Origin of the sequence: Mycobacterium paraense, from assembly GCF_002101815.1 — a bacterium.
GTDB lineage: Bacteria > Actinomycetota > Actinomycetes > Mycobacteriales > Mycobacteriaceae > Mycobacterium > Mycobacterium paraense.
The window spans coordinates 1-112393 of sequence record NZ_LQPM01000051.1; the positions used below are offsets into that span (position 1 = coordinate 1).

At 67.5% G+C, this 112393-nt stretch carries 112 protein-coding genes and 1 pseudogene (1 of these 113 cut by a window edge); 60 read left to right on the plus strand and 53 right to left on the minus strand.

Annotated elements, in window-relative coordinates; translation table 11 throughout:
* The coding region (locus AWB89_RS26180; RefSeq protein ID WP_142282655.1) for a cutinase family protein at positions 1–213 on the plus strand (213 nt) is incomplete at its 5' end.
* 4 nt (positions 214–217) lie between these two features.
* On the opposite strand, the gene AWB89_RS26185 is transcribed toward AWB89_RS26180, so the two are convergent.
* Genes AWB89_RS26185 through AWB89_RS26195 form a run of 3 tightly spaced genes read right to left on the minus strand, consistent with a single transcriptional unit; the run spans position 218 to position 2603 of the window.
* Entirely contained in the window at positions 218–994 is a 777-nt protein-coding gene (locus tag AWB89_RS26185) for an Rv3717 family N-acetylmuramoyl-L-alanine amidase (protein ID WP_085177640.1), read from the minus strand.
* Positions 991–1329, minus strand: a complete 339-nt coding sequence (locus AWB89_RS26190) for a hypothetical protein (RefSeq protein ID WP_085177642.1) — start codon at positions 1327–1329, stop codon at positions 991–993. Before AWB89_RS26190 ends, AWB89_RS26185 begins: the two co-directional genes overlap by 4 nt.
* A 29-nt stretch (positions 1330–1358) precedes the next feature.
* Positions 1359–2603 (minus strand): condensation domain-containing protein, encoded by a 1245-nt coding sequence (locus AWB89_RS26195; protein ID WP_085177644.1) that lies wholly within the window; start codon positions 2601–2603, stop codon positions 1359–1361.
* Positions 2604–2780: 177 nt separating this feature from the next.
* Here AWB89_RS26195 and AWB89_RS26200 point away from each other — a divergent pair, with 177 nt between their 5' ends.
* Positions 2781–3146, plus strand: coding sequence for a DUF6636 domain-containing protein (locus AWB89_RS26200; RefSeq protein ID WP_142282656.1), 366 nt, complete (start codon positions 2781–2783; stop codon positions 3144–3146).
* A gap of 41 nt (positions 3147–3187) precedes the next feature.
* Positions 3188–3550, plus strand: coding sequence for a ClpX C4-type zinc finger protein (locus AWB89_RS28385; RefSeq protein WP_085177648.1), 363 nt, complete (start codon positions 3188–3190; stop codon positions 3548–3550).
* Between the two features lie 3 nt (positions 3551–3553).
* Here the strand turns inward: AWB89_RS28385 and AWB89_RS26210 are convergent, their stop codons facing one another.
* Positions 3554–4210: an enoyl-CoA hydratase/isomerase family protein gene (locus AWB89_RS26210; protein ID WP_085177650.1), complete on the minus strand. Its 657-nt coding sequence runs from the start codon at positions 4208–4210 to the stop codon at positions 3554–3556.
* Positions 4207–4839 carry a TetR/AcrR family transcriptional regulator gene (locus tag AWB89_RS26215; protein WP_085177652.1) on the minus strand — a complete coding sequence of 211 codons (633 nt, stop codon included), beginning with the start codon at positions 4837–4839 and terminating at the stop codon, positions 4207–4209. The genes AWB89_RS26210 and AWB89_RS26215 overlap by 4 nt, the downstream gene beginning before the upstream one ends.
* Positions 4840–4904: 65 nt before the next feature.
* Between AWB89_RS26215 and AWB89_RS26220 the strand changes: the two genes are divergently transcribed.
* Positions 4905–6050, plus strand: a complete 1146-nt coding sequence (locus AWB89_RS26220) for an acyl-CoA dehydrogenase family protein (RefSeq protein ID WP_085101828.1) — start codon at positions 4905–4907, stop codon at positions 6048–6050.
* On the opposite strand, the gene AWB89_RS26225 is transcribed toward AWB89_RS26220, so the two are convergent.
* Together AWB89_RS26225 and AWB89_RS26230 are read right to left on the minus strand one after the other, a co-directional pair.
* Entirely contained in the window at positions 6047–6604 is a 558-nt protein-coding gene (locus tag AWB89_RS26225) for a TetR/AcrR family transcriptional regulator (RefSeq protein ID WP_085177654.1), read from the minus strand. The genes AWB89_RS26220 and AWB89_RS26225 overlap by 4 nt on opposite strands.
* 15 nt (positions 6605–6619) lie before the next feature.
* Positions 6620–7414, minus strand: a complete 795-nt coding sequence (locus tag AWB89_RS26230) for a DUF3060 domain-containing protein (protein ID WP_158089853.1) — start codon at positions 7412–7414, stop codon at positions 6620–6622.
* A 145-nt stretch (positions 7415–7559) separates the two neighbouring features.
* Here AWB89_RS26230 and AWB89_RS26235 point away from each other — a divergent pair, with 145 nt between their 5' ends.
* From AWB89_RS26235 to AWB89_RS26245, 3 genes are read left to right on the plus strand one after another with little or no spacing between them, the layout of a single operon-like run.
* A complete protein-coding gene (locus AWB89_RS26235; RefSeq protein ID WP_085177658.1) occupies positions 7560–8258 on the plus strand; it encodes a crotonase/enoyl-CoA hydratase family protein in 699 nt (232 codons plus the stop codon).
* Positions 8259–8264: 6 nt separating this feature from the next.
* A complete protein-coding gene (locus AWB89_RS26240; protein WP_085177661.1) occupies positions 8265–8858 on the plus strand; it encodes a TetR/AcrR family transcriptional regulator in 594 nt (197 codons plus the stop codon).
* A 43-nt stretch (positions 8859–8901) separates the two neighbouring features.
* Positions 8902–9747 (plus strand): SDR family NAD(P)-dependent oxidoreductase, encoded by an 846-nt coding sequence (locus AWB89_RS26245; protein ID WP_085177663.1) that lies wholly within the window; start codon positions 8902–8904, stop codon positions 9745–9747.
* Here the strand turns inward: AWB89_RS26245 and AWB89_RS26250 are convergent.
* Positions 9744–10664 carry an SMP-30/gluconolactonase/LRE family protein gene (locus AWB89_RS26250; protein WP_158089854.1) on the minus strand — a complete coding sequence of 307 codons (921 nt, stop codon included), beginning with the start codon at positions 10662–10664 and terminating at the stop codon, positions 9744–9746. The two genes, AWB89_RS26245 and AWB89_RS26250, sit on opposite strands and share 4 nt — an antisense overlap.
* A 118-nt stretch (positions 10665–10782) precedes the next feature.
* Between AWB89_RS26250 and AWB89_RS26255 the strand changes: the two genes are divergently transcribed.
* Positions 10783–11274, plus strand: coding sequence for a metal-dependent hydrolase (locus AWB89_RS26255; RefSeq protein ID WP_085177667.1), 492 nt, complete (start codon positions 10783–10785; stop codon positions 11272–11274).
* 1262 nt (positions 11275–12536) lie between these two features.
* On the opposite strand, the gene AWB89_RS26265 is transcribed toward AWB89_RS26255, so the two are convergent.
* Positions 12537–13538, minus strand: a complete 1002-nt coding sequence (locus AWB89_RS26265) for a DUF262 domain-containing protein (RefSeq protein WP_085177671.1) — start codon at positions 13536–13538, stop codon at positions 12537–12539.
* A gap of 365 nt (positions 13539–13903) precedes the next feature.
* On the minus strand, positions 13904–14752 hold the full coding sequence (locus AWB89_RS26270) for a hypothetical protein (RefSeq protein ID WP_085177673.1): 849 nt from the start codon (positions 14750–14752) through the stop codon (positions 13904–13906).
* Positions 14753–15479: 727 nt separating this feature from the next.
* On the opposite strand from AWB89_RS26270, the gene AWB89_RS26275 reads away from it, so the two are divergent.
* The 5 genes and pseudogenes from AWB89_RS26275 to AWB89_RS28200 form a co-directional block, all read left to right on the plus strand.
* Entirely contained in the window at positions 15480–16619 is a 1140-nt protein-coding gene (locus AWB89_RS26275; protein ID WP_085177823.1) for a DNA cytosine methyltransferase, read from the plus strand.
* Positions 16616–18502, plus strand: a complete 1887-nt coding sequence (locus AWB89_RS26280; RefSeq protein WP_085177675.1) for an ATP-binding protein — start codon at positions 16616–16618, stop codon at positions 18500–18502. The genes AWB89_RS26275 and AWB89_RS26280 overlap by 4 nt, the downstream gene beginning before the upstream one ends.
* 2 nt (positions 18503–18504) lie before the next feature.
* Positions 18505–20055: a hypothetical protein gene (locus AWB89_RS26285; RefSeq protein WP_169716621.1), complete on the plus strand. Its 1551-nt coding sequence runs from the start codon at positions 18505–18507 to the stop codon at positions 20053–20055.
* 314 nt (positions 20056–20369) lie between these two features.
* Positions 20370–24983, plus strand: coding sequence for an ATP-binding protein (locus AWB89_RS26290; RefSeq protein WP_241520617.1), 4614 nt, complete (start codon positions 20370–20372; stop codon positions 24981–24983).
* Positions 24984–24989: 6 nt separating this feature from the next.
* A pseudogene (locus AWB89_RS28200) lies at positions 24990–25457 on the plus strand (very short patch repair endonuclease); the annotation flags it as partial.
* Positions 25458–25621: 164 nt separating this feature from the next.
* Here AWB89_RS28200 and AWB89_RS26300 read toward each other — a convergent pair.
* Positions 25622–26074 (minus strand): VOC family protein, encoded by a 453-nt coding sequence (locus AWB89_RS26300; protein WP_085177827.1) that lies wholly within the window; start codon positions 26072–26074, stop codon positions 25622–25624.
* Between the two features lie 88 nt (positions 26075–26162).
* Here AWB89_RS26300 and AWB89_RS26305 point away from each other — a divergent pair, with 88 nt between their 5' ends.
* Positions 26163–27410 (plus strand): cytochrome P450, encoded by a 1248-nt coding sequence (locus tag AWB89_RS26305; protein WP_085177681.1) that lies wholly within the window; start codon positions 26163–26165, stop codon positions 27408–27410.
* Here AWB89_RS26305 and AWB89_RS26310 read toward each other — a convergent pair whose 3' ends face one another.
* Positions 27411–28577, minus strand: a complete 1167-nt coding sequence (locus AWB89_RS26310; RefSeq protein WP_241520618.1) for a serine/threonine-protein kinase — start codon at positions 28575–28577, stop codon at positions 27411–27413. It lies immediately after the preceding gene.
* 125 nt (positions 28578–28702) lie between these two features.
* Here AWB89_RS26310 and AWB89_RS26315 point away from each other — a divergent pair, with 125 nt between their 5' ends.
* Both AWB89_RS26315 and AWB89_RS26320 read left to right on the plus strand, forming a co-directional pair.
* Positions 28703–28993 (plus strand): type II toxin-antitoxin system Phd/YefM family antitoxin, encoded by a 291-nt coding sequence (locus tag AWB89_RS26315; protein WP_085177683.1) that lies wholly within the window; start codon positions 28703–28705, stop codon positions 28991–28993.
* Positions 28990–29394 (plus strand): PIN domain-containing protein, encoded by a 405-nt coding sequence (locus tag AWB89_RS26320; protein ID WP_085177831.1) that lies wholly within the window; start codon positions 28990–28992, stop codon positions 29392–29394. The genes AWB89_RS26315 and AWB89_RS26320 overlap by 4 nt, the downstream gene beginning before the upstream one ends.
* Here the strand turns inward: AWB89_RS26320 and AWB89_RS26325 are convergent.
* Complete coding sequence (locus tag AWB89_RS26325; RefSeq protein WP_142282657.1) at positions 29378–30784, minus strand: CehA/McbA family metallohydrolase; 1407 nt, start codon at positions 30782–30784, stop codon at positions 29378–29380. The two genes, AWB89_RS26320 and AWB89_RS26325, sit on opposite strands and share 17 nt — an antisense overlap.
* Before the next feature lie 104 nt (positions 30785–30888).
* On the opposite strand from AWB89_RS26325, the gene AWB89_RS26330 reads away from it, so the two are divergent.
* Both AWB89_RS26330 and AWB89_RS26335 read left to right on the plus strand, forming a co-directional pair.
* On the plus strand, positions 30889–31743 hold the full coding sequence (locus AWB89_RS26330) for a phytanoyl-CoA dioxygenase family protein (RefSeq protein ID WP_085177687.1): 855 nt from the start codon (positions 30889–30891) through the stop codon (positions 31741–31743).
* Between the two features lie 2 nt (positions 31744–31745).
* Positions 31746–33125, plus strand: a complete 1380-nt coding sequence (locus tag AWB89_RS26335; RefSeq protein ID WP_085177834.1) for an FAD-binding oxidoreductase — start codon at positions 31746–31748, stop codon at positions 33123–33125.
* Between the two features lie 182 nt (positions 33126–33307).
* Here the strand turns inward: AWB89_RS26335 and AWB89_RS26340 are convergent, their stop codons facing one another.
* Together AWB89_RS26340 and AWB89_RS26345 are read right to left on the minus strand one after the other, a co-directional pair.
* Positions 33308–34765, minus strand: coding sequence for a serine/threonine-protein kinase (locus AWB89_RS26340; RefSeq protein ID WP_085177689.1), 1458 nt, complete (start codon positions 34763–34765; stop codon positions 33308–33310).
* Positions 34766–34807: 42 nt separating this feature from the next.
* Entirely contained in the window at positions 34808–35452 is a 645-nt protein-coding gene (locus tag AWB89_RS26345) for a TIGR03085 family metal-binding protein (RefSeq protein ID WP_085177691.1), read from the minus strand.
* Positions 35453–35624: 172 nt separating this feature from the next.
* On the opposite strand from AWB89_RS26345, the gene AWB89_RS26350 reads away from it, so the two are divergent.
* Positions 35625–36434 (plus strand): PPE family protein, SVP subgroup, encoded by an 810-nt coding sequence (locus AWB89_RS26350; protein ID WP_085101906.1) that lies wholly within the window; start codon positions 35625–35627, stop codon positions 36432–36434.
* 14 nt (positions 36435–36448) lie between these two features.
* Positions 36449–37528, plus strand: coding sequence for a PPE family protein (locus tag AWB89_RS26355; RefSeq protein WP_085101908.1), 1080 nt, complete (start codon positions 36449–36451; stop codon positions 37526–37528).
* A 6-nt stretch (positions 37529–37534) separates the two neighbouring features.
* Here AWB89_RS26355 and AWB89_RS26360 read toward each other — a convergent pair whose 3' ends face one another.
* Positions 37535–37963, minus strand: a complete 429-nt coding sequence (locus AWB89_RS26360) for a hypothetical protein (RefSeq protein WP_085177693.1) — start codon at positions 37961–37963, stop codon at positions 37535–37537.
* A gap of 41 nt (positions 37964–38004) precedes the next feature.
* Between AWB89_RS26360 and AWB89_RS26365 the strand changes: the two genes are divergently transcribed.
* Positions 38005–39279, plus strand: coding sequence for an alpha/beta hydrolase (locus AWB89_RS26365; protein ID WP_085177695.1), 1275 nt, complete (start codon positions 38005–38007; stop codon positions 39277–39279).
* Here AWB89_RS26365 and AWB89_RS26370 read toward each other — a convergent pair.
* Entirely contained in the window at positions 39276–39869 is a 594-nt protein-coding gene (locus AWB89_RS26370; protein WP_241520619.1) for a TetR/AcrR family transcriptional regulator, read from the minus strand. The genes AWB89_RS26365 and AWB89_RS26370 overlap by 4 nt on opposite strands.
* 74 nt (positions 39870–39943) lie before the next feature.
* On the opposite strand from AWB89_RS26370, the gene AWB89_RS26375 reads away from it, so the two are divergent.
* Both AWB89_RS26375 and AWB89_RS26380 read left to right on the plus strand, forming a co-directional pair.
* Positions 39944–40354, plus strand: coding sequence for a DUF1707 domain-containing protein (locus tag AWB89_RS26375; protein ID WP_085177699.1), 411 nt, complete (start codon positions 39944–39946; stop codon positions 40352–40354).
* A 2-nt stretch (positions 40355–40356) separates the two neighbouring features.
* Positions 40357–41121 carry an SDR family NAD(P)-dependent oxidoreductase gene (locus AWB89_RS26380; RefSeq protein WP_085177701.1) on the plus strand — a complete coding sequence of 255 codons (765 nt, stop codon included), beginning with the start codon at positions 40357–40359 and terminating at the stop codon, positions 41119–41121.
* Between the two features lie 34 nt (positions 41122–41155).
* On the opposite strand, the gene AWB89_RS26385 is transcribed toward AWB89_RS26380, so the two are convergent.
* From AWB89_RS26385 to AWB89_RS26395, 3 genes are all read right to left on the minus strand, one after another.
* Positions 41156–41635 carry a hypothetical protein gene (locus tag AWB89_RS26385; protein WP_085177703.1) on the minus strand — a complete coding sequence of 160 codons (480 nt, stop codon included), beginning with the start codon at positions 41633–41635 and terminating at the stop codon, positions 41156–41158.
* 53 nt (positions 41636–41688) lie between these two features.
* Positions 41689–42123 (minus strand): protease inhibitor I42 family protein, encoded by a 435-nt coding sequence (locus tag AWB89_RS26390; RefSeq protein WP_085177836.1) that lies wholly within the window; start codon positions 42121–42123, stop codon positions 41689–41691.
* A 69-nt stretch (positions 42124–42192) separates the two neighbouring features.
* Positions 42193–42999: an SDR family oxidoreductase gene (locus AWB89_RS26395; protein ID WP_085177705.1), complete on the minus strand. Its 807-nt coding sequence runs from the start codon at positions 42997–42999 to the stop codon at positions 42193–42195.
* Between the two features lie 101 nt (positions 43000–43100).
* On the opposite strand from AWB89_RS26395, the gene AWB89_RS26400 reads away from it, so the two are divergent.
* The 5 genes from AWB89_RS26400 (at position 43101) to AWB89_RS26420 (ending at position 49723) form a co-directional block, all read left to right on the plus strand.
* A complete protein-coding gene (locus AWB89_RS26400; RefSeq protein WP_142282658.1) occupies positions 43101–44558 on the plus strand; it encodes a thioredoxin family protein in 1458 nt (485 codons plus the stop codon).
* Positions 44559–44648: 90 nt separating this feature from the next.
* Positions 44649–46241, plus strand: coding sequence for a Na+/H+ antiporter (locus tag AWB89_RS26405; protein WP_085101930.1), 1593 nt, complete (start codon positions 44649–44651; stop codon positions 46239–46241).
* An 8-nt stretch (positions 46242–46249) separates the two neighbouring features.
* Positions 46250–47407, plus strand: a complete 1158-nt coding sequence (locus tag AWB89_RS26410; protein WP_085177710.1) for an AAA family ATPase — start codon at positions 46250–46252, stop codon at positions 47405–47407.
* A gap of 158 nt (positions 47408–47565) precedes the next feature.
* Entirely contained in the window at positions 47566–48207 is a 642-nt protein-coding gene (locus AWB89_RS26415; RefSeq protein ID WP_085177712.1) for a TetR/AcrR family transcriptional regulator, read from the plus strand.
* The gene (locus tag AWB89_RS26420; RefSeq protein WP_085177714.1) at positions 48200–49723 is read left to right on the plus strand and encodes an FAD-dependent monooxygenase; all 1524 of its coding nucleotides are present in this window, start codon (positions 48200–48202) and stop codon (positions 49721–49723) included. Before AWB89_RS26415 ends, AWB89_RS26420 begins: the two co-directional genes overlap by 8 nt.
* A 187-nt stretch (positions 49724–49910) precedes the next feature.
* On the opposite strand, the gene AWB89_RS26425 is transcribed toward AWB89_RS26420, so the two are convergent.
* A complete protein-coding gene (locus tag AWB89_RS26425; protein WP_085177716.1) occupies positions 49911–50399 on the minus strand; it encodes a maleylpyruvate isomerase mycothiol-dependent enzyme family protein in 489 nt (162 codons plus the stop codon).
* Between the two features lie 66 nt (positions 50400–50465).
* Here AWB89_RS26425 and AWB89_RS26430 point away from each other — a divergent pair, with 66 nt between their 5' ends.
* A complete protein-coding gene (locus tag AWB89_RS26430; RefSeq protein ID WP_085177718.1) occupies positions 50466–51590 on the plus strand; it encodes a glycosyltransferase in 1125 nt (374 codons plus the stop codon).
* A gap of 2 nt (positions 51591–51592) precedes the next feature.
* Here the strand turns inward: AWB89_RS26430 and AWB89_RS26435 are convergent, their stop codons facing one another.
* Positions 51593–51922 carry a DUF732 domain-containing protein gene (locus AWB89_RS26435; protein WP_085177720.1) on the minus strand — a complete coding sequence of 110 codons (330 nt, stop codon included), beginning with the start codon at positions 51920–51922 and terminating at the stop codon, positions 51593–51595.
* Between the two features lie 258 nt (positions 51923–52180).
* On the opposite strand from AWB89_RS26435, the gene AWB89_RS26440 reads away from it, so the two are divergent.
* Positions 52181–53023, plus strand: a complete 843-nt coding sequence (locus AWB89_RS26440; RefSeq protein WP_085177722.1) for a sulfurtransferase — start codon at positions 52181–52183, stop codon at positions 53021–53023.
* A gap of 13 nt (positions 53024–53036) precedes the next feature.
* Here the strand turns inward: AWB89_RS26440 and AWB89_RS26445 are convergent, their stop codons facing one another.
* The gene (locus AWB89_RS26445) at positions 53037–53933 is read right to left on the minus strand and encodes a phosphorylase family protein (protein ID WP_142282659.1); all 897 of its coding nucleotides are present in this window, start codon (positions 53931–53933) and stop codon (positions 53037–53039) included.
* A 97-nt stretch (positions 53934–54030) separates the two neighbouring features.
* Between AWB89_RS26445 and AWB89_RS26450 the strand changes: the two genes are divergently transcribed.
* The 7 genes from AWB89_RS26450 to AWB89_RS26480 all read left to right on the plus strand — a co-directional run bounded on the left by AWB89_RS26450 (position 54031) and on the right by AWB89_RS26480 (position 59266).
* Positions 54031–54837, plus strand: a complete 807-nt coding sequence (locus AWB89_RS26450) for an alpha/beta hydrolase (protein ID WP_085177726.1) — start codon at positions 54031–54033, stop codon at positions 54835–54837.
* Complete coding sequence (locus AWB89_RS26455) at positions 54834–55616, plus strand: SDR family NAD(P)-dependent oxidoreductase (RefSeq protein WP_085177838.1); 783 nt, start codon at positions 54834–54836, stop codon at positions 55614–55616. Before AWB89_RS26450 ends, AWB89_RS26455 begins: the two co-directional genes overlap by 4 nt.
* Positions 55613–56470 (plus strand): LLM class F420-dependent oxidoreductase, encoded by an 858-nt coding sequence (locus tag AWB89_RS26460; protein ID WP_085177728.1) that lies wholly within the window; start codon positions 55613–55615, stop codon positions 56468–56470. The genes AWB89_RS26455 and AWB89_RS26460 overlap by 4 nt, the downstream gene beginning before the upstream one ends.
* A gap of 33 nt (positions 56471–56503) precedes the next feature.
* Positions 56504–56902, plus strand: coding sequence for a hypothetical protein (locus tag AWB89_RS26465; protein ID WP_241520621.1), 399 nt, complete (start codon positions 56504–56506; stop codon positions 56900–56902).
* Positions 56902–57645, plus strand: a complete 744-nt coding sequence (locus tag AWB89_RS26470) for a hypothetical protein (protein ID WP_085177732.1) — start codon at positions 56902–56904, stop codon at positions 57643–57645. Before AWB89_RS26465 ends, AWB89_RS26470 begins: the two co-directional genes overlap by 1 nt.
* A gap of 31 nt (positions 57646–57676) precedes the next feature.
* Positions 57677–58165 carry a lipoprotein LpqH gene (locus AWB89_RS26475; RefSeq protein WP_085177734.1) on the plus strand — a complete coding sequence of 163 codons (489 nt, stop codon included), beginning with the start codon at positions 57677–57679 and terminating at the stop codon, positions 58163–58165.
* Positions 58166–58276: 111 nt separating this feature from the next.
* On the plus strand, positions 58277–59266 hold the full coding sequence (locus AWB89_RS26480; RefSeq protein ID WP_085177736.1) for an alpha/beta fold hydrolase: 990 nt from the start codon (positions 58277–58279) through the stop codon (positions 59264–59266).
* Positions 59267–59353: 87 nt separating this feature from the next.
* Here the strand turns inward: AWB89_RS26480 and AWB89_RS26485 are convergent, their stop codons facing one another.
* Together AWB89_RS26485 and AWB89_RS26490 are read right to left on the minus strand one after the other, a co-directional pair.
* Positions 59354–60550: a cytochrome P450 gene (locus tag AWB89_RS26485; protein WP_085177739.1), complete on the minus strand. Its 1197-nt coding sequence runs from the start codon at positions 60548–60550 to the stop codon at positions 59354–59356.
* Positions 60551–60558: 8 nt separating this feature from the next.
* A complete protein-coding gene (locus tag AWB89_RS26490; protein ID WP_241519440.1) occupies positions 60559–61197 on the minus strand; it encodes a TetR/AcrR family transcriptional regulator in 639 nt (212 codons plus the stop codon).
* A 167-nt stretch (positions 61198–61364) separates the two neighbouring features.
* Here AWB89_RS26490 and AWB89_RS26495 point away from each other — a divergent pair, with 167 nt between their 5' ends.
* On the plus strand, positions 61365–62150 hold the full coding sequence (locus tag AWB89_RS26495; RefSeq protein WP_085177741.1) for a spirocyclase AveC family protein: 786 nt from the start codon (positions 61365–61367) through the stop codon (positions 62148–62150).
* 67 nt (positions 62151–62217) lie between these two features.
* On the opposite strand, the gene AWB89_RS26500 is transcribed toward AWB89_RS26495, so the two are convergent.
* From AWB89_RS26500 to AWB89_RS26515, 4 genes are all read right to left on the minus strand, one after another.
* Positions 62218–63411 (minus strand): cytochrome P450, encoded by a 1194-nt coding sequence (locus AWB89_RS26500; RefSeq protein WP_085177743.1) that lies wholly within the window; start codon positions 63409–63411, stop codon positions 62218–62220.
* A complete protein-coding gene (locus AWB89_RS26505) occupies positions 63408–64400 on the minus strand; it encodes an LLM class flavin-dependent oxidoreductase (protein ID WP_085101967.1) in 993 nt (330 codons plus the stop codon). The genes AWB89_RS26500 and AWB89_RS26505 overlap by 4 nt, the downstream gene beginning before the upstream one ends.
* Positions 64401–64468: 68 nt before the next feature.
* Complete coding sequence (locus tag AWB89_RS26510) at positions 64469–65530, minus strand: NAD(P)H-dependent amine dehydrogenase family protein (protein WP_085177746.1); 1062 nt, start codon at positions 65528–65530, stop codon at positions 64469–64471.
* Positions 65531–65541: 11 nt separating this feature from the next.
* The gene (locus AWB89_RS26515; RefSeq protein ID WP_085177840.1) at positions 65542–66516 is read right to left on the minus strand and encodes an LLM class flavin-dependent oxidoreductase; all 975 of its coding nucleotides are present in this window, start codon (positions 66514–66516) and stop codon (positions 65542–65544) included.
* Between the two features lie 145 nt (positions 66517–66661).
* Between AWB89_RS26515 and AWB89_RS26520 the strand changes: the two genes are divergently transcribed.
* Both AWB89_RS26520 and AWB89_RS26525 read left to right on the plus strand, forming a co-directional pair.
* A complete protein-coding gene (locus AWB89_RS26520; RefSeq protein WP_085177748.1) occupies positions 66662–67756 on the plus strand; it encodes an NAD(P)H-dependent amine dehydrogenase family protein in 1095 nt (364 codons plus the stop codon).
* 66 nt (positions 67757–67822) lie between these two features.
* On the plus strand, positions 67823–68965 hold the full coding sequence (locus tag AWB89_RS26525) for a MalY/PatB family protein (RefSeq protein WP_276073291.1): 1143 nt from the start codon (positions 67823–67825) through the stop codon (positions 68963–68965).
* A 31-nt stretch (positions 68966–68996) separates the two neighbouring features.
* Here AWB89_RS26525 and AWB89_RS26530 read toward each other — a convergent pair whose 3' ends face one another.
* The gene (locus AWB89_RS26530; protein ID WP_085177752.1) at positions 68997–69722 is read right to left on the minus strand and encodes a DUF2652 domain-containing protein; all 726 of its coding nucleotides are present in this window, start codon (positions 69720–69722) and stop codon (positions 68997–68999) included.
* A 109-nt stretch (positions 69723–69831) separates the two neighbouring features.
* Between AWB89_RS26530 and AWB89_RS26535 the strand changes: the two genes are divergently transcribed.
* Together AWB89_RS26535 and AWB89_RS26540 are read left to right on the plus strand one after the other, a co-directional pair.
* Positions 69832–70737: a haloalkane dehalogenase gene (locus tag AWB89_RS26535; protein ID WP_085177754.1), complete on the plus strand. Its 906-nt coding sequence runs from the start codon at positions 69832–69834 to the stop codon at positions 70735–70737.
* Between the two features lie 56 nt (positions 70738–70793).
* Complete coding sequence (locus AWB89_RS26540) at positions 70794–71240, plus strand: hypothetical protein (protein ID WP_085102128.1); 447 nt, start codon at positions 70794–70796, stop codon at positions 71238–71240.
* Positions 71241–71284: 44 nt separating this feature from the next.
* Here AWB89_RS26540 and AWB89_RS26545 read toward each other — a convergent pair whose 3' ends face one another.
* Complete coding sequence (locus tag AWB89_RS26545) at positions 71285–72028, minus strand: 3'(2'),5'-bisphosphate nucleotidase CysQ (protein WP_085177756.1); 744 nt, start codon at positions 72026–72028, stop codon at positions 71285–71287.
* A gap of 154 nt (positions 72029–72182) precedes the next feature.
* Here AWB89_RS26545 and AWB89_RS26550 point away from each other — a divergent pair, with 154 nt between their 5' ends.
* Positions 72183–72764, plus strand: coding sequence for a hypothetical protein (locus AWB89_RS26550; protein ID WP_372515122.1), 582 nt, complete (start codon positions 72183–72185; stop codon positions 72762–72764).
* 48 nt (positions 72765–72812) lie between these two features.
* Here AWB89_RS26550 and AWB89_RS26555 read toward each other — a convergent pair whose 3' ends face one another.
* On the minus strand, positions 72813–73988 hold the full coding sequence (locus tag AWB89_RS26555) for a thiolase family protein (protein ID WP_085177758.1): 1176 nt from the start codon (positions 73986–73988) through the stop codon (positions 72813–72815).
* Positions 73989–74201: 213 nt separating this feature from the next.
* Between AWB89_RS26555 and AWB89_RS26560 the strand changes: the two genes are divergently transcribed.
* From AWB89_RS26560 to AWB89_RS26570, 3 genes are all read left to right on the plus strand, one after another.
* Positions 74202–75260 (plus strand): cupin domain-containing protein, encoded by a 1059-nt coding sequence (locus AWB89_RS26560; RefSeq protein WP_085177760.1) that lies wholly within the window; start codon positions 74202–74204, stop codon positions 75258–75260.
* An 18-nt stretch (positions 75261–75278) separates the two neighbouring features.
* Positions 75279–75671 carry a DoxX family protein gene (locus tag AWB89_RS26565; protein ID WP_085101999.1) on the plus strand — a complete coding sequence of 131 codons (393 nt, stop codon included), beginning with the start codon at positions 75279–75281 and terminating at the stop codon, positions 75669–75671.
* A 272-nt stretch (positions 75672–75943) separates the two neighbouring features.
* The gene (locus tag AWB89_RS26570; RefSeq protein ID WP_142282660.1) at positions 75944–76831 is read left to right on the plus strand and encodes a DMT family transporter; all 888 of its coding nucleotides are present in this window, start codon (positions 75944–75946) and stop codon (positions 76829–76831) included.
* Here the strand turns inward: AWB89_RS26570 and AWB89_RS26575 are convergent.
* Entirely contained in the window at positions 76802–77161 is a 360-nt protein-coding gene (locus AWB89_RS26575) for a bleomycin resistance protein (RefSeq protein ID WP_085177844.1), read from the minus strand. The genes AWB89_RS26570 and AWB89_RS26575 overlap by 30 nt on opposite strands.
* Positions 77162–77461: 300 nt before the next feature.
* On the opposite strand from AWB89_RS26575, the gene AWB89_RS26580 reads away from it, so the two are divergent.
* Both AWB89_RS26580 and AWB89_RS26585 read left to right on the plus strand, forming a co-directional pair.
* Positions 77462–78796 (plus strand): magnesium transporter MgtE N-terminal domain-containing protein, encoded by a 1335-nt coding sequence (locus tag AWB89_RS26580; protein ID WP_085177762.1) that lies wholly within the window; start codon positions 77462–77464, stop codon positions 78794–78796.
* Entirely contained in the window at positions 78793–80436 is a 1644-nt protein-coding gene (locus AWB89_RS26585) for an Nramp family divalent metal transporter (RefSeq protein ID WP_085177764.1), read from the plus strand. Before AWB89_RS26580 ends, AWB89_RS26585 begins: the two co-directional genes overlap by 4 nt.
* A 37-nt stretch (positions 80437–80473) precedes the next feature.
* On the opposite strand, the gene AWB89_RS26590 is transcribed toward AWB89_RS26585, so the two are convergent.
* A complete protein-coding gene (locus AWB89_RS26590; RefSeq protein WP_158089855.1) occupies positions 80474–80875 on the minus strand; it encodes a VOC family protein in 402 nt (133 codons plus the stop codon).
* A 50-nt stretch (positions 80876–80925) separates the two neighbouring features.
* A complete protein-coding gene (locus tag AWB89_RS26595; RefSeq protein ID WP_085177768.1) occupies positions 80926–82053 on the minus strand; it encodes a nitronate monooxygenase in 1128 nt (375 codons plus the stop codon).
* Between the two features lie 19 nt (positions 82054–82072).
* Between AWB89_RS26595 and AWB89_RS26600 the strand changes: the two genes are divergently transcribed.
* Positions 82073–82702, plus strand: coding sequence for a PadR family transcriptional regulator (locus AWB89_RS26600; protein WP_085177770.1), 630 nt, complete (start codon positions 82073–82075; stop codon positions 82700–82702).
* 7 nt (positions 82703–82709) lie between these two features.
* On the opposite strand, the gene AWB89_RS26605 is transcribed toward AWB89_RS26600, so the two are convergent.
* Positions 82710–84011 carry an MFS transporter gene (locus AWB89_RS26605; RefSeq protein WP_085177772.1) on the minus strand — a complete coding sequence of 434 codons (1302 nt, stop codon included), beginning with the start codon at positions 84009–84011 and terminating at the stop codon, positions 82710–82712.
* Positions 84012–84124: 113 nt separating this feature from the next.
* Here AWB89_RS26605 and AWB89_RS26610 point away from each other — a divergent pair, with 113 nt between their 5' ends.
* Positions 84125–84808 (plus strand): GntR family transcriptional regulator, encoded by a 684-nt coding sequence (locus AWB89_RS26610; protein WP_206601260.1) that lies wholly within the window; start codon positions 84125–84127, stop codon positions 84806–84808.
* Positions 84809–84828: 20 nt separating this feature from the next.
* Here AWB89_RS26610 and AWB89_RS26615 read toward each other — a convergent pair whose 3' ends face one another.
* On the minus strand, positions 84829–85059 hold the full coding sequence (locus AWB89_RS26615; RefSeq protein WP_085177776.1) for a hypothetical protein: 231 nt from the start codon (positions 85057–85059) through the stop codon (positions 84829–84831).
* Positions 85060–85146: 87 nt separating this feature from the next.
* A complete protein-coding gene (gene htpG, locus AWB89_RS26620; protein ID WP_085177778.1) occupies positions 85147–87078 on the minus strand; it encodes a molecular chaperone HtpG in 1932 nt (643 codons plus the stop codon).
* 90 nt (positions 87079–87168) lie between these two features.
* On the opposite strand from htpG, the gene AWB89_RS26625 reads away from it, so the two are divergent.
* Positions 87169–87801, plus strand: coding sequence for a TIGR03085 family metal-binding protein (locus AWB89_RS26625; protein ID WP_085177780.1), 633 nt, complete (start codon positions 87169–87171; stop codon positions 87799–87801).
* A 14-nt stretch (positions 87802–87815) separates the two neighbouring features.
* Here the strand turns inward: AWB89_RS26625 and AWB89_RS26630 are convergent, their stop codons facing one another.
* The 3 genes from AWB89_RS26630 to AWB89_RS26640 all read right to left on the minus strand — a co-directional run bounded on the left by AWB89_RS26630 (position 87816) and on the right by AWB89_RS26640 (position 90972).
* A complete protein-coding gene (locus tag AWB89_RS26630; RefSeq protein WP_085177782.1) occupies positions 87816–89333 on the minus strand; it encodes a class I adenylate-forming enzyme family protein in 1518 nt (505 codons plus the stop codon).
* On the minus strand, positions 89330–90124 hold the full coding sequence (locus tag AWB89_RS26635) for an acyl-CoA thioesterase domain-containing protein (protein ID WP_085177848.1): 795 nt from the start codon (positions 90122–90124) through the stop codon (positions 89330–89332). Before AWB89_RS26635 ends, AWB89_RS26630 begins: the two co-directional genes overlap by 4 nt.
* 134 nt (positions 90125–90258) lie before the next feature.
* A complete protein-coding gene (locus tag AWB89_RS26640; RefSeq protein ID WP_085177850.1) occupies positions 90259–90972 on the minus strand; it encodes a VIT1/CCC1 transporter family protein in 714 nt (237 codons plus the stop codon).
* 209 nt (positions 90973–91181) lie between these two features.
* On the opposite strand from AWB89_RS26640, the gene AWB89_RS26645 reads away from it, so the two are divergent.
* Positions 91182–91784: a chitin-binding protein gene (locus tag AWB89_RS26645; RefSeq protein WP_085177784.1), complete on the plus strand. Its 603-nt coding sequence runs from the start codon at positions 91182–91184 to the stop codon at positions 91782–91784.
* Between the two features lie 65 nt (positions 91785–91849).
* On the opposite strand, the gene AWB89_RS26650 is transcribed toward AWB89_RS26645, so the two are convergent.
* Positions 91850–92770 carry a TIGR03619 family F420-dependent LLM class oxidoreductase gene (locus AWB89_RS26650; protein WP_085102024.1) on the minus strand — a complete coding sequence of 307 codons (921 nt, stop codon included), beginning with the start codon at positions 92768–92770 and terminating at the stop codon, positions 91850–91852.
* 65 nt (positions 92771–92835) lie between these two features.
* On the opposite strand from AWB89_RS26650, the gene AWB89_RS26655 reads away from it, so the two are divergent.
* Complete coding sequence (locus AWB89_RS26655; protein ID WP_085102026.1) at positions 92836–93156, plus strand: helix-turn-helix transcriptional regulator; 321 nt, start codon at positions 92836–92838, stop codon at positions 93154–93156.
* A 1-nt stretch (position 93157) separates the two neighbouring features.
* Positions 93158–93646: a hypothetical protein gene (locus AWB89_RS26660; RefSeq protein ID WP_085102028.1), complete on the plus strand. Its 489-nt coding sequence runs from the start codon at positions 93158–93160 to the stop codon at positions 93644–93646.
* Here AWB89_RS26660 and AWB89_RS26665 read toward each other — a convergent pair.
* The 3 genes from AWB89_RS26665 to AWB89_RS26680 all read right to left on the minus strand — a co-directional run bounded on the left by AWB89_RS26665 (position 93643) and on the right by AWB89_RS26680 (position 96518).
* Entirely contained in the window at positions 93643–94278 is a 636-nt protein-coding gene (locus AWB89_RS26665; protein WP_085102030.1) for a class I SAM-dependent methyltransferase, read from the minus strand. The two genes, AWB89_RS26660 and AWB89_RS26665, sit on opposite strands and share 4 nt — an antisense overlap.
* Entirely contained in the window at positions 94275–95207 is a 933-nt protein-coding gene (locus tag AWB89_RS26670) for an SAM-dependent methyltransferase (protein WP_085177786.1), read from the minus strand. The genes AWB89_RS26665 and AWB89_RS26670 overlap by 4 nt, the downstream gene beginning before the upstream one ends.
* A 615-nt stretch (positions 95208–95822) precedes the next feature.
* Entirely contained in the window at positions 95823–96518 is a 696-nt protein-coding gene (locus AWB89_RS26680; protein WP_174627873.1) for a type 1 glutamine amidotransferase domain-containing protein, read from the minus strand.
* 141 nt (positions 96519–96659) lie between these two features.
* On the opposite strand from AWB89_RS26680, the gene AWB89_RS26685 reads away from it, so the two are divergent.
* A complete protein-coding gene (locus tag AWB89_RS26685) occupies positions 96660–97667 on the plus strand; it encodes a YihY/virulence factor BrkB family protein (protein WP_085177792.1) in 1008 nt (335 codons plus the stop codon).
* Here the strand turns inward: AWB89_RS26685 and AWB89_RS26690 are convergent.
* The 5 genes from AWB89_RS26690 to AWB89_RS26710 are packed head-to-tail and all read right to left on the minus strand — an operon-like array spanning position 97664 to position 104117.
* On the minus strand, positions 97664–97879 hold the full coding sequence (locus AWB89_RS26690) for a DUF3072 domain-containing protein (protein ID WP_085102038.1): 216 nt from the start codon (positions 97877–97879) through the stop codon (positions 97664–97666). The genes AWB89_RS26685 and AWB89_RS26690 overlap by 4 nt on opposite strands.
* Before the next feature lie 58 nt (positions 97880–97937).
* On the minus strand, positions 97938–99014 hold the full coding sequence (locus AWB89_RS26695; RefSeq protein ID WP_085177794.1) for a PDR/VanB family oxidoreductase: 1077 nt from the start codon (positions 99012–99014) through the stop codon (positions 97938–97940).
* Positions 99011–99928: an alpha/beta fold hydrolase gene (locus AWB89_RS26700; RefSeq protein ID WP_085177796.1), complete on the minus strand. Its 918-nt coding sequence runs from the start codon at positions 99926–99928 to the stop codon at positions 99011–99013. The genes AWB89_RS26695 and AWB89_RS26700 overlap by 4 nt, the downstream gene beginning before the upstream one ends.
* Before the next feature lie 9 nt (positions 99929–99937).
* On the minus strand, positions 99938–100858 hold the full coding sequence (locus AWB89_RS26705) for a metal-dependent hydrolase (protein WP_085177798.1): 921 nt from the start codon (positions 100856–100858) through the stop codon (positions 99938–99940).
* 19 nt (positions 100859–100877) lie between these two features.
* A complete protein-coding gene (locus AWB89_RS26710; RefSeq protein WP_085177800.1) occupies positions 100878–104117 on the minus strand; it encodes a thioester reductase domain-containing protein in 3240 nt (1079 codons plus the stop codon).
* Positions 104118–104718: 601 nt separating this feature from the next.
* Here AWB89_RS26710 and AWB89_RS26715 point away from each other — a divergent pair.
* The gene (locus AWB89_RS26715; RefSeq protein ID WP_085177802.1) at positions 104719–105012 is read left to right on the plus strand and encodes a hypothetical protein; all 294 of its coding nucleotides are present in this window, start codon (positions 104719–104721) and stop codon (positions 105010–105012) included.
* A gap of 10 nt (positions 105013–105022) precedes the next feature.
* Here AWB89_RS26715 and AWB89_RS26720 read toward each other — a convergent pair whose 3' ends face one another.
* Positions 105023–106018 carry a diacylglycerol/lipid kinase family protein gene (locus AWB89_RS26720; RefSeq protein WP_085102050.1) on the minus strand — a complete coding sequence of 332 codons (996 nt, stop codon included), beginning with the start codon at positions 106016–106018 and terminating at the stop codon, positions 105023–105025.
* A gap of 131 nt (positions 106019–106149) precedes the next feature.
* On the opposite strand from AWB89_RS26720, the gene AWB89_RS26725 reads away from it, so the two are divergent.
* The gene (locus AWB89_RS26725; RefSeq protein ID WP_085177804.1) at positions 106150–107019 is read left to right on the plus strand and encodes an oxidoreductase; all 870 of its coding nucleotides are present in this window, start codon (positions 106150–106152) and stop codon (positions 107017–107019) included.
* Positions 107020–107151: 132 nt separating this feature from the next.
* Positions 107152–108069 carry a DMT family transporter gene (locus AWB89_RS26730; protein WP_085102054.1) on the plus strand — a complete coding sequence of 306 codons (918 nt, stop codon included), beginning with the start codon at positions 107152–107154 and terminating at the stop codon, positions 108067–108069.
* Between the two features lie 17 nt (positions 108070–108086).
* Here the strand turns inward: AWB89_RS26730 and AWB89_RS26735 are convergent, their stop codons facing one another.
* Complete coding sequence (locus tag AWB89_RS26735; protein ID WP_085177806.1) at positions 108087–109220, minus strand: BTAD domain-containing putative transcriptional regulator; 1134 nt, start codon at positions 109218–109220, stop codon at positions 108087–108089.
* A gap of 26 nt (positions 109221–109246) precedes the next feature.
* Entirely contained in the window at positions 109247–110647 is a 1401-nt protein-coding gene (locus AWB89_RS26740; RefSeq protein ID WP_085177852.1) for a serine/threonine-protein kinase, read from the minus strand.
* A 194-nt stretch (positions 110648–110841) separates the two neighbouring features.
* Here AWB89_RS26740 and AWB89_RS26745 point away from each other — a divergent pair, with 194 nt between their 5' ends.
* Complete coding sequence (locus AWB89_RS26745) at positions 110842–112026, plus strand: TolB-like translocation protein (protein WP_142282662.1); 1185 nt, start codon at positions 110842–110844, stop codon at positions 112024–112026.
* A 38-nt stretch (positions 112027–112064) separates the two neighbouring features.
* On the plus strand, positions 112065–112393 hold the 5' portion of the coding sequence (locus tag AWB89_RS26750) for a hypothetical protein (RefSeq protein ID WP_085177808.1). Its footprint extends 322 nt past the window's final position; 329 of the gene's 651 nt are visible here — the first part of the coding sequence; the start codon lies at positions 112065–112067; its stop codon lies beyond the right edge, outside the window.

The following is a 112393-nucleotide window of genomic DNA, read 5'->3' on the forward strand; positions in this document are numbered from 1 at the left end:
CCGGTCGCCATCGGGCCGCTGTACCAGCCCAAGACCATCAAGGTCTGCGCCCCCGAGGACCCGGTGTGCTCCGACGGCATGAACTTCGCCGCGCACAACACCTACGCATCCGACGCGCAGATGATCGACAAGGGCGCCGCCTTCGCCGCCAGCCACCTCGGCGGCAACAGCGCCACCCCGGCCGGGGACCCAGGTGGAGGCTTCGGCAGCTGAGCCGCTAGCCCGCCGGGGCCTTGGCGTTGAGGAACGCGACGATCCCCTGCGTCACGGCCCCGGCGTACCTCGCCCGGCCGTCGGCGCTTTCCATCCGGGCGGCCTCGTCGGCGTTCTTCATGTTGCCCAGCTCGACGAGGACGGCCGGGTACTCGGCCAGGTTGAGCCCGGCGAGGTCGTCGCGGCCGTACAAACCGTCCGACCCGACGTAGGTGCTCGGGTGAAAGCCCGCCTGCACCAAGGCGTCTCGCATCGCGCGTGCCAACTGCACCGACGGCCCGGACTGGGATGCGTTCAACGGCGGGGCGGAGTAGTTCACGTGGAACCCCGAGCCGGACGGCGGCCCGCCGTCGGCGTGGATGCTCACGATCGCGTCGGGGTGCATCGCGTTGGCCGCCGCCGCGCGCTGGTCCACGCAGGGTCCGACTGAGTTGTCATCAGCGCGCGACAGCTGGGTGTGGACGCCCATCGAGTTGAGCTGACCGCTGATCAGCCCCACCACCGCCCAGGTGAAGGCATGCTCCGGGTAGCCGTCGTCGGCCGCGGCGCCCGACGTCTGGCACTCCTTGGTGCCGCCCCGGCCGTTGGGCACCTGCCGGCCGATCGAGGCGTCGTTGACGGCATTGTGGCCCGCGTCGAGAAACACGCCCATCCCCGCGATGCCGGCGCCCGCGCGTGGCGCGTCGGTCAGCGCGCTGATGCCGAGCAGGGCCGGCGCGACGGCGGCGCATCGGAAGACGTCGCGCCGCGAGACGGGTCGCAGCCAGCCGGGGTCACTCACTCGCGCAAGGGTAACAATCGCCGCGCCCGACCCCGCCCCGGATAGAGATAGTGCATCAGTTGGGCGCCCTCGACGCCGTAGATGCCGCGGTCGTCGCCGCGCAGCACCCAGCGGTGCTGCTGATCTGCGCGGAAGCGGAACGCGGCCCGATCGGCCGCCCGAAGTTCGGCGCGCCTGCGGCCCGCCCGCACGATCGCCCGCGCCAGGAAGAACAGGCCGACAACGGCCGCCGCCCCGGCGATCAACCAGATGAGCTTGACGATGATCCAAATGATCAGCGCCAGCCCCAACAATGCACCGAGCCCGCCACCGGAGCTCGCCCTCGAACCACTCATGGGCACACGGTAAGAGGACCCACCGACAACTACGCCTCGTCGACCGCGGCCGCCAGGGCCTCGCCGACGCTCTTCAAAAACGTCGTCGGCACGCTGTAGCCACAGGTCACCATCCGCAGCCTGCCCTCGTAGGTCGTTATCCCGGTGACGTACTCGCCCTCGGTCTGGCTTTGCACCACCGGCCCCCACACCGCCGTGGGACGGACCGGGCCGGTGTCGTCGAGGTCCTGCACGCCGAGGTTGCTGATGAGCATGTCGAACGGGCACACGCGGCTGAAAAGCTCCTCGGCGTGGCCGACCTCGGCGTCCACCGCCATCGCCTGCTGGATGGCGAGCGAGGCGGTGAGAATCCCGCGCCGCGACCGGGCCGTTTCGAGGTGCGCGGTCGTCGCCCGGGCCTGCTCCCAGAACGGCGCGCCGTCCCACGGCGCCAGGCCCGTCCACGTCGCCTGAATGAAGAGGCCGCAGTCCCCCTCGACGCCGACCAGCGCGCGGAAGTTGATCGGGTTGAGCACCCGCACGAAGTCCTCGCCGCGCTCGGTGGCGCGCACCCGGCACATCGCCACCACCATCGCCGCGTGCACCGTCGTGCGTTCGGCGCGGCAGCGCTCGACCAATCTCGCGGTATCCGCCTCCGTCATGGTCATCGGGTGTACGTTGGTCAGGGCGCCGTCGAAGGGGCGGATGCTGGTCGGCGTTCGCATCCGCGGATCGTCGGGCAGCTCGGACGGGTCGAATGCAGCGACGTCCCCGAGCGTCCGATCGATAATGCGCTCCTGCGCTTGCGGCACAGGCAGATTCGCCAACTCCCGGCCGTTGAGCGCGGCGATCACGTCGTTCATGACCCGTACGGAGGAGATGCCGTCGGCGATGGTGTGGTCGAAAGTCAGCAGCAGCGCGCTACTTCCGGGCCCCTGCAGCAGCGACGCCCGGATCAGCGGCGCGCGGGAACGGTCGAACGGCCGGCTCAGCTCCTCCGCCGCGGCGGCCGCCCACTCCTGGCCGCGGCGGATCGTCAACTCGATGGGGGCGACGGTCGCCGCGCGGTAGAAGCCGAGGCGCGTGTCGGGACGGTCCTCGACATGCACCGACAGCAAGGGGTGTCGCCGTTGCACGGCGGAAAGCGCCGCCCGTAATCGGTCCGCGGGCACCGTTTCGCCGAACTCCGCCACCTGCAGGAAGTGAGCCGGATTGCGCTCGCTGTAGCGGTAGAAAAGCCGTTCCATGGCGCCGACGGGACGAACGCTTCTGATCACCAAGTCTCCAAACGTCATTGGGCACTGCGACACCATGCACACGGATCGCACGGACACTCGGTTCACCACGCGGCGCGAAAACACCTGGCACTTAACATAATTGTTTCACGCGAGTGCCTCAGCGCCTATGCTCAGCAAATGATCACGAGGCACAGGTTCACGGCGCTCGCGCTAGTAGCCGCGGCGTATGTCGCAATGCCGGCAACCGCGCGCGCGGACAGCCAGAACTTTCAGTCTCCGTCGGGAAACATTTTCTGCCTGATCGGTAGCGCCGGTGTCGCCTGCGACGTCCGCGATTACACCTACCAACCGCCGCCGCCCCCGGAGTGCGGTAAGCACCTTGCCTGGGGCAGCCGGTTCAGCCTCACGCCCGGCAACCCGGCCGCCATCGAATGCCACGGCGACACGTTGCAGTTGCCCGGCCAGCAGACGCTCAACTACGGGCAAACCATCTCCGCCGGCACGCTGAGCTGTGAGAGCCAGCCGTCGGGCATCAAATGCACCGAAAGCATTAGCGGGCACTACTTCCGGGTCTCGCGGGAGTCATTCGACCTCGGCTGAACCTCTTGTCAGGGTTACCCTGACGTCGTACCGTGGGTCGGATGAGTCCCGCCGTCAAGACCGCGCAGGTGTGGTGTTCGTTCTGCGCCAAGTCCAACACCGAGGTCGACAAGCTGGTCGCCGGCCCGGGCGTGCAGATCTGCAACGAGTGCATCGAGCTGTCCCAGGCCATCATCGACGAGTTCCGCGACAAGCCCGACGAGCTGCGGATGCCGATCTGGGAGTCGTGGAGCGACGAGCAGATGCTCGATCACATCCCCCGGATGGCCGTGGTGGCCCAGCAGGTCGAGGCCGACCTGCGGTCGTGGGTGCGCGAGCTGCGCCGGCGCGGGATCACGTGGGCGAAAATCGGCCACACCCTGGGCATCACGCGCCAGTCCGCGTGGGAGCGGTTCTCCGACTAGGTCTCAGACGCTGGTCAGCGCCTGCACCGCGGTGCGGAACATGGTCTGCTTGATCGCGCCGAGCGTGCCGGGATCCTTACCGCCCAACGGGCGCAACAGGTCGGTGGCCGTGGCGCTCACCTCCCCCTCGCCGGCGGTGGCGTCGACGATGCCGAACTCGGCAGCCTCCGCCCCGCCGAACCGCCGCCCGGTCGTCATCGAGGCCACCGCGGCGCGCGGGGTGAGCTTGGCCTGGATCAGCGCGGCCATGCCGTCGGTGAACGGGATGCGGATGTCGACCTCGGGGAAGCAGAAGTACCCGCGGTCGGCGCGCATCACCCGCACGTCGTGGGCCATGGCCAGCATGGCGCCGGCGCCGAAGGCGTGCCCGGTGACCGCGGCGGCGGTCGGCGCCGGGAAGGTCAGGACGCGCGCCAACAGGGCCTGCACCCGGCCGACGTAGGCCTGGCCCTGCTCGGCGTGGGCGCCCAGCCAGTCCAGGTCCAGCCCGTTCGTGTAGAACTTGGCGCCCCCGGCGGTGACGAGGCCCTGCGCGCCGGCCTTTTCGACCTCGTCGAGTTGCGCGTTGATCGCGTCGAGAAACTCTGGCGAGAAACGGTTTTCGTCGTCGCCGAGGTTGATCACGGCGATCTTGTCGTCCCAGGTCAGTGTCGGTGTCATGGTTTCTTCCCTTCTGCGGTTCTGCGTCGTGGCGGCGGCGCGCCGACGGCCAGGATGGCGCGCACGGCGGCTTGCAGGCGCTGGCGCGCGCCGTGGTCATGGATTCGGTTGCGCTGCAACAGGATGGCGGTCGGCAGGTCGACGATGCAGGTGGTGATGACGTCGACGGCCGCGGCGTCCCGGCGGTCCCACACCGCCCGCGCCAGCCGGATCATCGTCGCCACCAGCAGGCGGTCCAGGTCCTGTAGTTGGGCGGCGAGCTCGGGCGGCGTCTCGGGGCCCAGGAGTTCGTCGCGGCGCACCGTGAGCAGCAGGTGAGAGGAGTGTGGGTGCTGTTCGGCGAACACCGCGGGGGCCTCGGCGGCGGCCACCACCGCGGCGACGGGATCGCCCTCGGGTGCGGCGTCGATCAATTCGGTTTGCGCGGCGAGGAATCGGTGCCCGGCGCGCAGCCAGGCCCGCCCGACCAGGCCCGCGCGGGAACCGAAAGTGTGGTAGACGGCGCCGTTGGACACGCCGATGGCGTCGCTGATTGCGCGGATCGTCACGGCGGCGGGCCCGGATTGCACCGCCAACCGTTCCACGGCATCCAGGATCTGGTCCTGGTCGTAGACGCGAGGGCGGGGCACCTGGCCATAGTAACAGAGCGTTTGCTCTTTTATTACTGTACTTTTTAGTATGTTAAGGTCGCCCGGTGCACGGGGTCACCGACGAATTCGTCGCGAGGCTGGCCGAGCGCGCCGAGGAGGCCGAGCGGCTGCGCCGGCTGCCGGCGGCGACGGTCGACGAGTTCCGGCAGACCGACCTGTTTCGGCTGTTGCTCCCCGCCCGGTTCGGCGGGCTGCAAGCGTCGTTCCCCGAACTGCTGCAACCGATTCGCCGCATGGCGCACGGCTGTGCGTCCAGCGCGTGGACGCTGGGTTTCTATGCGCTGCACAACTGGCTGCTGTCGCTGTTCGACCCGCGCGCCCAGGAGGAGGTGTTCGCGTCCGGGCCGGTGCTGGCGCCGGCTCCCCTGGCCCCCACCGGCCGCGGCATCCCGATCGACGGCGGGGTGCGCCTGACGGGCCGCTGGTCGTGGGCGACCGGCGCGATGGACGCCGACTGGATGATCGTCGGCGCGCTCGTCGAGCGGCCGGACCGCATCGATCCGTCGCTGCTGGTGCTGCCCGCCGCCGAGGTCGAGGTCGTCGACACCTGGCACACCGCCGGCATGCGCGGCACCGGTTCCCACGACGTTGTCGTCACCGAGGTCGTGGTGCCCGAGCATCGCATCGCCGCGGTGGCCGACATCTACGGCGGGACCGCGCCGGGCGCGCGGTTGCACGACGCGCCGACCTACCGGTGGCCGCTGGTTCCCGCGTTGGCCCTGACGGCGTCGATGCCGGTGCTCGGCGCCGCCGAACGGGTGACCGAGCTGTTCGCCGAGCGGCTGGGCGAGCGCGTCCTGGCGTACAGCGGTGTGGCGCAAAAGGATCAGCCCGCGGCCCAGATCCGGCTCGGCGATGCGCGGGTGCGGCTGCGGGCGCTGCGGGCGCTGATCGCCGAGACCGCGGAGGGCATCGAGCGCATCGTCGCTCGTGGCGAGCGGGTGAGCCGCTCGGTGCGGGCCGACGCGCGGCTGGCGGCCGCGCACACCGTGCGCGAAAGCCGGGCGATCATCGCGGATCTGCTCGAGGCGTCCGGGGCCAGCGCGCAGTTCTTGTCGAATCCGTTGCAGCGGGCCAAGCGCGACGTGGACATCGCGGCGGGGCACGTCGTCTTCGACTACGACATGGGCCGGGAGTTGGCCGGCGCGTTGGCCATTGGGGCGAAGATCTCGCCGATCGCGATGGTCTAGGTCGGGTCGGCCAGCATGAGGTCCAGCAGCCGCTCGTGTTGCGCGGCCTTTTGCGCCTCGGCGGCCGAGCCGGCGAGGTGCAGCAGCCCAATACCGGCCGCGAACGTGAGCTCGGCGCGCAGCTTGGCGTCGGCGGGGGCGAAACCGTAGTCGGCGTAGGCGCGGGTGACGGTGCGCAGCACGCGCCGGTCGGCGGCGCGGATGTTGGCGGCGGCGACCGGGTCGGTGCGCGCCCACTCGCGCATCGCGCGTTCGAGCATCCAGTGCTGGGGCCTGACCAACGCAATCATCATGGCCGACAGGCGTTCCCGCGGCGGCAGCGCCTCGAGTTCGGCGAGGGATTGGCGGTCCTCGTCCAGGAACGTATTCCACGATTCGACCAGCTTGGCCCGGTAGCTGTCCATGTCCTCGAAGTGCCAGTAGAAGCTGCCGCGGGTGACGCCGGCCTGCTGGCAGAGGCGGTCAACCTTGAGCGCGCGCACTCCGTCCTCGGCGAGCAGGGCGTATCCGGCCTCGAGCCACGCCTCGACCGATAGACGCGGAGTTCGGGGCATCCTGCAAGATTACTGTCAGCCCTGCTGAATGTTGTTGTCGTAGCCCGAGTCGGTGATCTTCGGCGCGCCCGAGTGGTAGGTGACGTTGTTGCCGTATCCGGAGACGGTGATGGTGTCGACGCTGTCGACGGTGACCTTGTTGTTGTAGCTGGAGATCGCCAGGCTGGCGCAGTGGCCGGTGACGCTGTATTCGATGCCGTAGCTCGACAGTTTCAGGTTGCCGTTGTTGCAGGCGTGGTCGATGACCGTGTTGCTGTAGCCGGTCGACTCCAGGGTGTCGGCGCTGTCGACGGTGACGTTGTTGTAGTAGCCGCCGGCCGTGACGCTGGCGCAGTGGCCGGTGACCACGTACTTGCTGTTGTAGCCGGCCAGGATGAGCTTGCCGTCGTTGCAGGCGACCTGCCTGGTCTCGCCGGTGCCGCTCAGTCGCAGCTCGCCGCCCTGCGGCACGGCCGTCGGACCGGCCGACGTCGTCCTGGAACCACTGCCCCGGGAGATCGACGTGCTCGAACCTGAGCGGGCGAAGACCGTCACGATGCTGATGACGATCGGCACCACCACCGCCAGGAAAACGAGGACGAGGATCCAGGGGTAGGGCTTGTTGCGCCGCGGCGGGGTGCCGAAGCCGTAGGTCGGGCCGCTCGTGTAGGTCGCGCCGCCGGTGGATGTCGCACCGCCCGTGAACGGCTGCGCGTTCTCCGTGTACGTCGCGCCCCCGGTGTACGGCGGTGTGCTTTGCGGGGGCCGCGTGACGTCGGCGAGCTCTTTTTCCAGCTCGCGGATCCGCTTTTCGGGGTCGTCGTCCTTCATTTGCCACATGGTTCCACATCCGCAGCTAGCCGGACAGTCCTCAATTTGCCGCGGTCGGGTGCCTTTCCGGACCGTCGATCGGGTCTTGTTTTTCGTAACGTTGTTTCGTAACGTCGATACAAATCACTGCGGCCGAAGGAGCATCATGAGCGGACCGGTCACCTATCGTCGCGACGAGTCCATTGCGGTGATCACGATGGACGACGGCAAGGTCAATGCGCTGGGCCCGACGATGCTGCAGGCGCTCAACGAGGCGCTCGACAGCGCCGATCGCGACGACGTCGGTGCGGTGGTGATCGCCGGCAATCACCGGGTGTTCAGCGGCGGGTTCGACCTGAAGGTCTTGGCCGGCGGCGAGGTGCAGCCGGCGATCGACTTGCTCAGGGCGGGATTCGAGCTGTCGTATCGGGTGCTGTCGTATCCGAAGCCGGTGGTGATGGCCTGCACCGGGCCGGCCATCGCGATGGGATCGTTCCTGCTGTGCAGCGGCGATCACCGAATCGCCGCGCCGGGCTACAGCATTCAGGCCAACGAGGTCGCCATCGGGATGGTACTGCCGTACGCCGCCCTGGCGGTCATGAAGCTGCGCCTCACGCCGTCGGCCTACCAGCAGGCGGCGGGGCTGTCCAAGGTGTTCTTCGGCGAGACCGCCCTGGCCGCGGGATTCATCGACGAGATCGACCTGCCGGAGCGGGTGCTCGGTCGCGCCCAGGAGGCCGCCCTGGAATTCACCAAGCTCGACCAGGCCTCGCATGCGGCCAGCAAGCTGCGCGCCCGCGCCGGCGCGCTCAAGGAGCTGCGCGCCGGAATCGACGGAATGGCAGCCGAATTCGGGGCCCAGTAGCAGCGGATGCCCAGGCCGAAGCAGCGCACCCCAGAGCTTCGCGACCAATTGCTCAAGGTCGCGGTCGCGACGTTGAACGAGGACGGCCTGTCGGGGTTGACCACCCGGCGGGTGGCCGAGCGGGCCGGAACCTCGGTGCCCGCGGTGTACGAGCTGTTCCAGGACAAGCGCGGGCTGCTGCGCGCGGTGTTCTTCGAGGGATTCGCCATGCTGGGCCACCGGCTGCTCGCTGTGCCCGAGACCGACGACGCGCTCGCCGATGTGCAGCGGCTCATTCCGGTGTTTCGTCGGTTCTGTCTCGACTACCCCGCGCTGGCCCGGGTGATGTTCTCGCGACCGTTCCAGCATTTCGACCCCGGCCCCGAGGAACTCGCGGCGTCGCCTTCGGTGCGGGAGATCTTCGTCGGTCGAATCACGCGGTGCACCGATGCCGGGCTGCTCACCGGCGACCCGGTCGACATCGCGCACGTATTGCTCGCGTTGGCACAGGGTTTGGCGGTGCAGGAGGGTGGCCGCTGGCTGGGCAAGTCGAAGGCGTCGGTGAACCGGCGCTGGGACGTCGGGGTGGCCGGGATTCTGCGGGGCTTCGCGCCCCTCTGAGTCGTCATTGACAGCTTGTGTGGGCTGTCTCGATACTCCGGACGTGATCGATTTAGGACTGTCCGGTAAGCGTGCCGTGGTCTCGGGCGCGGGCTATATCCCCGAGCGCGCGGGCCATGGCTGGTTCACGTCGCTGGCCCTCGCCGAGGCGGGGGCTTCGGTGGCCTGTATCGACATCGACGAGCAGCGCGCGGAACGCATTGCCGGCGAGATCGTCGGCCGGGGAGGCAATGCCGTCCCGATCGTCGCCGACATGACCGACGCCGTGCAGGTCGGTCGGGCGGTCGACGACGCCGTTGCGGCGCTGGGCGGGGTCGATGTCTGCGTCGACATCATCGGCGGCGCCACCTGGTCGAAGGTCGAGGACTTCAGCACCCAAGCGTGGGACGCGACGATCCACTACAACCTGACCCAGGTGTTCTACCTCTTCCAAGCCGTCACGAGGTACATGATCGCTCAGCGCACCGGCGGATCGCTGGTGGCGATCGCCTCGGTCGACGGCATCGCCGCGGCGACCTACCACGCCGCCTACGGCGCCGCCAAGGCCGGCGTGATTTCGCTCGTCAAGACGTGCGCGGACGAGTTGGGGCGGTACGGCATTCGCGCCAACGCGGTCGCCCCGGGCAATGTGGGATCCGGCAACGAGGACCAGCCGCCGGGTGAGTATGCCGTGAACGGAATCAATCCGCTGGCGGCGCCCCGCGCGCATGACATCGCCAACGCCGCGTTGTTCTTATCGTCGGAGCTGGCCGCCCGCATCACCGGTCAGACGCTCGTCGTCGACGGCGGTGCCACCAGCCGGCAGATGTGGGGGCTGACGGAGTCGATGATCCCGTCTGAGCCTGAGGCCGCGTTGGGCGACTTCATGCGGCCCGGGCCGTCGGGCTAGCGCTGGTGGATGAGCGGCAGTCCCGGCACCGAGCTTCTGCCCTTGAGGACGTAGGGGGTGGCGATCGACCCGATGTAGATGTCGCGCATGTCTTCGCCGCCCCACGCGATGCTGGTCGGTGCTCTCAACAGCTTGCCGTCGGGGTCGTCGATTACCGTTGTTGCTTGTCCGTCCGGGGTGATTGCCACGATCCTGTTGGCGAGGACCAGTGTGACCCAGAGATTTCCCTCGGCGTCGAACGCGCATCCGTCGGCCATCCCCCAGCGGCGGCTTGTTTCTGGGTCGGCCAGGAAGCGGCCGCACTCGGGGCCGAACTCGTCGGGGCGCCGGTCCCCCAGCGGCGGGCCGAATCGCTCTGGCGGCCCGAGTGTTTCGCCCTCGATCGGAAACCGCACCACGTCGGCGGCCACCGTGCGGACCACGTACAGGTAGTCCTCGTTGCGGTCCAACGCCATGCAGTTCGGGAAGCTCACTCCATCGGCGACCAGGCGTGCCGATTGGCGATCCGGCGTGACGCGGAAGATGAACCCGTCGGCGCTGCCCCGCGCGATGGTATCCATCAGGGCGTCTGCCATGGTGCTTACCGAGCACCACAGCGCCCCAACGGAATCCACCAGGACAAAATTCAACCAGCGCAGCGGGCGTCCCTCGAGCTCTCCGCTCAATATCGCGGTGATCGCGCCGGTCTGCGGGTCTAGATCCTGCAGCACGCCCGAGCCGAAATTAGCGATCAGAAAGTGGCCGTTGCGGTCGATCGCGATCCCGTTCGGCTCGCCGCCCGCCTTGCCTATACGCCGAACGGTGTTCTCATCGGTGAGTTCTGCAACAGCCGAGGCCTTGTCAGAAGCGAACACCCGACCATCGCTGGCCACCACAACGTGTTCGGGGCGTTCCACGCCGCGCCCGACGCGGTGCAAATCGGTGACCCTGATGGTGGTTTCGCTTGTCCCGCTCATCGGCACCTCTTATGAACTTTCTCGAAGCCCGGGCCAGAGTAGCTTCTGAACACCGTCATGACAGGCAGGAGGTACAGAGATGCTTGTGCGAGAGGTGGCGCTCGACTCCAGCGACGCGAAAATCAGATGGGCAGATGATCAACCGGGGTTCTGCCACCTCCTGAACGCAACGTCGAGTTTCATGCATCATCTGGAAACGTTCCTGAACAAAGCTGTCCGGCAGTCGCGGAAGGGCCTCGACGCGGCCGCGCACCCAGAATTGGACACCGACGTCTCGATATTCTGCGCGCAGGAGGGATGGCACGCCAAGCTACACGCTAAGTTCAACACCAAACTTGTCCAGTCCGGGTACCCATGGATCGGTCACCGAGTCCAGGTCTTCGCTGGGCATCATGCGCCACCGTCTGGCACGTTCGGCTATCCGTCGAGTCAGCTCGAAGCCGCGGATATTGTCGATCATGTCCGTCTTGACCGCGCCGAGTTGGAGCAGCGTCGTTGTCGCGGGCACACCGATCTGGCCGTCGGTGGGTTCACGTTGACGATCGCCGACCCGCCCGCGTGCACGGGGTGACTAGATCGCGATCACTATTTCGCCAATTTCATCAACACCACGCATCCTGTCAACGGAAGTACCGCATACAACTGAGGCGCCATGATTGCAGTAGCCGAGTCCAATTAGACTGCCCCTATGGCGCGCATTCGCTCAATCGAACGGGAAACCCAATCGGTCAGAGCTCACCAAAGCGAGGGTCGACTGTTACTACCAGGTCATTGTGGAGCCGGATGGCACAAGACTGCTGCATCTCTCAACGTTCGGCTCGGACCAACGAAAGTCGAATCCAAAGATTAGCCAGTCAATTCAGCTCGATGCGGTGATGGCTCAAAAGCTCGTCGACCTTGAGCGTTCAACATTCTCAAACATCTAGCGACCGGCAGGTGCCTGCCAAGTCGCCGATGCCCGCCCCGCCAATCGGGGCCCAGCGCAACGATGACCAGCTGCGACCGGCACACCACCCATAATCATTGGGCAGGTCGGCAAGCCGACTGAATTTTCGAAGGTGCTTGATTCTTAACGCACCTAATGGGCACCAAAGAAGCGCAGCAGAGCATGTTCAGTCGCTGGAGCTGGAAATGCAATCAGTCGGCCAAGAATTCGGCAGTGCCAGTTTCGGTTTGACGACAGCAAATTACTTTCAGCGGCGTGAACGTCAACTAATTTTGGTAACTGACTTAGCGATTATCCGAGACGAAACCACGTATGTCTCTATCAGGCTTGGGCTCAGCCGGGGAGATAAAAGTAACATACCGGGAGATACATTATTTAAACTCGCTCCGTAATAACGGCGGACAATCGACATATAAGCGATACGGGCTGAGGAATTTGCGTGAGCTATACGGTTTCGGATGGCTTGCATTTCGGCAATTACTTGTGAGTGCGCTTGGCACGCGGCCAGAAAGTGATCATTATTGTCGATAACTTTCTTGGTGGTCTCGTTGATGAATGCGACTTTAGACCACTTAACACGCCTGGCCGCCGGTCTGCCGTGATTTTCGAATAGATAGATTGCACCCACTGTCGATTTTGCAGGGGGAGTCAGCAAGCTCGGCTGACCACCGTCGCCGTAAGTCGCTCCGCACGCGAGCCGGGCGGCGATCCCTGATATGAATTCTTGGAAGTCGTCGAACAACCGCATTAGGATCAGCTCCGCTACTAGCCGTTGCAGCCGTATATCAATACCTGGCAAGCCACTTACAATTTTCTGATGCCGGTCGCAGCGCGCGACGAAGTGAGAGTACGGCGCTCGTACGGTTGGCGCTGGCACAGTCGGCAGCTCAGAAGTAAGACCTTATATAATTGAATCTCACGGTACGCGATCTAATTCGCTGGGTACTAGCCGTGCAGGCTTCGACAAATTCGCGATCCTCATTTGGAACGTCGTCGGACTCTCGCGCATAAGTAAAACGCGCGTCTATATCGACAAGCGCTGCTTCTATGGCTTTTGGGCTAGGAAGGCGAGACATACCATCCAGGATCAAAATGAGGGTATAAAAGAGGGGCGAACGGCTAAAAATCGTGTCCTTGATTAGTCCTGGACGCAGACCGCCAATCGCGCGATAAACTCGCTCGAATCGATCATCGACTTCGCTGCTTTTCGGAAATTCCTCGTCCCATCTTTTATAAGCGGCATCGATTTTTCTTGTGCTATAGTCAGACATTCCCTCAAGCAGATCGATAGCTAACTCTGCAGTGAACTGCACTTCAGCCATTCGTGTGATGCTCGTTGCAGTGAAGATGTTCGACCCACGCCAAATCGGCAAACGTCCCGCAGCCTCCCGGAGACAAAATTGATGGAATTCACCGCTGTATTGGGCCGCGCGCTTTTCTTGCGCATTCAGCGTTTTAGATACAGCATTCAGGCGACCAAAGATCTCTATAACGTCGCTATCGTCGGCACCGATCAGATAGCCTACAGATAACTTGGACATTAAAAAGTCGTGGCGCTGACTTGACGTAAGGTCGTTATAAGTAACTCTCTTGGAATGATCGGCGTGGCGAGCGGTAAATATTCCTTGCTTAAATTCGATCAATGAACGCACGCGCTGTTGACCGTCTACCACTTCTTTGACCGTAAGTTCATTTTCGAGGTCCAGTGTATGCCTGATATATATTGTCGGCACAGGCATACCTTCGAAAATTGAATTGACGAGATAAGATTTGTGCGCATTGGTCCAAACGGTACGACGTTGGTACCAAGGCGAGATGTCTAACTCGTTACGTTCATGCGCATTCAGCAGCTCTTGTACAACCGTGGATTCATAGTCGACACGATCCATATGATCACCCCTTCAATTTGAGGCCCGTGGCGAGATCGAATATATCTATTCATACACTGTGGAGGCATGAGGTGGCATGCCACGCGGGGAAGACGGCGCCCGAATCTAGTCACACACCGCGATCGCCGTGGGCACTACCGCATACGTTTCAAGCACTCTCGCGTCCGCGGAGGCGGCGACCCGCCAGGGGCAGGCCTTTGGCCGGTGTTGTGCGCCAGCACGGGTTAGCGCAAGACCCTTGCCACTGCTGTCCGGGTTGGCCACCGTGCGACCTGAGGGCACCGGCGGGTACCTGGCGGAGCGCGCTGCACTATAGCGGGAGCCGGTCAAACGTCCTGACGTATTACTTTGATTGATCAGAACCGTCAACTTAATGGCCAGACTTTGCGACTTTTTAGTAACTCATTTGGAACGACATATGAAGATAGGTGTTCCCAAACGCCGAAGAATGCGTCAATGCCGTCCTCAAAGCACGCCCTGGTTGCGAGCGCAGAAAAGGCTTCAGCAAGCCATCTTGCAACGGTTAGAGCATAGTAACGACCATATCGTTGAACGAGTTCCGACTGTCCAGTCCGTAGAGAGGCTTCCCGAGCTGACATCATGACATCGTTCGACTCGTTGATAAAAAGTATGAATGACACCGGCGTCATCAACTCATGAACAGCTTCCGCATTTGATTCGATTCGCTTCTGTGATGGCTTGCCGTAGTAGTGAGCTGCGAGTATCGCATCAGCGACCTCGTTCCACCAGGCTTCGATCGGTTCGCCTTGCCCCACGCTGGGGTCTCCGAGTTCTTTGAAATTTGCATACCTGCCGCGTCCGGCATCGGCAAAAGCGTCAAGACAATCTATGATCTTGTCCACAATTGGGCTTGCCGGTCTTTTATAGCGAAGTTCCAGCTGCCGTGTTGCGCAGACCTTATCTGCGGCATCGGTAAGCGCGGCGAGCTTGTGTCCAAACTTTCGAACTACGCCTTGATTCGGCAGAGCGCCACCATCAGAAATAGCTCTATCGGCTATCAGGATCAGCTTGGCGAGTCTTTCCAGGCCTATTGATAGACCGAAGAACGCAGTGTAATAATCGCCAAGCCTGTCGGCATAGTTGGCTCGGCCGAGCGCTGTAGCGCCGGAACCAAGAAGCTGGTTTATAAGTGCGGCCTCGCGCCCGATCGCCCGCCAGCCCGGAACCTCCCAGGGATTGCGCTTTTGGTCCAACTTTCAACTCCCAACTTCATGCCCGCGGCGGGTGGCGGCTATCAATGAGCGGCAAGGCGCTCAAGGTCGCTTTCTTGCATATTTTTTTTCGTGCCGTTTGCTAAACGACCGTTCGTCAGGTGGGCCGCGGCGTCGTGCAAGGGCGGCTTTGGTCATGGATGATGCTCGACCGCCCTGTTTTCATCTCATACCAGGCCGGACCGCCTCCCGGCCAAGTACCCAAACCTCGGGCTGTGGCGAGACCGCGACTTAGACCCATCACCTAGCGCCACGCGCGCGTGTTGGCGAGGAGGAGGCTCTGCACTCGGCTATGGTGTGCTTAGCGACGGCTTGAGCATCGCCTTTGACAGGTTCACATATGGTTCTTGCCTGCTCTCTAGAAGACGGTCCAGCCGGGCCAGCAAGACCAAGCCACCTACCAAGCCCGAGCTCTCCACGTAAAAGACCGCCGTCCCGGCGCGTCAACGGAGGGCTTGTCGGACAGTCCGCATATTTTATCGGACATGAGCAACCAGAACCGGTTACGCGCGGTGCAGAGTTGGGTTAGCGCAGCTCCGCTGACCGGCGTCCGCAACAGGCGCTTCGACGAGCGAGGAGTTCCAGAACGACGGCTTCGAAACGCGTCAGACGTCGTCAGAGTGGAGGGAGTCCCGATTTTCGTATGTCAGACTACGACATCCGTGCTAGTTCGAGTTACCAGCTCCTTGCCTGCAGGGAGAGTCGACTGATGGCCCGGGCTAATCAGCGGTACGCAGTCGTATCTCTCTTCGCCGGCTGTGGCGGCATGGACCTCGGAGCTGAGCGGTCTGGGACAGCCAAAATCATATGGGCGATCGACAATGAGCACTGGGCGGTCGAAACCTACCGCCGCAATATCGGCAATCACATCCTGGAAGCTGACATCACCGGCACGCCGGTGCCAGACGTTCCGTGCGACATTCTCCTGGCAGGACCGCCATGCCAGGACTACTCCACCCTATGGAATCACGACGGGTTGAAGACAGCTCGGGGCAATCTGTTTCGAGAAGTCGCAAGGTTTCTCGATGCGCTGCGTCCTGCCGGTTTCATCCTGGAGAACGTGCCAGGATTGTTGTCCGCTAATCGCGGCGCAGCTTGGACGCTGGTGCGCCACGCCTTGCGTTCGCCTAGCAGCTTCGCGCCCAGCGACAGACCAGTAAAGTCTCCGCCAGTTCGATACGACATCAGCGCCCAGGTTGTCGATCTGGCCGACCTTGGAGTGCCTCAACATCGCGATCGACTGATTGTGGTGGGTGTACGCCGAGATTTAGGAGTGCGGCCACCGACGATCGAAACGCCATTTGCCGGTTCACCAGTGACGGTTCGGGATGTGCTGGATGCCGAACCGATTCTGGCAGGAGCTCCCAATCACGAGCTGGGACTGGACTCCGACGTCGTGGTCGAGCGGCTCAAGCTCATACCACCCGGGGGCAACTTCGAGAACATTCCCCCCGACCACCGTCTCTCTGTCAAAGGGTTGATCAGCCACGTTTACCGGCGATTGGATCCCGATAAACCCGCCTACACGATCATTGCCGGCGGAGGTGGCGGCACCCACGGGTATCACCATGTCGAACCGCGACGCCTGACCAACCGGGAGAAGGCGCGGCTTCAGGGCTTCCCGGACGACTTCATTTTCGTTTACGGCGACAGCTCCAGGGATATCAAGTCTGCGTACACCCGTGTTCGTCGACAGATAGGCAATGCCGTGCCCCCGCCAGCCGCGACCGCTGTTGCCAGAGCACTTACCGACGTCCTCACTGAAGCGGGCGTCAAGCGCCGATCCAGTCGAGAGCTGTCAGCAGTAATGCGCCCGCTGACACCTCCCAAAAAGGCGTCGGGACTGTGACAAATGTCGAGGCCGTAGCCCCGGCCGAGCTCCCCGCGGTTGCCGCATTGCGGGCACTATCTGTGTTCACTGCCGACCAGGCGGGCGCCTATCGCGAGCACTTTTCGCATGTAGCAGAAGCGCTGGGAAGCGACGTACAGACGAAGCTCGGCCAATTTCTAGTGGCTTGGGCGCGCAGGGGAACGCCAGGGTTGGTTATCCTTACCGGCAATGCTGGTACGGGTAAAACGGCAGCTGCCGAAGCGTACTGCAAAGCGCTAGATGTCGGCCTGCCCGACGAAGACGCGATGGTGACCGTCAGTCCAGGCCGGCTGGTGGCCAAAGACCTGTCAGGTCTCCCGAACCCTCCCGCCCGCGCGGAGGCAATGAGAATTGCCTTGCGCTCCTCGTCCGACGGCCAGATCCTTGTTTGCGCAAACGAGGGCGTTCTGCGGGATGCATTCAACGACTTGGAGTCGGCAGAGGGCACCGCAGCACTCGAGGAAGCCTTGAGACGTGGGGCCCACGCCAACGCCGACGCCACCCTGACGATTATCAACGTCAATCGCCAAAGGCCCACAGGGGCCGCCCTTTGGCACCAGCTGCTCGACTACGTTTCGCGGGAGGACATCTGGTTGGGCTGTGCCGATTGCCCGTTCGATGTCGGGGGATGCCCAATGCGCAGCAACGCGCAACAGCTACGGCGCGACGAGGTCCGAGAACAGCTGCGGACCTTGTTACGACTGGCCTGTGGGGAAGCGGTCCCCACGCTCAGAGAGGTCCTGGCAATCCTTTCGTGGGCAATCGTTGGAAATGCTAGCTGCAGCCTGGTTAAAGAACGTAATCGAGATCTAGGGAAAGAGGCGTTCACCGCCGCTGACGGTTATTTCTCACGTGTGTTGGGCGGCGGCATGACAGCCACCGGAGCCGAAAGATCGCCCCTATTAACTGCTATGCGCCACTCGGGCCTAGGCGAAATCAGCGACTTACAAGTCGACGGATGGCTCCGCGATGCGAACGGCGCTCCGGAGAACGTGAAGGTGCTAGCTGGTTACACCGACGGTGCCGCGGAGCCGCCGAAGAATAAGAGACGAACGCGGCTGACCGGCAGTAAATCGCCACTCGACCGCGTGAAGACTACACAACATGAGATGACCTTCTTCGAGCTCGGTGAGATGGTCAGCACCGACGAAGATGCGACCCGCGTGGAGGACGGGCTTCGGGCTCTCGTACAGGGCGACGAACTCACAAACGTTTCGGCACAGTCGCTTTGGCGTCAGCGTGTCTTCTTCGAAGCGTCTGCTGACCTCGGCGGTTACCCACGCGCCTGTCGCCGTCTGCTCAACTACGGCCACGTGCACGAACTATTTGACCTGGCAGCGAAGGCTGCCACGAGATCAGACACGATCCTCGAGCTGACCGAGCTGGTCCGAGGTTTGAATTTCCTTGTCACCGGGTTCGCCAGCCCAGACGAGGGCCTCATTATTCCTGATCCGGCTTGTCTGTTTGCGCGCGATCCAGGATCTTTTCGTCCTGCCAGTCCATCGCTGGTGCACGGTCTGGTGCCGATCGAACTGCTTTCGATCACCGTGCCTGACGAAGGCTTCGTTACGGAAGTGCTCGACATTGACCACGTTGAGGTTGATCTGCGGGTCGACGACAACCATCGGCTGGGTCTACGCATCAGACCCCGGATGTACGAGGCCATCCGAGAAGCCGCAGACTACCGAGGACCAGTGGGGCAGGGTGTTGCGGAGATGAATGACCTTCGCGGATTCTACGGTCGCCTGGCCCACGCTTTCGAACCAGCCTCAGAGATGCGTGTCGCGGATCCAAAGTCAACTCCGCCGGGATTGATCAAAATTACCCTTCCGCGTTTTGCTCATGCAGCGGAAGGAAGTTAGTTGTGGTACAAGCAAATACGCAGCAGCTGACTCCCGGGGCCATCGCAAGCGAGCTCTTCTGCCTGGACCCCGACCGCGATGAGCGGGCACCGCAGCTCTGCGCAGAAGCCCTACTCACACTCGTCGCCAACGAATATCGGCCGTGCCCGGCGGACGAACTGAAAAGCCCTAAGCGGCAGCGGTTCGCGATTCGCAGCTTGGCTCTGGGCACAAATTTCTTGGGTGGACGCAACGACGGGCACGCGGGCGACGACGAAACTTCACCTGCCGAGTACGGTGCACGCCTGGCCAAGGGCGATGAGATTCGCGGATCATCCCATCTTCGATTGGCGCAGCAGATGCTCCAGGGACTAGTTGACCCAGACACGCAACGCGGACAACCGGGAGCGTGGCTTTTGAGGCCATTCCATGAGTCACTGCTTTGGTACGACGCGCGAAAGGAAAGTCCCAATCGCAGCGAATACACAGTCCGAAAGGTGTACATGCGTGGGAGCGGTATCACACTTGCGCGGCTGCTGGTTGACCCCGTCGACCCGGTGGCGGCCCAACTCGGCCAGGCCGCTGTGACCGCGATAAGGGACGCGCTGACATCTCTAAGCCCTCTGGCTGAGATCAGCGCAAAATTGGAGGATGTGCTTCCGCGCAGACAGCCGTACACGTCCACCCCGACACTTCAAGACGACGAACGCGACGCGTGGACGCGAGGCGCCGATCCGCGACTGCAAGAGCTAGCTGAGCGCCTCTGTCGACACGCTGAAGGCATAATGCTGCAGGCCGGCGCCAGTCCACCGTCGCGATTGTGGCAGCTGCGTACCATATTCGCCATCGACCTCGCGCTGCATGTCGTGCGTACGGCATGGGTGACCACACGAACACCCCAGTCGGATCAATTCCTTCTGCTCAGCTTTGGAGATTCGCCCCGGTCGATCGACCCGATTAGGCAGCGTTCTGAAGAGTCTTACCGTCGCGCCCGTATTCGGCTCAGCGAAGCCACCGTCCAGACGCTGGCTCGACGGATGCGAGAGCTGAGCGGCGGAGTGGCGAACTGGGCCGCCCAGTTTCAGACGGGAAGCGCGCTTGGCAATTCAAACGACCCCGACAGTATTGCGAATCAGCTCTCTAGGCTTTCGGACACCGCGACGGACGAGGACTATCTGCGAATCGCACGTGCTGCGGTAGAGGTGGCCAATTACAGTCGGGGCGCCGAGGACGGTTTCCGGGTATTACTCGAGTCGACGGGAGCGCTCGTGGGAACTGGCCAGTATCGGTTCTTGACGGCTGGCCCGGATTTGCTCGCCGGGTTGGTGGGCGCACTCTCGGCGCAAATGCCGATGTCCAGCCGGGAATTCTTTGCAGCCGTCCGGCAGGAATGGGGCCTGATAATAAACCAAGAGTCGGCGGCGGATACGTCGCTGGTATCTCAGCTTGACGGAGCCGGCCTAGAGCGAAACGCTCGAAGAGCCGAAAAGTTAATGAATGATGCGGGACTGGCTTTGGGCTTGTCTGACCGCACCACCATGGTCGGCGAACGTGCCGCGCGGGTGACTTCGTGAGCATCCGCTTGGGAGCAGCGCTTGCCGAGCACCTCCGCCTCAACTTGCCACCAGGCCAAGGGAACTTCGTTTTGGTCGAAGGCGTGCCGTCTTCGGTCGCCTCGGGAATGAGTGGCGGATGGGACGAGTCGCTGCCCCGGCTTGCAGTCGTCGCACCAGACCCCTCTCAATTTGGTGCGCATGCACTCGCGGATGTATCGGGCACTCGGCTACGGAATGCACAAGGCACCTCGGGTGTGGTACTCGTGCTATGCGACGGTGAGCAAGTTGCCGACCGACAGGGCATCAGCCTATTTGAGTCGATATCTCCAAGCGTGCTGCTTGAGAGCGCTCAAGGTCTAGCGATCCTTTGCCGGCAAGAGCCGGCGGTTGACCTCGACGGACCTATTCGCGCGGTACGCGAAGCGATAGTCCTGGCCGACATCTCGAATCGACCAAGCCCAGCAGCGCTTGCCGCGTACCTGGACCGAGTTGCGGCCGGAGACGACCCGATGACTGTATTGCCCACTCTGGGTGCCTTCGCCGACAGCGTCGCAGCAGGCGACCGCGTGGACTCTGGCCGTATTCTCGACAATCTGACTCTGGCTGCTAGGCGCACCAGCGACGATTTCTTGCGACCCGCGGCCTACGCGGATTTGCGCAAACGTGCGGAACGTGTCCTCGCGAGCCGACCGTCTATCAGAGGTAACGCGGGAGCAATACACGACGCCGCTGATGCAGTGATGACGAGCCTGCAGGCGGGCAGTGCAGATTTGCTGAGCCAGCTCCGCTTTGACGAGGCCCGTGAGATTTTCGAAAAGCGAAGTGAATCTCTAAGCGAAACGGTGCTTCGCGAACTCTCTGCCTACCAAGCTAGCCTAGAGCCAGGCAGCCAAGCCCAGGGACTGCCCTGGCAAATTTACGAGAAACGCGCAAGCGAGCTAGGTCGTGGGACACATCAACGCGTTGCAGCGCGCGAGTTATGTGATCTCGACGACGCGCAGCAGCGACGCGTGTTCACGCCAGACACCCGTACCAAACTAGAGAGGCTGCTCAGAGATAGGTCCGTCAGCGGAAGTAAGCCGTCATGCCCTGAAGCTGCAATAGTGCGGGCAGTACAACAACTGGGCAGTTACGTCATTCAGCGAGTGCAAGTGCTTGCGCCTTCTGCACCCGCGATCAACACAGCCGCGGCTACCAACCGATCCGGTGCTGGACGGATCCTCACGTTGGCATGTTCACGCCTTCGTTTGGGCGGTCTGATGCATCGGTGGGATTCCGCCGGTGTCGAAGTCGATGGGCTCCTACTGAAGCCAGCCGACGACGAAGAAGACTTAGGCGATGTATTGGCGGCTTTCGGCGACGCGGGGCTTGCAGACGGCCTCCAACTGCCATCACTCCAACTCAGAATTTATGCCGAAGATGGCAGCACTGTGCAAGTCGATTGGCGGCCCGACTTGGACGACGCTGCGCTGCTGCGCGCAATTTTGCTCTTCGCCAAAGACGCAGCCGCACTCACCCTTTCAATAACATCTGAGCCGACACTGCATGCATTCTGCGGGCCAGTCGACGCGGATATTTTGCAGCCGGTCCCAGCGGAACTCACACGTCTAGCACGGGTTCTGCAATCTACAGCCAAGAATGCACTCGAGCGCGGCCTCACACCCAGCCTCCTCAACGGGTGGACCGCCGCTTGGACCAGCGCAGTTTTGCAGCAGCAGGCTCGTGAAGCCGACAGCACAATCGCCCAGGCCTTAACCCTCGCGGGTGGTGTTCTTTACGGCGAAACGTGCGCGGCACTTACCGGCATAGCACCAGTGAAGGCCGAATGGCTTGCACAGCAACTGGAAGCCCTTTGGGAACTCGTCGATCGCACGGGCAGGGCCGCCGATATCGAACAAGCAGCCGCAGTCGCCGCGTCTTTCGGGCTTGCACGTGCGACAGCTGCGCACCACCCCGCGCACCTTCGCTTGCGGACGCAGGACCGCGCTCTGCTGCCTTCGAGCGAAGGCCGCTTATGGGGTTTGTATGGGGGCACTTCGACACGCGACGAGAGCGGGTTCGCGGACGACGCTTTGAGCTCGGTAATCACTCAGCTTCTGACTCTGCAACCCGAAGCAGCTGGCCATCTTCGTTGCCTCGCTTGGGGTCCCGGGGCGGCCGATCTATTGGTCGGCGAGGCGACCCGCCTTATCGGGACCAAAGTCGAGCGCGCCGTCGTCAGCAAGGTTGAGATCTTCTGCATTGGAGCGGCGGAGGAAGATAAGCCAGCGTGGTCGACTCTTGCTGCGGCAGATGACGAGCTCCGTGGCGAGCGGGACGTTTTGCAAATTCGCTACGTGAACGACCTCGAGCAAGCGCGCGCGCTGCTGAGCCCGGCACATGACAGCCCTGTTGTCCATATCGCCCTCGTAACAGGACTCACGGAAGGCGGGCAGCGACTCGAAATTGAGACGCCTGAGGTGGAACCACCTGACGACGATCCCGATGTGCTCTTTACACCCCGCGTTTGGCAGCGCGCGAGACAGGACCGTCGGACGCTGTTGATGCCGCCAACCGCATCGCCCAGTGGGCAAGCGTGGCTCAGGCTTCAGAATGCCGTGGAGGATGCCTGGCCGGACAACGACCAGCCGCTACGTGTGCCGGAGGTCCGAACAGGAACTCTCAACGTAAGGTCTCAGCTTGAGCAGGTGCATCAGTTGGCCCTCTGGGTGGCCACGCTCGATCGGTACGCGACTCGCGACAGTCTGGAACAGGCGCTTGGTCGCGACAAAATCGCGATTCTCCACCAAGAGCGCAGACTGGGTGGGGATAGCCCGCTCTCGCTAGTGGTCAGTCAAAAATCTGGCGGTCCGGTGGACCGAGCCATCGGCAGAAGCCTACGTGCGGCGGGAATTGTCTCCGAACCCGACGTTGCGCTGTCTATCGGTACAGAGCTTAGAAAAGTCGCCAGCCAGGGATATGGCATCCTCGCCTTACAAGCGGCGACCAGCGGTGCAGGGATCAACGAACTCGTGGGGCACGTAGTTGCCTTTAGCCTGTTGGCAACTACCGCAACCCCCTGGCCGCTTCCGCCCGGTTGCCGCGTACTCCTAGTAAGTCTGGACGAGTATCGGAACTGGTTCACCACCAAGCGCGCCGACCTGCTCGCGATTGCGCTCGACCCAAAGGAGGGTGGCGTACACGTAGCCACGATCGAGGTGAAGGCGCGACGCAGCGATGAAGTTAACGCAGCTGCAGGAGCGCTCGATCAGCTTGTTCAAACCCTCGCCGCCACTCGCTTTGCGGCATACCCGGAAGCCGGAAGTATCAGCAGCCGTCTGTGGCTAAATCGCATCGCCGAGGCCGCCTACGCGGTGGCTCGTGAATCCCGGTTCCGGCTCGATGCGGCCGAGCTCGCTGCGCTGGAAGCGTTTCGCCGTGGTCGGGGAACACTCGAGTGGGCAGGCGTTGGACTAGTATTCGGCCCGCAGGTGAACCCGTGGCAAAAGATTCAGCACAATAAAATTGGCAACGACATTGTGCCCGTAGCACTCCACAGCATCCAGCTAACAGAAGAACTATTGCAATCGGCTACGGCAACAGATCTAACGAAGCTTCGAACCGTCGAAACCGACCGCGGACCACTCCAAAGCAACAGGGTCAGGCGACGGCCGGAATCAAAAGGAGCCCAAGGTAACCAGTCGGAAACGCAACAGCCAGAATCAGGGGAACGCGCCGAGCCATCCTTCGACCTCCGCGAGGAAGGCGACGGTACGTCCTTCGCGCAGGATGACTCTGGGGCGCCGTCCGATGGCGGTCTTGCAACACCAGCTGACGAGGAACACCAGGCACCAGTCGAAACGGACACGTCAGATGAGCCATCCAGATCTTTTACTGCTCCCATCCTCGGCTGGGATGCGGCCAACGGCGACGAAATCCGATGGCATCCCGCTGGCAGTGGTCAGGATTTGCTGCAAAACGGACACATAGAAATCTGGGGATCGTCCGGGATGGGCAAGACCCAATTCGTTATGAGCCTGTTAGCGCAGCTTTCGAGACACAGCGGCAGCCACTTCGGCATTGCCGACTTCAAGAACGATTACAGCGGCGAGACCGGGTTCCCCGCCTTCGCAGATGCCGAATTTTTGGACCTCTGGGAGGTGGGCGCCCCCTACAACCCCCTGGCACTCACCGCTACGGGAAGTCGCGCTGTCGACACTGCGGTCATCGAGCTTCGCGACACCATCGAGGAGGCGACGCGTTCATTTACTCGCATGGGCGTTCGGCAGAAAGCAAAACTAGAACAAGCGCTGCGCGCCGCGTACGCGGCAGGTCACGACGAGGGCCGTTGGCCGACTCTTCGGACCCTCGATGACCAACTTGACGCCGACCTTTCAGGCGTCATGGGTGACTTGACTCGCAATGACCTTTTTAAGTCAGGGCCACCGCTCGGCGATGTCATCGCCCGCAACATCGTCTTCGGCTTGTCGCGGATCCCAGGGAATGGCCAAACGACTATCCTCGCAGCTGGATTCATACTGTCAGCGCTCTTGCTGAGAATTCAGAACTTACCGCCAGTGCCCAACACAATTCGCTATATGGCGGTGGTCGACGAGGCACACCGCGTCGCAGATTTCAAAGCGGTTGACACGATGATGAGAGAAGGCCGCTCGAAGGGTCTAGCAGTCGTCCTTGCCACTCAACAACCTTTGGATCTCGGTGGAGTCGTCGGCGTCAATGCACAGACGAAAATATGCTTTGGATTGCCCGATGCGACCGTCGCGACTATGGCCGCGCGCAAGATGGACCCCCGCAACCCGCGACTAGCGGAGCAAATCCGAACGCTGGGAGTCGGTGAAGCGTTCCTGAGCCTGCGGGGGGATCCGCCGCGATTAATGAGAATGGCGCAGGCACACCGTGATTCAGACCGCCTCAACCTGCCACAGTTACGCCATCCGACACGATAGAGTCAGATGGAACAAAAGCGCCACAAGCATCTCGCGGGCCGACCCGCTTCTTCGTCGCGATCTGGGCACGACACCGATACAACGTCGTGGGCAAGTACGCCAGCAGTCCGCGCTCGTATGCAACGACAGAAGACGCGTGACACAGAGCCGGAACTTGCAATACGGCGTTTACTGCACGCAAGGGGCTTGCGCTACCGCGTCGACTACCCACCCCTCGCCGGGATGAGGCGTCGTGCCGACCTAGTTTTTGGCCCCGCGAAGGTAGCGGTGTTTGTTGACGGCTGCTTCTGGCATGGATGCCCGCAGCACGGGCAGCGCGCCACCACGGCGAATACCTCATACTGGCGCGACAAGGTAACCCGGAATGCAACGCGCGACCGCGAAATTGACGCTGCACTCCTCGCCATGGGATGGCTGTCGATACGCGTGTGGGAACACGAAGAACCAGCGGCAGTCGCCGATCGTATTGAAAGCGAGGTCAGAGTGCGGGTCTCGCCGAGAGTTCCATCGGAACCTACCAGCCCTGAACCGGAACCTACCGGCCCGCCATCGCTACCAAAAAGCCCCCATCCAAGCTTGCTGGCAGCGCAACGCAAGCGCGCCGGCGAGCGATAGACTCCGAACCCCTTTCTTAATCCCTACGGCCTAGCCGGCAAGGCCGACAACCACCCATCCGAAAGCAATTCCAGCAACTGCCCGTCCGGATCGCGGATCATCGCCATCGCCTCGGTCACGGTCCCGTCGACCACCGCTCCCCCGAACTCCTCGACCTTCTCCAACGCGGCCGGCAGATCGGACACCGAAAACGAAATGTGCGTCAGCCCAATCTGATCCATGACGCGTTCCGACCCGGCGTGCACCTGACGCTTCGAGTAGTCCATAAGCTCAAGCACAAAGCCGTCGCGCACCAAGTAGGTCGCATGCACCCCGAGCGGCTCGGGCAGCTGCACCAGCTTGGCGGTGGGGCCGTCGGGCGGATCGAGCTCCCACCAGAACTGAAACCCGAGCACGTTCTCGTAGAACCGCCGCGACCGCTCGCGATCGGAGACACACAATCCGACGTGGTTGAAAGTCGTCCGGTGACTACTCATCGCGGCCTTTCTCGGCGGAACCCACGAGCGTAATAATGCAAAGATAGTGTAGAAAGCAAACCAAGCGTCGCGGTGGAGGACCGACCAGATGACGACCCGTCCCGACGTCACCGAGGAAGCCATCGTCGACTTCGACCACCACTCCGACGAATTCAACCTCAACGAACTCGCCATCAACGCCGAGCTGCGCCAAAAGTGCCCCGTAGCATGGAACGAGCACTACGACGGCTTCTGGTTCCTCAGCAGCTACGCCGCGGTGAGCCACGCGGCAAGAGACGGCGACACCTTCGCCCATAAATATGAGCCCCACGCAGCAGACGGCGTCGACTACCAGGGCGAGATGGGCGTCCCGCGCCCCGAAGGCCAGCCGGCGCTGGGCATCGGCGAGGTCGACGGCCCCTACCACCTGGCGCTTCGGCACGCGCTGGCCCCGTTCCTCTCGCCGGGCGCCGTCCAGAAACTCAAGCCGTTCATGGAGCAAAAGGCGCACGAGTTCCTCGACCAGCACATCGAAGACGGTCACATGGACCTCGTCCTCGATTACGCCAGCCCGGTTCCGGCCATCCTCACCATGAAGCTGATGGGCCTGCCGCTGGACAACTGGCACCTGTACGCCAACCTGTTCCACTCCGTCATGGCCGTGCCGCAGGACAGCGACGAGTACCTCGACGCCATCGCCCAAGTCCCCGCCATGATGCAAGGCGTCCTCGACTACGCCGCCGCCAGACGAGCCAAACCCGAAGACGACCTGACCAGCTTCCTCATCCAGTTCGAATTCGACGGCCAACGCCTCACCGACGACCAGCTGCTCAACATCCTCTGGAACCTCATCGGCGGCGGCGTCGACACCACCACCTCCCAGACCGCGCTGACCCTGCTGCACCTGGGCACCCACCCGCAGCTACGCCAACAACTCATCGACCACCCCGAGCTCTACCGCACCGCCACCGACGAATTCCTGCGCTACTTCTCGGTCAACCAAACCCTCAGCCGCACGGTCACGAAGGACGTCGAGCTCAACGGCCAACACCTCCGCAAGAACGACAAAGTCGTCATCAGCTGGCTCTCCGCCAACCACGACGAAAAGGAATTCGAAACGCCCGACGAGATCATCCTCGACCGAACACCCAACCGCCACCTCGCCTTTGGGCTCGGGCCGCACCGCTGCATCGGCTCGCACCTGGCGCGGCTGATGTCTGAGGTCATGGTCAAGGCGGTCCTCGACCGCATCCCCGACTACCAAGTCGACTTCGACAACGTCCACCAATATCTGGGCAACCCGAGCATGACGGGCCTGGGCAAGCTGCCCGTCACCTTCACCCCCGGCGTGAAGTAATCAGTCGCCGCCTCCGCCTTTGTGTTTCTTGCCCGGCGGACCCGGATGGTTCGGGGGCGGCGGCGGTAACGGCTCTGCGGTGCTGCTGGGTGTTGTCGTCAACGTCGTCGGCGTCGGCGACGGCGTCGTGGTGTTGACCGGCGCCGGCGGTGGCGACGACGAGAACGACGAGTCGAGCGCGAGCAGCATGATGCCCAGCACGAACAGGGCGATGATCGCCGCCACCCAGAGCCTGCGCCGGGGAACGTCGGGCTCCAGGCGCGCGTCGGCGGGCGTGTACGCCGGGACGGGCGCCGTCATCACCCGGGTCCGCGGGCGGGCCGGAGCCGGCACGACGGGTGCGCCGACCAGCGCGGCCGCCATCGCGCTGGCCTGGTCGAACCGCCATGCCGGGTCGCGCGCCATCGCCCGTTCGATCGTGTCGACGAGGCCCGGTGGCAGATCGGGGCGCAGCGCGGCGAGCGGCGGCGGCGACTCGTGCAGGATCGCGCGCGCCAACGGTCCCAGGTCCTCCTGCGGGAACGGGCGCCGCCCGGACAGCGCCTCGTACCCCACCACGCCCACGGAATAGAGGTCGTCGGCAACCGTGGCCGGCTTGCCCGCCAGCCGCTCGGGGCTCATATAGGCCATGCTGCCGACGACCTCCCCGGTACGGGTGTAGGCGGCGCCGGCCGTCTTGGCGATGCCGAAATCCGCGAGCTTGGGTTCGCCCGTGGCGGTGAACAGGACGTTGCCCGGCTTGACGTCGCGGTGCAGGATGCCGACCTTGTGCGCCTCCGCCAGGGCGTCCAGGACGCCGCACAGCACCGCCTGCACAAACCCCCACGGCAGCGGCCCGCGCGCGATGTGATCGGCGAGCGACACCCCCGGCAGCCGCTCCATGATGATGAACGGCAACCCGTTGTGTTCGCCGACGTCGTGCACCACAACGACGTGCCGGCCGGTCAGCTGCGCGGCCGCCCGCGCCTCGCCCTCGAACCGCGGCCGGCTCTCCGGCCGGACCGTCAGCGCAGGATCCAGCAGCTTGATCGCGACCGGGCGGCTGAGCTTCAAGTCCCAGCCGTCACGCACCTCGGCCATCGCCCCGCGACCGAGCAAGCCGCGCAGCTCATAGCGGCCGCCCACGATCACGGCGGCCGCGCGCCACTCTGTTCCCTGGAGCTCCATGTCCCGCCTGTCGGAAAGGTGGCCCCCTGCGGGGTCGGGATAACCGAAGGACCGGAAATCGAAACGTTGCTGCAGCGCTGGGCATTGTGCTACATGCCGTAGCGCTATTGTGCTACGCTAGCTTCATGGCGACACCGCTCAGTCAGCGCGAACTGCGAAACGACAGCGGCGCGATCATGCGCCGCGTGCAACAAGGGGAGCGCTTTACCGTGACCCGAAATGGTGTCCCCGTCGCAGACCTGGTGCCGCACAACGAATCCGCGCAGGATCAACCGCCGCGCTTTGTTCCGGTCGCGCACATTGCCGCGGGCACAAGTCAACTCCCCCGTTGGGACACCGCGCGATTCAGCCGTGAGCTTGAAGCCCTCGATCAGGCCGTCGACGACAGCGAAGCCGACAGGTGGCGCGCCCCATGACCCGACTCCACGAGCGGGCTCTCCTCGATACATCCGTCGTAATCGACTACCCGGCAAGCGCGGTCGCCGCGCACGCAGCAACCGCCGCGGTCAGCACCATCACGCTTGCGGAGCTGTCATACGGCCTGCATACCGACGATGCGCTCGTCAACGCCGCCCGCGAGCAGCGCTATCACTGGATCACCACAACCTTCGATCCGATTCCGTTCGATACGCGCGCCGCGCGAATCTACGGCGCGCTGTGCGCCACCGTTCGAGCCGTCGGCCGAGACCCGAAGCCCCGGCGATTCGACCTCCTCATTGCAGCGGTCGCCGTCGCCCTGGGCGTGCCGCTCATCACCCGTAATGAAGCTGATTTCACCGGTATTCACGAAAGCTTGTCAATCATCGCTGTCCGGTGAGCCATACCGGATTGGTCAGCGCGACCATGGACCCAAGCGGGCGCCGCGGCGTCTCGCGGATCTCCAGCCGCGCAAAACGCGCCGCAGCGGCGTCCACCTCCCAGCGCAGCATGGTCCGCGCCGGACCGCGCACCGCCGCCCGGCCGACACACCCCTCAGCGGTCACCAACGCGGCCGTCGTCCCGGGGGTGCCGGTGATCATCGCGGTGACGGTGACCGTCGTGTCGGGCGGCACCCGCAGCGTCTCGCCCAGACCGGCGCCCCGGCCCGCGCACGACGCCGTGAGTTCGACTGTGACAGCGCGTGATCGGGCGATGTACGAACGGCCGCACCGCAACCCGTCGATCAAAGCCGGCGTCGACAGCTCGCGCGCGTACACGACCGTCTGCGGCGAACCGACCGGCTGCCGACGGGCATGCGAGTCGCTGCCACCGACCGCCACGACGCGCCGGCCCTCGCACAGCAGCCGCTGCCACATGCGCAGCGACACTTCGTCGTCGAGGTTCCACCGGCCGTTCCACACCTCGAGCCCGTCGACGTGCTCAAAACCGAACTCCCACAACGACCCCGGCACCGGCGCGGCGGGATGCGCGGCGATCACGAGGCCGCCGGCGTCGCGAACCTCCCCGGCGAAGCGCGGGAAGACGCCGTCGCGCGGCGCATACCGCCAGTCGACCCAGCCGCCCGGCGGCAGGCCGACGGCGAGCCAGTGCCCGTGCCGGGTGGTGACCTCCTCGCCGGGGATCACCAGCAATCCGCCGGTGCGGCAGGCCGGCCACACCCGGTTCGCGGAATTGGTGTTGTGGTCGGTGGACACGATGAAGTCCAGCCCGCTCTCATGCGCGGCCGCCACCAGTTCGCGCGGATGGCGCTGGCCGTCGGAGTGCACGGTGTGCAGGTGCAGGTCGCCGCGGTACCAGCCCGCGCGGCGGACGGGCGGGGCCGGATGTGCGACGACGGGCGCGCTTTCCGGGCCGGGCTGCCCGCGTTCCAGGGTGACGCGCGCCTCCCAGGCCATTCCCCAGGGGCTGAGCACCACCGGACCGAGGGCCACCGCCCACAGGCCCGGCTCGATGCGTCCCGCCAGGTAACCCGGCGTGGCGTAGCCGGCGGAGATCACGAAGCCGTCGCGGGCCCCGCCCGACCAGCCCCGGAATCCGGCCGCGTTGCCCAGCTCGTGGCCCGCCGGCCCAAAAATGCCCAGATCCAACACGTTTCGGATCGGTCCGCCCACCGCGAAGCGATCGTGCGACGTGGCGACCCGGATTCGCCGCACGCCCAGCGGCACCTCGAACGGCAGGTGCGCCCACTGGTCGATCCCGAACCCGAAGCGCCCCGAAAACGACAGGTGAATCGCCTGCGCCTCGCGCTGTTCGGTCGCGATGCTCACGACCTTCAGCATCCCGCACGACGGAGTAACCACCCGTTACTTCGACGCGAACGCCCGCCGTCGGGCCACTGTCATTTAGACGCCGAGTTACTTAGGGTCGGCGTATGAGCATCGATGACGAGCCGGTCACGACGCTGGACGACCTCAAAACCGATCTGGCGGGCCGGCACAAGTGGACACCGAGCGGCGGCGCGTCCGTCGACCCCGCGATCGTCGACGCCGATATGGCCGCCCTCGACCGCGACGGCTACGTCATCTGGGAGAACCTGCTGAGCGCGGACGAGTGCCAGCAGATCCGCGACGCCGTCAGCCCGTGGCTGGCCCACACCGGGCGCAACTCCTTCGAAGGGCGGCGCACCCAGCGCATCTACAGCGTGCTGAGCCGCACGCGGGTGTGCGACCGGCTCGTCGATCACCCGCGGGTGCTGGCGGTGCTCGATCGGCTGCTGATGCCCAACTACCTGCTTTCGGCGTTGCAGGCCATCAACATTCAGCCCGGCGAGTCGGCGCAGCTGCCCCACCACGACGACGGGTTCTACCCGATTCCGCGGCCGCGCGCTCCCCTGGCCGCCGCCACGATCTGGGCGATCGACGACTTCACCGCCGATAACGGCGCCACGGTCGTGCTGCCCGGCAGTCATCGCTGGGGCGCGCGGCGGCCCGGGCCGGACGATCCCGCGCTGCCGGTCGTCATGCCCGCCGGCTCGTGCGTCTTTTTCGTCGGAACCCTGTGGCACGGCGGCGGCGCCAACACGACCGCCCACGCGCGGCTCGCCGTCACGGCCCAATACTGCCAACCGTGGCTGCGACCGATGGAGGCGTTCACGCTGTCGATCCCGCGCGACGTCGCCCGCACGGTGTCCGATGACATTCAACGCATGATCGGCTACAGCATCCACCCGCCCTTCGTCGGCGCGGTCGACGGCCTGCACCCGCTGCGCCTGTTAGAGCAGCCGTGAGCGTGTCGGAGCGATTCGCCGACATCGTCGGCGAGCACAACCTGCTGACAGGCGACGCGATCCCCGAGGACTACTGGCACGACGAGGTGTTGACGACGGCGCCGCAGCGGCCCGCGTACGTCGCCAAACCGGCCACGGCGGAAGAGGTTTCGCAGCTGCTGCAGGCCGCCAGCGAGGCCAAGATCCCGGTGACGGCCCGCGGTTCCGGCAGCGGCCTGTCGGGTGCGGCGATCCCCTGCGCGGACGGGCTGCTGATCTCCTTCGAGCGAATGAACGCGATCCTGGAGATCGACACCACCAACCAGGTCGCCGTCGTGCAACCCGGGGTGACGCTGACCGAGCTGGACGCCGCGACCGTCGACGCCGGGCTGAACTACATGGTCCAGCCGGGCGAGTTGTCGTCGAGCGTCGGCGGCAACGTCGGCACCAACGCCGGCGGGATGCGCGCGGTCAAGTACGGCATCGCCCGCCACAACGTGCTCGGGCTGCAGGCGGTGCTGCCGACCGGCGAGATCATCCGCACCGGCGGCAAGATCGCCAAGGTCTCCACCGGCTACGACCTGACCCAGCTCATCGTCGGCTCCGAGGGCACCCTGGCCCTGGCCACCGAGGTGATCGTCAAGCTGCACCCGCGCCTCGACCACGCCGCCACCGTGCTGGCGCCGTTCGCCGACTTCGACCAGGTGATGGAGGCGGTGCCGCGGGTGCTGGCCAGCGGGCTCGGGCCCTACATCCTCGAGTACATCGACAACATGACGATGGCCGCCCTCGTCCACACCCAGAACCTCGAGCTCGGCGTCCCCGACGACGTCCGCGACAGTTGCCAGGCGTATCTCGTTGTGGCCCTTGAGAACCGCACCGCGGAAAGACTGGACGAGGACGTCGAGCGGGCCGGTGAGCTGGTGGTCGAGCTGGGCGCGGTGGATGCGTATGTGCTGGAAGGGCTTTCGGCGCGCAAGCTGATCGAGGCGCGTGAGAAGGCGTTCTGGACGGCCAAGGCGATCGGCGCCGACGACATCATCGACACCGTGGTGCCGCGCTCGGCGATGCCGAAGTTCCTCGCCGGCGCGCGAAGTTTGGCGGCCTCGGCGGGCGGCGCGGCGGCCGGCTGCGGGCACGCCGGCGACGGCAACGTGCACCTGGCCATCATCTGCAAGGACCCGGCAAAAAAGAAGCAGCTGATGACCGACATCTTCGCGCTCGCAATGGAATTGGGCGGGGCGATCTCCGGCGAACACGGCCTGGGCCGCGCCAAGACCCCGTACTTCCTGCAGCTGGAAGACCCGGTCAAGGTCGACCTCATGCGCCGCATCAAGCAAAGCTTCGATCCCGCGGGCATCCTCAACCCCGACGTGCTGTTCGGCGAAGGAGCGCACGGCTAAATCACATGCGTCACAAAAAGCTAGGGATGTGCCGATGTGCCCGCCTCATAGCGACAACGGCGGACGCCGTCGCCGCGCCTCGCCGCCCCGGTCGCCCCCTCGCCGCCCCGCTCCGAGATTGTCGCTATGAGGCGGGCACAAAGGGTGCCGCCGCCGCGAGAGGCCAGTGTGGCCAGTGTGACTTACCCGGCCGACGCGTAGTCCAGCACCGGTTCCGAGGAGTCGACGTGCCCGTTGCTGATGATCCGCAGCCGATCCGGGCGCACCTCGTAGCGCACCCCGTTCTCCGGGTTGGTGGCGTCGAATCCGCCCGAAGACCGCACCGCGTCGGTCAGCTCGATGTGGGCGCCGTCGCGGATGCGCTCGCCGCGGTAATAGAAACTTCCGGGCGCGCTTTGGCACACCACCGCCAACGACTGGGCCGTGCGCACCACCGCGGCAGGCGGGTTGCCCGGGTCGCATCGTGCGGTATGCCCGACGAAGCCCAAGCCGTCGGCGCCCTGTACGGGCTGTGACAGCGACGGCGTCTTCGTCGCCGACGGCGCAGGGGGTGCCGCCGACGCCGCCTGAGGCGGCGAACCGCCGTGGTTGCCGAACAGGATCACCGCCGTCGCGATGACCGCCGCGACCACCAACAGGATCGCCGCAGCCCCGGCCACGACCAAGGGCGCACGCCCGAAAACCCGGTTGGCCGGCCGCGGGGGCTCCGGCGCGGGCGCCGGATACGGGCTGTAGCCGGTGTCGTCCGGGTTGGGATAGACGGTCGAGAACGGCCGGGTGCTCGTCGGCGGTGGTGGCGGCGCCGACGGCGTCATCCCGAACGCCGCCCTGGCCAGCTCGCCCGCGGACGCGAACCGCGCGGACGGATCCTTGGCCATCCCCCGGGCGATGACGTCGTCGAACGCCTTGTCGATCCCCCGGCGCATGATGCTCGGCCGGGGCGGCGGCGAATGCAGGTGCGCGCTGATCAGCTGCGGCAGCTCCATCCCCTCGAACGGCGCTTGACCGGTGAGGCACTCGTAGAGCACGCACGCCAGCGAGTAGACGTCGGTCTGCGGCCCCACCCAGGAGCCGTTGAATCGTTCGGGCGCCATGTACGCGCACGACCCGATCAACGGTCCGGCCGCCGTCATGCGGGGATCGCCATGGGCCCGGGCGAGGCCGAAGTCGACCAGGTACGCGAAGTTGTCGGGCGTGAGCAGCACGTTCTCCGGCTTCACGTCGCGGTGCACCAGCCCGTCGGCGTGGGCCGCGTCCAGCGCGGACGCCACCTGCGCCACGATCCCCGCCGCCTGCGCGGAATCGAGCGCGCCCCGCTCATCCAGCAGATCCTTCAGGCTGCGGCCGTCGACCAGGCGCATGTCGATGAAGAGCACCCCGTCGATCTCGCCGAAGTCGTGCACCGGGACGACGTGCGGTTCCTGCAGCCGCGCCGCCAGGCGTGACTCGCGCCGGAAGCGCTCCTGGAAAACGGGGTCGGCCGCCATCTCGGGACGCAACAGCTTGAGCGCGACCATCCGGCCCTTGCGCGTGTCGTAGGCCCGATACACCTCGCCCATCCCGCCGGCGCCGATCAGCGATCGCAGCTCGTAGGGCCCGAATCGGGTGCCCAGGCGGGGGCGGCGGTAGGTCGAAAACACGTCGACCAGGGTTCCCAGATCGGGCGCCCAGATAACCCCAGTTCACATGCCGAAGTGCGCGCGACGCACCGCCGCGACGGCCTCGGCCGGCCCGCTCACCTCGACGTGCGCCGCGGCCTGGCGCCCGAAGAGATAGAGCAGCAGTTCGCCCGGCGGACCGCTGATCAGCGCCGTCGGCGAGCCCGGCCGCACCAAGACCCGCTCGGACGTCCCGGCCCACTCGACCGAGAGCCCGCACCCGCGCAGCCGGCGGCCCAGAAAGCGGCCGCCGCGGAGCACGTTCCGCCACAACCCGGCGTCCATGGACGCCGTCAGGTCCCGCACGCCGAGCCCGTTGGCCCGGCGGAGGTCCTCGTGGTGGACGAAGCACTCGTTGAGGTTCGCCATCTCGCGCACCCATCCGATGCGGAAAAACCCGACGGGTGGGCCGGACCGCATTCGCGCGACGAGCCCGGCGAAGTCCGTGCGCCCGGCCAACCGCGCCCGGCGCCGCTCGGCGAACCGCGCGAAGGGCCCGGGCAGCACGAGGCACGGGCCGCCGAGCAGATCGTGTTCGCGCTGCACCAAATGCGCCGCCAGATCGTGCGCGGTCCAGCCGTCGAGCAGCGTGGGAACGGACGGGCCGAACTCCTCGAAAGAAGCGCAGAGCCGAACGCGCTCCTGGGCGTCCAGCGGCACGTCGGCCATAGCTGAAGGCTATCCGGTTAGCGAATAACCCTTGAGTGCGATTGCCGCGCATTGGAGCATGAAACCGAGGGGTTCCTGACATGATGCGTCACCGGCTCCGGACAGCGGCTCCGTCGCAAGCGACGACGGATGGCCTAGTGCGTCTCAACAACATCCACCTAAGGAGGCATTGATGTCTTTCGTGACCACTCAACCCGAAGCACTGACCTACGCGGCGGGCAAGCTGCAAACTATCGGCTCGGCCATGTCCGCCGAAAGCGCCGCCGCGGCGGCCCCGACCACCGGGCTGATACCCGCGGCCGCCGACGAGGTATCCGCTTTGCAGGCAACGATTTTCGCCGCCTACGGCAGCCTGTACCAGTCGGTCAACGACCAAGCCACGGCGATCCATGAGCTGTTCGTGAACACCCTTGGGGCCAGCGCCGGTTCGTACATGTCCACCGAGTCCCTCAACTCGGTGGCGACCGCTTCGCCCTTCTCGCAACAGGTCTCGGGCCTCTTTAGCGCCGCCGCCAACGCGGCGCAAGCCGACCCGCCGCCCGGCAGCGCTCTTGCCAACATCGTCAACATCGGGACCGGGAACTGGGACTCCGCCGCATCGGATCTGCTCGGCATGGCGGGTGGCGGCCTCCTTCCCGCGGCCAACGAGACCGGCGAAATGGCAGCCGTCGCGCCGGCTCCCGCGGACGCAACCGTCCTGACGGGCGCGCCCGCCCCGCCGGCCCCAGCGGGACTGGGCGTCCTTCCCGTGGCGCCGGGCCTCGGCCAGGCGGCGCCGCCCAGTTGGGTCGCGGGGGCCGGCCCGGCGACAACCGGCGCGGTGACGACCGCCGGCTGGACCGCCCCGGCGCCCCAAACCGCGCCCGCGACCACCGTGCCCGCCGCCGTCCCCGCGGTCGCGACGGCCGGCAAGGCCGCCGGCTTTGGTGCGCCGCGATACGGCGTCAAACCCACCGTCATGGCACGCCCGACCGGCGTCTAGGAAAGGGAATTCTGATGGACTTCGGAGCGCTACCCCCAGAGATCAACTCCGCACGCATGTATGCCGGCCCGGGCACGGCACCGATGATGGCCGCCGCGGCGGCCTGGAACAGCCTGGCCGCCGAATTGGGTTCCACGGCGGCCGGATACGAGTCGGTGATCAGCGAGCTCACCGGCGAGTGGCTGGGTCCGGCGTCGGCGTCGATGGTCGCGGCGGTCCAGCCGTACGTGGCGTGGCTCAACGTCACCGCGGGTCACGCCCAGCGCGCGGCGTCGCAGGCGACGGCATCCGCGGCCGCCTTCGAGACGGCCTTCGCCGCGACCGTGCCGCCGCCGGTGATCGCCGCCAACCGGGCCCAGCTGGCCGCGCTCGTCGCGACCAACTTCCTCGGCATCAACACCCCCGCGATCATGGCCACCGAGGCCCACTACGCGGAGATGTGGGCCCAGGACGCCGCGGCCATGTACGGCTACGCAGCCTCCTCGGCGGCCGCCGGGGTGCTGAACCCGCTGACGCCGCCGGCGCCGACGGCCAACCCAGCCGCCCAGGCCGGGCTGATGCAGGCCATCTCCAACCTGCCCAATGCCGTTGCCGCACTGGCCTCCCCGGCCGCCGCAGTGCCGGCGCAAGCGACGCCGATCCTCGGCTACCCGATCGTGGCCAACACCATCAACGGCGCGGTCAACGCCACCGCGTGGTGGGTCATGAACACCATCCCGAACTCGGTGCTGCTGAGCCACGCCATCAACGCCGCCCCGGCGACGGCCCTGGCCACCACCACCGCGCCCGCCGTCGCGGTCGCGACGGTACCGGCCGCTCCCGCCGGCTTCGGTGGCGCGCCGGTGCTGGCGGGACTGGGTCAGGCGTCCACGGTGGGCGGTCTGTCCGTGCCGGCCAGCTGGTCCGCGGCGTCCCCGGCGGCGAGCTCCACCGCCGCGGCCGGCTCGGGCTGGGCCGTCGCCCCGGAGGAAACGACGCCGGTGACGGCGGTGCCGGCCGGGATGCCGTTGGCGATGGCGGGAACGTCGTCGGGATTCGGCGGTCCACGCTACGGGTTCAAACCGACGGTGATGCCGAAAACCGTCCTCGCATAACGCGGGTCACGGCGGCAACGCCTTGAGCTGGATCGGGTTGGTCTGGCTGTATCCCGCCGGCCGGCCGCAGGCCTCCTCGGTGTAGACCTGTTGGTCCGTGCCGGCGAGGGTATTGGGGTCCCACGTGATGTGGGCGCTGGCGGCGTAGGGAACTCGCACGCCGTCGGCGCACCGGACGTTGTCGAACATGTCGAGCACCCATTGGCCGTCGACAAATTGCGCCCGGCTGGTTCCGTTCCCTGCCTTGATGTCGAGGCATCCCTCCCCGCAGGGGTTCACGTTCCAATCGGTCACATAGTGGTGGCCGGTGGGGGCGGTCTCGGTGTAGACGTAATGGCCCATCATCTCGGGGGCGCCGGACGCGGGCGGGGCCATCGGGCCGACGGCCGCGGCGCCCAGGACCGCGACCGGGGCAATCGCGCGCGTGATGTCCATGTACTGGTTTTACTCCTTTTTGCACCTCGTAAGGTGGCCGTATGCAGAAGGCTCGACTCATTCACCACCTGCGGCAAATCGCATCGCTGGTGGTCACGGCGGTAACGGCCACGTCCACCCTCAACGCCTACCGGCCGCTGGCGCGCACCGGGTACCCGTCGCTGTTCTCGTGGATGTTCGGCCTGGTGGTCACCGAGTTGCCGCTGCAGACGATGGCCAGCCAGCTCGGCGGGCTGGCGCTGACGGGCCGGCGCCTGAACCGGCCGGTGCGCGTCCTCGCGTGGATCACGGCGGCCATCTCGGCGCTGGGCCTGCTCAACTTCAGTCGCGCCGGACACCAGGCCAATGTGCCGCTCAGCAAGGCGCTGGACGACGCCCTCGGCCCCTCTAGGCGCACCGACTCCGAGGGCCTGTGGCGCCGCCCCACCGGCGCCGGCACCGCCAAGACGCCCGGACTGCTGCGCATGATGCGGATCTACCGCGACTACGCCCACGACTCCGACATCAGTTACGGCGAGTTCGGCAGCGCCAACCACCTCGACATCTGGCGGCGCCCCGACCTCGACCCGAACGGCAAGGCCCCGGTGCTCTTCCAGATCCCCGGCGGCGCCTGGACGACGGGAAACAAACGCGGACAAGCCCATCCGCTGATGAGCCACCTCGCCGAGCTCGGCTGGGTGTGCGTGGCGATCAACTACCGGCACAGCCCGCGCAACACCTGGCCGGCGCACATCGTCGACGTCAAGCGCGCCCTCGCCTGGGTCAAGCAACACATCGCCGACTACGGCGGCGACCCGAACTTCGTCGCCATCACCGGCGGTTCGGCCGGCGGCCACCTGTCGGCGCTGGCGGCGCTGACGCCCAACGACCCGCAATTTCAGCCGGGTTTCGAGGAGGCCGACACGAGAGTGCAAGCGGCCGTGCCGTTTTACGGCATCTACGACTTCACCCGCTTCGACAACTCGCTGCACGCGATGATGCCCGGGCTGCTGATCAAATCGATCATCAAGCAACGGCCCTCGACGCACCTGGAGACGTTCGTCGCCGCGTCGCCGATCCATCACGTCAACGCCGACGCTCCCCCGTTTTTCGTGCTGCACGGCCAGAACGACTCGCTGGCGTTCGTCGAGCAGGCGCGCGCCTTCACCACCAAGCTGCGCGACGCCAGCAACCAGCCCGTCGCCTACGCCGAATTGCCGTTGACCCAGCACGCTTTCGACATCTTCGGCTCGGCCCGCGCGGCGCACGCCGCCGTCGCGGTCGAGCAGTTCCTGGCCGAGGTGTACACCGCGCAGCTGAAGGCCAACGCGGCCTAACCGAGCACCCGGTTCACCACGCCGGCGATCATCGCCTCGGGGTCCTGCTCGATCCCGACGGCGCGCAGGTCGCCGCCGATGGCGAGCGAGGCGACGCCGTGCACCAGCGCCCACAGCGGCGCGGCGACCGCCTGCGGGTCCTGGCCGTCGCCGAGCCCCGCGATCGCGTCGAGTAGCTCCCCGAACGCCCGGTCCGCGGCCACGCCCAGCGCCGGGTGGTCGGCCTTGGAGATCTCCGACCCGAACATCACCCGGTAGTGGTCCGGATGCGCGACGGCCCAGCGCACGTAGGCGCGGCCGAGTTCCACCACCCGCGCCTTCGGGTCCGACGCGCCGTCGGCGGCGGCCAGAAGGGCGGCGTGCAGGTCGGCGAAGCCCTGTTCGGCGACGGTGGCCAGCAGCTCGGCCTTGTCGGCGAAGTGCCGGTACGGCGCCGCGGCGCTGACGCCGGCGCGGCGCGCCGCCTCGGTCAGCGTGAACCCCTTCGGCCCCTTCTCGGCGACCAGGGACAAAGCGGCGCTGGTCAGCGCTCTTTTCAGGTCGCCGTGGTGGTAGCTGTCCCGCCGCGTCGCGGTGGTTTTGCGTGACATGTTGACGACATTAACATCCTGGTCTATGTTAATGCTATTCACATCCCGCCACATCTCACCAAGGGACCGGACTCATGACCACCACCACAACGCACCGCGCCGGCGACATCGACCGGCAGAGGACGGCCGCACGCCTGGGCCAGGCCCTCGCGCAGGGCTACCTGGAACTGCCGGAGTACGAGCGGCGGGTGCAGGACGCGTTCCAGACGCAGACCACCGGCGAGCTCAGGGAGCTCGTCGCCGACCTGCCGCTCGCCCGCATCCGGCGCGCCGACCCCCGCCGCCGCGCCGCGAAGGCCGCCGCGGCCCGCAAAGGCGTGGCCTTCCACTTCGCCGCGTTCCTCGCGGTGAATGCGATCGTTCTCACCACCTGGGCGGCCACCGGCGTAGCGTACTTCTGGCCGATCTGGCCCATCCTCGGAACGGCCATCGGCCTTGTCAGCCATGCCCTTGCTGTCCGCCCGCTCACGAAAGTTGGGTTCTAGCAATGTCTATCGCCGTCATCACCGGAGCCAGCTCCGGGCTCGGCGCCATCTTCGCCGACCAGCTCGCCCAACGCGGCCACAATCTCGTACTCGCCGGGCGGGACGAAAACCGCCTCCGCGCAGTGGCGCAACGAATCGACCAGAACACCGAACTCGTCGTCGGCGACCTCGGCACCGACGAGGGCGCCACGAACCTGATCAACCGTCTCACCGGCCGCGACGTCGACATCCTTGTCAACAACGCCGGATTCGGCACCTATGGCCGGTTCGCGGAGGTCGACGCGGAACGCGAGCACGAGCTGGTCGCGGTCAACGTCGACGCGCTGGTGCGGCTGACTCACGCGGTGCTGCCCGGCATGCTGGCCCGCGGGAGCGGCGGCATCCTGAATGTGGCCTCCACCATCGCCTTTCAGCCCGGCCCCTATCAGGCCACCTATGGCGCGTCGAAGGCGTTCGTGCTGTCGCTCAGCCAGGCCCTGTGGGCCGAGACCCGCGGCACCGGGGTGACCGTGACGGCGCTGTGTCCCGGCGCCACCCGCACCGGGTTCGTCGACGCCCTCGGATCCGACGTCTCGCACACCGCGGTCTACCGGCGCCTTGCCGAGCCGGAACCCGTCGTCGCGGCCGGGCTGAAAGGACTCGACCGCGGCAAGGCCGTCGTCGTGCCCGGCTGGCGCAACCGGTTCACGTCGACCTTCGCGCGGCTGGGCCCCGCTACCGTCTCGGCGCGCGTCGCCGGGCGGATGCTGCAGCCTGCCAACGCCTAGCCGAGGATCGGGAAGCGGCGCTGGATCACGGCCGCTAAGACTTGGGACGAACGCCGGCCGCCCGATACACGAAAACCGGCTCGACGCGAAACCGCAGCGCCGTCGTCGGCAGCTTTTCCAGTACGTCCTCGGGGATCTGCTTTTTGTAGTTCAGCTTCATCGAGCCGGAGAAGGCGGGATCGACTCCGTGCAAGTCGATTTCGATCTGCAGGCCCTTGTCGGTGATGGTCGCGCGCGCGGGGCCCCGGTCGCTGTCCCACGGGCAGTCGACGGAGCGCAGCTTGGCGTCGCCGCGCGCGGGAAAGGTCGCCACGACCCGCGCCGTGCTGAAGCCGAACCCGCCCGAATAGCGCGAAACGCCCGACGCCGAATGGACGCCGGGCACATGCCCGCTGAAATGTCGGACCACGCCGACCTTGCCGGCGGTGAAGATCACCCCCTCGGCCTCGAGTTCTTCGCGCAGCTCGGCGGGCAGCTTGCCGATCTCGGACCAATTCCGAAGGAAGCCAAACACACCCAGAAGGTAACCGCACGCGCCGCCCGCGCGCAGTCGTTTGCCACAGACGTTTACTGCACCGTCACGTTCGCGGTGTACACGCACGACGGCTGGGGGTTCTTGCCCACGATGCTCGTGTACGAGGTGCTGATCGTCGTCGTCCCGGGTTTCAGCGCCGCGAACGTCCACACCTCGGTGCCCGGCGCGCCCAGCGCGTCGGAGGTGGGATGCACGAACTCGTGACTGGTTTGTTTGACGATCGTCGAATCGCCGATCTTCGTGTCGATCGCCCACCGGTACGGGGTGGAGTAATTGGAGCCCAGCTTCACCGTCAGCGTGTTGCCGACGGCCAGCGTGACGTTCTGCGTGATGGCGCCCTGCCTGAGCACGTCGCTCATGGGGACCTCGAGGGTATGGGTTGTCGGCGGGTTCCTGGAGCCGAAGTGGCATCCGGCCAAAATCGCTGAAACGAGCATCGCGACGGTCACCAAAAGCCTGATCTTCACGACAGTCATCTCCCCCATTATGGCCCGCAGCCTGGAAGAGGGTGGCGACGAGCCCGACCACCGCGAATGTCAGGAACGACGCCCCGGGCGGCCCGGCAGGTAGGCGCGGATGGCGTCGCGGTACGGCCGCTGGCCCGCGGCGACCTGTTCCTCGAGGTACTGCTCGAAGGTGATTGTGCCCGCGGCGTGCTCCGGGGCGAGCAGGCCCCCGGCGCGGATCCCGTCAAACACCTTGCCGGGCAAGCGGATCGGAACGATGCGTCGGTGTTTGCCGACGATCGCCAGGTAGCTGCGGGCCAGGTCGTCGAGCGGACGCGCCTGCCGGCCGCCGAAGTCCGGCGCCCGGCCGATCGGCTCGCCGAGCGCCAGCTCGGCCAGCCGCGCGCCGACGTCGCGCACGTCGACCGGTTGGAACCTCAAGCCCGCCGGCAGCGCCAGGACCGGCGGCTTCGCCAGCATGCGCAGCAGGAAGGCGATCAGATCGTGAAACTGGGTCGCCCGCAGCACCGTCCAGGGCAGGCCCGAACCGGCGATCGTGCGCTCGTTGGCGAGCATGGTGCGGTAGAGGGCGAACGGGATGCGGTCGATGCCGACGATGGAGACGTATACCAGGTGCGGGGAGCCCGCCCGTTTGGCCGCCGCGACCAGCTGCTCGGTGGGATAGACGCAGTGCACGATCGTGTCGACGCCGTCCAGCGCCGCGTCCAGCCCGGCGCCGCTGCCCACGTCGCCGACGGCGTGCTCGACGTCGGTGCGCTGGTGCGGCCGCCGCCCTCGGCTCAGCACCCGCACGTCCTGCCCCGCGGCCGTCAGCCGGTCGACGACGACGCGACCCACGGTCCCCGTCCCGCCCGTTATCAGTACTCGATTCGCCATACCCTTATGACCCCCGCGGCCCGCCTGATGTGACAGCTGCCCGGCAAGAAGTCGCGATCGCTCACCCTCCGGACTGCCACGGCAGTGTCTACGATCCGCAGATGACGATATTGGCGGCGCGACTGCTCCTGGCGGGAATGTTCGCGGTCGCCGCGCTGACGAAGCTGTTAGATCGCGGCGGCGCGCGGGGGGCGGTGACGGCGTTCGGAGTGCCAAGGGCGGCCGCGGCATTCGCGGGATCCGCACTGATCGCCGGCGAGTTCGGCGTCGCGGCGCTCCTGCTGGCGGAGCCGCGCACCGGCGCGGTGGCCGCGTTGCTCGCCCTCGCGGGATTCAGCGTCGTCGCGCTGGTGAGCCTCGCCCGCGGCCGCGCCATCGAATGCCACTGCTTCGGGCGGTTGTCGTCCGCCCCGCTGGGCTGGCCGACACTGGCCAGGAACGGATGCTTCGCGGCGCTGGCCGGGCTCGTCGCCCTGGACGGCCGCTTCGGTTGGGCGCTAACGACTTTCGCGGTGACCATGCTGGTGCTGTGGCTCGGGCCCGCCGCGCGCCGGCGCCGGGCCTCACGCACCGGCGACGCGGCCGGCTTGGCGCTGCCGGACCGGGCGGGCCGCGTCTGGACGCTCGACACGCTGCAGGAAAACCGCCGGCCGCTCGTGCTCGTCTTCAGCCAACCGGGCTGCGGCGCCTGCGACGCGCTGCTGCCCGACGTGGCCCGCTGGCAGGACGACCTGGGCGGCCACGTCACCGTCGCCCTGATCAACGGCGGCCCCGCCGGCCACCGCGTGCCGCTGGAGCTCATCGACGAAACGCGGGCCGCGTTCGCGGCCTACGGCATCACCGCCACGCCCAGCGCCGTGCTCATCGACGGCGGCCGCAGGGTTGACACGGCGCGCGGCGCGGGCGCCATCGGCGAGCTGGTCGAGCGCGCGGCCCGGCCGACCGGGCTGACCCGCCGCGGCCTGCTGCGCGGAGCGTCAGTGGGCTTGCTTCCCGCCGTCGCGGCCACTGCGGCCGCCTGCGACAAGAGCGGCAAGGCCAATCTCCCCAGCAACGTCGACGCCTTCGAGGTCGACGGCGCCTGGCTGTGCAACCAGACCTTCGCGCTGTGCACGACCGCGCCGTGCGTGCCGTCGAAGACCGACCCGGGCATCTCGGTGTGCGACTGCGTCGTCGTCAACGGCTACTCGGTCGGATTCCGGAACTGCAGCGACCGCGCCCAGTCGGGCAACAAGGTGCGCTCGGCGTTCTCCACGGTCAACGTCAACGCGAATTTCGGTGTGCTGACCTGTCCGTCGGGGGTGCCGTGGGCCAACTGCCTCGACGTCGAGTGCGAGATGGATCCCAACAATCCCGCCGTGGCCAAGTGCCAGTGCCTGACGGTCACGACCGGCGAGTCGCGGACCTTCGCCGGCGGCTGCGAAACCGCCACCTGCACGTCGACCATCTGGTCGGCCGCCACGCCGGACCTGCCCGCGACCGCCCAATACCGCAAGGGGATGAACCAGATCGGTCAGCCAGTTAACTTCCCGAAGACCTGTCCGGCGTCGCATCCCTGAGCATCCGTAGCGTCCGCGGGACCCCGCGGACGAGGTTGAGCCCTCGACCCACGCGCCGCGCAAACCAAGCCTGTCCGGCAGGATGGGCTGGTGTTTGGCCTCGTCCTGATCGTCGCGCTGGTCTCCACCGTCATCGTGGGGACGGTTATCGGCCGGCGCTACCGCGTGGGTCCCCCGGTGCTGCTCATCCTGCTCGGCGCGCTGCTGGGTCTGATCCCCCATTTCGGTCACGTCAAGGTCGACGGCGAGGTCGTGCTGCTGCTGTTCCTGCCCGCAATCCTGTACTGGGAAGGGCTCAATACCAGCTTCCGCGAGATCCGCGCGAACGCGCGCATCATCGTGTTCCTCAGCATCGCGCTGGTGATCGCCACCGCGGCCGCCGTGTCGTGGACGGCGCGGGCGCTGGGCATGGATCCGCACGCGGCGGGCGTGCTCGGCGCCGTGCTCTCCCCGACCGACGCCGCCGCGGTGGCCGGCCTCGCCAAAAAGCTGCCGCGCCGGTCACTGACCGTGCTCAAGGCGGAGAGTCTCATCAACGACGGGACGGCGCTGGTGCTGTTCACCGTCAGCGTGAACGTCGCGATCGGCGGGGCCGCGATCACCCCGCTCGAGGTGTCCGGCCGGTTCGTCCTTTCCTACCTCGGCGGCATTGCCGCCGGGCTGCTGGTCGGCGGGGCGGCGACCCTCATCCGCAAACGACTGGACGCCCCGCAGGAGGAAGGGGCGCTGAGCCTGCTGACGCCGTTCGCGGCGTTCCTGCTGGCTCAGGCGTTCGACTGCAGCGGCGTGGTCGCGGTCGTGGTGTCGGCGCTGGTGCTCGCCTACGCCGGCCCGCTGGTGATCCGGGCCCGATCCCGCCTCGAGGCCTACGCCTTCTGGGACATCGCGACCTTCCTGCTCAACGGTTCGCTGTGGGTGTTCGTCGGGGTGCAGATCCCGGGCGCGCTGCGTGGTATCGCGGGCGTCGACGGTGGGTTTCGCCACGCCGGCTACGTCGCACTGGCCGTCACCGGCGTCGTGATCGCGTCCCGGATCGTGTGGGGGGAAGCCACCACAGCGCTGCTTCGGCTCATCGACCGCCGCGAGGTGCAACGCAACCGTCGCGTCAGCTGGCGCCAGCGCTTCCTCACCGCGTGGGCGGGATTCCGCGGAGCCGTGTCGCTGGCCGCGGCGGTGGCCGTCCCCACGACCACGCTCAGCGGCGCGCCGTTCCCGGATCGCAGCCTGCTGATCTTCATCGTGGTCGTCGTCATCCTCGTCACCGTCCTGGTTCAGGGCACCACGCTGCCGCTCGTCGTCCGCTGGGCCAAGATGCCCGACGACGTCGCCTACGTTCAGGAGCTGGAAATGGCCCGAACGCGCGGTGTCCAGGCCGCACTTGCCGCGCTGCCCACGGTCGCCGACGAAGTCGGCATCAGCGACGACCTGCGGCGGCGGCTGCAAAAGGAATACGAGGAGAAGGCCGCGCTCGCCCAGGCCACCGAGGACGGTTCTACGGACAGCCGCCTGGTCAAGGGCAAGGAAAAGGTCCGGCGGGTGCGGCTCGGTGTGCTCGAACACAAGCGCCGCGAAATCACCGCGCTGCGCAACCAAAATCTCATCGACGACATCGTGCTCCGCGAGTTGCAAAACGAGATGGACCTCGAGGAAGTGCAGCTCCTCGACGCCGCCGACGACCATTAGGGCGCCTGATGTTGCAGACGGTCGCCATCCGCGGATACCGCTCGCTGCGCGAGGTGATCGTTCCGCTGGGCCGGCTGTCCCTCGTCACGGGGGCCAACGGCGCGGGCAAGTCGTCGCTTTACCGCGCGCTGCGGCTGCTGGCCGACTGCGGGCGCGGCGAAGTGATCGGCTCGCTGGCCCGCGAGGGCGGGCTGCAGTCGGTGCTGTGGGCCGGCCCCGAGCAGCTGGGCGGAGCGCAGCGCACCGGCAAGGCCCAGGGGACGGTGCGCACCCGGCCGGTGTCGCTCGAAATGGGTTTCGCCGCAGACGATTTCGGCTACCTCGTCGACCTCGGGATACCGCAGATGGCGGGGATCAATTCCGCCTTCGCCCGCGACCCCGAGATCAAGCGGGAAGCAGTGTTCGCCGGGCCGGTGCTGCGTAACGGCACCACGCTGGTGCGCCGAACCCGCGATTTCGCCGAGGTGAGCGCGGAATCGGGCCGGGGTTTCGACGAGTTGAGCCGGTCCCTGCCGTCGTATCGCAGCGTGCTGGCCGAGTACGCCAACCCGCACGCGCTGCCCGAATTGGCCGCGGTGCGCGAGCGGTTGCGCGGCTGGCGCTTCTACGACGGCTTCCGCGTCGACCCCGGCGCGCCGGCGCGGCACCCCCAGGTTGGCACGCGCACCCCGGTGCTCTCCGACGACGGCCACGACCTGGCCGCAGCCATCCAGACCATCATCGAGGCCGGGTTCGACGACCTGGCCCGCACCGTCGCCGACGCGTTCGACGGCGCCACCGTCTCCGTCGCCGAGCACGACGGGGTGTTCGACCTCCAGCTCAAGCAGCGCGGCATGCTGCGCCCGCTGCGGGCGGCCGAATTATCCGACGGCACACTGCGATTCCTGCTCTGGACCGCCGCGCTGCTCAGCCCGCAAGCGCCGTCGCTGATGGTGCTCAACGAGCCCGAAACCTCCCTGCACCCAGACCTGGTGCGGCCGCTCGCGTCGCTGATCCGCACCGCCGCCACCCACACCCAGGTCGTCGTCGTCACCCATTCGCGCGCGCTGCTGGAAGCCGCCGGTGACGACACGGTCGAGATCGAGCTCTACAAGGAGTGGGGCGAGACGCGCATCGCCGGGCAGGACCTGCTGACGACGCCGCGCTGGGACTGGGGCAAGCGGTAGGCCTCGGCCGCACCATCGCGCTGGAGTGTGCGCCTGGGGCTTTTCAGTGTGAGCCCACGGCGACGTTTGTCGGCGTGTCGCCGCCCTAACCTCACACTCAGGAAATTGCCCGTCAGGCAATCTTGCCCGTCGTGCAAGTTTGGCGTACGTTGGTGCGCATGCCCAACCAACCGACCGGACTGCGCGAGCGCAAGAAGGCCGACACCCGGCGCGCGCTCAGCGACGCCGCGCTGAACCTGGCGTTCGAACGCGGGCTGGAAAACGTGACGCGCGACGAGATCGCCGGCCTGGCCGGGGTGTCGCCGCGCACGTTCAACAACTACTTCAGCGGCAAGTACGAGGCGCTGGCCTACCGGCAGACCGAACGCATGCGCCGCAGCCTGGCCGCGCTGCGGCAGCGCCCCGCCGACGAACCGCTGTGGACGGCGCTCGAGCACGCGGTGCTCAACCCGCTGGAAGAGGATTTCCGCGACGTCTACGGCGCCGAAAATCAGGTGCCGAGCCGCAAAGATCTCGTCGAAGCGCGCAAGCTGCTGATGAACCCTCAGGTGCGTAACGCCCTGCCGCAGCGGGTTTTTGACGAGTGGCTCCAGGCGATCGCCGAACGCACCGGCACCGATCCCGAGCGCGACATGTACCCGCGGCTGGTCGTGGCCGTCGTGCGCGCCATCGGCGACGTGGCGGCCGAGGCCTACGTGCGGGCCGACCCGCCGGTGGCCATCACCGACCTGATCCGCGCCGGCTTCGCCGCCGTCAGCGCGGGACTGCCCGAGCCCGTCAAGGAGGCACACCATGGCTGACGAATCGGCCGACATCGTCATCGCGGGCGCCGGGCCCAACGGGCTGATGCTCGCCTGCGAGCTGGCGCTGGCCGGGATCCGCCCCGTCGTGCTGGACGGCCTCCCCGGACCCAGCCTCGAGCCCAAGGCCAACGGCCTTGTCGGCCAAGTGGTTCGGATGCTCGACATGCGCGGCCTGTACCGGGAGTTCAGCGGCGACCCCAATTCCCCGCAGCCGGTCTACGGGTGGATCTTCGCGGCCATGACGCTGAACTTCCTCGGCATGCCCGACAACCCGATGTACGCACTGGCCATCCAGCAGCCCCGGGTGGTACGGCTGCTGGAGAAGCGGGCGCGGGACCTCGGGGTGGACCTGCGCTGGGGCCACGAACTCACCGGCCTGCGCAAGGAGCCGAATTCCGTTGAGCTGACGGTGTCCTCGCCGGAGCGCGAGTATCGCATCACCGCCGGGCATCTGGTGGGGGCCGACGGCGGGCGGAGCCTGGTCCGCAAGACCGTCGGCATCGACTTCCCCGGCTACACATCGAAGACCGTCGGGCGGCTGGCCCACGTGCACATCCCCGACGGACTCCGCCGCCCCGACGGCGGCATCGACGTTCCCGGATTCGGCCGGATTGCGTTCGGCCACACGCGGTTGGATCGCGGCGGGCTGATCTACGCCGAGTTCGAACCCGGCCGCTCGCTGTTCGGCACCATCGAATTCGGGCCACCGGTCGAGGACAAACCCATGAGCCTGACCGAGCTGCGCGAGAGCGCGCGGCGCGTCCTCGGCGTCGACCTGCCGTTCGAGGAACCGAAAGGCCCAGGGCCGCATGCCCTGCGCCGGATCAACGGCCAGAACACGCGCCACGCTGAGCGCTACCGCGACGGGCGGGTCCTGCTGCTCGGGGATGCCGCCCATGTGCACAGCGCCATGGGCGGGCCGGGCCTGAACCTTGGCCTGCAGGACGCGATGAACCTGGGCTGGAAGCTCGCGGCCCACCTCAACGGCTGGGCGCCCGCCGGTTTGCTCGACACGTACGAGTCCGAGCGCCACCCCGTCGGCGAGCGCGTCATGATGCATTCGCTGTCGCAGACCGCCCTCATGGCACCGGGCCCCGAAGTCGCCGCGCTGCGAACGCTGATGGGCGAACTGTTCGCCATTCCCGACGTGGCCCGGCACATGGCGAAACTGTTGGCCGGCAACGACGTCCGCTACGACGTGGGCGACGACCACCCGCTGTCGGGCCGGCCCGTGCCCCCACTCACCCTCGACGACGGCCGGCGCGTCGAAGAACTGCTCCACGAGGCGCGCCCGGTGCTGCTCGATTTCGGCGGCGGCGTCGGCGCCACGGCGCGCGGGTGGGCCGACCGGGTCGACGTCGTCGAGGCGACCGCGGCCGAGCGTCCCGCCGCGGCGATGCTGCTGCGGCCCGACGGCTACGTGGCCTGGGCGGCGGACGCGTTCGGGGCAGACGACGAAGCGGGCCTGCGCGGCGCGCTGCGGCGCTGGTTCGGCCCCGAGTCGGCGCTGTGACAGTCACATGCGCCACAGGCGTCTCCGTCAGAGTCGGCACCCTTTGTGCCCGCCTCTGAGCGACAACGCCAAGGCGCGCACCGCATCACGACGGATTGTCGCTCGGAGGCGGGCACAACGAGCATTCCTCCCGCCAGGGGCCAACGTGACGGATGTGACTAGATGCCTTGGCGGACCACTCGCGGCCTCAGCGGAAGATGTTGACGCACTCAGATAGCCCCAGACGCAGAGGATCGGACCGGCCGGTGGCGGCGAGCAGAAAATCGCGCGCCGCCATACCGGTTTGCCGCTCGAAGTCCTCGCTCGACACATCCGCGAGCCGGCCGACGGCCGGGTCCGCCGCCGCGGCCTCGTCGCGCAGCAGGGCGCCCAGCACGAAGTCGAGGCTAGCCCGCAACCCCGGCCCGGCATCGAACGGCCGATCCAGCGCGGCGCGTACGTCGTCGCCGTGCACGTAGGCGTCGTGCAGCAGCGAGTGCACGCCCTGGCCGACGGTGAACCCGGGCACCGGGCTGGGCGCCGACCAGGCCGCGTCGTCGAACGCCGCGGCGAGCCGCGCAAGGGAATCCGTCGCAGTCCGCAGCCGCGAAGCGAGCGCGACCGGCGATTCGCCACGCAGGGCCGCCGCCTGGTCGTCGGGTGTGCGCGTGCCGATCGCGCCGCTGAGCGAATTCATGCAGTGTTCAGGCACACGTCGGTTCCACATCGATGACTGCACACGCGCGCCGCGTGTCCTCACGTTATGCGCGTTGTTCAGGTCGCCAACTTCTACGGCCCCCGCTCCGGCGGCCTGCGCACCGCGGTAGACCGGCTCGGCGCCGAATACTGCGCCACCGGACACGAGGTGTTCTTGGTCGTCCCCGGCCGCAACCCGGAACGTACACAGCTGCCGACGGGCGTCGTGCGAATCACGCTGCCCGCCCGCTTGATTCCGTTCACCGGCGGCTACCGCGCGGTGCTGCCGGGACCCGTGAAGGCGCTGCTGAAAGCGCTGAAGCCCGACGCGCTGGAGGTCTCCGACCGGCTCACGCTGCGCTCGCTGGGGCCGTGGGGCCGCGACTATGGCGCAAAGACGGTGATGATCTCCCACGAGCGGCTGGATCGCCTTGTCGGGCAGGTACTTCCGCGCCGCAGCGCCGAGCGGTTCGCGGACTTCGCCAATCGCCGCACGGCCGCCAACTACGACACCGTGGTGTGCACCACGGCGTTCGCCCGCGAGGAGTTCGACCGCATCGGCGCGACGAACACCGTCACCGTCCCGCTGGGCGTGGACCTACAGACGTTTCACCCGCGCCGGCATTCGTACCTGGTGCGCCGGCGCTGGGCCGCGCCGCAGCAGATCCTGCTGGTGCACTGCGGCCGGCTATCGGTGGAAAAGCGGGTCGACCGCAGCATCGACGCGCTCGGCGCGCTGTGCCATGCCGGCGTCGACGCCCGGCTGGTCGTCGTGGGCGAGGGACCGCTGCGGGCCCGGCTGGAGCGGCAGGCCTCCCGGCTGCCGATCGATTTCACCGGCTTCATCAACGACCGGCACACCGTCGCGGGGCTGCTGGCCACCGCCGACGTGACCCTGGCGCCCGGGCCGCACGAGACCTTCGGGCTCGCCGCGCTCGAATCGCTGGCCTGCGGGACGCCCGCGGTGGTGTCGCGCACGTCGGCGCTCACCGAGATCGTCACGCCGGACAGCGGCGCCCTGGCCGACAACGACCCCTTCGCCATCGCCTGGGCGGTGGGCGCGGTCGTCGGCCGCCCGGAACACCACCGCCGCAGCTCAGCGCGCCGCCGCGCGGAGAACTTCACCTGGGAACGGGCCGCGGCCGGCATGCTGGCGTCGCTGCGAACCGGCGATTCGCAGCGGAGCGCTTAGCGCTAGCCGCCGCTGGGCTTGTTGGGGCTGTGCTTGCCCGGGCAGTAGTCCGCGGTGGCCGCCCCGATGAAGGTCTCGGCCTGCGCCTGGGTCAGCTTGTGCGACCCCGTCAGCTGGTCCACCTCGTCCTTTTGCGAGTAGCCCGCCTCGAGGTCCTGGCACATCACGCGCGCCATGTTCACGGCCTGGGCCGGCGACCCGAGGTTGATGCCGTGCGACGACAGGTAGTCGGCGAAGTCCTGGTCGTTCTGGTCGGCATGCGCGACGGCCACCGGCAACCACGCGGCGGCCAGCAGAGCGCCAAACACACCCGCGGAGATTTTCTTTTTCATTTCCCCATCACTTTCAAAGCTTCGACGCCCAATGTAACGAATCGTCGCGCGCGAGCGGGTCGGTGGTCAATAGCCCGCCGGCGCCGGTGCCGCTCGCAAGCCAAAGTTCAATCCGCCGTTCAGTTTTAGTTCTGGACGAGTTTAATTCCGGGCGCAGGGGCGACCGCGTTTACAAAACAAGTGTTCACCCCGCGTTCCGATAGCGTTCACCTCGCGAGTCGCGGCTAGGCTCGCCCTAAACGGCGAGGAGGTGTGCCCGTGGAGGCACGGGACGAGGTGCTGATCACGGCCGCGGAGCTGGCCCGCCTGATCGAGTCCGGCGACCCGCCGGTGATCCTCGACGTGCGTTGGCGGCTCGACGATCCCGACGGCCGGGCGGCCTACCTGGACGGCCACCTGCCCGGGGCGGTGTACGTGTCGCTGGAGGACGAACTCAGCGACCACGGCGTCGCCGGCCGCGGCCGTCACCCGCTGCCGTCGGGGCGCAACCTGGAGGTTGCCGCGCGCCGATGGGGAATCCGGCACGACGACGCGGTCGTGGTGTACGACGACTGGAATCGCGCCGGTTCGGCGCGGGCGTGGTGGGTGTTGACCGCGGCCGGCCTGCAAAACGTGCGTATTCTCGACGGCGGCCTGGCCGCGTGGCGTTCCGCCGGGCTGGGCCTCGAAACCGGCCCGGTGAACCCGGCGCCGGGGAATGTGACTGTGCCGCACGATGATCTGTACGCCGGCGATCGGCCGACGCTGGCGGCGGAGCAGACCGGCGACGTGACGCTGCTCGATGCCCGCGCGCCCGAACGGTTCCGCGGCGATGTCGAGCCCCTGGACCCCGTCGCGGGTCACATCCCCGGCGCCAAAAACCTGCCCAGCGGCGCTGTCCTGTCGGACGACGGAACGTTCCTCGGCGACGACGCGCTGGACCGATTGCTCTCCGACCGCGACGTCGACGGAGACGTCGGCGTCTACTGCGGATCGGGCGTCACCGCGGCCATCACGATCGCCGCGCTCGCGGCCACGGGCCGACAGGCGGCGCTGTATCCCGGGTCGTGGTCGGAGTGGTGTTCGGATCCGACCCGGCCGGTCGGTCGCGGGCCCGAATAGCCTGCGGGCGCGGTTAATCAAGCCTCTGAAGGAACGCCGCGGCCACCCGGGCGGCGTTGTCCGCCGCGAGTTGCTTGTAGAAGAAGAACTGCCACGGGAAGCCCGGCAGCCGCAGCGGGTCGCCGGCCCCGTCGGAGATCCCGCGGATTCCGAGGAACGGGACCCCGTGCGCTTCGGCGACCACCTGCACCGCCGCCGTCTCGTTGTCCGTCGCGTCGAAGGCCGGGTCAGCCACCCACGCGATGTTAAGGTTCGCGACAAGCGCCTTTCGCAGCCACGGCCCCGCCGCCCGAAAAAAGTTGCCGGTGTGCAGAAGTGAGCGATCCGGCGCGCTGCGCGGTTGACAGCCGAACACGCCGCCACCGTTCGGGATGCAGGGGAACGCCTGGCCGTTGTTGTTGTCGAAGGTGGATCCGTCGCCGCCGACCACCAGCCGTGGCCGGCGCTTCAGGTCGACGAGCTTGACGCGGCGGGCGTTGCGGCGCAGATGATTAACGCTCTCCAGCTCGACGCTCAGTGCTTGCGCCGCGGCCAGCAGGCCGGCGTCGGCCCGGCGAAATGTCGTGCCGCCGTCCAGGGTCCAGCGGGCCGGTACCGCCACGTCCCCGATGTCGACACGCGCCCCGCCGCCGGCGACGCCCGAGAACAGCACCGCGTCGATGGCGATCGACGACCCGCCCGCGAAGCGCGCGAAGGCGGCCTCGGCGGTCTCGGTCGCGTTCACCATGCCGATGCCGGTCATCGCGACGATCACCTTCTTGCCGGTGATCGAGCCGAGGTAGAAGTGTCGACCGTCGGCCCGCACCACCGGATGGCGATCCAGCACCGTGTGCGAGAGGACCGCGTCGGCCTCGGCCGGGAAGGCGGACAGCACCAGCGTCCGCCGTTCCCCCGGTTCTCCGTCGGTCATAAACGCTTGATTTTGGCGCATCGCACGCCGCCGAATATCAAATACCGTTCTTTTTGTTTAGCGATTTCGCGTCGTTATCCACGCTAGTCTCAGCGGCGTGCTGGAAGTGATCGATAAGGGGCCCGTCGGCGATTCCCGGAAAACGCCGCTGCTCTTCGTCCATGGCGCCTGGCACGGCGCATGGTGCTGGGACGAGCATTTCCTGGACTTCTTCGCGGCAAAGGGCTATCGGTCGGTGGCGGTGAGCCTGCGCGGCCACGGGAACAGCCCCGCGCCCAAATCCATGCGGTTCTGTTCGATGGCCGACTTCGTCGACGACGTCGCCTCGGTCGCCGACGGCCTGCCCCGGCGGCCCGTGGTGATCGGGCATTCCATGGGCGGCTTCGTGGTGCAGAAGTATCTGGAGTCGCACGACGCGCCGGCCGCCGTCCTGCTCGCCTCCGTACCGCCGAGCGGGATCGCCAGATTCCTGTGGGGCAGGTTCCGGCTGCACCCGTGGCTGACCACGCGCCACCTGGCCACAACCAAATCGCTGGGGAGCGTCGGCCGCACGCCCGAATTGGCCCGGGAAAGTTTCTTTTCCGACTCGGCCGCCGATGCCGACGTGGTGCGCTACGCGGCGAGGCTTGACGAAGAGTATCTGGGCGGGCATGTGCTCGGCATGTTGTGGCTCGATCTGCCGAAGCCCGCCCTCGTCAACGCCCCGATGTTGGTCTTGGGGGCCGAAAATGACATCCTTTTCTCGCCGCAGGAAGTGCGTGCGACCGCGAACGCGTATCGCACCGAGGCGGAGTTCATTCCCGGGATGGCTCACGACATGATGCTGGAGCCCGGCTGGGCCGACGTCGCGGAGCGGATTCACGCCTGGCTCGAAATCCGTTGTCCGGCGGCGTCGCCGAAATGACCGGGCGGCTTCACGGCAAGGTCGCGATCATCACCGGCGCCAGCAGCGGGCTGGGGCCGGTGATGGGTTCGCTGTTCGTCGCGGAGGGCGCCCGCGTGCTGCTCGCCGCGCGGCGCGAAGAGCTGGTCCGCGACGCCGCCCGCGCGGCCGGACCGGGAGCCATCGCGATGCGGGCGGACGTGACCGACGAGGACGACGTCGCCGCCATGGTGGCCAGGGCAGTCGACGAGTTCGGTCACGTCGACATCCTGTGCAACAACGCCGCCGCGCCCGGGCAGGACCGCTGGATCTGGGAACAGACGCTGGACAACTGGAACGCCACCTTCGCCATCGACGTCACCGCGGCCATGCTGTGCACGCGCGAGGTGCTCAATCAGTCGATGCTGCAACGCCGCCGCGGGGTCATCCTCAACTTCTCCTCCACGGCCAGCTACTCCGGCATGGTCCGCAAGACCCACTACGTCGCCGCCAAGGCGTCGCTGCGGGCGTTCACCAAGGCCGTCGCGCTCGAGGTCGGCCCGCACGGCATCCGGTGCAACTGCATCGTGCCCGGCGCCATCGACACCGAGCTGTTCCGCAACTGGGTGCAACGCACCGCCGACGAGCAGGGCGTCGACTTCGAGACCCAGCGCGCCAGATCCCTCAAAGGCGTGCCGCTGCAGGACATTTCCTCACCCGAGGACGTCGCCAACCTGGCGCTGTTTTTGGCCAGCGACGAGAGCCGAACCATCACGGGACAATCGATCCCCGTGGACGCCGGCGGGTACATGCAGGGATGAGCATTCGCCTGTCGATATCCACACCGGTGGTGACGATGTTCCCGCACAACCACGGCGAGTGGGAGAAAGAGGCCTCGATCGAGGATCTGGCCGCGGTCGCCGAGGCCGCCGACCGACTCGGCTATTACCACCTGACGTGCAGCGAGCACATCGCGCTGCCCGCCGCCGAACAGCACCGCCGCGGCGCCCGCTACTGGGATCCGCTGGCCACCTTCGGCTATCTCGCGGCGCGCACCGAGCGGATCCGGTTGGCCACCAACGTGTTGGTGCTCGGGTATCACCACCCGCTCGAGATCGCCAAGCGCTACGGCACCCTCGATAAAGTCAGCAACGGCAGGCTCATCCTCGGGGTCGGCGTCGGCAGCCTCAAGGAGGAGTTCGAACTGCTCGGCGTGCCCTTCGACGACCGCGGGCCGCGCGGCGACGACGCCCTGCGGGCGCTGCGGGCCTCGCTGTCGGTGCCCGAACCGTCCTACCACGGCGAGTTCTATTCCTTCGGCGGCATGGTCGTCGATCCGTGCGCGGTCCAGCAGCGCGTCCCGCTGTGGGTCGGCGGACGCACGCTGCGGTCGCTGCGCCGTGCCGTGACCCTGGCCGACGGCTGGGCCCCCTTCAACGTGGGCCTGCGGCAGGTCCGAGAGTGGTTGAGCCGCTTCGACCTTGAGCCCGGATTCGAGGTCGTCCTGCCCCCGCGCGGGCCGCTGGACCCGATCAACGAGCCGGACCAAACCCGCGACGCGCTGGCCGAGATCGCCGCGCACGGCGCGACGATCGTCAGCGCGATCTTCAAACACACTTCGCTGCAGCATTATTTGGAGAGTCTGGCTGCGCTCGCGGAACTACAACCGTCCTGATCAGAGAGGCCTCCCATGTCGAAGGTGACCCGAGTGTTGGCCATCCTCCTGCTGGGTGCTGCGGGCTTTGCGATCGTCTCGGCGCCCACGGCCACCAGCGCGCCGGCGTGCGTCGGGCTGTCCGTCTGCCCGCCGCCTCCGCCGGACGCCGAGGGCAACCCCGGCTGCTACTACGCCGACGGCTGGCGCGACGCGTCGGGCGGCGGGATCGAGGTGTGGTACTTCCATGAGCCGCAGAACATTTCGACCGCCGGCAAGGTCACGGTCCTGGTGCGCAAGAAGGATGGCGGCAACGAGTCCCAGGACGCCACCATCGACGCGGGCCAACAGGTGCACCGCTTCGAGTTTCCGGCCGTCGACAAGTCGGCCGTTCAAGAGGTGTTGCTCACCACAGGCAGCGGCCGCTGCTACGTGGCCGGGCCGGACGCGTGATGCGGGTCAAGGCAGGCTTTTTCAGCCTCACGGCGCCCGCCCCGCCCGACGATGACGGCAGCTACCTGCGCTGGCACCTGCTGGATCACATGCCCGAGCAGTACCAACTGCCCGGAATCATCCACGGCCTGCGGTGGATCGCCGACGGCGACTACCTCGAGCGCCGCCTTGCGGCCGACGGGCCGTTGGGACAGATCGGCAACGCGGTGCACTACCTGATCGGTGACCCCGTCGAGCAGACCTTCGACGACTTCGTCGCGCTCGGCCGCGCGCTACGGGAAAACGGCCGCTTCCCCGTCACGCGCCCGTCGCTGCAAGTCGCCGGATTACGCCTGCTGCAGTGGCACGCCGCCCCGCACGCGCTCGTCTCCGCCGAGGTGGTGCCGTTTCGGCCGCACCGCGGGATCGTGCTGATCGTCGAGCAACCCGATGCCGGGCGCCCGGATGCGTGGCTGGAATGGCTGCACGCCGAGCATTACCCGGCGCTGCTCGCCACCCCGGGAACGGCGGGCGCCTGGACTTTCGGTTCGAGCACCGGGTGGAGCCATCTGCCCCGCGGATGGCCGACGGACCACCAATACATCACCGTCGTTTACCTCGACGGCGACCCGCTCACCACCACCGATGCGCTGGGCCCTCTCATCGAGGAAAGGTGGCGGTCGGGGGCGGTTCGTCCGGTATTCGCCGGGCCGTTACGCACCATGGTCAGTTGGGAAGCGTGGCCGGCCGAGCGACCCCTATAGTCCTTCGTGACGACCTACCGAAGGAAGTGAGATGACCAATCGACGGCTCGTTCGCGCCGCCGCCGTGCTCGTCGTGTTGGCGGTTTGCCTGCCGGCCTGCTCGAGCAAGGGTAATCAGCCTTCCGCCGCGACTTCGAGTGCGGCTCCGCCGACCACGACCGTCATGATGGACGGCAACAAACACACCATGACCGCCGGCGTCGAGTGCACCAACTCCGCGGCGGTGCCGCCGGCCGAGTCGGGCGATCTGACCACCCACATCAGCGTTCACGACGATGCGGCGTCGGTGACGCTGTCCCTGTCGGACGAGAAGCCGCCCAGCGTCGACGGTTTCTCCATTTCGCTCAAGACGGGCTCCGGGCAGTATCAGCTGCCCTGGCAGGCGCCCCAGTCCGCGACTCAGGTGCAGGCGACGAAGGACGGGAAGAGCTACACGATCACCGGGACGGGCCAGGGGGCGTCGCCGAACCAGGGTGACGTCCACCAGGTGACGTTCGGCATTCACGTGACGTGCCCCTGAGCTTCAAATACCCTGTGCCGCAGGCGCGGCCCGCGGATGGCGCTGGCTTCGTGCCCGCCTCATAGCGACAAGCGGTTGTCGAACCGCAGTCCGCTCTGACATGCTGGCGGCTTGGACATCTTCGCGGAGTGGCAAAGCGGCGGGACGGAACTTCGGTGGCGGTCGACCACCGCCGCCAACGACGGGCAGGAACTCACCGTGTTCAGCCGCCGTTGCGGCACAGCCGGGGCGCCCGCGCTGGTGCTGGTGCACGGCTTTCCGACGTCGAGCATCGACTATTTCGCCCTCACCCACGAACTGGGCAACGACTTCGACATGTTCGTGCTCGACTTTCCCGGCTACGGGTTGTCCGACAAGCCCCCGGCGCCGCACGCCTATTCGCTCTACGACGACGCGCGCCTGCTGGTCTACGCGATCACCCAGGTGTGGAAGCTGACCGAATTCCGCATGCTCACCCACGATCGCGGCAGCAGCGTCGGCATGATCGCGCTGGAGATGCTGGCGGCCCTGGACCCGCCCGTCCTACCCGTCGACCTCATCCTGACGAACGCCAACATCTATCTCCCGCTGTCGAATCTCACCGTGTTCCAGACCGCCCTGCTCGATCCCGCAACGGGGCGCGACACCGCGGCGGCGACCACGCCGGAGATGCTGGCCGCGGGCTTGGGTCTCAGCACCTTCATGCCGCGGCGGACGCCGGACGACCCGGAGATCGCGGCGCTGGCAAAGTGCTTCGCCCACAACGACGGAATCCGCGTGCTGCCGGACACGATCCAGTACCTCAACGAGCGCGCGGCGGACGAAACCAGTTGGCTGGAGGCGCTTTCCAAGAGCCGCGTCAACACCACGGTGGTGTGGGGCCTGCATGACAACGTCTCGCCGGTGCGGGTCCCCAACTACATCTGGCAGACCTATCTGAAGACCAAGCCCGGCCGGAACCGCTACTGGCTGGTGCCCGGCGCGGATCACTACCTGCAGTGCGACGCTCCCGGGCAGCTGGCCCAGATCGTCCGCCTCACGGCCCAGGGCGGGGACATCCCGCTGCAGACGCTCGGAAACCAGCCCGACGGCGCCGTTCTGGTGGACGAAAGCGCCTCCTAGGCGACTCGGGCGTGACGAATGTGCGGCTGGCCGCACACTCGGGCCCGAATGTGCGGCTGGCCGCACTCTGGGCGCGAGGCCCCAGCATCACCCCGTGACGACGGGCAGGCGCGCCCACCCGCGCACGCTTGCGGTGTGCGCCCGTTCGGCGTTGGCGTAGTCGACTTCCCAATCGGGCCAACGCTTGAGGACCTCTTCCAGCGCCACCCGGGCCTCCATCCGGGCCAGCGCCGAGCCGAGGCAGAAGTGCAGGCCCTGCCCGAAGCTGAGGTGGCCGCCCTCGCGGTGGATGTCGAAGCGGTCGGGATCGGCGAACCGGCGTTCGTCCCGGTTGGCGGAACCGTTGAGCAGCAACATGAACGAGCCCTCCGGAACGACGCGGCCGTAGTGCTCGGCGTCGCGGGCGACGTAGCGGGCCTGCACCGGCGACGGGGGTTCGTAGCGCAGCGTCTCCTCGACCGCGCCGGGGATCAGCGACGGATCGGCGACGAGCTCGCGGCGCTGATCCGGGTGGTCGGACAGCAGCTGTCCCATGAAACCGATGAGCCGGGCGGTGGTTTCGTTGCCGGCGCCCGCGATCATCGCGGTGTAGGCGAGCACCTCGGTGCGTGACAGGGGGCGCCGCGTGCCGTCGGGTTCGTCGATCTCCGCGCGCAGCAGATCGGTCATCAGGTCGTCGGACGGATGGCCGGCGCGCCATTCGATGTACTCGGCGAACATCGCGATGGTGTCCGCGAAGAGGTTCGGGTTGACCTCACCGGGCTTGCGCCCCTCGGCCATTTCGATGAAGGCCCCGTTGCGATCCCGGATGTTCGCCTGGTCCTCCTCGGGGATGCCCAACAGGTAGCCGATGGTCCGCATCGGCATCATCGCCCCGAGGTCCGCGATGAAGTCGAACCCGCCGGCACCGATCAACGGGTCGAGTTCGCGGACGCAGAATCCGCGCACCATGGACTCGACCGCCAGCATGCGCCGCGGGGTGAAGACACGGGACAGCAGGCGGCGATGCAGGTCGTGCAGCGGCGGATCCTCGAACAGCAGGATGCCCGGCGGCACTTCGATGTTGTTGAACAGGATGTCGGCGGTGGTGCCCCGCCCGGACCGGTAGGTCTCCCAGTTCGGCAGCTCGCGGGCCACGTCCTCGTAGCGGCTCAGCGCGTAGAAGTTGTACTTCTCGTTGAAGTACAGCGGCGCCTCTTCGCGCAGGCGCTTCCACACCGGATACGGGTCGTCGTCGATGGCGACGTCGTAGGGGTCGTAATACAACGCGGCTGAACGTAACATGTTGCCTCTCAATCGTTTCGGTGCAGAAAGCCGTGCAGGATCGCCTGGACGAGCTCCTCGACGATCACCTCCCGCGGCGGCTGCTTGGTTCCGAAGTAGGTGGAACGCAGCGCGGCCATGCCGGCGATCATCGCCACCGTGGAATGTGCCGGCAGGTCCGGATGATCCGACCGCAGGCCCCGCAGGTGCATGCCCTCGGCGCTGATCTGGCCGAGGACCGTCAGCGCCCGCCTGACGTCGGCGATCCCGGCGTCGGCCATCTCTTCCTCGGTCAGCGCCTCCGAGGCCATCAGCGTCAGGAGCAGGCCCTGGTGTTCGACGAACACGTCGTAAAGCTGCCCGACGAAGTGCCCGGCAAGCTCCTCCTCCTTGGTCTCCTCGGGGATCACCGACTGCCACGTGCGGCCGAATTCGTCGACGAAGCTGGTGAAGGGCAGGACGAGGGCCTCGCGGAACAGCGCCGCCTTCGAGCCGAAGTGCCGAAACAGCAGGTGCTCGGTAACCCCTGCGGCCTGGGCGATTTCGCGCGTGGTGGTGCCGCGGTAATCCTGGCGCGAGAAGAGATCCCGCGCGGCCTCGAGCAGCAGTTTGCGCGGCGCGCCGCGGGGCCGGCGCGTGGCGGCGGTGGCAGCGGGTCGCTGGGGCACGAGTTTTAAGATAGCATGCACTATCTTGCGCATCGAACGGGAAGGGGCGCCGACGTGGGCGCAGTCATCATGCTCGGCACGCTGTTCGGGCTGATCGTCCTGATCTTCGGCCTGGTGCTGCGCTTCGACCCCGAGGCGCGCCGCTCCCCCGGACCCGAGGCCGATCGATGAGCGCAGGGATGACGCCGTTGATGCAGGCGGCCAGCGGCTTCGCCCTGGTCGGTGGCCTCACCTTCACCGCGATCGGTGTCTACCTGAGCATTCGCCGGCGCCGGATACATCCGCTGCTGCTGCTGTGCATCTCGGCGATCTCGTTCTCGTGGATCGAGGCGCCCTATGACTGGGCGATGTACGCCCAGTTCCCGCCCGCCATCCCGCGGATGCCGTCGTGGTGGCCGCTGAACGTCACCTGGGGCGGGCTGCCGTCGTTCGTCCCCATCGGCTACATCTCCTACTTCGTGTTTCCGGCGGTGACCGGCGCGGCGCTCGGGAAGTGGGTCAGCGCGAAATTCCACTGGCGCAGGCCGATAACGCTCCTATCCGTCGGCCTCGTCGTCGGCTTCTGCTGGGCGCTGCTCTTCAACGGGTTCCTGGGCGCCAAGCTCGGCGTCTTCTATTACGGCCTGGTGATCCCCGCGCTGGCGATCCGCGAGGGGACCATCCACCAGTACCCGCTCTACGACTCGCTCGCCATGGGCATACAGATGATGGTCTTCACCTACCTGCTGGGACGCACCGATTCGCAGGGACGCAACGTCATCGAGATGTGGGCCGAGAAGAGGTCGTCGAGCCGCGTCGGTGCCGCCGTCCTGTCCGTCGTCGCCGTCGTCGTGATCGGAAACCTGCTCTACGGCGCGGTTTTCGCGCCCCACCTGGTGACCAAGCTGGGCGGCTGGGTGACCGCAGGGCCGACGGGCGAGTTGTTCCCGGGCGTACCGAACCAACCCAAATAGCCGCCGAACGTCGACTTGTTGCGCGAATTTGGGCTATTTCACGCCACAACTCCACGTTGGGCGCGGATCAGGTGAAGACGGGCAGCTTCGACCAGCCCCGCACGCTGGACGTGTGCGCCTTCGTCGCGTTGGCGTAGTCGACTTCCCAGTCCGGCCAGCGCTTGATGACTTCCTCCAGCGCCACCCTCGCCTGCATGCGCGCCAAGGCCGAGCCCATGCAGAAGTGCAGCCCGTGACCGAAACTCAGGTGGGTGGCGCCGCGACGGATGTCGAATTCCTCGGCGTCGGGGAACCGGCGTTCGTCCCGGTTGGCGGATCCGTTGATCAGCAACATGATCGAGCCCTCGGGGACCGTCGTGCCGTGCAGCTCGACGTCGCGGGCGACGTAGCGCGCCTGCACCGGCGAGGGCGCCTCGTAGCGCAGGACCTCCTCGATGGCCATCGGAATCAGCGACGGGTCGGCCACGATCTGGCGGCGCTGATCGGGATGCTCGGCCAGCAGTTGGCCGATGAAACCGATGAGCCGCGTGGTCGTTTCGTTGCCCGCGCCGGCGATCATGCTGGTGTACAGCAGCACCTCGGATCGGGTGAGCCGCCGGGTGCCGTCGTCGTCCTCGACCTCGGCGTTGATCAACTGCGTCATCAGGTCATCGGAGGGGTGGTCCACCCGCCAGTCGATGTAGTTCGCGAACATCTCGTGGCTGTGCTCCAGGAAGTCCTGCGGAACCGTGCGGAACGTGCCCTTTTTCAGGGTGAGCTGGCTGCCGCCCTTGTCGCGGATGGCTTCCTGGTCGGCTTCGGGGATGCCCAGCAGGTAGCCGATCGTGCGCATCGGGACCATCGCGCCCAGGTTCTCGACGAAGTCGAACCGGCCCGATCCCACCAGCGGGTCGAGCGCGCGCACGCAGAACGCGCGCGTGAGCGGCTCGATCGCCTCCATCCGGCGCGGCGTGAAAACCTTTGAGAGCACGTGGCGGTGGACGTCGTGAATCGGCGGATCCTCGAAGAGGATGACGCCGGGCGGCAGCTCGATGCCGCTCATGATGATGTCCATCGTGGTGCCGCGACCCGACCGGAAGGTATCGAAGTTCATCAGCTCGCGGGAGACGTCGTCGTAGCGGCTCAGCGCGTAGAAGTTGTACTTCTCGTTGCGGTACAGCGGGGCCTCGTCGCGCAGCCTCTTCCAGATCGGGTACGGATCGTCGTCGATGTCGAAATCGAACGGATCGTAATAAACCTCGGCGGTGCCGGCACCGGTCATGGGACGGTCTCTTTCTCCGACAGAGCCTCCGGCAGCACGACGTCGCCCACGCGCTTGAGATACGGCCACGCGACCTCCGGCGGCAGCCCGCCGCACAGCGGCGACAGGTTGAGTATCTGGCCGGCGCGCACCCGCGAAATCGCTTCGGGCACCGAGATGATCACGTGCGACGCCGGCGCGGCGCGCAGCTCCTCGACGGTGTCCACATGCGAGAAGCCCGCGGTCGTCTCGTCCCCGGGATTCCATGAGGCATACGTGCGCACGTCGTGCAACAGATGCTCGCCGAGCTCGTCCCACGCTTGGTCCACGTCGTCGGCGACGAACACGACCGACGGTGTGTCGCGGCTGGGAAACATCGTCGGGCCGGGCGTATGGCCGTGCTCGCGGCAGGCCTCCTCGTAGGCCTCCCGCATGCCGGGCTGGTTGGCGTTGCCCAGCATGCCCAGGCCGTACCTGCCGGCCCGGCGGGCCGCCGCCACGCTGCCGCCGCCCCACATCAGCCCCGGGCCGCCGGGGGTTTCCGGGCGCGGCGTCACCATGATCCGTCGTCCGTCCCGGCTGACCGTCTCGTCGGAGAGCAGCGAGCGCAGCAGCTCGAGCTTCTCGTCGGCGAGCCGTCCGCGGCCCTTCAGCGCCACGCCGAAGTGCTCGAACTCCTCGGGCCGGTACCCCAGGGCCAGGATGTACGACGCCCGGCCGTTGCTGATGATGTCGAGGACCGCCATGTCCTCGGCGAGCCGTACGGGGTCGTAGAAGGGCAGAATCAGGATCAGGCTCAGCGCCAGCCGCTGGGTCCGCGCGGCCACGGACGACGCCAGCAAAAGGGGCGACGGCAGGTAGCCGTCCTCGGATCCGTGGTGCTCACAGAACACCGCGGCCAGGCCGCCATGATCCTCGGCCCACGCGCACATTTCGGGCACGGCGCCGTACAGCGCCAGTTTCGGTGCGCCCCACGACGGGGCGCGCATGTCGAAGCGCAGCGTGAACACACCCAGCTCCTAGCCAACCTAATATTTGTCCCCGTACGCTACGGTGCCGCCGAGAGCCGCGTCAACGCCTAGGCAAACACGTGCCGCGGCAATGTCGTCGGGATATCCAGCGAGCTGAGCAGGCCGGGCGCCGCCTCGACCACGTACGGGATCGCGTTGACCACCCGCATCGCCGTCGCCGCCATCGCGGCGCGCCCGGCGCCGTGGCCCTCGGCCGCCCCGAGGGTCATCACGCAGTGAATATCCGGATCCCCGTCGATGTCGACGCGATAGGTCGCATCGCAGTCCGACACCGGCCAGTCGGGCGCGACGTCGCGGGCCATCCGGATGACGTGCTCGATCACGATCGCCTCCCGGCCGTCGACCACCCCCGCGGCCCGGGTGCGCACCGCGCCGCAGGTGCCCGCCGCGATGGTGCCGAATGCCACCTCGATGTCGCGATCGGTCAGCCGGCGATCGAGGGAACCGTTGATCCGCTCGACCTCGACCCCCAACCCGCCGGCGATCAGGTATATCGGCGCCTTCCAAGCCATTTCGATGAACCCGGGCGTTTTGAGCATGGGCTCGAATTCGAGCGGGCGGCCGAAGCCCATCCCGTCCATCATCACGTCGGCCACCGGGTAATGGTCGTTGAGCGCGACCTCGCTGGCCGTGATGGTGCGGATGTTCTTCGACTGCGTCGTCATGAGCAGCGCCAGCTGGTCGGAGGCGAAACCGGGGAAGATGCCCGAGGCGTAGAACGACGCTCCGCCCGCCTTGGCCGCCGCCTCGAGTTGGTCGCGCCAGTCCGGCGCGAAGTACGACGGCGGGTAGACCAGGCTCGTCGACGACGTCGACACGACGTTGATGCCGGCCTCCAGCAGCCGCAGGTAATCCGGCACGGCCGCGCCGTCGCGGTCCGGGCCGCTCGCGGCGTACACCACGGCATCGGGCGCCAGGGCGATCAGCGCGTCGGCGTCGTGGGTGGCCGTCACCCCCAGCGGCTCGATGCCGGCCAGCTCGCCGGCGTCCCTGCCGACCTTGTCGGGCGAATGCACCCAGACGCCAACGAGTTCCAGATCCGGCCGGCGGCGGATGGCGTCGATCACGATCGATCCGACCCCGCCGGTGGACCATACGACGACACGCATGGGCAGTCTCCTTACTGGTTGGCCGCGGCCGCAGCGCGTTCGAGGTAGGGCCACGCCACCTCGGGTGGCACGCCGCCGCACAGCGGATGCAGCGGCAGGGGCCGCCCGCCGCGCACGTACTCGATCGCCTCGTCGGTCGTGAAGATGCGGTAGGGGCCGTGCTCCGCGCGAAGCGCGGCCACGCTGTCGGCGCGGGTGATGCTGGCGACCGGGCTTTTTAGGTCGTCTTCTCGCCGGTACGACGCCGCCATCACCGCGTCGTGCAACAGGTACGGCCCCAGCGTGTCCCACGCCGCATCCGGATCGTCGGCGACGAAAACCGCTGTCGGAGCGTCCCGGACGGGAAACTGGACGATCCCGGGCTCGTGCCCGTGAGCGTGGCACTGTTCTTCGTAGAACTCCTGGAGGCCCGGCAGGTCGGTCTGGGAAATGAACCCGAGGCCGAGAGCGCCGGCGCGCCGGGCCGCGGCCCTGCCGCCGCCGGCGACCAACATCATCGGCCCGTTGGGGGACGCGCACGGTGGCGTGACGCGGACCGTACGTCCCCGGTATTCGACGGGCTCGCCGCGCACCAGCGGGCCGAGCAGTGCCAGGATCTCGTCGGCCACCCGGCCGCGGGTGGCCATGTCGATGCCGAAGTGCTCGTATTCCTCGCTCCGATGCCCCACTCCGAACGCGTAGGACACCCGGCCCCGGCTGATCAGGTCGAGCACGCTCATCTCCTCGGCAAGCCGGACGGGATCCCACAGCGGAATGGGCACCGCGGCAAGCAGGATCGCCAGCGTGTGCGTCCGCGCCGCGATCGCCGACGCCAACGTGAGCGGCGCGGGCAGGTAGCCGTCGTCGGCTCCGTGATGCTCGGAGAGGATCGCCAGCAGGGCGCCCCGGGTCTCGGCCCACGCGCACATGTCGATCGCCCCGGCGTAGAGGTCGGCGGCGGGCGCGGCCCAGCCGGGGGCGCGCATGTCGAACCTGAGCGTGAACACCCACAGCACCATAACCTAACTTTTGTTCGTTAAGATAGTGCGCGCTTTCTTAACCCCTTGACCGCGCTGACTCGGGCTGTTAGCTTGCGACGTAAGAGCAACGGCCAAAACGGATTTCATCGCTCCGCACCTAGGGAGAAACAAGATGGCGGCTCATCGCGTGGTGGTGTGGGCGACCGGGGGCATCGGATCGATCGCCATCCGCGCGATCCAGCGCCGCCCCAACCTGGACCTGGTCGGGGTGTGGGTGCACTCGTCGGAGAAGGACGGCAAGGACGCGGGCGAACTCGCCAACGGCGAGCCGATCGGCCTGGCCGCGACCACCGACGCCGACGCGCTGATCGCGCTCAAACCCGACTGCGTGATCTACGCGGCCAGCGGTCCCGAGCGCGACGCGCTGGCCATCCCCGATTACGTCCGGCTGCTCGAGGCCGGCATCAACGTCGTCACGACCAGCACCACCCGGCTGGTCAACCCGCACTCCTACGAGCCCGCCGAGTGGCGCGAGCAGCTGGCCGCCGCGGCCAAGCGGGGTCAGGTGTCGCTGTACGCGTCGGGCATCGAACCGGGCTTCGCCGCCGACTACCTGCCGCTGGTGCTGTCCACCCAGTCGGCGTCGATCGACAAGATCCATGCGTTCGAGATCGGCCTGTACGACGATTACGGCGTCCCCGACATCATGAGCGACGCGCTGGGATTCGGCCGGCCGCTGGACTACCAGCCCTGGATCGGCTTCCCGGGGGCCATCGCCGGCGAATGGCAGGGCCAGATTCGGTTGGTGGCCGACGCGCTCGGCGTCGAAGTCCAGGAAGTCCGGGAGTATTTCGACCGCGCCGTCACCGACCGGACGCTGGAGGTCGCGATGGGCACCGTCGAAGCCGGCACGTGCGGCGCGCTGCGCATGCGGGCGATCGGCGTGGTCGACGGCCGCGAGGCGATCGTCATCGAGCACGTCACCCGGCTCGCGCACGACGTCGCCCCGGACTGGCCGACCGGGATCGGCGACCTGTCCTACCGCATCACGATCTCCGGCGACCCCGACATCGACTGCACCCTGGCGGCCACACTGAAGGACCCCCGCAAGGCCGGCGTCGCGGGCATGACCTCCGGGGCGGGGGCGATGGTCGCCACCGCGATGCGCGTCGTCAACGCGGTGCCGTACGTCGTTGCGGCCGAACCGGGGCTGCTGAGCTCTGTCGACCTACCCCTGACGATTCCAAAGCACGCGTTCGCCACCTAGTCTGCCGGGGTGGGCTTTAACCCGCTCGAGGAACTCACGCTGCCCCAACTGCAGCTGCGCACCAGCATGAAGTGGCGCGCGCACACCGACGACGTGCTGCCGCTCTGGGTGGCCGAGATGGACGTCAACCTCGCGCCGACGGTGGCCGACGCGCTGCGCCGCGCCATCGACATCGGCGACACCGGATATCCTTGCGGCACCGCGTTTGCCGAGGCCGTCAGCGAATTCGCCTCGCGGCGTTGGCAATGGCACGACCTGGACGTCGGCCGCACCGCGATCGTTCCCGACGTCATGCTCGGCGTCGTCGAAACGCTGCGCCTGGTCACCGACCGCGGCGACGCCGTCGTCGTCAACCCACCGGTGTACGCGCCGTTCTACGCGTTCGTCGCCCACGACGGCCGCCGGGTGATCGAGGCGCCGCTGGACGCCGGGGGCCGAATCGACCTGGGGTCGTTGGCGGACGCGTTCGGGCGCGCCGTCGCCTCGGGCGGCAAGGCCGCGTACCTGTTGTGCAACCCGCACAACCCGACCGGGACGGTGCACACCGCCGAGGAGCTGCGGCAGGTCGCCGAGCTTGCCCGCCGCTTCGGTGTCCGGGTGGTGTCCGACGAGATCCACGCGCCGGTGATCCTGCCCGGGGCGCGGTTTGTTCCGTACCTGACCGTGCCGGGCGCCGAGAACGCCCTGGCCGTCACGTCCGCCTCCAAGGCGTGGAACCTCTCCGGCCTGAAGGCCGCGCTGGCGATCGCCGGTCCCGAGGCCGCCGCGGACCTGCGCCGCATGCCCGAGGAGGTCAGCCACGGCCCGAGCCACTTCGGGATCATCGCCCACGCGGAAGCGTTTCGCAGCGGCGGCGATTGGCTCGACGCGCTGCTCGGGGGCCTGGACGAGAACCGGACGTTGCTGGGCGAGCTGGTCGCCGAACACCTACCCGGGGTGAATTATCAATGGCCGCAGGGCACTTACCTCGCCTGGCTCGATTGCCGAAAGCTCGGTTTTGCCGAACAGGCCGCCGACGGGCTGGCGGTGGTCGCCGATCTGGCCGGCCCGGCGCGCTGGTTCCTCGACCACGCCCGCGTCGCGCTCAGCTCCGGTCACGTCTTCGGGACCGGCGGCGCGGGGCACGTGCGGCTCAACTTCGCGACGTCGAAAGCCATTCTCGGCGAGGCCCTGTCGCGCATGGGAAGCGCGCTCGAACGGGCCGAATAGCGCAATCACGCCCTCGAGCTTCGGTTTTCGGCTATGCGGGAATGTCCTCGGCGCGGTCCAGGTTCCGGAAATCTTCCGCGGGCTTCTTGATGCCCAACAGGAACGGCAGCGAAGTCAACTCGAACATTGCGGTCTTCCGGAACCGGCCAAAACCGCTGCGCTGCGGCGCCACGACCGGCACCTCCGACGTGGCGAGGTCGATGTAGTGCGTGGAGGTGTCCCCGATGCCTTCGAAGTGGTGAACCAGCGGCTTGCACAGCCCGCGCATCTGGTCGTCGAGGCACGCGGCGACCGGATCGGTCATCAGCACGTATTCGGCCACTGGCACCGAGTTTTTCAGCATCCGGTGCACCAGGATGACGTCGACGCCGGCGAGTTCGACGTGGCGCTTCACCTTTTGCTCCGCGACCTCGCCCTGGTGGACGACGAACTTCAGCCAGAGGTTGTCCAGCTGTCCACAGCTCGCGCACTCGCAGGCGATGTCCGCTTTGAACCGTTCGCGCCGCGCGAGGAACGCCTGGCGCATCCGTGACAGCCGCTCGCACACGAGCACTTTGGCGTTGCCGTCCGGCGCCCAGAAGAACGCCGCATCGCCCTCCAGCTTCGCGAGCTTCAGGCCCTTACCGGCGTCGATCACGGCTTCCAACAAACCGGCCACCGTTAGCTGAGCGTGCGCCAGGTGGGTTCGGTTCCAACTCATGTAATGCGTGTAGCCGCCGATGTCGGCGATGAGCAGGACCGCGTGCCGGATGGCCATGATGTGCGCAGTTTAGTGGTTGCCGGCAACCGTCTCAATGAATCTGGCACTGGACGAAATCGCCTCGCCGCGAGAGGCTTGCAGGGGTCCCACCCCGGAGGAGCCGAATATGAGAGTGCTGCGAACCCCAGACTCCCGATTCGAAAACCTGGAGGGCTATCCGTTCGTAGCGAATTACCTCGACGTGGCGGCGAGCGACACCCAGCCGCTGCGCATGCACTTCCTCGATGAGGGGCCGGCCGACGGCCCGCCCATCGTGCTGCTGCACGGCGAGCCCACGTGGAGCTACCTGTACCGCACGATGATTCCGCCGCTGGCCGACGCGGGGAACCGCGTGCTGGCGCCCGACCTCATCGGCTTCGGCCGCTCCGACAAGCCCAGCCAACCCGAGGACTACACCTACCAACGGCACGTCGAGTGGGTGACCGCCTGGTTCGAGCGCCTCAACCTCAAGGACGTCACGCTGTTCGTGCAGGACTGGGGTTCGCTCATCGGCCTGCGCATCGCCGCCGAGCAGGGCGACCGGATCGCGCGGCTGGTGGTGGCGAACGGCTTCCTGCCCACGGCGGAGCGAGCCACGCCGCCGGCCTTCTACCTGTGGCGGGCCTTCGCGCGCTACTCCCCCGTGCTCCCCGCCGGCCGCATCGTCGCCGTCGGGACCGTCCGGCACGTGCCCTCCAAGGTGCGGGCCGGCTACGACGCCCCCTTTCCGGACAAGACGTACCAGGCCGGGGCCCGCGCGTTCCCCCAGCTGGTGCCGACGTCGCCGTATGACCCGGCGATCCCGGCCAACCGGGCGGCGTGGAAGGCCCTCAGCCGCTGGGAAAAGCCGTGCCTGGCCATCTTCGGCGCCCGCGACCCCATCCTCGGGCACGCCGACCGCCCGCTGATCAAGCACATCCCCGGCGCGGCGGGCCAGCCGCACGCGCGCATCAACGCCAGCCACTTCATCCAGGAAGACGCCGGACCGGAACTCGCCGACCGCATCGTGTCCTGGCAGCAGGCCCTGCGCTGACCGCCGGATCGCGCCGTCCGCTGGTCGGCGCCGCCCCGGGGTGCAACGATCAGCGCATGGACATGGTGACGATGGGCCTGATGGGCACGGTGGTGGGCGCGTCGGCCATGGGCATCGCGGGCGTCGCGAAGTCCGCCGCCGATAACCTGCTCCCGGGCATGGTGCACGGCAACAACCACAAGCATCAGATGAACATGCAGGTGCATACCCAACGCTGCGACGCGATCCGGCGCTGGCGCAGCGGGCTGGCGGATGCGCGGGACGCCTACCGGCAGTGGGCGTGCGGCCCCCGCGATGACGAACCGCCCAACGTCGTCGGCGACGAGTGGTTCGAGGGCTTGCGCCCCTACCTGCCGACCACCGGCGAAGCGGCGGAATTCCGCACCGCACACGAAGTCCATTGCGACAACCCGACTCTCACGCTGCTCTCCCTGGAGATCGGGCGGATCGAGCAGGAGTGGACCGAGGAGGCGAAGGGGCGACGGCGCCGCCGTCGCAGCTAGCCGAGCGTCGAGTTGTTGCGAGAGTTCGGGCCCGATCGGCGCAACTAGTCGACGTTCGCCGCCGTCGCGGCGAGGACCGCCGCGGCGAGTTCGGGACGGCACACCACCACGTCGGGCAGTTTGGGGTCGGGTTGGTTGTAGACCAGCTCCGAGCCGTCGATGCGCGACGTGTGCAGGCCGGCGGCCCGGGCCACCGCGACGGGGGCCGCCGAGTCCCATTCGAACTGCCCGCCGGCGTGCACGTACACGTCGGACAAGCCCTGGACGATCGACGCCACTTTGGCTCCGGCCGAACCCATTTCCACCAGGACGCCGCCCAGCGCGTCGCGCACGGACAGCGCAATGGCGGGCGGCCGGGTGCGGGAGACGACGATGCGTGGCTGGTCCGGGGCGGCGGGCGGCGCGTCGACGTACGGGGTCGCCAGCGTGACGCCCTGCGCGGGCAGCGCCACCGCCCCGGCGACGAGCTCGCCGGCCTGCCAGAGCGCGACATGCACCGCCCAGTCGTCGCGGCCGAGCTCGGAGAACTCCCGCGTGCCGTCCAGCGGATCGACAATCCATACCCGTTCCGAGCGCAGCCGCACCGGGTCGTCGGCGCCCTCCTCCGACAGCACCGCGTCGCCGGGTCGCTCGCCGGCCAGCGCCTCCATCAGGAAGTCGTGGGATCGCTTGTCCCCCGCCGCTTTCCGCTCGCCGGCATCGGCATCGGCGAACTCCTCCCGAACCGAAAGCAGCAGCCGCCCCGCCTCGGTGGCCAGCCGCGCGGCCAGCGCGTGATCGTCGTTCATCCGTTCTCCACAAAATCGGCAGTAACCTGAATAAGTTGGTAGTGTTGACCAACTTTACCGTGCCATGAAATCTTTGCCGCAGTCGCCACGCGGGCCCGCGGTTCTGCCATAACCTGGTGAGGTGAGCGGGGGCAACGTCTCATCATCGAGCAGGGTGCGGTTTCCGGGGGGACACCTGGGACTGGCCGGCGTCGTCGTGGCTGTCGTGCTGATCGGTGCGCTCGGTTTCGGCGCGGTGAAGCTGATCGGCCACCAGGGCGCGTCGCCGCAGCCCACTACCCCACCGCCCCCGCCGACGTACTTCGCCATCCCGGGCTGCTACAACCCGTCGGTGCCGCCGGTCGAGCGCCCGAGGAAGCTCAACGTGTTGGGATGCGCGAGCGTAGCCGTTGCGCTGCAAGACATGTCGTGGACCTCGTGGGGGCAACAGGGCGCCGACGGGACCGGCACCGCCGTCTTCAAGATCTGCGACCCGAACTGCGCGGCCGGCTATCAGCTCACCGACCCCGTCGTCGTGCATGCGTGGAACGCCCAGCCCCCGCGGCCCGATGCGATCTGCCAGGCCGGGCTGAAAATCTTTGCCGACCTGGTGCTGGCCTTCCCCAAAGCGACCCCGCCGCCGACCGCGCAGAAAATGAACACCCAGTACAACGGAATGCCCGCGGTGCACTACGCCAACTACTCGGGCGCCAACAACCGCGACACCCAGTTCATCGGGTACACGTTCTGCAACTAGCTAGACCTGATCCCGCTTTGTCCGGCTTCGCCGCCCTCGCGATCGCCGCTAGACCTCGATGACGACCGCGCCGCCCTGGCCGCCGCCCGCGCACATCGCCGCGACGCCGATGCCGCCGCCGCGGCGGGCCAGCTCATAGGTCAGGGTGGTGACCATGCGCGCGCCCGAGGCCGCGATCGGGTGCCCGAGGCTGCACCCGCTGCCGGAGAAATTCACCTTCTCCTCGTCGATGCCGTACTCGCGGCACGCCGCGATCGGCACGGAGGCGAACGCCTCGTTGATCTCCCACAGCGCCACGTCGTCGACCGAAATCCCGGCGCGCTGCAGCACCTTGCCGATCACCTTGACCGCGCCCAGACCGCAGTCCCGCGGCGGCACGCCCACGGCGGCCCACGCCCGGACCGTGCCCATCACGTTCAGCTTCTCGGCGAGGGCGTAGTCACGGTCGACCAACGCGACCGCCGCCGCGGCGTCGTTGGTGCCACTGCTGTTGCCCGCCGTGATCGAAAATCCCTCGATCTCGGGGTGCAGCACCTTGAGCGCGGCGAGCTTCTCGATGGTGGTGTCACGTCGGGGGTGCTCGTCGACCGAGAAGTCGATCACCGAACCGTCGATCTGGGTGATCTTCAGCGGGACGATCTCGTCGCGGAACTTGCCGGCATCCATGGCCGCGATGGCGCGCTCGTGGGACCGGGCCGCCCAGGCGTCCATCTCCTCGCGGGTGATGCCGACGGCCTGCGCGGTGTTCCACCCGACCGTGATGGACATGTCCTTGGTCGGCGCGTCCGGCGTCTCGACGTGCGTGGGCGGCAACCAGCGCTCCTCGAACTTCAGCTCGGGTCCGGGAATGCGCTGATTCATCAACGGCGTCATCGACAGCGACTGCACGCCACCGGCGATGAGCGCGCGCTCCATCCCCGAGCCGATCTGCGCCGCCGCGTTGCCGATGGCGGTGAGGCTGCCGGCGCAGTGCCGGTTCACCGCCTGGCCCGGGATGTCCTCCATTCCCGTCGCGGCGGCCGCGTAGCGGGCCAAATCCCCACCGCCGTAATGCGATTCGGCGAAGATGATGTCGTCGATGGCCGACGGGTCGATGCCGGACCTGCGCACCACCTCGGGCAGCACCGTGGTGATCAGCGTCTCGGGCGGCGTGTTGACGAGCGCGCCCTTGAAGGAGCGGCCGATCGCCGTCCTGGTGGCTCCGACGATCACGGGTGTGGCCATGTTTTCAACCTCGTTGCGATGGGGCGGGCAGACGCCGCGAATCGTATCAAATACTGTATGAGCAATAGTAACGGGCTAAGTTCAGCGTCGTGAAATCAGCCCTGGGTTGATAACCGATGCTGATCAGCACATCCAGAACGGGTGTTGGACGGCGCGTGCGGCGGGGCCGCACTGTTAAGGCAGACGCCGCCACATCCGCGAAGGAGTAGCAAAATGCTCACACGGGCCAGCACACACGCCGCCTCATTGGCCGACGGGGAAATCGTCGAGGAGTCCGACCTGGGCTCGATTCGGCGACTGACCGCCGACACCTTCCCCATCCTGAAGAGGCTGTCGATCAAGCGGGTGCTCATCAACCCGGGCGCCATGCGGACCCCGCACTGGCACGCGAACGCCAACGAATTGACGTACTGCGTTGCCGGCACGGCGCTCGTGTCGGTGCTGGACACCGGCAGCCAGTTCTCGTCGTTCGTGGTGCGGGCCGGTGACATGTTTCACGTCGACTCCGGTTCGCTGCACCACATCGAGAACATCGGAAGCGACACAGCGGAATTCATCATCGCCTTCCGCAGCGAGCGGCCGGAGGACTTCGGCTTGGGCGCCGCTTTCGGGGCAATGACCGACGCGGTGCTGGGCAACACCTACGACCTGCCGGCCTCCGACTTCGCGGCGATGCGCCGTAGCACGACCGACCGCGCGCTGGTCGCCCGCAGCGGAGACCCGGACGTCCCGGGCACCGCCTACTTCGACGACCCGCACAAGTTCTCGGTGGAAGCGATGACTCCGCCCGTCAGCCTCGCCGTCGGCTCCGCGAGGACCGCCCGAGTGCAGTATTGGCCCGCGCTGAAAGACCTTTCGATGTACTCGTTGCGCATCCGCGAGGACGGCATGCGCGAGCCGCATTGGCACCCGGTCACCGCGGAAATGGGCTACGTCAACCGTGGCGCGGCCCGCATGACGGTGATGGACCCCGACGGCACCTTGGACACCTGGTACCTGCGCCAGGGCGACGTCTACTTCGTCCCCCGCGCCTACCCGCACCACATCGAGGTGGTCGACGCCCCGGAGATGCACTTTTGCATCTTCTTCGACCAGCCCACCCCGGGTGACATCGGCTATCGCGCATCGGCGAGCGCGTATTCGCGCGAGGTGCTCGCGGCCACGTTCGACACGCACATCGACGACTTGCCCGCCTTCCCGTTCACCAAGGCCGACCCGCTGATCGTCAAGCGGATCAACCCGGTCGACGCTCAGGGTGTCGGCGAGGCCTGAGGAGGTCACAATAGGTCGATGACCACCACCCCCCTCATCGAACGCGACACCACGCAGACGGCCGCATACCGAGTTGCGGCCATGCTGATGGGCATCGGCACCGTTCACTTCCTGGCACCGAAGCCGTTCGACACGATCGTTCCGGCCGAGCTGCCCGGCGAGGCGCGGCTCTATACCTATGCTTCGGGCGTCGCCGAGATCGCCGTCGGCGCACTGCTGGTGCCGCGACGCACGCGACGGCTGGCCGCGCTGGCGGCCGTCCTGCTGTTCGTCGGGGTGTTCCCGGCCAACGTCAACATGTGCCGGTTGTGGTGGGGCAAGCCCTGGCCGATGCGCCTCGCCGCGCTGGCCCGGCTGCCGCTGCAGATCCCGATGATCACCACCGCGCTCAAGATCAGGCGCAACAGCTGAATTTCACATCTGCCACACGGGTCACCGCCGGGCGGGGTGCCCTCTGTGCCCACCTCATAGCGACAAAATGGAGTGCCCGGGCGGCTTACTGTCGTCGTTCCGGCGGTTGTCGCTCGGAGGCGGGCACAATGCCTGTCGGCCGGCGCAGAGGCTGGTGTGGCACATGTGACCGCATGAGGAAAACGCACATAAAACAGTTGGTGCACAAGTCAAACCGCCCGACCGGTTAGCGTCGCAAGTCCCAAAGTGGGTTGACTCAGCAGGAGGTCCCCTTGAGCACGACGGGCATTGCGGCGCTGCTCGCGATCGGAGCCGCGTTCATGATCGGCATCGGCGACGTCCTCGAGCAGCGATCGGCCCAACAGGTCACCGACAAGCCGGTCGGCACCCTCGCCCTGTTCCGTCGGCTCCTGCGCGATCGCCGGTGGTGGACGGGCAGCCTGGTGGCCGCCGCGGGCTTCGGCCTGCAGGCCGCCGCGCTGGGCTTCGGTTCGGTGGTGCTCGTGCAGGCGCTGTCGGTGACCTCCTTGCTGTTCGCGTTGCTCATCAGCGCGCGGGCCGGCCACCGCAAAATCACGCGCAGGCAAGGGATTTGGGCCATGCTGCTCGTCGCGGCCGTCGCGGTGGTGGTCACGGTCGGCAACCCGCAGGCCGGCAGCCCGCGGGGATCGGTCGAGACGTGGACGGTCGTCGGCCTGATCATGGGTCCGGCGCTGATCCTGTGCGTGATCGGCGCCCGGGTGTCCTCCGCGTCGGTCGGCGCGCTCCTGCTGGGCCTGATGTCCGGCTCGCTGTGGGGCCTGTTCTCGGTGTTGACCAAGGGCGTCGTCGACCAACTCGACCGCGGCATCCCGGCGTTGCTGCGCCTGCCCGAGCTGTACGTGTGGGCGGTGCTGGCCATCGCCGCCACGGCCTGGGAGCAGTCGGCGTTTCGCGCCGGCCCGCTCACCGCGTCGCTGCCGGCGGTGACCGTCGCCGAGCCGGTCGTGGGATCGGTGCTCGGCGTGGCCGTGCTGGGTGAGACGCTGCGCACCAACAGCATCGGGCTGGTCGCCCTCGGGGTGTCGGTCGCCGTCATGGCCGCCGCGACGATCGCGCTGGCGCACAGCCAGGCCGCCGGAGCGCCGCGGTCAGATCAGCCGGGAGCCGACGCGGTGTAGCGTGCCGTCCGGGTCGACGTAGGCGAATTCCCTTAGCCCGTAGGGTGTCTCGTGCGGTTCGAGCAAGCGGCCGTCGAGGTCTTCCAGTGCGGCCCATTCCGCGTGCAGCGCGTCGGCGTCGCCGACGTACAGGTAGACGCTGGCCGCGGTGCGCAGCGGATCGTGCTCGGCCCATTCGGTGAGGTGCATCGACACGGCCCCACGGTCGACGAACCCGTAGCGCTCGGGACCCTGGTACGCGCGGGCGTCGAACCCTAGTCTGCGATAGCGGTCGAGGGCGACATCGAGATCTCGGACCGGCACGATCGGCGATACGGACTGGAAATCGATTTCTGGCACACCACAGAGTGCCACGCGATGCTGTCGTATGCTCCTTCCGCAAACCACCTCTGACTAGCCGACGCGTGGGGGTACGCGAACCGCAAAAGCGATTTTGGTAGCCGTCGCCGTATGCCCGATGGCCACCCGACGTTTACCCGTTGGGCGTGGCCATCGGCCGCGGTGAGGGCGTACGCTCTGGCGGCCGAGCCGGTCAAGCCACCATACTTGCGCCATCACCGAACCTGGTTGTAAGCCGTACCCGCACATGGCATCCTGCGGGCGACTAGCGCACAGCGTTGAGGAGGACAAGTGAGCACATCCGAGACCGCGGAGCAGCCCCGTGGTGCGCTGCCGGTAATCCATCTCTCCGAGCTGCTGCGCGCGCCGGTCCTGGCCCGCTCCGGCGAGGCCGTGGGCCGCGTCGAGGACGTCATCGTGCGGCTGAGGGACACCGATGACTATCCGCCCGTCACCGGGATCGTCGCCGGGGTCGGCGGTCGGCGGGTGTTCGTCGGCACGAAATCTATCGACGAGTTCGGACCGGAACGAATCATCTTGACAAAAAACAAAGTTGACCTCCGCGGCTTCGAGCGTCGCGACGGGGAGGTGCTGCTGCGCGCCGACGTGTTGGGCCACCGGCTGATCGACGTGGCCGCCGTGGATCTCGTGCGCGCCTACGACGTCGAGCTCGAAGACACCGGCGCCGGCTGGGTGCTCGCGCGGCTGGATACCCGGCGCCCGCCCCGATTGTTCGGGTTGATCAAGCAGTCCGGCGGGCACGCCGCCCGGGACTGGAAGGCGTTCGAGCCGCTGATCGGCCACGCCCGCTCCGATGCCGTGCGGCGCCTGTCGGACCGGTTCGGCGAGTTCAAGGCCGCCGAGATCGCCGACCTTCTCGAGGAAGCGGACAAGGCCGAGGGCGGCGAAATCCTCGACCGGGTGCACAGCGACCCGGAGTTGGAAGCCGACGTCTTCGAGGAGCTGGACCCCGAAAAAGCCAGCCGCCTCCTCGACGGCATGCCCGACGACGAGGTCGCGGCCCTGCTGGGCCGCATGCGCGCCGACGACGCCGCCGACGCGATCGCCGATCTGCGCCAGTCGCGACGCCGGCGCGTGCTGGACCTGATGCCGGCCCCCCAGCGCACCAAGGTGATCACGCTGATGGGGTTCAACCCCGAAAGCGCCGGCGGCCTGATGAACGTCGACTTCGTCTCGTGCGCGGCGACCGCGACGGTCGGCGAGGCGCTGGCGGTCATCGGCGCCGCCCGCACCGTCCAACCGGAGGCGTTGGTCAAGGTGCACATCCTCGACGAGAGTGGCCGCCTCGCCGGCGTGGTGTCGGTGATCACCCTGCTGCAGGCCGAGGCCAGCGAAAGCGTTGGGCCACTGATGGATTCCGACCCGGTGTGCGTCAGCGCCGACGCGGACCTGACCGACATCGCGCTGTTGATGGCCGACTTCAACCTCTACTCCATCCCCGTCGTGGACGAGCAGGACCGCGTGCTCGGCGTCGTCACCGTCGACGACGTCCTGGAGGAGACCATCCCCGAGGACTGGCGCCGGCGCGAACCCGCACCCCGACCGTTCCGCGAAATCACCCAACCCGACGGCCACGGGCCCCTTCCCGGAGGCGAGGGGCCGTGACCTCCAGCCCCGACAAGCCCGCCCGACCCGCCGCGCCCAGCGCGGTGCTCGACTCCGCGCACCTCGGTGATATCGAGGGCGCGTTCGGGCGCATCAAGCTCAGCGAGGCGGACCACCCGCGGACCTGGAAGACGCGGCTGCTGACGCTGCTGGCGATCGTCGGCCCCGGCATCATCGTGATGGTCGGCGACAACGACGCCGGCGGGATCGCCACCTACGCCCAGGCCGGCCAGAACTACGGCTACTCGCTGCTGTGGGTGCTGCTGTTGCTGATTCCCGTGCTCATCGTCAACCAGGAAATGGTGGTCCGCCTCGGCGCCGTCACCGGCGTCGGGCACGCCCGGCTGATCAACGAACGCTTCGGCCGCGGCTGGGGCTGGTTTTCGGTCGGTGACCTGTTCCTGCTCAACTTCTTGACGATCGTCACCGAGTTCATCGGCATCAGCCTGGCGGCCGACTACATCGGCATCTCCAAATACGTCGTGGTGCCGATCGCGGCGGTCGCGCTGGTCGCGATCATGGCAAGCGGCAGCTTCCGGCGCTGGGAGCGGGCCATGTTCGTCTTCATCGCCGTCACCCTGCTGCAGATCCCGATGCTGCTGATGTCGCATCCGCAGTGGGCTCATGCGATGAAATCGTTTGTGGTGCCCAGCATCTCGGGGGGCGTGAGCTCGGATGCGGTGCTGCTGATCATCGCCATCGTCGGCACCACCGTCGCCCCCTGGCAGCTGTTTTTTCAGCAGTCCAACGTCGTCGACAAACGCATCACCCCACGGTTCATGGCCTACGAGCGCGCCGACACCGTCATCGGGGCCTTCGTGGTCATCATCGGCGCGGCGGCGCTGGTGATCACCGGCGAGTGGGCGGGGCGCTCCACCGGCACGGTCGGCGGCTTCACCGACGCCGGCGCCGTCGCACACCTGCTCGGCCAGCACAGCAACGTGCTCGGCTCGATCTTCGCCATCGTGCTTATGGACGCCTCGATCATCGGCGCGGCCGCGGTGACGCTGGCCACCAGCTACGCCTTCGGCGACGTGTTCGGCCTCAAGCACTCGCTGCACCGCGGTTTCGCCGACGCGAAGCAGTTCTACCTGTCCTACACCGCGATGGTGGTGCTGGCCGCGGTCATCGTGCTGATCCCCGGCGCGCCCCTCGGGTTGATCACCACCGCCGTGCAGGCCCTCGCCGGCCTGCTGCTGCCCAGCGCCAGCGTGTTCCTGCTGCTGTTGTGCAACGATCGCGAAGTGTTGGGACCCTGGGTCAATCGGCGCTGGCTCAACTGGGTCGCGGGGCTGATCGTCGGCACCCTGCTGCTGCTGTCGGGGATCCTGATGGCCACCACGTTGTTTCCGCACATCGACGTCGTCGCCGTCGCCGGCTACCTGACACTGGCGCTGATCGCGCTTGCGGCGGCCGCGGTGCCGGCGCTGCGCTGGATGGGCCGCCGCCAGCCCGCACGGCCGGCCGTGGCGCCGCCGGCGCGACCCGTCGACCGCGACAGCTGGCGGATGCCGCCGCTGACGCTGCTGGAGCCGGTCACCTGGTCCCCCGGCACCCGGCTCGGCATGATCGCCCTGCGCAGCTACCTCGTCGTCGGCGCGCTGCTGTTGGTGGTCAAAGCCGTCCAGCTCGGCCGCTAGCTCGTTTTCGACGGGCTGTGGGTGACTTCCCCGCTCACTATGGGTGGTCGGCTTTGAAGAACATCTCGAACTGAATCCCGTCGGGATCCTTGAATGTCAGGACCGCGCCATAGTCACGCTCCGCGATGGGCGAGTGCTTCACCCCGAGCCGCTCGAACCGTTCCAGCCATTCATCGAGGCCGGCCCTGTCATCGACCTTGAATCCCATGTGATCGAACCCCGTCCGCAGGGGATCGAATGCCTCGCCCTGGTTCCCGTCATGCTGCTGGAACTCGATGATGGTGCGGGACTGGGGATGCATGAGCAAAATGCCCCGCCACCCCTCACCGGCGGCCCGGTCGATTTCGGTGAGTTCGAGCAGCTCGGCCCACCATTGCGCGCTCGCCTCGGCATCGCGAACGGAAAACGAGATGTGTGACACCCTGCTGAAAGTGGGCATAGAAAGTCCTCCCAGTCGCTTCGTCCGCGCATACCCGCAGCCTCGGTCGATCATCCGCCCTTGGCGGCTTGCCGGCTCTTCCAACGCATTTCCGAAGTCAGGCAGTCAGTTCGCTCGGCGGCGAGTATTTCGTAGGCCTGGGTCATCATCCGCTCAATGATCTGTGCGGCCGGTGCCGTGCCTCGCACCGCGCCCACCCCATCGCCCGCCGGGTAGACCATCGACTCCCAATCACCGCTCGTTTGCCGTGTGGGCGGCAACGCCGACCTGACGGGAATCTCGTACGGAGCATTCGCCGAGTGCGGAAACAAACGGGTGCGGCCGATTCGGTCGCGGTTGTGCGGATCATCGGCTTCGGGATCGGCCGCGGCCCTGCGCACTTCCGCGGTGGCGAGAAGCCGATAGGGCTGGTCTGGCCACTCGGGCCCGAAGGCGTTGGTACGCAACGTCTCACCGGTCGACTCGACAACGCGACGCTTGTACTCGGGGTGAGCGTTGGCCTCGTCGGCGACGACCAGGGCGGTGCCGACCCACACGCCATCCGCGCCGATTCGCAAGGCGGCGGCCGCGGCGTTCCCGTCGGATATGCCGCCTGCGCCGAGTACCAGCATTTCAGGCCAGTCGTGACGGATCCTCTGCAGCAGTGCGTGTAACGGAGCGCGACCGCGAGCATGACCGCCCGCCTCGCTGCCCTGGGCGACGATCCCGTCGACGCCGAGGTCTACTGCGGCAGAAGCGATCTCGGATGACGAGACCTGCATCCACACGGGTGTGCCCGCGGCACGGAGCGTCCGCACCCACTCGGCCCGCGGTGGGTCATGATGGAATACGACCAGCGGTACGGCCAGTTGCACGCATGCGTCAATGTGCCCGTCCGTGGTTGCTGGCCCGAATCCGGTATCCGCGCAGATGAGATCCACTCCGAACAGCCCAGAAGTCAAGGCGCGCAACCGTTCAACCATTACGGGCAAGCTAGCCGCGGGATCGGGGGATGCGCCCAACACACCGAGTCCACCGGCGTTGGTGACCGCGGCGGCGAGCTGCTCGTGCGCGATGAAGCCCATCCCCGCTCCGACGAACGGATGGCGCAGACCGAATTCGCGGGTCAAACGGGTGTCAAGCGGCACGGGGTTCTCCTCAGAAATACTCCGATTCGGAGTACTTTCACTATAATCCAGTTCGGAGTATTGTCAACTCGTGTCCCGCAAGCAGTTGAGCCCGACATCCTTTGCAATACTTGGGCTGCTCTCGATCCGACCGTTCACTACCTACGAGCTCGCTCAGCAGATGGACCGCACGCTGAGCTGGTTCTGGCCGCGTGCCGCCAGCATGATCTATGAAGAGCCCAAGAAGCTGGTGGGCGCCGGCCTGGCTACCTCGCACACCACATTCACCGGCAAACGGCGTAGCACGGTATACGAAATCACCGGCGCCGGCCGCGCTGCTCTGCGGGACTGGCTGGACGCGCCCGCCACCGGGATGCGCATGGAGTTCGAAGCGATGCTTAAGGTGGCGTTCGCCGATGCCGGGGATACGACGCAGCTGCGTTCTGCGGTGCAGGAAATCCGGGCTGACGCGGAGACCAAGCTCGCTGAAATCATGGAGAGGTCAAGCCAATACGCGACGACGGGCGGACCATTCCCGGACCGCCTCCCGGTCATCGCCATCACCACCAAGCTGCTGATCGGCCAACACGAGTCCGTCGTGCGGTGGGCCAAATGGGCCGAGGACGCTATCGATGAATGGACCGGTGTCACACCGGCAACCGGTGCCACGGTGCCGCCCGACTCTTTTACCGCCGGGTGGCGGTCGCAGAACGCGAAGTAGGGCGGCCCTATTGGGGCAGCGCGTCCCCCTTGGTTTCGGGCGCGAACGGGATGATGAAGAGACCGACGACGAAGGCGACCGCCGTCAGCGCGACGGGCAATCCCAGGGTGTGCGTGTGCAGGACGGCCGCGCCAAGCAGGAAGTTCACCCCGGCGCCGACGAAGCGGCCGAACGACGTGCAGAACGCAAACGCCGTCGCGCGCACGCGCGTCTCGAACTGCTCGGGCAACCAGAGGCTGAAGATGGCGAAGTTGCCGCCGAAGAACCCGAGCACGAACAACCAGGCGATGAACGGCGCGAGCCCGTTGGGCAGATAGAACGCCCAACCGAAGCTGCCGGCGATCGAAACCGCCATTCCCGCAAAGTAAATCGCGAGCGTCTTCCTGCGCCCGATGCGCTCCGACAGCACCGGCACGATCAGGCAGCCCAGGATGGTGCCGATGGACAACAGGCCCGTGGCCCACGATGCCGTTCTGGTGGCGCCGCCCTTGTCGAAGCCGGCGTGCTGGGCCAGTCGGATCACGGCCGTCGGTTCGTAGACCGCGCCGGCCCACAGGCCGACGATGGCGATCGTCAGCAGCGCGCACGCCACCCAGGTGCGCCGCCGGTAGCGGGGGCCGAGAATCTCGCGCAACGGCTTCACCCGCGCCGCGGGATCGGCCTCGAGCTTCTCCCACTTCTCGGTTTCCTTCACGCGGGTGAGGATCAGGATCGCGACGACGACGGGCACCGCGCCCGTCAGAAACATTGCGCGCCAACCGAAATGCACACCGATCGTGTAGTTCAGGGCCGCCGCCAGGAAGAAGCCGGCGTAGTAGCCGGTCTGCAGGTAGCCCGCCCCCATCTTGCGCCGGTCCTCGGGCCACGCCTCGGCCACATAGGTTCCCGCGAGCGCCCACTCGCCGCCGATACCGACGCCCGCGATGAAGCGGAAGGTCGCGAGCTCCCACACGTTGTGCGCCAGGGCCGAAAGGCCGGTGAAGATCGCGAACGTGAAGATGGTCGCGGCCAGGACCTTGGTCCGCCCGAAGCGGTCGGCGATCGGGCCCCAGATGAACGACAGGCCCCAGCCCACCAGGAACAGCGCGAACAGGATCGACCCCGCGAGGCCGACATTCGTCGACGTCGCGGCAAAACCCGAACGCGGCAGCAACTCGGTCAGCGCGGGTGTGAGCACCAGCGCGTAGATGAACGAGTCCATGCCGTCGAGCGTCCAGCCCGTCCACGCGCCCCAGAATCCGGCGATCTGCGAACGGTTGAGCGGGGTGCGGCGCCGAGTCAGACCGGCCCGTTCCGTCGTAGAAGTCACCTGGCGCCTCCGTTGCCACGGTTGAACGGCCGCTGCGATTCACGCCGGGCGTGCATCACATTGTATATAATATAGTGATGAGCGTAACAGGCCAGTCCTCGCCGGACAACGCGTTGGGCGCGCTGCCCGCGGCATTATCGATTGCCGAACGGGGCAGCACGTCGCGGCTGATCGCCAACGCGCTGCGTGCCGCGATCGTCGACGGCACCCTCGCCCCCGGCGCGCCGCTCCGCCAGGACGCCATCGCGCGGCACTTCTCGGTCAGCGCGATCCCGGTTCGCGAGGCCCTGCGCCAACTCGAAAGCGAGGGCTGGGCCAGGGTCGAGATGAACAAGGGCGCCACGGTCGCACCGCTTTCGGCCGACGAGGCGCGCGAAGTCTATGAGATCCGGGCAGCGCTGGAAAGTCTTGCCATCGGGTTGGCGATACCGGCCCACACGGCGGAATCGCTGCGGCACGCCGAGGCGCTCTGCACGGCGGCGTCGGCCGAAACGGAGCCGTCACTGTACGTGGTGCGCAACGAGGCCTTCCATATGAGCCTTTACGAGCCCGCCGGACGCCCGCAGCTCTTCGCGATGATCGCGATGCTGCACGAGCGCGGCGAACGCTACCTGCGGCTCAAGTTCGGCCTGCCGTCCTACAAGGGACAGTCCGACCTCGAACATGCGGCGCTGCTGAGCGCGGTGCGCCGACGCGACGTTGCCCGGGCGCAGTCGCTGGTCAGCAAGCACCTACTCGATACCGGAGAATTGATTTATCGCGTCCTTTCCGAGGATGCGAATGTTCATGTGCCATAAGGCATTTGCGCGCCACTCGCCTAACGCCGATTTCGCGGCCGGACCACCGTTGGGCGGCGGCTACCGACGGCGGTGAACCCTTCGGTGTCGTCGAAGAACGCCCACTGGCCGTCGTCGTCGACCTCCATCCGCCAGCCCAGCTCGGAACTGCCGATGGCGCCGGTGAACCACGCGTGAGCGTCCTCCGCGCGGTCAAAGCTCTTTGTCGCCACGACCTCGCCGTGTGGATCGACAATTCGAAACGTGGCCATGGAACGTGATTATCCCTCGTACCGCGTTTTCAATCACGTGTGTGTTTGCTGTGACCATTGTGAACGCTTCGTTACTGGGGCGGCAGCTCAGATCGTGCGCGCCAGGCGGTCGGCGAGCAGCTCGGCGAAACGCGCCGGATCCTCCAGCGCGCCGCCTTCCGCGAGGAGAGCCGTGCCGTAGAGCAGCTCGGCGGTCTCGGCGGCCGAGGTGCGGGCCGCGTCGTCGTCCGCCTTGCGGTGGGCGTCGCGCAGGCCGGTGACCAGCGGATGGCTCGGGTTGAGCTCGAGGATCCGCTTGCCGACCGGCACGTCCTGCCCGGTGGCGCGGTAGAGGCGGGCGAGTGTCGGGGTGATCCCGAAAGCGTCGGTGATCAGGCAGGCCGGCGACTCGGTCAACCGCGTCGACAGCCGCACGTCCTTGACGTGCTCGCTCAGCGTCTCCTTCAGCCAGGCCAGCAGGTCGGCGAACTCCTTCTCCTGCTCCTCGCGCTCGGCGCCGCTCTTGTCCTCGTCCGAGTCGAGGTCCACCTCGCCCCGGGCCACCGATTGCAGCGGTTTGCCGTCGAACTCGTCGACCACTCCGACCCACACCTCGTCGACCGGGTCGGTGAGCAGCAGCACCTCGTAGCCCTTGGCCTTGAACGCCTCCAGATGCGGTGACTTGATCAGCTGCTGGCGGGACTCGCCGGTGGCATAGAAGATCTGCTGCTGACCTTCCTTCATGCGCCCCACGTACTCGGCCAGGGTGGTGGCCTCCTCCTCGCTGTGGGTGGAGGCGAACGAGGAGACCTCCAGCAGCATCTCCTTGTTGTCGGCGTCGGACAGCAGGCCCTCCTTGATGGCCCTGCCGAACTGCGTCCACAGGGTGCGGTAGTCGTCTGGGCGCTCGGACTGCAGCTCCTTGATCGTGGAGAGCACCTTCTTGGTCAGCCGGCGGCGGATCGCGTTGATCTGCCGGTCCTGCTGCAGGATTTCGCGAGACACGTTGAGCGACAAGTCCTGTGCGTCGACGACGCCCTTGACGAAGCGCAGGTATTTCGGCAGCAGCTGCTCGCAGTCGCCCATGATGAACACGCGCTTGACGTACAGCTGGATCCCGACGTGGGAGTCGCGGTCGAACAGGTCGAACGGCGCGTGCGACGGGATGAACAGCAACGCCTGGTATTCGAAGGTGCCCTCGGCCTTCATCGCGATCACCTCGAGCGGGTCGTCCCAGGCGTGCGCGATGTGCTTGTAGAACTCCTTGTACTCCTCGTCGGAGACCTCGTCTTTGGGCCGGGCCCACAGCGCCTTCATCGAGTTGAGGGTCTCGGTTTCGACGGTGACGGTGTCCTCGCCACCATCCTCGGCCGGGGTGCGTTTCTCGACCTCCATCCGGATGGGCCAGGCGATGAAGTCGGAGTACCTCTTGACCAGGTGCCGGATCTTCCACTCGGCGGTGTAGTCGTACAGCTCGTCCTCGGCGTCCTCTGGTTTGAGGTGCAGGGTGACCGACGTGCCCTGGGGGGCGCCCTCGACGGATTCGATGGTGTAGGTGCCCTCGCCGCTCGACTCCCAGCGGGTGGCTTCGCTCTCGCCGGCCTTGCGTGTCAGCAGCTGCACCTTGTCGGCGACCATGAAGCTCGAGTAGAAGCCGATGCCGAACTGGCCGATCAGTTCCTCGGACGCCGCTGAGTTCTTGGCCTCCCGGAGCTGCTGGCGCAGCTCGGCCGTGCCGGACTTGGCCAGCGTGCCGATCAGGTCCACCACCTCGTCGCGCGTCATCCCGATGCCGTTGTCGCGCACCGTCAGCGTCCGGGCGTTCTTGTCGACGTCGATCTCGATGTGCAGGTCGGAGGTGTCGACGTCGAGGTCCTTGTTGCGGAACGCTTCCAGCCGCAGCTTGTCCAGCGCGTCGGAGGCGTTCGAGATCAGCTCCCGCAGAAACGAATCCTTGTTGGAGTAGACCGAGTGAACCATCAGATCCAGCAGCTGGCGAGCCTCGGCCTGAAACTCCAACTGCTCGACACGTGCGTTCATGACATTCCCTACATTCCCGTCCTGGATGACGTTTCAAATTTACCGAGATGCGCATGGTCCACGCGCAGGGGCTGGCCCTACCCTGAACCCATGACCGTTGCTCAACGCGAACGAGCCGCCCTCGTGGATACCATGCGCGCCGTCGGGCCGGACGCCCCCACGCTGTGCGAAGGCTGGACGACCCGAGACCTCGCGGCGCATCTGGTGATTCGGGAGTACCGCCCCGACGCCGCGCCGGGCATCATGATCCCGTTCTTCGCCTCCCATACCGCCAAGGTGCAGGACGAGGTGGCCGGCAAGAACGATTGGGACGAGCTGCTGAGCAAGGTCGCGTCCGGTCCGCCCGTCTACTCACCGTTCAAGCTGCTCGACCCGGTGGCCAACGTCGCCGAGATGTTCATCCACCACGAGGACGTGCGCCGGGCGCAGCCGGACTGGGAGCCGCGGGTGCTCGAACAGGGGCTGTGCCGGTCGCTGCGCCGCACGCTGTCGATGATGGCCCGGCTGACGCTGGCGAAGGTCCCCGGGCGGGTGGCCCTGCGCATCCCGGAGGGCAAGACGGTGCTGACCGCCGGCTCCGGCAAGTTCCATGGCACGACCGTGGTCGTCACCGGCGCCCCCGAGGAGCTGCTGCTGTTCGCCGTCGGACGGCAGGCGCGGGTCGAGTTCGACGGCGATGCGGAAGCGGTGCAGGCGGTCCGCGACGCGCCGAAGGGGTTGTAGGCGGCCTCGCGCGGTCAGCCGAAGGCCGTCCGCAGGTCCTTCTTGATCACCTTTCCGAATTGGTTGCGCGGCAACGCATCGACGATCACCAGGCGCTCGGGGTGTTTGTAGCGGCTCAGTCCCTGCGAACGGCAGTGCTGCACTAGGGATTCCAGCGAGACATCCGCACCCGGCGCGGGCACCACCACGGCGCAGACCCGCTCGCCGGTCCGCGGGTCGGGCACGCCGATGACCGCGACGTCCTCGACGGCGGGATGGGTGGCCAGCGCGTTCTCCACCTCGAGGGCCGAGACGTTCTCGGCGTTGCGGATGATGGCGTCCTTGATCCGGCCCGTGACGCGGACGTTGCCGTCGGCGTCGATCGTCCCGAGGTCGCCCGTGCGCAGCCAGCCGTCCGCGTCGAACGCGTCGGCGTCGAGGGCGGGGTCGGCGTACCCGAGGAAGCATTGGGGTCCCTTGAGCCGCAACTCGCCGTCGACCACCCGCACGCTGACCCCCGGACCCGGCGTGCCGACGGTGTGGTCGAGCACCTCCGGCGCGGCGGTCAGCGACGGCGAGGTGGCCACCGGAAATTCGGTGAGCCCCCACGCGTTGGCGATGCCTGGCACGCCGAAGGTCTCGCGGACCTGATGCCCCAGTTCGGCGGTGATCGGCGCCCCGCCGGCGAGGCCGCCCCGCACCGACGGGAACAGCGGCTCAGCCCCGTGGCGCCGCTGGGCCTCGAGGAACGCCAGGAAGAACGGCGTCGCCATGCCCAGGAAGGTCGGGTTGTGCGCAGCGATGGCCAGCGGAGTGGTGGCGGGGTCGAACACCTCGAACAGCGCCAACCGCATGCCCGTCAACAGACCGACGGCCAGCATCACCGCGCCACCGATGTGGGCGATGGGAAAGGCGACGGGATCCACGTCGCTGCCGGCGATGCCCATCTTGTCCACCAAGCCGGCGGCCGGGGCGATGACCGACGCGTCGGCATGACGGATCCCCTTGGGCGACGCCGTCGTCCCCGACGAGTAGTAGATCCACCGGGTGTCCCGGGCGGGCGCCGGCGGCCGTCCGAGGGCATCGGCGTCGGCGCGGGGCAGCCGGATCTCACCGCCCGCCGGCGGCGTGGCCAGATCGACGGCGACGACCTCGAAGCCCCGCTGGGCGGCCAGCGCCCGCGCCATCCCGCCGTAGTCGAATCCGTGCCAAAACTCGGGCACCACAAGGAATTCCGACGACAGCTGGGCGGTGATGAAGCCGACCTCGTGCTCGCGCAGTATCGGGATGATCGGGTTTTGGACGGCGCCGAGTCGCGCCAGCGCCGCCATGACGACTGCGGCTTCGATCGTGGTCGGCAGCTGCCATGACACGACGGTGCCCGGGCCAATCCCCCGCCGGGCGAACGCGGCGGCCGTCGCGCACGCAGCGTCGTGGAATTGCATCGCCGTCAGGCTACGTCCGTGGTCGTCGGCGAGCAGCGGCCGGCCCGACCCGCGCTGCGCCGCTTCGGCGATCAGCCCCCAGTAGGTGGCGTCGCTCCCAACCGTCATCCGGCCGGCGGCTTGGAGATCGGACGAAATCCCGAGTGCGCGATCGCGACGGACACGGAGCTGCCGATGGGGCCCGTTGCGTCGACCAGAACCGCCGAACCGGTGGCCACCCCGTCGTGGCTGTAATGCGTGAGTGAGGAGAGACCGATGTAGGGCCCCTGCGGCAGCCGGGTCAGCGTGAGCGTGTAGTCGACGTTGATGAACTGCAAACCGTTTGTGCCCCAATTGGCGAGCGAGGCCGTGATGTCGGCGCCCATCGCCGCGCGGGTGAACGCGCTGAGCGGTTCGCCGTCGATCAGCTCGCGCGTCTCATACAGCCAGGTGTGCTTCGGCCCGAAGGTATCCGCCCAGTCGGGATCGGGGTTCTGAATTTCGGTGCCCCAGCCGTAGGTCCGCATGAACAACGACGGTTGGGCGCCGTCGTCGATGGGCAACGGCGGCATCTGCACCGTCGGCGACCACACATCCCCCTCGGGTTGCGGCCCGCGCCGCAGAAACAGCGCGCTGCCCCGCGCGACGGGGGCGCCGCGCTGGGTGAGAACGGCCTCGACGAGCCGCAGTCGACGGCGGTCGTGGTGCACCTGCGTGTGCACCTCGATCGGTTCCAGCGCCGTGGGTGCGGGCAGGTCGACGGTCAGGCGCGCGGGTTGCAGTTCCGGGTCGTCGACGGCGCGTTCGACCGCCCAGCCCAGCAGGCCGCCCACCACGTGGCCACTGAGCGACGGGCCCCAGCCGCCGCGCGCGATTTCGTTTGGCACGAAACGGTTTTCGTCGCGCGAAAAGTAGGGCATCTGCGCGGCCGAATCAACGGCATCCGGCACGGTCTTTGTCTCGGTCAATGCGCGACTCTCTCGGGTGGGGATGGCAACGGTAGATATTACAGTTTCCGTTCCAGTCCCGGTTCCGGCGGCGGCCGCCGAGCCGATCAGCCGATCGCGGCGCCCACCAGATGACCGATCGCGTAGGTCACCGCCAACGCGAGCCCGCCGCCGATGACATTGCGCAGCACCGCCCGGCCCTGCGGCGCGCCGCCCAATCCCGCCGACACCGCCCCGGTGAGCACCAGCGCCAGCAGGACGGCCACGACGGTGGCCGGAACCCGCCACGCCGCCGGGGGCGCCAGGATCACAGTCAACGGCAACAGGGCACCCACCGTGAACGACAGCGCCGACGACACCGCCGCCTGCCACGGGTTGGTCAGCTCGTCGGGATCGATACCCAGCTCGACCTCGGCGTGGGCGAGGAAGGGGTTGTGGTCGGTGAGTTCCTCGGCCACGGTGCGCGCGGTGGCCGGCGAGAGGCCCTTGCCTTCGTACAGCGTGGCCAGCTCGTCCAGTTCGGCGGCCGGGTCGTCGCGCAGCTCCTGAAGTTCCTTGGTCAACAGCGCCTGCTCGGTGTCGCGCTGGGTGCTGACGGAGACGTATTCGCCCAGGGCCATCGACACCGCACCGGCCGCCAGCCCGGCGATTCCGGCGGTCAGGATCGGCGCGCGGTCCACCGTCGCCGCCGCGACACCCACGACGATGCCGGCCGTCGAGACGATGCCGTCGTTGGCGCCCAGCACTCCAGCGCGCAGCCAGTTCAGTTTCGAGGAGACCGATCCCACATGGGGTTCGGCCGGATGGGAGGTTTCCGACACGACCGCCACGATATACGGCGAAATGGCTTCCGACCAGCAAATATAGGCTTGCCAAAGCCAGCGCAGCCTTGCCTCATTCGCCGTGTTCTGCGGCGAGCCGCCGCCCAAAAGTTGCGCATGGGCCCGTCACAGCTAATCCATAGACGCGCTATCTAGCGTGTGGATTGTTGGGGGGTTCTAGGAACTCACTTATAGACAGGTGAAGGACTATGAAATTAAAGCAATTGATCGCGGGGGGAACGATCGCCGGCGCACTCGGCGCCGCCGCCCTGGGTCTGGGCACCGGTTCGGCGTTTGCCGCTCCGGGAGCGCCGCCGGCCCCCGGTAACCACGGCGCCCCGGCGCCCGGGGATCACCGTCCGGCCGGACCGAACGACCCGGGCGGCCCTGGCGGACCGGGTGGCCCCGGTGGACCCGGTGGACCTCCGGGCGGCCCCGGTGGCCCGGGCGGACCCGCGCCCGACCATCCCGGCGGTCCCGGCGGACCCGGTGGCCCCGGCGGTCCCGACCATCCCGGCGGTCCCGGTGGCCCCGGCGGTCCCGACCATCCCGGCGGTCCCGGTGGACCGGGCGGCCCCTGGCACGGCGACCCGCAGCGCGGCTACTTCCACGGTGCCCCGTGGGGGGACGGCCCCGGCCCGTGGGGATACGGCCCACCGCCGCGGCCGGCCTGGGATAGGCCGCTTCCGCCACCCGGCGGGCCGTGGGGGTATGGCCCCATCAACTACTACGGCTACAACGAGACTCCCGTTTGGGATCCCGGATTCAACCAGTGGGGCTTCTGGTTCTTCGGGGTCTGGATCCCGCTGTAAAAAGCCGACCCACGCGACGCCCGCCTCACCAGACGGTGGGGCGGGCGTCGACGGATCGGTTGCGCCTACGCCACTTTGGGCTTGATCTCCTCGATCACCCACTGGGCGTAGTCGAGGTATTCGTCGATTCCGCGCACGGCGGGAACCGGCACCGCGCTGTAGGTCACGCCCTGTTCGGCGAGTCCGTTGAGGCGGTCGATGATCTCCTGGGCGCTCATCCCGGGGCGCGCGTGCGGGTCCTTGACGACCTGGTGCCCCTCGCCGACGCGATTGGTGCCCAGCCCGTGCATGACATCGAACGGGCGACCGTCGTAGGTGGGTTGGCTCTTGATGAACTCGACGCGCTCGGCGATCTTGTCCGGCGTGGTGAGGAACGGCCACCAGCCGGAGGCGAACCGCGCGGCGCGCTTGAGCGCGGCGTCGGCGTCTCCCCCGATCCAGACCGGAAGGTGGGGCTGCTGAACGGGTTTGGGCTCGAACACCATGTCGTGGAAGGAAACGTAACGGCCCTCAAAACGCGGTGATTCGCTGGTCCACAGTTCGATGATCGCCTCGAGGTACTCGTCGGCGATGCGGCCGCGCTCGTGGAACGGCACGCCGAGCAAGTCGAATTCGCGTTCCAGCCAACCGACGCCGAAGGTGACCATCATGCGCCCGCCGCTCATCCAGTCGGCGGTCGCGAGCGCCTTGGCCAGCACGATCGGATGCTGCAGCGGCAGCACGGTGACGCACGAATTCAGGCGGATCCTCTCGGTGGCGCCGGCGATGTAGGCCTGCGCAATGGTCGACTGAAGGTAATGCGGGCCGGACAGTTCGATGCGGTCGGCGGGGATGACGAAATGCTCGGGGATCGCGATCATGTCGTAGCCCATCGCTTCGGCGCGCTTGACCATTCGGGTTTGGTCAGCGCCGGTGACGTCCGCTTCCCATGGCTGGGTGATTGCTTTGAGACGCAGCATGTGCGGCAGGGGGAAGGCGAATTTCACCCTCGCATTCTGGCCGCTCCACGCGTTGGCGGCAAAGATATAGCAGTACTGCTATATAGTTAGGCATGACGTCCTACGGCGGCGACTTGATTCGCGAGGCGCGGCGCCGCGCGGGCCTCACGCAGGCCCGGCTGGCGAGCCAGGCCGGCACGACCCAATCGGCGATCGCCCGATGGGAGTCCGGCCGCACGGCGATCAGTCTCGACGACGTTCGGCGACTAGTGCGGCTGTGCGGCTTCGATCTCGAGCTCATGCTCGTGCCGCGCGACGACAGCGACATGGCTCAGGCGACTCGGCTCGCGGGTCTCGACGGCCAGGAGCGCATGGATCGCCACGCGCGGGTCGCGCGGCAGCTGGCCGCCCTGCGGCAGGCCGGCGGGGCGTGAGATGGAACTCGACCTGGCTCGCATCCTCGAGGTTCTGCACCGCCACAAGGTCGCTTACGTTCTGATCGGCGGCCTGGCCGCGGTGTACCACGGGTCGCCTTTTCCGACGGAGGACGCCGACATCACCCCCGAATTGGGCCGGCGAAACCTCGACAGGCTCGCTGCCGCGCTGCGTGAAATCAACGCGCGGCTCCGCACCGACTCCGAACCAAGCGGCCTGCCGTTCTCCTGCGACGGCGAAGCGTTGGCCGCCGCCGAAACGTGGAACCTCACAACGGACGCCGGCGATCTCGATGTGAGCTTCCAGCCTTCTGGCACAAGCGGATATCGCGACTTGCGTCGCGACGCGGCCCAGGTCGAGCTCTATGGAGTGAGCGTGCGGATCGCCTCACTCAGCGACGTGATCCGGTCGAAGCAAGCAGCGAACCGACCAAAGGACCAGCGAACGTTGCCGACGCTTCGGGAGATACTCGCCCGACGACGGGGCTAGCTTTTGGTGCCGACGGTGATCAGGTCGGACACGATCCGGGTCCAGATCGGTCGCCGAATGCGGTGCTGATCGCTCACCGTGAACCCTGCGCCTTCGAACAGGTTCCGCATCTCGGCCGGCGACGCGTTGTGCTGTGGCTTCCAGCGATTGGTCGCTGGCGCCTGCAGCAGCGATTGCCGGGTGCTCAGCGCCGCGACGGCGGCCAGCCCGCCCGGCGCCAGCACGCGGTGGAACTCCCGCAAGGCGGCAGGCTGGTCGAAGAAGTGGAACGCGGAGGTCGTCACGACGGCGTCCAGCGCCCCGTCGTCGAACGGCAGCTGCTCGGCCGGGCCGCGCAACCACCGCACCCGGTCGGACCGGGCGCGAGCCTGGGCGAGCATGCCGTCGGACATGTCGACGCCGTGGATCTCGTCGGGATTCAGTTCGCGCTCGATTCGATCGCTGAGAATGCCGGTGCCGCAAGCGATGTCAGCGATCTTGCGCGCGTTGTGGGCGCGCAGCTGAGCGATCACCTCGTCGTGCGGCGGGCGGTAAATCCACTGCTGAAGAAACGGAAGGTCGTAGGCCGGCGCGAGGAAGCCCCACATCCGGGTGACCGCGTCGTTGAGACCGCGGCGCTGCGCTGCCGTCACCTGCTCAGTATGGACGTGTAATAAATCGTGTCCGCCACCGACACCGAGTCGCTGGTCTGCGGGATCGCCGCGAGGCCGATGTCGGCCAGCAGCTGACGCATCGGGATGCCGGTGATGCGCCACCCCAGGCCTTGCAGGTAGGCCTCGACGTCGTTGCGCTCGCCCTCGAAGCCGAGATCGGCGAACTCCATATCGAGGCCGTGCTCACGCCATTTGGCCGCGGCGACGCGCATCATCTCCCGCGCGCGTTCGCGGTCCCGATCCGGCGTCTCGGGGACGGCCTCACAGGCCAGCCGGCTGCCGTCGGCGCTGAGCGCGGTGATGTTGTCCAGCAAGCGGTCTTGCGCTTCCGGCGGCAGATAGCCGAAGAGGCCCTCCGCGATCCATGCCGTGGGCCGGCTCGGATCAAAACCGGCTTCCTTCAACGCCTTCGGCCAATCGTTTCGCAAATCGATTGCCACGGTGCGCAAGTCGGCCCGGGGCGTGACGCCCAATCCGGCCATGGTGGCGGCCTTGAACTCGATGACCTCCGGCTGGTCGACTTCGAACAGGGTCACCTCCGCCGGCCACGCCAGCCGGTAGGCGCGCGCGTCGAGGCCCGACGCCAGGATCACGGCCTGGCGGATTCCGGCGTCCGTCGCGTCCTGGAAGAACGCGTCGAAGAAGCGGGTGCGCGCGGCCATCGCGTCGGGCATGTGCTCGAGCTTCCACGTCGACTCCTCGTGGTCGACGTCGGCGGCGCTCAGGTCGCCGCTGACCCAGCGGGTGAAGAAGTCCACACCGACCGCGCGGACCAGCGGTTCGGCGAACGGGTCCTCGATCGGCGGGTTGTCGGCGTTGGTGGCGATCGCCCGGGCCGCGGCGACCATCGTGGCCGTCACTCCCACGCTGGTGGCCAAGTCCCAGGTGTCGTTGTCTGTGCGTGGCATGCGCCCTGCTCTCCAGTGTCGAAATCAAGCTTTACTTAGCCAGTATAACGACCGCTGGGCGGCGGCGCCGTTGCGCGGCTTTCCGCACGTCAGTGTGCGCTGACGGCTTCGAGTGGGCGCCTGGGGCGCAATTTCGGTGGATTTTCCGCCCTGAGCTCACACGCGAAGCCCAGGGCGCACACTCGCCGGTTGACTAGTGGCGGCCGGGTCCACCCGGTCCCGCGGGGCCGCCCGGCCCGCCCGGACCGCCGGGGCCGCCCGGTCCGCCGGGACCCCCCGGTCCCCCCGGTCCGCCGGGCCCGTTTGCGGCGGGAAGCACGAACACGCATTGGTTCAAGTCGAAGCTCCACGCCCAACCGGGGGCGCAAGGGGGCGGATCGTCGGCGCGGCTGATGGCCGGTTCGGCGATGACGATGGCCGGCAACGCCGCCAACGCGAGCGCGAAAGCGCCTACGGCGCAACGTGTTCGGACACGGCCCGATCGGCTCGATCTGATTTTGTCCGCGCCCGCCGCGATTGCCTCGGTCATGTCGGTCCTCCTGCCGTCCGCCTCGGTGCCCGCTAGGTACTGATTTAAGCGCTGCGCGGGCTCGTTGACCGGCGTTTTTCCGATTTTCAGGACTTGAGGACTTTGAGCAGCTCCTGGGCGAGCGGCGCGGCGGAGGCGGGGTTCTGCCCGGTGTAGAGGTTTCGGTCCACGACCGTGAACGGCTTCCAGATTTCGCCGCGGACAAAGTCGACGCCCATCTTGATCAATTCGTCCTCGGCGGTCCACGGGGCTTTCTCGCGGAGGCCGACGGCGTCCTCCTCGTCGTTGGTGTAGGCGGTGACCCGGTATCCGGCGAAGGGTGAGACGCCGCTGCGCCGGGTGGCCAGCATGGCGACCGGCGCATGGCACACGATGGCCAGTGGCTTGCCCGACGCGAGTGCGGCGGTGAGCAGTCGACCCGAGTCGGCGTCGCGCCACAGGTCCTCCATGGGGCCGTGGCCGCCGGGGTAATAGACGGCGTCGTAATCGTCCAGGCGCGCGTCGGCCAGTTCGATTGGCCTGCGCAATTCTTCGGCGGATCGTAGGGTCTCCTCGAGCTGCCGGGCGATCTCCTCGCTGCCGGCCATCGAGGGACGCAGGCTCATCACGTCTACGTAGGGCACCACGCCGCCGGGAGTCGCGACGACGACCTCGTGGCCGGCTCCGCTGAGCGCGCCGTACGGGGCTGCGAACTCCTCGGCCCAATATCCGGTCGGGTGCCGGGTCCCGTCCTTGAGCGTCCAGTAACTCGTTGCGGTCATGACGAACAGGACTTTGGCCATCAATCGAGGCTATGTGGTGACGCATCCGTCGGCAATCGGTGCGACCCGCACCCCTCCCAGCGGTTGACCACTCGAAAATCGGGGTATGACCTGGTGAGCCCATCGGTTGGGTGTCGGCTTTGCGAGACGAAGTGAGCATGGATGGTCGGCTGGCTGGACAGGCTGCAGCGACGGAACCGCGCCGTCGGCGTGGTGATCGCGGTCATCTACAAGTACCTCGATGATCAAGGCGGATATTTGTCCGCCTTGATCACCTACTACGGGTTCGTGTCGTTGTTCCCGCTGCTGCTCCTGTTGACCACGGGCCTCGGGGTGATCCTGGCCGGACGGCCCGATCTCCAGGACCAGGTGCTGCACAGCACGTTGAGCCAATTTCCGGTCATCGGAAGCCAATTGCACCAGCCCGAAGGACTCAGCGGCGGCGCCGTCGCGGTGGTCGTCGGCATCGCGGGGGCCCTGTATGGCGGTCTGGGCGTCGGTCAGGCGGTGCAGAACGCGATGGACTCGGTGTGGGCCGTGCCACGCAACAAGCGCCCGAACCCGATATGGTCGCGCGTGCGCAGCGCGCTGTTGTTGTTGGTCCTCGGTTCGGCCGCCGTCGCCTCCACCGCCCTGTCCGCGGTCGGCCAGGCCACGAGTTCCCTGGGCATCTTTGGGAAGTTCGGCCTCACGCTTGCGGCCATCGCCATCAACGGCCTGATCTGCCTCGTGGCGTTTCGCGTGACCACCGCCCGGCAACTCACGTACCGCCAGGTCTGGCCGGGAGCCCTTGCGGCGGCGATCATTTGGCAGATCCTGCAGCGGTTCGGCGCCGGTTACGTCGCGCACACGGTCAAGACGGCCAGCGCCACCAATAGCGTCTTCGCCCTGGTGCTGGGTCTGCTGGCGTTCCTGTACCTCGTGTCGACGACGCTGGTGCTCTGCGCCGAGATCAACGTCGTTCTCGTGGAGCACCTTTACCCGCGCGCGTTGCTCACCCCGTTCGTCGACGACGCGGACCTGACCGAGGCCGATCGGAAGACCTACGCCAAGAGGGCAAAAGCCGAGCGCGTCAAGGGATTTCAGCGCGTCAGCGTCAGGTTCCGCGACCTCAACCGCAAGGCCTCCGATCCCGAGACGCCGACCGTCCGGAGTCGGCCCGCCAGCTAGTCGGCGCCCCGCCCCGTCTGTTGTTGCAATTCGTCGATCAGTTCGGAGGCTTGCGCTTTCGTCATGTCGTCGGGAACATCGCGACCGGCCTCCTGCGCCAGCGTGTGTAGGTAGCTGCGCTGGGGTCCGGTCATCGGCTCGTCACCGGTCACCCAGTCGGACGTGTCCTTCTCGGGATTCTCACGCGGCGCCTGCTCCGTGTTGTCAGTCATGCCCTGGAGATAGCCATCGCACGCGTGTTCGAAACGTCTGCAGCGGAAGTTCGCCGTATCAGGCGTCGATCACCACGCGACCGCTTTTCGCCCGCGAGACGCAGACCAGCATTTCGTCGTCGCCCTCCACGGTGCGCCCACGCCGATCGACGTCACCGGCCAGCACCTTGACCTTGCAGGTCCCGCAGAACCCTTGCTGGCAGGAGTACGCCGTCGCCGGGTCGCGGTCGAGCATGACCGCCAGCGCCGACCGGTTGGATGGCACGCTGAGCACCCGCTGCGAGCGCGCGAGTTCCAGCTCGAACGGGATGCCGTCGACGACCGGTGGCGGACTGAACCGCTCGTAATGCAGTGGCGCGTCGACGTGTTCGTCGCGGGCAGTGCGGACCGCCTCCAGCATGGCCGTCGGCGCGCACACGTAGACGGCCGTGTTCGGGCCCGCGCCGGCCAGCAGCTCATCGGTGGTGGGGAACCGGCCGCGCTCGTCGTCGGCCCACACGGTGACCCGCTCCGCGTCCACCCCCAGCACCTCGTCCAGCAGCGGCATGTAGTCGCGGGATCGGCCGGCATAGATTGCGCGCCAATTGATTCCGAGTTGTTGGGCCACCCGGATCATCGGCAGGATGGGCGTCACGCCGATGCCGCCGATGACGAACAACACGTCCTGCTCGTCTGTCACGAGGTAGAACGCGTTGCGGGGGCCTTCGAACACGAGGGTGTCCCCCACGTCGAAAGCGTCGTGCATTTCCATCGAACCGCCGCCGCCGTCGGCGATCCGGCGCACCGCGATGCGGTAGTCGGTGCGCCGCCCGGGCGGCCCACACAGCGAATACTGCCGGCGACGGCCCGAGGCCAACCGAACGTCGATGTGCGCCCCGGGTGTCCACGACGGCAGCAACCCGCCGTCGGGATCCGCCAGCGTCAAGGCCACCACGTCGGGCGTGAGCAGTTCGCGCTTGGTGACTACCGCGGTCGTGGTCCGCTGCACCGGCAGCACCCGCGACGGCGACCACCGCGACGCCGTCGCGAAGGCGCCGAACACCGTGCCGACGCCCCACAACGCCGTGTAAAAGCGGTCACGCTTGCGGCGGCCGTACAGGTCGGCGGGTCTGGAGTTCCAAATGGCATGTGTCACAGCGAATTCCTAGGACTGTCGAATGCGACGACGGAGTTCACCCAGTCGCTGGTGAGCTGGGCGATGACTTCGGGGTGCGAGGTCACCACCCAGTGTCCACCGTCGATGGGGACGATCCTGTTGTCGGGCGGTATCGAACCCGTGAACCGCTGCAGCGCGGGCGACACGAAGTAGTCCTGGCGGGCCACCAGCACCTGCACCGGGACGCGCGTCTCCGGTAGTTGCGCCGGCGGCGCCAGGATCGGTCCGGGCATGTTGGCACGGTACAGGTTCAGACCGTTGAGGTAATCATCGATCGACCTGGTCGTGGCGGCGCGCCGCGGCCCGGCGCCGCGTGGCCGACCGATGCGTTCAACGGCCGCAAACACTTTCATCGTGGCCCCGGAACGGATCGCGAGCTCCGGCGCACCGGGGCACAGGAAGAACCAGATGTACCCGGAGGCCAGGAACTGCTTGACCACGTCAGCCACGTCGCGCGGCGTGCGCGGTGACCGCAGAAACCTGCCCGCATAGTTCAGGTGCGGGCCCGAGATCGACGTGAACGAGGCGATCTTGCCCATCACCGACTCGTCGGTGACCGCCGCCCAGCCCTGGATGGAGCCCCAGTCGTGGCCCAACAGGTGCACCGCGCCGACGCCCAGGCTGTCGATCACGGCGCCGATATCGCCGACCAGATGGGCAAATTGATACCCCGATCGGGTTGCGGGCCTTGAGGATTCGCCGATCCCGCGCACGTCGTAGGCGACGAAGTTGTACCCGTCGCCAAGCTCCTCGGCGACGCCGTCCCACACGTGGTGGTTATCGGGGTAGCCGTGGATGGCCAGGATCGTGGGGCGCCGTGGATCGATGCCGGAGTAGGTGTGAACCGCCAGCACCACGCCGTCCGCGGCGGTCACGGTGGTCAGTTGAGTCATCCGGCGACCTCAGTGGGAGGCCCGCGCGGCGGGCGAGCGAGCCAGATAGTCGACCGCGCGCCCGACCCCGCCCAGCTTGGACGGATGGAAACTGGGCGTGTAGTACGCGCCGATGACCCCGAGGAATTCGAACGGCCCGGGCACCAACCCGCGGCGCGCCGCGCGGAAGTAGTCCCGCCAGCGCGGTTTGGTCCCCGGCGGCAGGTAAGGGTCGACCGAGTACATGAAGCGCACGCCCCGGACGAACAGCCACAGCAACGACGGCGTCACCAACAGCTGGGTGCGCACCTGGCGCCAGTAGCCGGCGCGCAGGTGCTTCATGGTGTCGAAGGCGACCGCCTTGTGTTCGACTTCTTCCGCGCCGTGCCAGCGCAGCAGGTCGAGCATCACCGGGTCGGTGCCCATGGCGTCGTGCTGCGGGGTGTCGAGCACCCATTCGCCCAGGATCGCGGTGTAGTGCTCCAGCGCAGCAACCATCGACACCCGTTCCAGCAACCAACTCGCCCGTCGGCGTGGACTCCAGCCGGGCCGGTCGCCGATGAGCTTGTTGAACAGCCACGCCATCTGGTCGGTGAACGGCGTCACGTCGATGCCCTTGGCCTCGAAGTGCGCCAGCACTCCCGCATGCGCTTGGGAATGCATGGCCTCCTGGCTGATGAAGCCCTGCACGTCCAGCCGCAGCTGATCGTCCTTGATCAGCGGCAAGGCGTTCTTGAACGCGTCGACGATGAATTCCTCGCCCGCGGGCAACAGCAGGTGCAGCACGTTGCAGAAGTGGGTGGTGAAGGGCTCGTTCGGCACGTAGTAGAACGGCAGCTTGCCCCAGTCGAAGTCGACGTCACGCGCCTGCAGGACGATCCGCTCGTGGTCAACTGGCGCACCGCGCCGATCGCAGTGCGGACCCGTCGCCGCGTCGTCGACCGTGAACATCGTCGCCCCCTTTGACCGGCTAGGCACTGCGTTGCGCCTCCGCCTCAGCCTCGGTGATCAACCGCTCGCGCCGCAAGAACCGGACCAGATTATCGACGGTGTCGGCCAGGGCCGGCTCCCGCAGGTGGACCTTCGCCTGCGTGCGCGCGTGCCGGTACTGGGTGTTGTCGTAGCGCTTGTCCCGCATCGCGGCGATCTTGTCCGCCGAACGGACCAGGAAATCGACCAGCGGGTAGAGCTGATCGCGCGGCGTGCACCGGCGGTTCAGCTGCTCCACGAACGACGGGATGTTGTGGTACTCGAAGCGATAGCCGTGGCGTTCCGACAAGACCCGGGCGATGTCCGTCAGGTTGTAGTAGTCGTCCGCGGTCATGTTGAAGACACTGCCCGCCTCGGGTGGCAGGCCCATCAGGACGACGACGTGGTCGGCGATCAGGTCCGCCGGCAGCAGGCTGATCTGGTTGAGCGCGTCGACGGCCAGCCCGTGCTCGATCATGAACGCCGTCAGCCGGACCAGGATGTCGTCCTGGCTGCCGAAGCCCGCCCGGGTGGGCGAGATCAGCGAAGGCCGATAGATGCGCACGTCGAGACCCTGCCGTTGCGCCGCCAGCACCAACTGCTCGGCGACCCACTTGGTCTGTGAGTAGCCGAAGTCCAGCCCGCTCATCTTCGCGTTGGCGTCCCACTCGCCGACCACCGGCTCGGTGCTCCAGCCGTAGATGAAGGTGCTGGAGACCAGGTGGAAGGTCTTGCGGTGGTCGGTCATGGCCAGGCGCAACAGCTCCAGCGTGCCCAGCACGTTGGCGGGCCGCAGGGCGTCGTACGTCCGGACGTAGTTGACCAGGGCGCCGTTGTGGACGATGGCGTCGATGCTGTCGGCCAGCCGGCCGAACTCCGCCTCGCCGATGCCCAGGTGGGGCTCGGCAAGGTCACCGCACACGACGCGCACCCGCGCACGGACCTCGGCCTCCAGGCCCGGGGACCAGAGCTGGGCGCGGCGCAGCGAGGCCACGATCCGGTCCAGGCCGTGCGCCGGGTCCGTGGCGCGGATCAGGGCGTGGATGGTGTGCGACGTCTGCCCGAGCAGGCTGTGCACCAGGAACGGCCCCAGGAAGCCGGTCGCCCCGGTCAGCAGGATGTCGCGCACCGGGCCGGGTCGAGCCGGCGGCAGGGCCGGCAGGGGCAGCCGCGCGTCGGCGCGCATCTGCTCGATCTCCTGCGCCTCGTACTCGGCCGAAATCTGATCCAGCGCCCGCCGCAGTGCGTCCAACGGCTGTCCGGACCGATCGCCGAACTGCCGCATGAGCCGGAAGAATTCGGCGACGGTCAGGCGCTGCAGCAGCCGCGTGTTGACCTCTTCGGCCAGCTCCCCCGCGCCGTGCTCTTCGAGCAGGGCCTGCAGGTCCGTGCGGAGCTCGGCCAGGGCAAGCGAGTCGATCCCGAGGTCGGCGAAGGAGCAGTCCTCGTAACCGGTGAGGTCGTAGCTCTCGATGAGGTGTTGGAAACGGCCGAGGGGGCCCGTGCTGGCGTCCGGTCCGGTGTGGGTTTTCTGGACCCAGGTCGCCAGCACGGGCAGCTTGCCGTCCAGCCACAGCTGGCGGGTCTCCGAGCGCCGGATCTTGCCCGAGGTGGTCTTGGGGATGCTGCGCGGCGGCACGAACAGGATGGTGTGCGGATCGATGTGCCCGTGCCGGCGGATCGCGCGCGCCAGAACCTTGCCGTCGGGGAGGTCGCGGTTGTCGCGCACCTCGGCGACGACGACCAACGCCTCCTCGTCGTCCCGCTCGACCGAGAAGGCGGCGACGCAGCCGTGCCGGACCTGCGGGGCCGACCGCTCGACGACGGCCTCGATGTCCGACGGGTAGCAGTTGACGCCGCGGACGATGATCAGGTCCTTGGTCCGGCCGCAGACGAACAGTTCGCCCTCGTAGAGGAACCCGAGGTCGCCCGTCCGCAGGTAGGTGTGCTCGTCGTCGCCGTGGATGCGGGCTTCGAACATCTCCGCGGTGACGTCCGGGCGGTGCCAGTAGCCGCCGCCCTTGGACGGCCCGGCCAGCCAGACCTCGCCGACCCGGCCTTCGCCCAGCGCCTCGCGGGATTCGGGGTCGACGATGCGGACGATGGTGCCGGCGGCGGGCTTGCCGCTGCTCACCAGCGGGGTCTGGTTGTTGTTCTCGGGCACGGCCTTTTCCACCCGCACGACGTTCTGCTGCAGGGCCCGCTTGTTCACGGCCAGGGTCTGGCGCCCCTTGATCGACACGATCAGCGTGTTCTCGGCCAGGCCGTAAGCGCCCGTCAGCGCGTCGGGCCGCAGGCCGCAGGGGGCGAAGCGCTCCCGGAAGCGGGCAAAGGTCTTGGCCCGCAAGGGCTCCGCGCCGATGAGCATGGACTCGAGGCTGCTCAGGTCGATGCCGTCGAGCTCCGATGCGGGCAGCTTGTCCTCGCGCAGGCAGTACTCGAGCGCGAAGTTCGGCGCGGGCGTGCGGGTGGCACGAGTCTCGCTGATGAGCCGCAGCCAGGACGACGGCCGCTTGAGGAAGTCCTCGGGCGACATGCCGTGGGTGGTCCCGCCGAGCACCATGATGAACAGGTAGGCGGAGATCAGGCCCATGTCGTGGTGCTGGGGCAGCCAGCTGACCGCCACCTCGCTGTCCGTGAAGGCCGATGCGTTGGCGATGACGTTGGCGTGCGTCACGACCACGCCCTTGGGATCGCTGGTGGAGCCGGACGTGTACTGCAGGAAGAGCACCCGCCCTGGCGTATCGGCCACGGAGCGGCCGCCGAAGCCGCGCGTGGCGTCGGTCGGCACCCATGGCAGCTCGGGGAGCCGCTCAACGTCGGGCCAGGGCAGCCCGCCCTGCCGGTTGTCCAGCAGCTGGCGGAAGGTGTGCTCGAGTTCCTTGGTCGACAGCACGGCCTTCGCCTGGGAGTCCCGCGCGATGAAGCTGAGCTTCGCCAGCCCTGCCTCGAACGACATCGGCAGCGGGGGGCTGACCGGTACGGCGATCACACCGATGCGGGCGCAGGCGTAGAACGCGGCCACCATCTCGAGGCCCGGCGGGTACACCAGCAACGCCCGATCACCCGGCTTCAACCCGGCCTCTGTGGACAGGTAGGCCGCCAGTTCGCGGGTCCGCTCGTCGAAACTGTCGTAGGTGTAGCGCTCGAGCTCTCGGCCCTCGGCGTCGACAAACCGGAAGAGGGTTTGGTGGGGTCGGCACGCTTGCCACATCCGCAAGTAGTCGATCAGCGTCTGCATCGAGGGTCCCTTCCAGGTCGGTGGTCGGTGGAGCCGAAATCAGAACAACAAGTGCCTACATCGCAATTCGTAATTCCACGGTAAGCGTCAAACAAACGCGGGAAAAGATCATTTTAGGGCTGCACATCGATTTCACAGGCTCAGCCCGGCCCGCACGTGACGCAGCTCATACCGGCGCCATTTCCGCGACGTCAGAAAAGCGTCCATGCAAATACTGCGATCAGTATCTCAGCACCCCGGGGACGAGCGTTTAACCAGCTTATGCGCTTGTGGCGTAGATACTGAGATACGGACTTGCGGTGATAAGTATTCAATGATCGGTTTTCCTGGGCGCAAATTCCAGGACCGCCTCAAGGAATGTCATTCGCTGCAATAGATCCGTTGCGCAAACGGTTTACGGGGGCCGCGCCGGCGTCGCTCCGAAGCCGGGCGTCATGACAACAATTGTTGCCGCCGAGACCACGACGAACCGCCCCGCCGCCCAGGCACTGCCGCCGGCCGCCGGGCCCCGCGGCGGGGCGGGCAGAGCTCATAATCTACGCATATACTGAGATGACTTACTGATCCCCGGACCTACTGTCACCCAGGGAGGCCGCCCAGGATGAGCCCTTCGGATCCCCCCTACCGCCCCGGCGCGGCGCTGCCTCCCGCGGTCGCAACGGCGCCGACCGAACCCTTCGCCCTCGGACGAACGCGCAACCCCAAAACCCGTCGCACGGTCGACCTCGCGCCCGCCCAGCATCGAGCCCTCGACATCTGGCAGCGAGAGGCCGCCGATCGCCTCGGCGTCGCCCGGGTCACCGGCCAAGAAGTTCTCGCCACGCTGGTCGACCAGCTGCTGAACGACCCCAGGCTCTCGGCCCAAATCACGCGCACCATCCAGGCGCGGCGCTGATCGGTGTGAATTACCGCCCGGATACCTGAGCCACGCGGATGCGCGGGCCGGCGCGAGCCACCAGGCGGGTGATGCCGAGGAAACGCTCGCCGTCGATGATCGGCGACAGCGGCTCCCCGTCGGCCTCGATGATCATCTCGCGGCCGTTGACGTCCCGGACCCGCTCGCCACGCATCGTCCCGTTGGTGAGCGCCGCGGGAAGCTGCGCGACGATCTTCGACGGCCTTACCTCCCCGGCTTGGAAGTGCAGCGCACCGGGTTCGGCGGCCTTCGGGAAGAGCCGGAACGGCCCCCCGATGCGCAGGTCGATGGCGCCGGCGTGCAGCAGCCGGTGGGTGCGCGTCGGCACCTCCTCGCCGTCGATCACGACGCGGGCGCGCGTCGGGGTGAACAGGACGGACGCGTAATTCGGCGTCTTCACCCGGCTGGGAGCGACCTTGGAGGTCAGGTAGTCGCCGAACGAACGGGCGATCACCCGGGCGACGGCCAAACGGTCGTGGTCGGGCGAGTCGTAATACCTTTCGTAGAACCGGTTTCCGACGCCGCCGGCGGCCAGCCCGAAGCACAGCCGGTGAAACGCCGCGCCGTCCTCGGTTTCGCCGTCGAGTTCCAAGGTGTCCAGGCGCATTTCGGGCGGGGGCCGGTCGGCCTCCGCGGCGGTCGCCAAGGCGCGGATGATCCCGTCGGCGCGGCCCCGGACCCGCGCCTTGCGCGCGACGGCGTTGACGCTGCCGCCGTTGCTGGGCACGAAGGTCGGCCAGCGGTCGGGATCGGCGATGCACTGCTCGATTTCGTTGACCAGCCAGTGCAGCGCGCCGTCGCCACCATCGCCGACGAGGTGGGTGGTCCGTGGATTGAGCTCCTTGATGGTCCTGCGGAGATCCTCGACGGACGCGGTCTCGTGCACCTCGCCCCAGGGGCCGACGATCCGGCGCAATTCGGCGGCGCGATCCGGCGCGGCGCGGTTCTTGCGCGCGAGCGGATTGACGATGACGCCGAGGTACATCCCCCGAACGATACCCGCGACGGCTGGGTGGCCGAGATCCCGACGCCCGGCCGTCGGATCGTATTGGGCTGTTGTACAGCGGTTTTGCACCCCTCAGGAGCGGCCGCGGTGGCAAAGCTAGGGTGGCTGCCATGCCAGGTTGGACCGCAGCAGACCTGCCCTCGTTCGCCGGACGCACCGCGATCGTCACGGGCGCCAACGCCGGGCTGGGCGAGGTGACCGCCCGAGAGTTGGCCCGCGTCGGGGCCCACGTCGTCCTCGCGGTGCGCGACACCGCGAAGGGCGACAAGGCGGCCGCGCGCATGACCGGCGACGTCGAGGTGCGCCGGCTCGACCTGCAGGACCTGGCCTCGGTGCGCCGCTTCGCCGACGACGTCGAGAAGGTCGACGTCCTCGTCAACAACGCCGGCATCATGGCCACCAACCACGCGGTCACCGCCGACGGCTTCGAGGGTCAAATCGGCACCAACCACCTCGGACACTTCGCGCTGACCAACCTGTTGTTGCCCAAGCTGACCGACCGCGTCGTCACGGTGTCCTCGCTGCTGCACCACATCGGATTCATCAGCCTCAAAGACCTGAACTGGCAGTCCCGCCGGTATTCGGCCTGGCTGGCCTACGGCCAGTCGAAGCTGGCCAACCTCCTGTTCACCAGCGAGTTGCAACGGCGCTTGCATGCCGCCGGTTCTTCGCTGCGCGCGCTGGCCGCCCACCCCGGCTGGTCGCACACGAACCTGCAAGGCAACTCGGGCCGCAAACTGGGCGACGCGGCGGTGCTGGCCGTCGACCGGCTGGTGTCCACCGACGCGGACTTCGGCGCCCGCCAGACGTTGTACGCCGCATCGCAGGACCTGCCCGGCGACACGTTCGTCGGTCCCCGATTCGGCCTCTATGGCCGCACCCAGCCGACCTGGCGAAATTGGCCGGCCAAGCGCGCGGCCACCGCCGCCGCGCTCTGGGAACTGTCCGAGCGGCTGACCGGGACGAAATTCCCCCTCTGACCCGCGGCTGATCGCCTCGACGGGCCGGGTCCGCGCGGCGCGGTTAGATTGGATGAATAGCCAGTCGCTGAGCAACCCAGCTAACAGCACAACGCAACGCCGCAAACAGGCGCGCGAGCGAGGAGGTCACCCATGTCGAGGACGGATATGGCGGCACTTCTCGCCCTGCTGGCCGCGCTGGCATCCGCGATCGGAAACGTCATCCGGCAGCGGTCCGCGCAGGAGGTCACCGACAAGCAGGTCGGCCACCTGACGCTGTTCGGCATGTTATTGCGCGACACCCGTTGGTGGCTGGGCGGTTTGGGGGACATCTCCAGCTACTGCCTGCTCGCCGTGGCCCTCGACAAGGGTTCGGTGCTGTTGGTGATGTCGCTGCAGGTGACCGCGTTGCTGTTCGCCTTGCCGATTTATGCGCGAGTGACGCGTCATCGGGTGACCCGCACCGAGTGGCTGTGGGCGGTGTTGCTGGCCGTGGCATTGGCAATCGTCATCGCGGTCGGGCAGCCGGCGGGTGGTCATGAGCAGGGCTCGCTACAGGCTTGGCTGATCGTGGCCGTCGTGATGGGCCCGCCGTTGCTGCTGGGTGTGCTGGGCGCCCGGATCTGGGCGGACCGTCCGGCTGCGGCGCTGTTGCTGGCGGCCGTGGCGGGTTCGTTGTTGGCGGTGTTCTCGGTGCTGATGAAGGGCGTCGTCGACGTCATCGAACACACGCCGGGCCAGCTGTGGCACACGCCCGAGCTGTATGCGTGGGTGGCCACCGGCGTGGCCGGAATGATCTTCCACCAGTCGGCCTATCGCGCCGGCGCGCTGACCGCCTCACTGCCGACGATCATCGTCGCGAAGCCCGTCGTGGCCGGGGTGCTTGGAATCGTGGTGCTCGGCGAGACCTTGAACGCGGACGGCAAGCAGTGGTTCCTGCTGGCGGTGGCGGCCGCGGTGGTGATCGCCGCGACCGTGGGGCTGGCCCGCGGCGAGGCGGCCACCATGGCCGCCGGCGCGGGGCGCGACCTGAAGATCGCCGACAAGCCCAAGGCGGCGTCGCAAGCCTGATCGGCTGGGCCGCGCGGTCAGCCTTCGCGGATCTCGAAGGTGAACTCGTGGCCGCAGATGCAGATGCGGTCGCCATCGGCCAGCGTCGCGCTGACCCGAATCCGCTGTCCAGCCACCTCGACCCCGTTCGCCGACTGTAGATCGGTGATGACAAAGCTGTTGCCGGTATCGACGATCACCGCGTGGTAGCGGCTGACGGTGTCGTCGTCGATGACGATGTCGTTGTCGACGAGGCGGCCGACCCGGGTGGCCTGTGCGAGCAGCGGATGGCGGCCGCCGGCGGCATCGCGCAGGTGTGCGACGGCGGACTCGCGCGAGCCCCCGGACGGCCGGCGCAGAGTCGCGGCAGCGCGCTTTGCCGTTGCGCGGGCGGCGTTTTGGGCGTCCAGCGGCTCCTGGCGAAGGATGCGCTGATGAAGGCCCCGCAGTGTGGGCCCGGGATCGATGCCCAGATCGTCGGCGAGCGTGGCCTTCAGCCGGCCGTAGGCGTCCAGCGCGTCGTATTGGCGCTCCGCCAGGTAGTAGGCGGTTATCAGCTGTGCCCACAACGGTTCTCGGTAGGGATGCTCGGCCACGAGGGCTTCGAGCTCGCTAATCACGGAATGTGTTCGGCCGCAGGCTATCTCGGCCTCGGCCCGCGCCGTCAGTGTGACCAGCTTGTCCTCGGTCAGCGCGGCGGCGAAGGCGTCGACGAACCCGAAGTCGCGCAGATCCTCGAGCACCGGGCCGCGCCACTCGGCCAGCGCCGCCGACAGGTGGCCGCTGGCCTCTTCGAACCGCCCGGCGGTGGCGGCCTGAATCCCGGCTCGTCGTTCGATGGCGAAGCGGCCGAAATCGCAAGCCTCGTCGGGCACGTTGAGCCGATAGCCCGGCTGCGCGCTGACCAGGACGGCGCCCGCATCCGCACCGGCGCCGCCCACCAGGCGGCGAAGCCGGGATACGTGCGCGTGCAGGCTCGCCCGGGCCTCGGGCGGTGGGCCCTGCTGCCATGCGGCGTCGATCAGTGAGTCGATCGGGACGGTGCGATTCCGGTTGATCAGCAGGGTGGCCAGCACGGCCCGCTGCTTTGCCGGCCCCAGCGGCAGGTCCGCACCGTCGGCGCGCAGCTGCAACGGTCCCAACACCCCAAACCGGATAGCGCTGTGGGCCATCGGGCAACAATCCCTTCAGCTCGGACTCACCAAACGTATACGCGCGCGTTGGCGCCGCCGACGCAGGTGATCCAGCTGTCTCCGGGATGCTGCTGGCAGTGGACCAAGAAGTTCGAGCCGTTGCACAACGCGCCGGGGACCGTCTTGCAGTCCACGGCACCCGGCGCCGAGACCGCGCGCGGCAGCGGGCTGGCGTTGCCGTATTCGGCCCAGTACGACGTCAGCACGCTGTCGGCGAAAAGGCATGAGGTTTCCGGGGTTCCGCGCCCGGCGTGCGCGCCGAAGCCCGTCGCCGTCGGCAGCGAGAAGCCCTGATCGCAGGATTGATGCAGGCTGCTCAGGTCGGGTCCGGTGATCAGCGGGGGCAGCACGGCACGCGCGGGCGGGGGCTGATCGTGCCCGGCCGGCTGGTTTACCCGGAGGGCGACGACGACAGCGGCGCCCGCCAGCACCAGCGCCACCGCGATCACCGACGCCAGCAACCACCTCCGCGGCCGCTGGCCCGGACCGCGGTCGCCGCCCGGATCCGCGGCGAGCGTGCCCACCGACAGCGGGCGGGTGCCGTCCGGGTCGACCGCCGACCGCATGGCGTCGGTCGGATCGTCCGCGCCGCCGAGTGCCCGCTCGGCGGCGCGGGCCAGGCCACCCGCCGTTGCGTACCGATCCTCGGGGTCCTTGGCCATGCCGCGGGCCACCACGTTGTCGAGCGCGGCGGGGATCCGGGCGTTCGCCGCGCTCGGTCGCGGGGGCGGCAGCGCGAGGTGCGCCGCCACCAGATGTTCGAGACTGTCGCCGGCGAACGGGGCGTCCCCGGTCAGCGACTCGTACAGCACGCACGCCAACGAGTAGACGTCGACCGCGGGCGTCGCCGCCTTGGCGTTGAAGCGTTCGGGCGCCATGTAATTCAACGTGCCGATCTGAGTGCCCACGGTCGTCAGGCGGGGGTCGGCCTTGGCCTGTGCGATTCCGAAGTCGACGAGATACACGAAATCGGCGGGGGTCACGAGGATGTTCTGCGGCTTGACGTCGCGATGGATCAACCCTTCGGCGTGTGCCGCGTCCAGGGCGGCGGCGACCTGGCTGACGATGTTCACCGCCCGTGCGGGCGCCAGCGGTCCCTCCGCGATGAGCTCGAGCAGCGTCCGTCCCTGCACCAGGCGCATGTCGATGTAGAGACTGCCGTCGATCTCGCCCCAGTCGTGAATGGGGATGACGTGCGGTTCCTGCAGCATCGCCGCCGCCTGCGACTCGCGCTGGAACCGGGTCCGGAATGTGGTGTTGCTGGAGAACTCCTCGGCCAGTACCTTGAGCGCGATGGTCCGCCCCTTGCCGGTGTCGTAGGCCTCGTACACGACCCCGCCGCCGCCCTTGCCGAGCTGGCGCGTGATGTCGTACTTGCCGAACGTCGTGCCGACGCGCGAGTCCACCGCCACCGCCTCGATTTTTCGGTTACCGACGCAGTATCTCCCCTGGTGGCCGGCAACGCACCTGTTTGCCGCAAAGCCGCCGCGGCGGGCTCGGCCACCCGCGCAAGATTCGCGCAAGAAACGCGCAAGGCACCCGCCGGAGGCTTTGCGTGACCGGGCGGCAGGACCCGGGACACGTTTCTCAGGAGCCCGATATGACCACCACGTCCCGCGCGATGTTCGCGCTGCTGGCAATGACGACGATCGCCCTTGCGCCCACGGCATCCGCCGAGCCCGACGGTCCGCAGCCGATGGCGGCCCACGGCGTCGAGGCCCCGCTGTCGGCCGTTCCCTGGTCGCAGGTCGGCCCCGGCTGGATGCTCGGCATGTGGAGCCCGGCCCCCGGGTTGCACACCGGCGAGTCGCCGCCCCCCGGCTCCCCCAGCTGGCAGACGGCCACCAGGACGCTGTACCTGGTCGACCCGGCGGGCGGCCGCTACCCGATCACGACGTTCCCCCCGCCCGGCGACGGCGCCCCCACCGGCCTGGTCGACTGGTCCGGCGACGGGACCCGCGCCCTGTTCACCACGGAAGGCAAGGGCCAGACGGTCCTCACGGAGGTCGACCTGCGCAGTGGGACGAAGACATCGTTCACCGTCGACCGCACCGACGTCACCGCGCATTACACGCGCCCCGACGGCAAGGCGGTGCTGCTGTACAAGTGGAAGGGCTCGAAACCCGCATCGCTCGAACGATTCGACCTTGCCGGCAACCGCCAGCTGACGTACCCAGTCGGGGAGGACCTCGACGGATACCTGTCCGCACCCGATGGCACGCGGCTGGTCGTGGGCACGGCCACCGGCCTGGCCTTGATGGGCAACGACGGGTCCGCCGGAAGGGCGGTGCCGGTCGCCGCCGGGCAAAAGGACTGCACACCGCTGCGCTGGTGGGACACGGGCTCGTCGACCGCCCTCACCCGCTGCGAGAGTTCCGCCGGGTCCCAGCTGTGGCTGGTGCCGATCGACGGCGGCACACCGACCGCCCTCACCGCGCCGAACAATGGGCAGCACAGCCCCGATTACGGCGACCTCAACGCGTGGCAGCTGCCCAGCGGGACCTTCCTGCAGGCCGCCGGCGCGTGCGGCGTCGTCTTCCTCGCCAAGCTCAACGGCGACGGCACCACCTCACGCGTCTCGGTGCCCGGCGTGACGAGCGACAGCGTCGTCGTGGTCGGCGCGCACGGGGGCGACCTCCAGCTCAAGACGAGGGCCGGCTGCGGGAGCGGCCAGTCCCTCATCGACTACAACCCCGCGGCGGGCACGTCCACGGTGCTGCTCGGGCCGTCGGTCAACGGCGGCGGCGTCGTGAGTGCGGTCCCGTATCCGGGCCAAAGGACGTGACCAATATGACGAAAACGACACGTGCCCAGTGCGTTACCGTGTCGGCTGTCCTCGCCACCGCGATCGCTTCGTTCGGCGTCGTCATCGCGCCGCCCGCAATCGCCGACGCGGCGTGCGGCCCGGGCGGCCCACCGCCCGGCGCGGCGGGTAAGGACGTCAGCGTTGCTTACGGCCAGCCGGCCACGTTGTGGATCACCGACACGGCCGTCGGCATCGCTACCGCGCAGGGCTACGGCGAGGCAAAGATATTGAGCGCCAGCCCGCTTCAGCGCTCGGCGCTGCTGATCGACGCCCAGCAGGACGGTAAACATCAGATCATCGTCGACGCCGGCCGGGAGGCGATCCTCTACGCGGTGTCCGGCTGCAC

Bases quoted from the DNA above. Each gene is read 5' to 3' on its own strand.
- AWB89_RS26190 (WP_085177642.1), bottom strand. From the start codon at position 1,329: ATGAGTGGTTCGAGGGCGAGCTCCGGTGGCGGGCTCGGTGCATTGTTG.
- AWB89_RS26195 (WP_085177644.1), bottom strand. From the start codon at position 2,603: ATGACGTTTGGAGACTTGGTGATCAGAAGCGTTCGTCCCGTCGGCGCC.
- AWB89_RS26200 (WP_142282656.1), top strand. From the start codon at position 2,781: ATGCCGGCAACCGCGCGCGCGGACAGCCAGAACTTTCAGTCTCCGTCG.
- AWB89_RS28385 (WP_085177648.1), top strand. From the start codon at position 3,188: ATGAGTCCCGCCGTCAAGACCGCGCAGGTGTGGTGTTCGTTCTGCGCC.
- AWB89_RS26210 (WP_085177650.1), bottom strand. From the start codon at position 4,210: ATGACACCGACACTGACCTGGGACGACAAGATCGCCGTGATCAACCTC.
- AWB89_RS26225 (WP_085177654.1), bottom strand. From the start codon at position 6,604: ATGCCCCGAACTCCGCGTCTATCGGTCGAGGCGTGGCTCGAGGCCGGA.
- AWB89_RS26230 (WP_158089853.1), bottom strand. From the start codon at position 7,414: ATGAAGGACGACGACCCCGAAAAGCGGATCCGCGAGCTGGAAAAAGAG.
- AWB89_RS26235 (WP_085177658.1), top strand. From the start codon at position 7,560: ATGAGCGGACCGGTCACCTATCGTCGCGACGAGTCCATTGCGGTGATC.
- AWB89_RS26240 (WP_085177661.1), top strand. From the start codon at position 8,265: ATGCCCAGGCCGAAGCAGCGCACCCCAGAGCTTCGCGACCAATTGCTC.
- AWB89_RS26255 (WP_085177667.1), top strand. From the start codon at position 10,783: ATGCTTGTGCGAGAGGTGGCGCTCGACTCCAGCGACGCGAAAATCAGA.
- AWB89_RS26265 (WP_085177671.1), bottom strand. From the start codon at position 13,538: ATGGATCGTGTCGACTATGAATCCACGGTTGTACAAGAGCTGCTGAAT.
- AWB89_RS26275 (WP_085177823.1), top strand. From the start codon at position 15,480: ATGGCCCGGGCTAATCAGCGGTACGCAGTCGTATCTCTCTTCGCCGGC.
- AWB89_RS26300 (WP_085177827.1), bottom strand. From the start codon at position 26,074: ATGAGTAGTCACCGGACGACTTTCAACCACGTCGGATTGTGTGTCTCC.
- AWB89_RS26305 (WP_085177681.1), top strand. From the start codon at position 26,163: ATGACGACCCGTCCCGACGTCACCGAGGAAGCCATCGTCGACTTCGAC.
- AWB89_RS26310 (WP_241520618.1), bottom strand. From the start codon at position 28,577: ATGGAGCTCCAGGGAACAGAGTGGCGCGCGGCCGCCGTGATCGTGGGC.
- AWB89_RS26315 (WP_085177683.1), top strand. From the start codon at position 28,703: ATGGCGACACCGCTCAGTCAGCGCGAACTGCGAAACGACAGCGGCGCG.
- AWB89_RS26320 (WP_085177831.1), top strand. From the start codon at position 28,990: ATGACCCGACTCCACGAGCGGGCTCTCCTCGATACATCCGTCGTAATC.
- AWB89_RS26330 (WP_085177687.1), top strand. From the start codon at position 30,889: ATGAGCATCGATGACGAGCCGGTCACGACGCTGGACGACCTCAAAACC.
- AWB89_RS26345 (WP_085177691.1), bottom strand. From the start codon at position 35,452: ATGGCCGACGTGCCGCTGGACGCCCAGGAGCGCGTTCGGCTCTGCGCT.
- AWB89_RS26350 (WP_085101906.1), top strand. From the start codon at position 35,625: ATGTCTTTCGTGACCACTCAACCCGAAGCACTGACCTACGCGGCGGGC.
- AWB89_RS26355 (WP_085101908.1), top strand. From the start codon at position 36,449: ATGGACTTCGGAGCGCTACCCCCAGAGATCAACTCCGCACGCATGTAT.
- AWB89_RS26360 (WP_085177693.1), bottom strand. From the start codon at position 37,963: ATGGACATCACGCGCGCGATTGCCCCGGTCGCGGTCCTGGGCGCCGCG.
- AWB89_RS26365 (WP_085177695.1), top strand. From the start codon at position 38,005: ATGCAGAAGGCTCGACTCATTCACCACCTGCGGCAAATCGCATCGCTG.
- AWB89_RS26370 (WP_241520619.1), bottom strand. From the start codon at position 39,869: ATGTCACGCAAAACCACCGCGACGCGGCGGGACAGCTACCACCACGGC.
- AWB89_RS26375 (WP_085177699.1), top strand. From the start codon at position 39,944: ATGACCACCACCACAACGCACCGCGCCGGCGACATCGACCGGCAGAGG.
- AWB89_RS26380 (WP_085177701.1), top strand. From the start codon at position 40,357: ATGTCTATCGCCGTCATCACCGGAGCCAGCTCCGGGCTCGGCGCCATC.
- AWB89_RS26395 (WP_085177705.1), bottom strand. From the start codon at position 42,999: ATGGCGAATCGAGTACTGATAACGGGCGGGACGGGGACCGTGGGTCGC.
- AWB89_RS26400 (WP_142282658.1), top strand. From the start codon at position 43,101: ATGACGATATTGGCGGCGCGACTGCTCCTGGCGGGAATGTTCGCGGTC.
- AWB89_RS26410 (WP_085177710.1), top strand. From the start codon at position 46,250: ATGTTGCAGACGGTCGCCATCCGCGGATACCGCTCGCTGCGCGAGGTG.
- AWB89_RS26415 (WP_085177712.1), top strand. From the start codon at position 47,566: ATGCCCAACCAACCGACCGGACTGCGCGAGCGCAAGAAGGCCGACACC.
- AWB89_RS26420 (WP_085177714.1), top strand. From the start codon at position 48,200: ATGGCTGACGAATCGGCCGACATCGTCATCGCGGGCGCCGGGCCCAAC.
- AWB89_RS26425 (WP_085177716.1), bottom strand. From the start codon at position 50,399: ATGAATTCGCTCAGCGGCGCGATCGGCACGCGCACACCCGACGACCAG.
- AWB89_RS26430 (WP_085177718.1), top strand. From the start codon at position 50,466: ATGCGCGTTGTTCAGGTCGCCAACTTCTACGGCCCCCGCTCCGGCGGC.
- AWB89_RS26435 (WP_085177720.1), bottom strand. From the start codon at position 51,922: ATGAAAAAGAAAATCTCCGCGGGTGTGTTTGGCGCTCTGCTGGCCGCC.
- AWB89_RS26445 (WP_142282659.1), bottom strand. From the start codon at position 53,933: ATGACCGACGGAGAACCGGGGGAACGGCGGACGCTGGTGCTGTCCGCC.
- AWB89_RS26455 (WP_085177838.1), top strand. From the start codon at position 54,834: ATGACCGGGCGGCTTCACGGCAAGGTCGCGATCATCACCGGCGCCAGC.
- AWB89_RS26460 (WP_085177728.1), top strand. From the start codon at position 55,613: ATGAGCATTCGCCTGTCGATATCCACACCGGTGGTGACGATGTTCCCG.
- AWB89_RS26470 (WP_085177732.1), top strand. From the start codon at position 56,902: ATGCGGGTCAAGGCAGGCTTTTTCAGCCTCACGGCGCCCGCCCCGCCC.
- AWB89_RS26475 (WP_085177734.1), top strand. From the start codon at position 57,677: ATGACCAATCGACGGCTCGTTCGCGCCGCCGCCGTGCTCGTCGTGTTG.
- AWB89_RS26485 (WP_085177739.1), bottom strand. From the start codon at position 60,550: ATGTTACGTTCAGCCGCGTTGTATTACGACCCCTACGACGTCGCCATC.
- AWB89_RS26495 (WP_085177741.1), top strand. From the start codon at position 61,365: ATGAGCGCAGGGATGACGCCGTTGATGCAGGCGGCCAGCGGCTTCGCC.
- AWB89_RS26500 (WP_085177743.1), bottom strand. From the start codon at position 63,411: ATGACCGGTGCCGGCACCGCCGAGGTTTATTACGATCCGTTCGATTTC.
- AWB89_RS26510 (WP_085177746.1), bottom strand. From the start codon at position 65,530: ATGCGTGTCGTCGTATGGTCCACCGGCGGGGTCGGATCGATCGTGATC.
- AWB89_RS26520 (WP_085177748.1), top strand. From the start codon at position 66,662: ATGGCGGCTCATCGCGTGGTGGTGTGGGCGACCGGGGGCATCGGATCG.
- AWB89_RS26525 (WP_276073291.1), top strand. From the start codon at position 67,823: ATGAAGTGGCGCGCGCACACCGACGACGTGCTGCCGCTCTGGGTGGCC.
- AWB89_RS26530 (WP_085177752.1), bottom strand. From the start codon at position 69,722: ATGGCCATCCGGCACGCGGTCCTGCTCATCGCCGACATCGGCGGCTAC.
- AWB89_RS26535 (WP_085177754.1), top strand. From the start codon at position 69,832: ATGAGAGTGCTGCGAACCCCAGACTCCCGATTCGAAAACCTGGAGGGC.
- AWB89_RS26540 (WP_085102128.1), top strand. From the start codon at position 70,794: ATGGACATGGTGACGATGGGCCTGATGGGCACGGTGGTGGGCGCGTCG.
- AWB89_RS26545 (WP_085177756.1), bottom strand. From the start codon at position 72,028: ATGAACGACGATCACGCGCTGGCCGCGCGGCTGGCCACCGAGGCGGGG.
- AWB89_RS26555 (WP_085177758.1), bottom strand. From the start codon at position 73,988: ATGGCCACACCCGTGATCGTCGGAGCCACCAGGACGGCGATCGGCCGC.
- AWB89_RS26560 (WP_085177760.1), top strand. From the start codon at position 74,202: ATGCTCACACGGGCCAGCACACACGCCGCCTCATTGGCCGACGGGGAA.
- AWB89_RS26565 (WP_085101999.1), top strand. From the start codon at position 75,279: ATGACCACCACCCCCCTCATCGAACGCGACACCACGCAGACGGCCGCA.
- AWB89_RS26590 (WP_158089855.1), bottom strand. From the start codon at position 80,875: ATGCCCACTTTCAGCAGGGTGTCACACATCTCGTTTTCCGTTCGCGAT.
- AWB89_RS26615 (WP_085177776.1), bottom strand. From the start codon at position 85,059: ATGGCCACGTTTCGAATTGTCGATCCACACGGCGAGGTCGTGGCGACA.
- htpG (WP_085177778.1), bottom strand. From the start codon at position 87,078: ATGAACGCACGTGTCGAGCAGTTGGAGTTTCAGGCCGAGGCTCGCCAG.
- AWB89_RS26625 (WP_085177780.1), top strand. From the start codon at position 87,169: ATGACCGTTGCTCAACGCGAACGAGCCGCCCTCGTGGATACCATGCGC.
- AWB89_RS26630 (WP_085177782.1), bottom strand. From the start codon at position 89,333: ATGACGGTTGGGAGCGACGCCACCTACTGGGGGCTGATCGCCGAAGCG.
- AWB89_RS26635 (WP_085177848.1), bottom strand. From the start codon at position 90,124: ATGCCCTACTTTTCGCGCGACGAAAACCGTTTCGTGCCAAACGAAATC.
- AWB89_RS26645 (WP_085177784.1), top strand. From the start codon at position 91,182: ATGAAATTAAAGCAATTGATCGCGGGGGGAACGATCGCCGGCGCACTC.
- AWB89_RS26655 (WP_085102026.1), top strand. From the start codon at position 92,836: ATGACGTCCTACGGCGGCGACTTGATTCGCGAGGCGCGGCGCCGCGCG.
- AWB89_RS26660 (WP_085102028.1), top strand. From the start codon at position 93,158: ATGGAACTCGACCTGGCTCGCATCCTCGAGGTTCTGCACCGCCACAAG.
- AWB89_RS26670 (WP_085177786.1), bottom strand. From the start codon at position 95,207: ATGCCACGCACAGACAACGACACCTGGGACTTGGCCACCAGCGTGGGA.
- AWB89_RS26680 (WP_174627873.1), bottom strand. From the start codon at position 96,518: ATGGCCAAAGTCCTGTTCGTCATGACCGCAACGAGTTACTGGACGCTC.
- AWB89_RS26685 (WP_085177792.1), top strand. From the start codon at position 96,660: ATGGTCGGCTGGCTGGACAGGCTGCAGCGACGGAACCGCGCCGTCGGC.
- AWB89_RS26690 (WP_085102038.1), bottom strand. From the start codon at position 97,879: ATGACTGACAACACGGAGCAGGCGCCGCGTGAGAATCCCGAGAAGGAC.
- AWB89_RS26700 (WP_085177796.1), bottom strand. From the start codon at position 99,928: ATGACTCAACTGACCACCGTGACCGCCGCGGACGGCGTGGTGCTGGCG.
- AWB89_RS26705 (WP_085177798.1), bottom strand. From the start codon at position 100,858: ATGTTCACGGTCGACGACGCGGCGACGGGTCCGCACTGCGATCGGCGC.
- AWB89_RS26710 (WP_085177800.1), bottom strand. From the start codon at position 104,117: ATGCAGACGCTGATCGACTACTTGCGGATGTGGCAAGCGTGCCGACCC.
- AWB89_RS26715 (WP_085177802.1), top strand. From the start codon at position 104,719: ATGAGCCCTTCGGATCCCCCCTACCGCCCCGGCGCGGCGCTGCCTCCC.
- AWB89_RS26720 (WP_085102050.1), bottom strand. From the start codon at position 106,018: ATGTACCTCGGCGTCATCGTCAATCCGCTCGCGCGCAAGAACCGCGCC.
- AWB89_RS26725 (WP_085177804.1), top strand. From the start codon at position 106,150: ATGCCAGGTTGGACCGCAGCAGACCTGCCCTCGTTCGCCGGACGCACC.
- AWB89_RS26730 (WP_085102054.1), top strand. From the start codon at position 107,152: ATGTCGAGGACGGATATGGCGGCACTTCTCGCCCTGCTGGCCGCGCTG.
- AWB89_RS26735 (WP_085177806.1), bottom strand. From the start codon at position 109,220: ATGGCCCACAGCGCTATCCGGTTTGGGGTGTTGGGACCGTTGCAGCTG.
- AWB89_RS26745 (WP_142282662.1), top strand. From the start codon at position 110,842: ATGACCACCACGTCCCGCGCGATGTTCGCGCTGCTGGCAATGACGACG.